We start from the raw sequence: 113,190 nt of genomic DNA on the forward strand, positions 1-113,190 counted from the left end.
CCGGGATACTTCGAGCCGACGGGCGGCGCCGGCGGATCCTGCGGGACGCGGCCCTCCCAGAGGTCCTGCAGCATCTGGGCCGTCTCGTCCCAGCCGGGGTGGACCGTGTAGAGCCCACCACGGACCTCGCTGACGGTCTTCGCGTACGTCCAGGAGCCCACGGGGCTACTCGGGAGGCGCCGCAGCAGCTCGCTGAACTTGGCGCGGGTTGCTGCCGGGTTTCCTGCGGAGAAGGCACAGCTGCTCGCCGGGGCGCGACCGCACAGTCGCAGGAACTCCCGCAGGACGTCGGCCGAGCCCAGATCGGACCCCAGCCGCAGGAAGGTGCTCAGTTCAGGCTCGCTCTTCGAGCCGCCGTCGACCCAGGCCCGAGGATCGACATTCCCGTCGAGCACCAGGCGGCCGACCCTGGACGGGAAGAGGTTTGCGTAGGTCGCCCCCAGCAGCGTTCCGTACGAGACACCCCAGTACCTCAACTGCCGCTCACCGAGCGCCTGGCGCAACCGGTCGAGGTCGCGGGCGCTCTCGGCCGTCGAGACATGACGCAGCAGTTCCGGAACGCGCTCCTCACAGCGTCGGCCGAGCTCGGCGTAGGCCGCGGTGAAGGATCTGCGCTCTTTCGCGCCGACCGGAAAGTCGGGAACATTCGCCCACCATGTGCTGGCCTCTTCCGCGCTGGAAAAACATCGCACTGCGGTGCTCTGCCCGACGCCGCGCGGGTCCCAACTGACGATGTCGAACCGCTCCCGTAGTTCCTCGGGGAACTTCTCATACTGCAACGGCAGCCCCACCGTTCCCGCGCCGCCGGGTCCCCCGGGGTTGAAGAACAGTGATCCGACCCGCCGACCGGGAGCGATGGCCCGGTGCCTGATCACCGACAGGTCGATCGTGCGCCACCCGGGACGGGCGTAGTCGAGTGGCGCCTGCATCGTTGCGCACTCGAATCCCTGCAGCCCCTCACCCTCGCAGGGCTTCCACGTCAGCGTCGTCCCGCCGGAGGCGGACGGTCCCCCGTCGGGCAACTCGACCGCGACCGAACCTCCGATCGTGACCGCGGAGGCGAACAGCAGGGCCCCCGCAGCGCACCTGGCGCCACGTCTTTGCCGATGGATGGCGACACCCGGCATCGGTGGCCCCTTCCTGGGCAGGGTGACTCATGGCGCGGAGCCGGCGATCGGCAGACTCAGTGCCATACGAACGGCGCCGAACGTGTCGGGCAACACGCGCCCGTCCGAACGGGTGGCAGCGTCGTCCGTCCGGGCTCAGCACAAGAGCCGTCCGGTCCCGCGCCCCGTGGACGCGGGCGAACTCCCCGCGGCCGTCTCGGTACGCCGGCAGCAGTGCTCCGTCGACGGGTGCGCCGTTCGCCGACCCCCGATGCGGGACTCCACTCACCCGTGCGTCAACTCCTTGTCCGCGGAGGCGATGCGTCGACCCCTCCTCGTCCCCGTACAGCAGCACGTGGCCACGGTCCCGCCGTCAGGCCGTCGCCGACGCCCGCGGCACCGCGCGGTGCACGGCGCGCCGGCCGAGCACTCTGTTCGGCGAGGCGATCACGCGCGTCGTGACCCCTCAGCACGTCGTCACTCGGTCGGTCCAGCCCGCCGGGACGGGCCGGTAGGCCGGAAGGACCCGGGAGACCCAGGACGGGGCGACGACCGGGCAGGGGCTTCCCCGGCGGGTCGGGCGCAGCGAGGGGAGGCGGTCACCGTGCGTAATACATCAGTCCGGCACCCGCTCCGGAGCGGGCAGAGAGGCACTGCGCACAGGTTTCTGATGCCTGGTCAGCCTGCCTCTCCGACCGCCCGCACGACAGCTTTTCTCGCACTTGCGTTCGAGAGTCGACCGGGCGATCCGGCGATCGCACCACCCCGTCCGCTGGTGGCCGACGACGGTGATGTCAGGATGGATCCATGACGACCAAGGTTTTTTTCGACATCACCATCAATGACGAGCCCGCCGGGCGGATCGTGTTCAACCTGTTCGACGACGTGGTCCCGAAGACGACGGAGAACTTCCGCGCGCTGGCGACCGGCGAGAAGGGCTTCGGCTACAAGGGCTCGTCCTTCCACCGGGTCATCCCGGACTTCATGCTGCAGGGCGGCGACTTCACCAGCGGTGACGGCCGCGGTGGCAAGAGCATCTACGGCGAGAAGTTCGCCGACGAGAACTTCAAGCTCACGCACAACAAGCCCGGACTGCTGTCGATGGCGAACGCAGGCCCCAACTCCAACGGCTCCCAGTTCTTCATCACGACGATCGTGACGTCGTGGCTGGACGGCAAGCACGTCGTCTTCGGCGAGGTCGACGGCGAGGAGAGCATGGACCTGGTCAAGAAGATCGAGAGCTACGGCTCGCAGAGCGGCAAGACCCGGGCCAAGGTCACCATCGCCGACTCCGGCGTCCTCTGACCGTACGAGGAACCCTCTGGCGCCCGGCCTCTCGCTGATCGATCAGCGAGAGGCCGGGCGCTCGTTCCCACCCCACGCCCGCCCGGCGGGACCGTTCGGATCCGCTGCGACACCCGTACGGCACTGCGGCGACAGTCGCCCGATGGATCCTTCCGACCGGAGCCGGGTACGCGCCGAGCGGCCGCATGCCGCGTCCATGGCGGCAGCCCCGCACACCCGGACCGGCGCCCCTACGGTCGCGGCGGGCCCATGCCCGGGTTGACAGGTCGGCGCAGCCCATGCGACCTGGCGCGACGATCACCGGTCCGTACGGAAGTGGCGGCCGCACGCCCATCTCACCGAGTTCCGGGCCGGCCCGCTCGCCGGCGTCGACGCACCCCGCTCCGCAGGCTTCCCGGACCCGCGACCGAGCCGGCCGCCCAGGTCGGCCATGCCGAGGTCACGGCCCCGGATCCGCTGTCCGGCACGACGACGGACCGACTGGACACCTTCCCGGAGAACGTGCTGCGGCCCGCTCGGGCCCATACGAGCCCGCGGATGACGGACTGGGCCATCCGCCACTTCCCGTCGAGGTCGGCCGATGACTGGACCTGCCCGCAGGGCCGAGCGTCGCCACGCCCGACTTGTACTGTCAACCGATGGTTGACGCTTCACGACTGTCAACCTAAGGTTGACACATGGCGAAACCAGTGAGCATGACGAATCCGGTACGGCTCGACGAACTGATCGAAGCCATCAAGAAAGTTCACTCCGACGCTCTCGAACAGCTCTCGGGCGCGGTCATCGCCGCCGATCACCTCGGTGACGTGGCCGACCATCTGATCGGCCACTTCGTCGATCAGGCACGCCGCTCGGGAGCCTCCTGGACGGAGATCGGGAAGAGCATGGGAGTCACCCGACAGGCGGCCCAGAAGCGCTTCGTCGCCAAGGATCCCGGCGAACCGTCGGATCTCGACCCCAGTCAGGGGTTCAGCCGGTTCACCGAGCGGGCGCGGAACGTCGTGATGGCGGCACAGAACGAGGCCCGCGCCGCAAACAACGACCAGGTGCGTACGGAGCACCTGACGCTGGGGCTGCTCAGTGAGCCGGACGGGCTCGCCGCGGCGTTCATCAAGGCGCAGGGCGTCTCGCTCGACGCCGTCAGGCAGGCCGCTACCGAGGCGCTGCCGCCCGCGGCAGCGGAGCTCCCGGACCTCATCCCGTACGACGCCGGGGCACGCAAGGCGCTGGAGCTCACGTTCCGGGAGGCCCTGCGGATGGGGCACAACTACGTCGGCACGGAGCACATCCTGCTCGCGCTGCTGGAGCACGAGGACGGCGAGGGCGTGCTGACCGGGCTCGGTATCGACAAGGTCGCCGCGGAGACCGGCATCGCCGAGGCCCTGACGCTCGACGCCGCAGCGCACAAGGGTGAATGACCGGCCGCACCGACCGGAGCCGGACAGTTCCGTACGGCTGTGAGCGCACCGGCGCCTCCCTGCTCCCCCCTCCCCGGCGTGAACACCGCCCTAGAGTGGAAGGGAGCAGGGAGGTGCCTCATGCGGAAGGTCGCCGACTGCCGGGAATACCCCAGCGAGACGAAATGCACGCTTGCCCTCGCCGGTGAGCCGGAGGAAGTGGTCCGCGCCACCACCGAGCTGGCCGTCCGGATGCACGGTCACGCGGACGGACTGGAGCTGCGGGAGCAGATCGGGTCCGGGCTTCAGGACGAGCCCACGCAGCTCGCGTGAGCCGCGACGTGGCCCGGTTCGCATCACCCGGATGCACCGCGGCGCACACGCATGCCTTCGCGGGGCCGTGTGTCGCGGTCCCCGGGGTCCGATACCCGCCCCCTGTGCGCACATGCCGAACGAAGGGTTCGCCCCACCGTGCCCGTACGCCGGTCACTCTCCGGAAGAATCGCGTGACCTGCCGCCCGACGAGGCCGAGCAGGGCCATCCGGACCGCTGTGCTCGGTCTGCTCCCGATCGCCGCGTCCCAGCCCGCCCGGGTGCGCGAGACATCCTGCGCACCCGTGACGGCACGGGCAGTGTCCCGCAGGGTCTGATCACCGCGCGGACATCCGGTTGATCGCTACCCTGTCTCCCTCCGCCACGGGGCGGGGAGAGACAGGGGTGGGACATGCGCAGAAGAATTGCCGTGCTCGCTGCGGCGGGAGCGGTGGCCACCGCGGTCGTGGTGGCGCCGGCCGCACACGCGGAGGGGCGCGGTGACATCCGGGTCACCAGGACCGTCGTGAACGGCGGCAGCAATGTGATCGTCGGGGTCACGAACGTCAAGAAGTTCACGATCGCCATGACGATCAAGGACAACTCGGGCGTGAAGCGGGTCAACAGTGTCTCCGCTTTCAACCGGACCAACGGTTACGGGCCGGTGGATCACCTCGGTACATCGTGCACGAAGGTCAGCACGACGACGTCCGTGTGCACCGCGACGATGCAGATCGACCCGGCGTGGATCGACTCCTACGGGAGCGGGAACGAGGGCTGGGACGCCAACGCGGTAGCGGGGACCTGGCGGGTCGACGCAACGGTCGCAGCCAATGACGGGGACTACTGGATCTCCGACGCCATCGGGTCCTTCAAGGTGAAGCGCGCCGCGACTCTGACCACGGACGCCACGCCCGAGCCGGTGAGGAAGGGGGGCACGCTCACCGTCACCGGAAAGCTGTCGCGGGCCAACTGGACGGACCTCAAGTACCACGCGTTCACCAAGCAGGTGGTGAAGTTGCAGTACAAGAAGCCCGGCGGCGCGTACAGCACCGTGCAGACCGCGACCACGGACAGCAGGGGCCACCTCCGTGCGACGGTGAAGGCCACCGCTTCGGGCAGCTGGCGCTGGGCGTTCCTCGGTACGACCACGACCATGAAGGTCGTCTCCACCGGTGACGCCGTCACGGTGAAGTGACCTCGCGGCGGGCCGGGAACCCGGCCCGCCGACGGGTCACAGCGCCTCGTACTGGTCGGACTGGTGGGAGGGCGCCGCACACCCCACGGGTGGGACGGCTCGTCGGTTCAGCAGGCGCCCGCTTCGAGGCTCAGGCTCCAGCGGCCCCGCAGACCGATGAGCGTGATCGTGGAGAGCGGGCGGACGTCGACATTCCAGTACGTCGAGGGCGGCGCCCCCAGCGCGTAGACGAGGGCGGCCCGGACGACGGACGGCTCGGCGACGGCGACGATCGAGCCGTCGCAGGCCGGCCGGGTGTCCAGCCAGCCCCCTATCCGCGCGATGAAGGCGAGCAGCGGCTCGCCGCCGTGCGGTGCGGAGCGCGGGTCGGCGAGCCAGGCGTCCACCGCCGCGGGTTCGCGGGCCGCGACATCGGAGAGGGTCCAGCCCCGCCAGCGGCCCATGTCGCAGTCGCGCAGGGCGGGCTGGGCCATGGGGGCGAAGCCGAGCGCCTCACCGGTGGCGCGGCTGCGGGCGGTCGGCGAGCAATAACGCAGTTCGGCGGCGCCCAGGGGCACCAACGCCCGTGCGGCGAGCTGCACTTCCTGCCAGCCGGCCTGATCGAGCGGCCGGTCGTCGTCAAAGCGCTCGGCCAGCAGGGAAGAGCTGCGCGCCGCGGCGACGAGCGAGACTCGAACACTCATGGCCGAGATCGTGGAGCCGAACGCCGCCCAGGTCAAGAGGGCGAATTTCAGACGGCTCCGGGACGGTCGAACCGGAAGTACATCCACTTCTCGGGGTCCTTGAGCGGCTGGAACCCGACCTTCGCGTAGACGCCGTGGGCGTCATCGGTCGCGAGAGTGAGCCTGCGGATGCCGGTCGGGGCGAGGTGGTCGCGCACGGCGGCGGCGAGCCGGGTGCCGAGCCCGTGGCCGCGGGCCGACCGGTCGACGTACACATCGCAGAGCCAGGCGAAGGTGGCGTGGTCGGTCACCACCCGGGCATAGCCGACCTGCTCCCCTGAAGTGGATTCGTACGCGCCGAAGTTGAGCGAACCGGCGATGGCCAGATCCTGCTTCTCGCGGGTACGGCCGAGCGCCCAGTAGGCGTCGGTGGAAAGCCAGTGGTGGATCCGGGCCGGGTCAAGCCGAGCCGGATCGGACGAGATCTCATAACGCTCCCGGGGGATGTCAGCCATGCCCGGAGGATAGGTCGCGGCGGCCGGGGACGGCGAAGAGTTTGTCGCAGGCGGTACGCAGCCGTCGTACGCCCTCGGCGATCTCGCCCGCTCCGGCGACCGCGGCGAAGCTCAACCGCACCTGGGCGGCCGGAGGTTCGGCGCAGTAGTACGGGCGGCCCGGCGCGACCGCGACACCCGCGCGCAGGGCGGCCGACACCAACGCGGCTTCGTCGGGGCCGGCTTCGGCATCCGGCAGCCGCAGCCAGAGGCTCCCGCCGCCCGCCGGAACGTGCGGGAGCGACAGGCCGGGCAGTTCGAGCCGCAGGGCGGTCGTCATGGCGGTACGCCGGTTCCTCAACTCCGTGGGCACCGAACGCAGATGGTGACCCCAGGCCGGGGAACCGACCAGTTCGAGCGCGGCTTCCTGGAGCGGACGAGGGACGAAGAAGCTGTCGACGATCTGGATGGCCCGCAGCCGTTCCAGCACCGGCCCCCGGGCGGCCAGCGCACCCACTCGCAGGCTTGGCGAGGTGATCTTGGTGAGGGAGCAGACATGGACGACGACGCCGTCGGGGTCGTCGGCGGCGAGCGGCGCGGGCAGCGGGCCCGCGTCGTCATGGACGAGACGGCGCGCGAAGTCGTCCTCGATGACGAACGCCCCCGCCTCGCGGGCGATCCGGACGACCTCACGCCGACGGTCCGGGGCCAGGACCGCGCCGGTCGGGTTCTGGAAGAGCGGCTGGCAGACGAAGACGCGAGCGCCCGTGGCACCGAAGGCGGCGGCCAGCAGATCGGGGCGGACCCCGTCGGCGTCGACCGGGACCGGGACGGGACGCAGTCCGGCGGCACGGGCAGCCGCCAGCATGCCCGGGTAGGTGGGCGATTCGACGAGGACGGGGGCGCCGGGCGGGGCGAGGGCGCGCAGAGCGGTGGCCAGGGCGCTCTGGCCGCCCGCGGTGATGAGTACGTCGGCGGCGGTGAGCGAGGGTCCGATCTCGCGGGCGAACCAGGCACGGAGCTCGGTGAGCCCGTCGGTGGGCGGCCGGCCCCAGGCTCCGGGGCGGCGGCCGGCCCGGGCGAGGGCGGCGGCGAGCGCCCGTTCGGGCTGGAGCGAGGGGTGGAGGTAGCCGCCGTTCAGCTCGATGACGCCGGGCGGCGGTGCGGCGAGCGTGACCAGGACGCCGGACGCGTCGACGGTACGGGGCACGACCTCCGGTCCGCCGTCGCCGCTGAGAGAGACCTCCTGCCAGGAGGTGTCGCCGGGCGGGGGCACGTCGGCACGGGGCTCCGCCCGGAAGGCGCCGGAGCCGGGGCGGGTCACGACGAGCCCTTCGGCGGCGAGCTGCGCGATCGCCCGGGAGACGGTCACCGGACTGACCCGATAACGCTCCACGAGCGCCCGGCTGGATGGCAGCTTCCCACCTGGTGAGTAGCGGTTCAGTTCATCTCGAAGGGAACTCGCCAGCTCAGCAACGCTGCTACGCTCTTGCATGACAGCAAAGGATAGCGCTACCCGTCAGGTGTCGATAGCGGTCGCCTCCCCTTCGACAGCAGTTGCCCCATCGGCGGGCCGGAGCGGCACACTGCTCGCCGGGCTCGGCGTCGTCGCCTTCTCGCTGACCTTCCCGTCCACGGTCTGGGGACTGGAGAGCTTCGGCCCCTGGTCCCTGGTGACCCTGCGCAGCCTGCTCGCGGCACTGATCGCGGGCAGCGTGCTCCTCGCGGGACGGGTCCCGGTGCCCGACCGCCGCCACTGGGGCGGGCTCGCGGTCGTCGCCGGTGGTGTGGTGGTGGGGTTCCCGCTGCTGACCACGCTGGCCCTGCGGACCTCCACCTCGTCGCACGCGGCCGTGGTGGTGGGGTTGCTGCCGCTGACCACGGCGGTCCTCTCGTCCCTGCGGACCGGGTCGCGTCCGCCGCGCACCTTCTGGATCGCGGCACTGGCCGGCGCGGCCGTGGTGATCGTGTTCACCGTGCAGCAGAGCGGAGGCGCGCTCTCCTCCGGCGATCTCTTCCTGTTCGGCGCGCTGCTGGTATGCGCGGCGGGTTACACCGAGGGCGGCAGACTGGCCGCGGTCATGCCGGGCTGGCAGGTGATCGGCTGGGCACTGGTCCTCGCGGCGCCGCTGATGGTGGCGGGCGCGGTGGTCGCGCTTTCCTTCGAGCCCGTGCGGCTGACCACGCACGGGGTCATCGGCCTGGTCTGGGTGGCGGCGGGTTCCACCTTCGTCGGCCTGTACGTCTGGTACCGCGGCATGGCGGAGATCGGGGTCCCGCGGGCGAGCCAGCTTCAGCTCGCGCAGCCGCTCCTGACTCTGGTGTGGTCGTTCCTGCTCCTCGGCGAGAAGGTCTCGGCGGCCACACCCGTGGCGGCGGTGGCCGTCCTCGTCTGCATCGCGGCCACCCAGCGGGCGGGGGCGCGGCGCCAGGGGGCGTCCGGCGTGGCCCACGACGGCCAGGGCACACGCGCCACGGCGGCCTCAACCGCGCCCAGTTCCCGCCCTGTCCGAAAAGAGTCACCGGTACGCCCGGTGCGCGGGCGGATCCGGTCATAGACTTGTCGACATGGACCGTCACCCGTGAGGAGGTCACTCCCTATGGAGGCACACGCGGGCGACCGGCTGCTGACGCACGGCAGGACCGTGGGGCAGCACGACCGGGTCGCAGAAATCCTCGAAGTGCTCGGGGACGGGGGCGCTCCCCCGTATCGCGTCCGCTCCGAGGACGGACACGAACACCTGGTTTCGCCAGGTCCCGACACCATCGTCCAGCACGCCGTGGTCCGGCACCGGGGCCCGGAGACCCCGTAGGTTCCCCGGGCACACGGCACCGCCCCGACCGCGCCACCCCTCGTTGCGCCCTCTCCGCCTCGGACCCCTCGGGTCAGCGGGGAGGGCGCACTCTGCTGCGGTAGTGGTCCGCCACGACGCGCGCCATCATGCCGGCCCGGTCGGTGACCACGTCCTTGCCCGAGAAGTAGACATGCCCGCGGACCTGGTCGTAGCCGGCGGCGAGGTCGATGTGACGAGAGAGCTCGGCCGGGTCCTGCCAGGCGGCGGGCTGGGCGGGGTCACCGCCCTTGTAGAGCGCCTCGCCGACGAAGAGGTTGACCCCTGTGCCCCGTACCACCGCGTCCCACCAGGGGACCAGCTTGGCGTAGTCGGCGGCGGCGAAGCCGATGTTCCAGTAGATCTGCGGACAGATGTAGTCGATCCAACCCTTCTTCACCCAACCTCGGGTGTCGGCGTGCAGGTCGTCGTAGGTCTGCACCCCTGCCCTGGTGTCCGAGCCCAGCGGGTCGGTCCCCGCATTGCGCCAGACACCGAAGGGGCTGATCCCGAACCGGACGTGCTTCTTGATCTTCTTGATCCCCGCGGACATCTCGCGGACCAGCTTGTCGGTGTTGTCGCGGCGCCAGGCGGCCTTGTCCGGGAAGCCCGCGCCGTACTTCGCGTAGGTGGCGTCGTCGGCGAAGACCTGTCCGGCGACCGGATACGGGTAGAAGTAGTCGTCCCAGTGGACGGCGTCGATGTCGTAGCGGCGGACCGCGTCGAGCATCGCGTCCTGGACGAAGCGGCGCACCTCGGGCAGTCCGGGGTTGTAGTAGAGCTTCCCGCCGTACGGCAGGACCCAGTCGGGGTGCAGCCGCGCCGGATGGGTGGGGACCAGCCGGGACGGATCCGTGTGGTTGGCGACCCGGTACGGGTTGAACCAGGCATGCAGTTCCAGGCCGCGGCGGTGCGCCTCACGGACAGCGGTGCCCAGCGGGTCCCAGCCGGGGTTCTTCCCCTGGACGCCGGTGAGGTACTGGGCCCACGGCTCGTAGGAGGACGGCCACAGGGCGTCGGCGGTCGGCCGGACCTGCAGGACGACGGCGTTCAGCCGCCGGTCGACGGCCTCGTCGAGGTACGCGATCAGCTCGGCCTGCTGCGCCGCCGCCGTCAGGCCGGGCGCCGAGGGCCAGTCGATGTTGGCGACGGTGGCGACCCACATACCGCGCATCTCGCGCCGGGCGACGCGCGGGAGATTCACACCCGGCCCGGGCGACGCGCCCGCCCCGGACGGAACCGGCGCTTCCCGCGGTACGGCGAGAGCCTCGGCCGCACCCGCGACCGAGGCCGTCATCCCCGCGACCACCCCGGCCGCACCCGCCACAAAGCCCCTTCGGGCCATTTGCCGCATTTCGTTGCCACCTGCCGTCTCTGTGTCCTCGTACGTCACCCCCGGCACTGGGGGTAACGCAGAGCATGCCCGCCCCGGCCCGTCATGACCCGTAGGCCGCGGAGTAACGTCGGGGGGTCGAGGCGGGGACCGGAATCAGACGGGAGCCCGCCGAACGGAGATGAGCGAAAGGCACGAGGTGACGGACTCTATGGCCGACATTGCACGCGTCGGAGTGGTGGGCTGTGGCCAAATGGGCGCAGGCATCGCGGAGGTGTGCGCCCGCAGCGGACTCGACGTCATGGTGGCCGAGACCACCGGCGAGGCGCTGGAGATCGGTCGCACCCGGCTCCACAACTCCCTCTCGAAGGCCGCCGAACGCGGCAAGATCACCGACGAGGAGCGCGACGAGACACTCGGCCGCCTCAGCTTCACCACCGACCTCGGCGAGTTCGCCGACCGCGATCTCGTGATCGAGGCCGTCGTGGAGAACGAGCAGGTCAAGACCGAGATCTTCCAGGTGCTCGACCAGGTGGTGACCCGGAAGGACGCGATTCTCGCCTCCAACACGTCCTCCATCCCGCTGGTGAAGCTGGCTGTGGCGACGTCCCGCCCGGACCAGGTCATGGGCATCCACTTCTTCAACCCGGCCCCGGTACAGAAGCTCGTCGAGCTGATCCCCGCTCTGACCACGTCCGACGAGACGATCCGGCGCTCCGAGGCACTGGTGCAGGACGTGCTGGGCAAGCATCCGATCCGCGCCCAGGACCGCTCCGGCTTCGTCGTCAACGCTCTGCTGATCCCGTATCTCCTCTCCGCGATCCGGATGTTCGAGTCGGGTATCGCCAGCCGCGAGGACATCGACAACGGCATGGAGCTCGGCTGCGCCCACCCGATGGGCCCGCTGAAGCTCTCCGACCTCATCGGCCTGGACACCGTGGCCTCGGTCGCCGACTCGATGTACGCCGAGTTCAAGGAACCGCTGTACGCCGCTCCCCCGCTGCTCCAGCGCATGGTCGACGCGGGCCGGCTCGGCCGCAAGACGGGCTCGGGCTTCTACCCGTACTCCTGACCTGCCGGTCGTCGTACCGCCCGCGGGGTCGGCCGGGGATGTCCCGGCCGGCCCCGATCGCGTGGGCGGCGTGCCTCACCCGATCCGTAAGTGATGGAGCATCAGCAGCCCGGCCACCGTGTTGGCCGCCGGTACCTCGCCCCGGGCGATCATGTCGGGCACCAGCTTGAGCGGTATCCACTCGCGGCGCGACGACTCGAAATCGTCCTGCGGAGGGCCGGTCCAGGTCGCCTCCTCGGCCCAGTAGAGGTGGTGCCGGGCGTCGGTGAGGCCGTTCGACGGCTCCACGGTCAGCAGCGGCCTCAGCGGGCCCGGGCGCCAGCCGGTCTCCTCCTCCATCTCCCGGGCGGCCGCGGCCTCGATGCCCTCGCCGTCCTCGACCACACCGGCGGCGAGCTCCCAGCCCCAGCTGTCGGTGATAAACCGGTGCCGCCACAGCAGCAGGACCTCGTTGGCCTCGTTGACGACGGTCGCCGCGGCGACGGCCCGGAGCCGGACGAGGTAGTGGTCGAGGTGACGGCCGTCGGGAAGAACGACATCCGCCAGATTGACCCGGAACCAGCGGTTCTCATAGACAGTTTGTTCGTTCAGATTCGTCCACTGCACAGCTCTGCCACCTTCCGACACGTTGGTGGCAACATGGCAGCAGGAGCAGGGTCGGAGGGGAACGTTCCCGGCGTACGTTCAGTACGTTCACAGCGGTACGCGCAACGCCCCGTCGATCAGCTCGGCGGCCTGTTCCGCTTCTGCACAGCCACTCCCGACCAGATCCTCGCGCACCGCCCGCAGCCGGTCCCGCAGCCGCTGCGACTCCATACCCCGGGCCCGTTCCGCCATCTCCACGGCCGTGCCCGCCGCCCGGTCCGCCTCCCCCTGCCGCAGCTCGATATGGGTCAGGATGGCCAGTCGGTGCACGCGGCCCCGGTCGTGCGCCGGGGTACTGACCGCCGCAGCGGCGTGCTCCCGAGCTCCCGGCAGATCGCCGAGGCTGAGCAGGGCCTCCGCCACCTGCACATTGACCAGGCCCGGTTCGACGTACCCCGTCTCGTCGGGTTCATGGCCGGGGCGGATGCGCTCGGCCTCGGACTCGGCTCGCCGGATGCACTCCAGGGCGCTGTGGCCGTCGCCGAGGTGCGCGTACGCCTTCGCCTGCATCGCGTACAGATCGGCCGCCAGCGCGGGCGTGATGTGCCGTCCCGCGGCTCGCAGTGCCGCCTCCGCGAAGGCGACGGACTGCCGGTAGTCGGCGAGGAACAGCGACTGGTTGACCAGCAGGGCGATCACATACCCGCCGAGACCCCGGTCCCCGCTCGCCTTGGCCAGCCGCAGCGCCTGGTGGAAGTAGCGCTGGGCGAGACCGTGCGCGTCGGAGTCGTAGGCGCAGATGCCCGCGACGGCCACCAGCCCGCCGATCGCCCGGTGCAACTGACGGCCGGTCGCGTCGCTGTAGCCGCCACGCAGCAGCGGGGCGGTCTCGGCGTTGAGGAAGCCGACGATGCGGGAACGCGTCGCGATGCCGCCGGCCCTGCGGTACATCAGTTCGTAGTGGGCGCGGGCGGCACGCAGCATCGCTATGTCGGCCGCGCCGACACGTGTCGGACCGGCACGGGAGACATCGGCGTCCTCGGGCGGGTTCTCCCACTCCCAGACGGGCATGACCGCCGTCGTGCCGGTGACGGCGGCCGCGGCGAGGACGTGCGGGCGCTGCTGTTCGTCCGAGCGCCACAACGCGGTGGCCCGTTCGACGAAGCCGGTGAGCGTCGAACCCGGCACGACCGTGCCTCCGCCGCCGCAGGTCGCCATGCCGATGTCGTCGAGGGAGACCGGTCGGCGCAGCCGGTCGCCGAGCACCTCGCAGATCAGGTCGGGCGCCTGCCCGCGGGGCCGCTGGCCCTTCAACCAGCGGGCCACGGCCGTGTGTTCGTACCGCAGGGACAGTCCGCGGGCACGCCCGGCCTGGTTGATGTGCGCGGCAAGACCTGCCCGGGAGACGCCCGCCTCGTCGATGAGGGCTTCGAGCAGGATGTTGGGCTCCATTGCCCCTCCTAAGGCCTGTCGCCCCAGTGGAGCATGTTTCACACGGGGTGTGAACGGAATGCCCGAACCGTCCCGCCGCGCACTCTGGTGCACCGGGGTACGAATCGGTTGAATCAGTCGCCTCGCAAGAGGCGGCCGGGTCGTCTGCTCCCCCTCGTACAGTTGACGACCCGCACCCGCGTCGCTCGCTCTGCCGACCTGCCCGACACTCCGTGGCAGCGCGGACGACGCCGGATCGCACGACCCACTGCCCACTGATCGGAGGGTGGCTGCGGGGTCGGGCCGGACCCGGGTTCCCCCGGGCCGGGCCGGGGCCCGCGTGCGGTCCCCACGCCGTTCGGCGAGCGCAGAAGGAGGGGGCGTATCCGGTAGCCGGATACGCCCCCTCCTCACTTTCTGCGGCCGGTTCGGCCTCGATGGCCGGTCGCCGTCGGCGCGCTACGCCCCCCGCAGCACCGCACCCGTCCGCTCCGCGGCCAGCGCGACCGCCGTGTCTCGGGCGGCCGTGGCCTCGTCGACGGTCAGGGTGCGGTCCGGCGCGCGGAACCGCAGCGCGTACGCCAGGGACTTCCTGCCCTCGCCGATCTGCTCACCGGTGAACACGTCGAACAGCCTCAGTGATTCGAGGAGTTCACCCGCACCCTCCCGCAACGCCTGCTCCACGTCGGCGGCGGGCACGTCCTGCGCGACGATCAGCGCGACGTCCTGGGTCGCCACCGGGAAGGTGGAGATCCGCGGCGCCTGGAGTGCGCCGTCGACGGCCTGCTCCAGGAGATCGAGATCGATCTCCATGGCGCAGGTCCGCTCCGGCAGGTGAAGCTCCTTGATGACGCCCGGGTGCAGCTCACCGGCGTGCCCGACGAGGACCTCCGCGTCGTTCGCCGTGACGAACAGCGCGGCGCAGCGGCCGGGGTGCCACGGCGCGTGCTGGTCGTTCCGGACGGTGAGCTCGACACCCGCCTCGCGGGCGATGGCACGAGCGGCCTCGATGGAGTCCGCCCAGCCCACCGGGCGGCCCTTGCCCCACCAGCCGGCCTGCTCGCGGGCGCCCGCGAGGACGACCGCGGCGCGGCGCGGCTGATGCGGCAGCGCGGCGTTCAGCCCGGCGATCTGCTCGTCGCCGGGACGGTGGTCGACGGGCAGCCGCACGGCCGCGGTCTCCTCGCCGGTCGGCCGGAAGACCAGTCCCGTCTCGAAGAGAGCCAGGTCATGGCTGCCGCGGCCGTCGTTGCGCCGCAGTGCGCCGAGGAGGCCCGGCAGCAGCGTGGTGCGCAGCGCCGGCTCCTCGTCGGAGAGCGGGTTGACGAGCTTGACCGTACGGCGGCGGGCGTCGTCGGCGTCGAACCCGAGCTGGTCCAGCACCGCGTCGCCGATGAACGGGTAGTTCAGCGCCTCGACATAGCCGGCTCCGGCGAGCGCCCGGCCGACCCTGCGGTGCAGCCGCTGGCGGTCGGTGAGCCCGCGCCCGGACGGCGGCGTCGGCAGCGTGGACGGGAGGTTCTCGTACCCCTCCAGCCGGATGACCTCTTCGGCGAGGTCGTTCGGCTCGCTCAGGTCGGGCCGCCAGGACGGCACGGTGACCAGGAGCTCGTCCTGCCCGTAGACGTCGCAGCCGACCTGCTGGAGGCGGCGTACGACGGTCTCGCGGCCGTACGCGACACCGGCCACCCGGTCGGGGTGGTCCGCGGGCATCGCGATGGTGCGGGGCGCGGACGGAGCCGCGACCTCGGTGACGCCGGCCTCGGCGGTGCCGCCCGCGAGCAGCACCAGCAGGTCGACGGTGCGCTGCGCGGCAGCGGCCGCGGCCTGCGGGTCGGCGCCGCGCTCGAAGCGCTTGGACGCCTCGGACGACAGCTTGTGACGGCGTGCGGTCCGGGCGATCGAGATCGCGTCGAAGTGCGCGGCCTCGATGACGACCTCGGTGGTGGTGCTCCCACCGTTCTGGGTGTCGGCGATCTCGGTGTTGGCACCGCCCATGACCCCCGCGAGACCGATCGGCCCGCGGTTGTCGGTGATGACCAGGTCCTCGGCGTCCAGGACGCGGGCCGTGCCGTCGAGCGTGGTGAGCTTCTCGCCCCCCTGGGCGCGGCGCACCCCGATCGGCCCGTCGATACGGGTGCGGTCGTAGGCGTGCAGCGGCTGGCCGAGCTCCAGCATCACGTAGTTGGTGATGTCGACGGTGAGCGAGATCGGGCGCATCCCGGCCTTCTGCAGCCGGCGCTGCATCCAGATCGGGGAACGCGCCTCGGGATCCAGGCCGACGACGGTGCGCGCGGTGAACCGGTCGCAGCCGATCGGGTCGGCCACGTTCACCGGGTAGCCGAACGCGTTCGGCGCGGGCACGTCGAGGAGAGCCGGGTCGCGCAGCGGCAGCCCGTACGCGATGGCGGTCTCACGGGCGACGCCGCGCATCGAGAGGCAGTAGCCGCGGTCGGGGGTGACGGCGATGTCGAGGACCTCGTCGACGAGCTGGAGCAGCTCGATCGCGTCCGTGCCGACCTCGTGCTCCGGCGACAGCACGATGATGCCGTGCGTGCCGTCGTCGCCCATGCCGAGCTCGTCGGTGGAGCAGATCATGCCGTGCGAGGTCCGGCCGTACGTCTTGCGTGCGGCGATCGCGAAGTCGCCGGGCAGCACGGCGCCGGGGAGGACCACGACGACCTTGTCGCCGACGGCGAAGTTACGGGCTCCGCAGACGATCTCCTGCGGCTCACCGGTGCCGTTGGCGGAGCCGACGTCGACGGTGCAGAAGCGGATGGGCTTCTTGAAGCCCTCCAGCTCCTCGATGGTCAGTACCTGTCCGACGACCAGGGGGCCCTTGAGGCCGGCGCCGATGTGCTCGACGGTCTCGACCTCCAGACCGACGGCGACGAGCTTGGCCTGTACGTCACGGCCGGTCTCCGTCGCCGGCAGGTCGACGTACTCCCGCAGCCAGGAAAGCGGGACGCGCATCAGATCTCCATCCCGAACGGCCGGGTGAACCGGACGTCACCCTCGACCATGTCTCGCATGTCTTCGACGTTGTGGCGGAACATCAGCATTCGTTCGATGCCGAACCCGAAGGCGAATCCGCTGTACTTCTGGGGGTCGACGCCGCAGGCGATGAGCACCTTGGGGTTGACCATGCCGCAGCCGCCGAGCTCGATCCAGCCCTCGCTGCCGCAGGTGCGGCAGGGGCGGTCCGGGTTGCCGACGGACGTGCCGCGGCAGACGTAGCAGACCATGTCCATCTCGGCGGACGGCTCGGTGAACGGGAAGAAGTTCGGCCGCAGCCGGGTCTTCATCTCGGGGCCGAAGAGCGCCTGGACCATGTGGTCGAGGGTGCCCTTGAGGTCCGCCATGGTGAGGCCCTCGTCGACGGCGAGCAGCTCGATCTGGTGGAAGACCGGGGTGTGCGTCGCGTCGAGCTCGTCGGTGCGGTAGACCCGCCCGGGGCAGACGACGTAGACGGGCGGCTCGCGGTCGAGCAGGGTGCGGGCCTGGACCGGCGAGGTGTGCGTACGCAGCACGATGCCGGACTCGTCACCCGTGGTCGGCTTCCCGTCGGGCGTGGTGCCCTGGACGAAGAAGGTGTCCTGCATCTGCCGGGCCGGGTGGTCGGGCACGAAGTTCAGGGCGTCGAAGTTGAACCACTCCGCCTCGACCTCGGGGCCCTCCGCGATCTCGTAGCCCATGGCCACGAAGACGTCCGCGACGCGCTCCATGATGGTCGTCAGGGGGTGGCGGGCGCCGGCCGGGGTGCGGTCGTACGGCAGCGTGACGTCCACCGCCTCCTCGACCAGCACACGGGCGTCCCGCTCGGCCTCCAGCTCCGCCTGACGGGCGGCGAGGGCCTTGCTCACGGCGCCGCGGGCCTGGCCCACACGCTTGCCCGCCTCGGCCTTGGCCTGCGGCGGCAGTGCGCCGATCTCCCGGTTGGCGAGGGACAGGGGCGAGGTACCACCGGTGTGCGCGGTCTTCGCCTGGGCGAGCGCGTCGAGGTCGCCCGCGGCGGCGAAGGCGGTGAACGCCTCGTCCCGCATGCGCTCGATCTCTTCCGGTTTCAGTGCCTCGACCTCGACTGGGTCGTACGACTTGTTCGGTGCCGACATCTCTTCCCGTGCTTCCGATTGGCTGGTGGCGCGGCCCCGCTCGACGACCGGAGGACGCAAAGGTGCCAAAGGTCGAGTCTAAAGGCCACGAGGGGTGGAGGAAGCCCGCGGGCTGCTCAGGCTCTCCCGTCGCCCGCCGCCGCCCTGCCTGATGGCTTCGCAAACTCTCTTATTTCAGAAAAGCCGGAGCCCCCACGGGCAGAATAAATCGGAATTCCGCGCCGCCGCCGGGGCCTCGGCCGACCGTGATCGTGCCGCCGTGCGCCTCGACGATGCCCTTGACGATGTAGAGGCCCAGCCCCGTACCGCCGCGCTTGCTCCCCCGCCAGAAGCGGGTGAAGACACGGCCCATCGACTCCTCGGGAATGCCGGGGCCTTCGTCGCTCACGGTGACGGCTGTTCCCTTCTCGTCGCTCTTCGCGGGTGCGGGTGCGAGTTCAATGGTGACGGTTCCCTCGCCGTGACGCACCGCGTTTTCCAGCAGGTTGCCGAGGACCTGGTCGACCTTGTCCGGGTCGGCCCACACTGCGGGCAGCGGCTGCCGGGTGCGGACGAGGAAGCGGTCGGGCGTCTGGCCGTTGGCGGTGAGGGCCTGGACGTGGCGTTCCACGGCGGCGGAGAGGTCGACCGGCTGGCGGCGCAGCTCCAGGCGGCCGGAGTCGATCCGGGAGATGTCGAGCAGCTCGGCGATGAGCCGGGTGACGCGATTGGCGTCGGCGTCGACGGTCTCCAGCATCAGGCGCTTCTGGTCGTCGGTGAACCGTTCCCACTTGGCCAGCAGCGTCGCGGTGAAGCCCTTGACGGAGGTCAGCGGGGAGCGCAGCTCGTGGGCGACGATCGCGATCAGTTCGGCGTGGCTGCGCTCGGTGCGGCGACGGGCCTCGGTGCCGCGCAGACTGATCACCAGCCGGCGTACCGGACCGGTCGGGTACTCACGTACGTACCGGGCGGCGACCAGGACCTCGCGGCCGCCGGGGAGCAGCAGGTTCCGCTCGGGCTGGCCGACCCGGGTGGCGAGGCCACCGTACGGATCGGTCAGGGCCCACCAGCGTCGGCCCTTGAGGTCCTCCAGCGGCAGAACGTGCTCCAGCGGGCGGCCGAGTGCGGCGGTCCTGGGTACGGCGGTGATCCGGGCTGCCGCCGAGTTGAAGCAGATGACCCGGCCCGTCCGGTCGGCGACGACGAGTCCGTCGGGGAGGTCGTCCGGGTCGATGCCGGATGCGACGGTGTCGTCCGCGGGGCCGTTGCCCTCGCCGTCGGCCGGGGAATTCCCACCGTCCGGACCCCGGTCGGCGCGCACGTCGGCCGGGTGTGTCTCGCGCGGCCTGCTCATGCCGACAGACATATTCCCGTACCCCACCTCTCGAACCGGTGCAGTGGGCCCCCGAGTCCGTCACCCTACTAGTCGTCGGTGACGGAGCGACACCCTGTGGGGGCGCACGGCTGCGGTGCGCCGGTCGGCGGGGTACGGGGCCGGTCAGCCGGCGGTACGGCGGGGGCGCTGGGCGCGGGCGGAGGCGTACAGGCAGACGGCCGCCGCGGTGGCGAGGTTGAGGCTTTCCGCCTTGCCGTGGATCGGCACCCGGACGACGGCGTCGGCCAGCGCCCGGGTCTCCTCGGGCAGCCCCCACGCCTCGTTGCCGAAGACCCAGGCGGTGGGACCGCCCATGGTGCCTGCGTCGAGCTCGTCGTCGAGGTCGTCGTCGCCCGCGCCGTCGGCGGCGAGGATCCGTACGCCGGCGTCCCGCAGCCCCTGGACGGCCTGCTCGACCGGTACGCCCACGACGACCGGCAGATGGAAGAGCGAGCCGACCGAGGCACGCACGGACTTGGGGTTGTAGAGGTCGACGGAGGCGTCGGTGAGGACGACGGCGTCGGCGCCCGCGGCGTCGGCGCAGCGCAGCACCGTACCGGCGTTCCCGGGGTCGCGTACGTGCGCGAGGACGGCGACCAGGGTGGGCTTCGCGGCGAGGACGGACTCGAACGGCGAGTCGAGGAACCGGCAGACACCGATGAGACCCTGCGGGGTGACGGTCTGCGACACATCGGCGAGAGTGTCGCCGTCGGCGAGGTGCACCCGGGCGCCGGCCGCGTGGGCGGCGTCGATGATGTCGGCGTACCGCTCGGCCGCCTCGACGGTGGCGAAGAGCTCCAGCAGGGTCGGCTCGCCGTCACTGCCGCGGTGTTCCGCGGCCTCGCGCACGGCCTGCGGCCCCTCGGCGATGAACCGTCGCTCCTTGCCCCGGAAATTGCGCCGGGCGAGGCGCCGGGCGGCGGCGACGCGCGGCGATCGCGGGGAGATCAGTTCGGGGGTGGCCATGGTCGGCGGCGGGCCTCTCTGCGTGCGGAGGTACGGAACAAGGGGTGCAACGCACCGGACCCGCAGACGACGAGCGCCTGCGGGTCCGGCTCAAAAGCCAAGAAGTGTGCCCTGGATCAGGCGGCCTTCGGGGCGTTGACGTCACTCGGGAGGGCCTTCTGGGCAACCTCGACGAGAGCGGCGAACGCGTTGGCGTCGTTGACCGCGAGCTCGGCCAGAATCTTGCGGTCCACCTCGATGTTGGCGGCCTTCAGACCCTGGATGAGGCGGTTGTACGTCATGCCGTTCTGGCGGGCAGCGGCGTTGATGCGCTGGATCCACAGCTGACGGAAGTCGCCCTTGCGCTTCTTGCGGTCGTTGTAGTTGTAGACCAGGGAGTGGGTGACCTGCTCCTTGGCCTTGCGGTACAGGCGCGAGCGCTGACCGCGGTAACCGCTGGCGGCCTCGAGGATTGCCCGGCGCTTCTTGTGGGCGTTGACTGCCCGCTTGACGCGTGCCACTTGTTAACTCCTTGTAGCGGGGCCGTGGTTGGACTCACACGGCCCGGAAACGAATTGGTCCCGGTGTGATCGAGGTCGCGCCCCCGGATTCACCGGGGGCCGAACCTCACTTGCCGAGAAGCTTCTTGATCTTCTTGGCGTCGGCCGGAGCCACGACGACCGTGCCGGTCAGCGAGCGGGTCTTCTTGGACGACTTGTGCTCGAGCAGGTGGCGCTTGCCGGCCTTCTCGCGGAGCACCTTGCCGGAGCCGGTGATCTTGAATCGCTTGCTGGCACCGCTGTGCGTCTTGTTCTTCGGCATCGCGCCGTTCTCTCCTCGTAAGTGGCGCCCCTCGCGGTGCAGGCACCGGACAGCAGGGGCGTCAGATCTTGGTGGGGATTCCGAGGGGACCCGGGGCCGCCTGGATGGCGCCCCCTGAGGTCACGCCTCGGAAGGTGTCTCGGCCGAAGCCTCGGGCTGCGCCTCGGCCGGAGCCTCGGCAGCCTCTTCCGCAGCAGCCTCGGCGTCGGGGGTGTAACCCTGACGCCCCGCCTTGCGGGCGGCCTGGGCCTCACGGGCCTCGGCCATGGCTTCGGTCTTCTTCTTGTGCGGGCCCAGAACCATGATCATGTTCCGGCCGTCCTGCTTCGGGTTCGACTCGATGAAGCCGAGTTCCTCGACGTCCGAAGCGAGACGCTGGAGCAGACGGAAGCCCAGCTCAGGGCGGGACTGCTCACGACCACGGAACATGATCGTGATCTTGACCTTGTCGCCCTGCTTGAGGAACCGGACGACGTGACCCTTCTTGGTGTCGTAGTCGTGCGGGTCGATCTTCGGCCGGAGCTTCATTTCCTTGATGACCGTGTGCGCCTGGTTCTTGCGCGCCTCACGGGCCTTCATGGCCGACTCGTACTTGAACTTCCCGTAGTCCATGAGCTTGCACACGGGCGGACGGGCGGTCGCCGCCACCTCGACCAGGTCGAGGTCGTACTCCTGTGCGAGTTCCAGGGCCTTGGCAAGCGGAACAATCCCGACCTGCTCGCCGCTGGGACCGACAAGTCGCACCTCGGGAACGCGAATCCGGTCGTTGATGCGGGGCTCGGCGCTGATGGATCCTCCTCGGTAGCACCACGCGGCCGCCTGGCGGACAGCCACGTAACGTCTGTTTTGTGAGACCAACCGCACCAGTGCATCAAAAATGCCCCGGACGGGACACAGGCGGGGCTCCTGGAAAACCGGAACACCGCCGCGGTCAACCGCGGGGCGCATCGGGCGGCTCCATCGTCCGTACGGAACGATGGGCGCCACCTGACCGGTGACCTGCCGTCCCGGAGGATGGTCAGGTGGGAGATCGGAGCCTCCACTTGTGGGCCGGGCACATAGCTGCCCAGCCGGTCGTTACACCAGGTTAGCAGCTCACCGGGACAGGCGCTAACCAGCTGCCGCAGCCGCTCCCGCAGACGGAGCCGTGCCGGCGTGGGCCTATCGTATGGCGCATGAGTGACGCGACCCCCAGCAGTGAAACCCCCGGCTTCGACGACATGACCCGCGACATCGCAGAGGTCCCCGCGGTCGAGGTGATCGTGACGGTCGCCGTCAACCTGATGAGCGCGGCCGCCGTGAAGCTCGGCCTCACCGAGGACGGCGACGAGCACAAGGACCTCGACGAGGCCCGCAAGCTGGTCCACGCCCTGGCCGGCCTGCTGGACGCGAGCGCCACGGAGATCAGCTCGTTCCATGCGGCGCCGCTGCGGGACGGACTGAAGTCTCTGCAGCTGGCGTTCCGCGAGGCCTCGCTGGTACCGGACGAGCCCGGCCAGGGCCCCGGTGAGAAGTACACCGGCCCCGTCTTCGGCTGAGCCTCCGCCCCCTCCTCCCCTCCGTACGACTGTGAGCCCCTGCCCGGACGGGCAGGGGCTCACAGCATTCCCGGCACACCCTGCTGAGCTCCGCGCGTCCCGGGGCGGGGTGGGGTCAGCCGGCGCACCAGCGCCGCGGCCCCACCGGCGGAGCGGCTGTTCGCGCGCGTCGGGCCGGTCGGGTGATCAGCGTATGAAGAGGGGCTCTCCTGGCGCGATCGTGTCGGCCGGAAGCAGCGCGAGGTCCAGGCCCCGCACCAGGCGTGCCCGCAGGACCTCGTCGGCGGCGAGCGATTCCGCAACCCGGCGGGCCGTCTCGGCGGGGGCCGCTTCGGGCGCCAGGACCAGGGCGAGGGTGCCTCCTGACCGTCCCGGGACGAGGTGGGCGCGGAGCACGGCGGGCTCGGCGGCGACCGCGTCCCGTACCGCGGAGGTGACCGCCGGGTCGTCCAGCGGGTCGGCACTGGTGCGGCCCTCGGCGAGGGCGAGCAGCGCGGAGCCGGTCAGTTCGTACGCCACAGGACCGGCGAGGTCGAGCACCACCGTGTCCGCCTTCTCGTGCGCGGCCGCCTGCAGCGCCTGGTGCAGGGGAACGGCGACGGGGCGGGCCTGCGGGTCCCAACGGGCCAGCGAGGCGGTCGAGGTGAAAGCGGGAAGCGCGCGACGGTCACCGGCCTGGAGGGTGGGGACGGCCATGTCGCTGGTCTTCTCCCGGCGCAGCCCGCCCACCCGTCGCCCACCACCACCCTTGCCGGGCGCTTCGCGACTGTCCTCCTCCCGTCGCCCACCACCACCCTTGCCGGGCGCTTCGTGACTGTGCTCCTCGTCCTCCTCCACCTCTCCGAGGACGGCGACGACGGGGACCAGGAGCCGGGCTCCCTTGAGCGCTTCGAGGACCGGGCCGACGGCCGTCCGGTCCTCGGCCCAGGCGGCGAGCGCCGCGGTCAGTGCGGGGTCGGCCGTGCCGTCGTCGTCGGAGTAACCGGGGTCCGGAATGTTCTTCAGCGCCACAGGGCGAGCGTAGTCGGTGCGGTTTCTCACCATGTCCTCAGGTGCGACACAGCCCTCTGCCAGGTGCTCTTCCTAGCGTCCGCTCCATGCCCCTGTCGATACCGAAAAGACGTTCCTCCGCGTTGTCCGCCGGAATGACGGCCGTGGTGCTGCTGGCAGGTTCGGCCGCCGGAGGCATGTACTCGATGGGCCGGCCCTCCGATGCGGCGCCCCGCCCCGTGGCTTCCGTATCGTCGACGGCCCCGGTGGTGACGAGCGAGGAGCCGCAGGTGGATCTCGACGCGGAGCTGGCAGCGGCGGTGACGCCGCTGACCGGTGACTCCACGATGTCGGTCGCGGTGCTGGACACCGACAGCGGCGACGGCGCGATGTACGGGGAGCGGATGTACGCCACCGCGAGCATCGTCAAGGTCGACATCCTCGCGGCGCTTCTGCTGCAGGCCCAGGACGACGAGCGGGAGCTCACCGGCTACGAGCGCAGCCGGGCCGTCACCATGATCGAGAACAGCGACAACGACGCCGCGACCTCGCTGATGCGGGCGATCGGCGGGGCGGCCGGACTCGACGCGGCCAACCAGCGGTTCGGCCTGACGAGCACGACCGCCGCCCGGGCCTGGGGGCTGACGCAGACGACGTCGGCGGATCAGCTGAAGCTGCTGCAGACGGTGTTCGGTACGCGTTCGAAACTGACCGGGGCCTCCCGTACGTATCTGCAGGGGCTGATGCGCCGCGTGGCGGCCGACCAGCACTGGGGAGTGTCGGCGGCGGGCAGCGACTGGGCGCTGAAGAACGGCTGGATGCCGCGGAGCGCCACCGGGCTGTGGGACATCAACAGCATCGGGCAGGTGAAGGCCCACGAGCACACGTATCTGGTGGCGGTGCTCTCCGCCGGGCAGCAGACGAAGGAGACGGGCATTGAGCGGGTGGAGTCGGTCGCGAAGGCCGCGGTGAGGGTGCTCGACAGGGCGCGGTGAGCGGGCCCCCCGGCCTGCTTCAGCGGCGCACGAAGGGTTTCCTGCCGCGCCACAGCAGTACGGCGAGCGCCAGCAGCACGGCTCCGAGACCGCCCGCGATCGGGGCGAGCCAGCCGGCGGGAGCTTCGTCCTGGGGCTGCGGGGTGGGCCCGGGGCCGAAGTACCGCTTGCCGTAGCCGGTTTCGGCGGAGCCATCGGACGCGGCCGACTCGGCTTTGAGACCGGCCGGGCGGAGCGTGCCGCCCGCCTTGATCGCGGCGGCCGGGTCGACGATGCCGTAGCCCCGGGAGTCGTCGCGGCCGCCCTCGGGTGAGTTGCGCGCGGTGTCCATGAGGAGCTTCTTGACCTGGGCGGGCGACAGTCCCGGGTGGGCGGCCCGGACCAGCGCGACCGCGCCGGAGACGAATGCGGAGGCGGCCGAGGTTCCCCACTCGATGTAGTAGTGACGGTCGGGGGACGGGACGACGATGTCGACGCCGGGGGCGCTGACGGTGGCGTACCAGCGGCGGGTGGAGAACGCAGCGTGCGTGCCGTACCGGTCGACGGCGGCAACCGCGATCACACCGGGGTAGGCGGCGGGATACGAGATGTGGTCGCCCTTCTCGCCCCCGTTGCCCGCCGAGGCGACGACGACGGCGCCCTTCTTCAGCGCGTACTGGATGGCGGCGTCCTCACCGCCCTCGGGGTGTGCGGACTCGCTGTCGTCGCCGAGGGAGAGGTTGATGACGTCGGCGCCGTGGTCGGCGGCCCAGCGGATGCCGTCGGCCAGCGCCGTACCGCGGGACCGGCGGGCCTTGGCGCGGGACGGGTCGGAGGCTTCGAGGATCACCCGGACCGGAAGGATCTTCGCTTCGGGGGCGATGCCGAGCACCCCGTCACCGCGGCCGACGCCGTGACCGCGGCCCGCGATGATGCCGGCCATCGCGGTGCCGTGCCGGGCCCAGGAACGGTCGCCGCGCCGGGCGCCGAAACCGATCATGTCCTTGCCGGGCAGCACCTGGCCCGCCAGGTCGGGGAGGCTGTCGTCGACCCCGGTGTCGACGACGGCGACGGTGATCCCCTTGCCCCTGGTGGTCTGCCAGACCCGGTCGGTGTGGAGCGCCTGGAGGCCCCACTGCTGGGGCCGGATCGTGTCCGCGCGGGCGGGGACGGCGGGCAGCAGCGCGAAAGCGGTGGCGGCGCAGACCGCGCCGAGTGCGCGGCGGCGGTGGCGGCTGCTCATTGCGGCTTCTCCGAGAGGTCGGTGACGGTCCGGCGCATTCCGCGCTCGATCCGGTCGGCGATGCCCTTGGCCTCATGACCGAGACCTGCCTGCGCCACGGCCGTCGTGGAGTCCGCGGCCAGCGCGTCGGCGGCGGGCTGCGGATCGGTGACCGTACGCCCGTCGGCGAAGCCGGAGACGGCGAACACGACGACCGGTACCTCGGTCAGCACATGGACGGTCCAGGCGGCGCGCTGCCCGTTGCCGAACCCGGCGGCAGCGGTGCCCTTGACGGCGTACGTACGGGGCATGAGGTCGGTGCGGGTGTCGAGGTGCTGATCGGTGAAGCGGATGCTCAGCGCCCTCATCGCGTCGGCTCCGCCCTCGGTGAAGACCATGCCGACCGTGGTGACGCTGCTGGAGGTGGCGTCGGCGTACGTGGCTCGCAGCAGCCGTTCGCAGCCGACCGGTCGGAGCGTCCTGAGGAGCAGGGGGTCGAGCCCGCTCGTGCAGCCGCTGTCCGGGGCGACGCCGATCCGGGTCCAGACCCGGTCCGCGCCGCCGGGACCCGCGCCTTCGCCCTTGAGGGTGCGCGGGAAAAGGGTGTCCACGGGGATGTCACGCCAGGCGGTGCGGCCGGTGACATACGGGTCACGGGCGCCGGGATCGGCCGAGGATTCGCTGGTGAGATAGGTCCCGGTGACCGCGCCGCCGATCAGCCCGAGCCCGAGCACGACACAGGCCGCGGCCGCCGCGGTCCTGGCCGGATGACGGGCAGGGACGGGGCGCAGCCGGGTGGTGGTCTCGGTGGGCGTCTCGGGACCGGGGTACGGGCGGTGGCCGTGGGGATACGGGACATGACCGCCCGGGTGGGGTGGGGGCGGTATCGCGCCGGGCCGCGGTGTGAGGTCCACGGCGCCGACCGGCCGGCGGCGGGTCGCGGCGGGTGGCGCCTCGGGGCGGGGCGGAACGGGTGCGGGGGCAGGGCCGGGGGCGGCGACCGGGCTCACGGGACGGAGCCGCGTGGTCGTCTCCACGGGCCTCTGCTCCGGGACCGTGCTCTGGGGGCGGCTCTCGGTACCGCTCTGGCTCTGGCTCTGCAGCGGAACGGGATGCTGCGCCGGATTCGGGCCCGGGGTCGCCCGGTCCGGGGACGCGGTGGGCAGGGTCGGGGCCGGCGGCTCCGTCATGTGCCCCGACTCGTCCGGGGGTCCGGCCGGGTGGGGTGGCGTCGTCGGGCGGGGCGGCACGGGAGCGCGCTGCGCCTCGGTACTCATCCGCCCCCCTGGTCCACGTTCCGTACCGCTCGCGGATCACCGTCACAGGCAGGCCCGTTGGTCACCGCGTGCTCGTCACTCTACGGGTTGGGAGGGGTCGGGCGGGAGCGGGGCGTCGCGGCCCGGGAGATCTGCCCGGATCATCCCCCTACCCAGCGGTAGTGACGTCTGGCAAGCTGCGGCCATGACTGCCCGTGCCGCTGACCGGACCCGCTACGACCGGGCCACCGCCCACCTCGACGCCCCGATCGCCGTCGTCGATCTGGACGCCTTCGACGCGAACGCCGATGATCTCGTCCGCCGGGCAGCGGGAAAGCCGATCCGGGTCGCGAGCAAGTCGGTGCGCTGCCGGACCCTGCTGGAGCGGGTGCTCGCACGGCCGGGCTTCGCCGGGATCATGTCGTTCACGCTGGCCGAGTCGTTGTGGCTGGCCCGGGCAGGGTTCGACGACGTCCTGCTGGCCTACCCGTCGGCCGACCGGTCCGCCTTCGCCGAGCTGGCCGCCGACCCGAAGCTCGCCGCCGCGGTGACGGTGATGGTGGACGACCACGCACAGCTGGAACTGATCGACGCGGCGCGGGCCGGTGGCCAGGAGGAGATCCGGGTCTGTCTGGAGCTGGACACCTCGCTGCAGCTGCTCGGCGGCCGGATCAGGATCGGGGCGCGGCGTTCGCCGTTGCGCTCCCCCGCCCAGCTGGCGGAGCTGGCGCGCTCGGTGGCGCGCAGGCCCGGTTTCCGGCTGGTCGGTCTGATGGCGTACGAGGGGCACATCGCCGGGGTCGGGGACGCGGTCGCGGGCCGGCCGTTGCGGTCCCGGGCGATCCGGCTGATGCAGGCGACGGCCCGCAAGGAGCTGACGGCCCGGCGCGCGGAGGTGGTCCGGGCGGTGCGCGCGGTGGCGCCGGACCTGGAGTTCGTGAACGGCGGTGGCACGGGCAGCGTGCAGCATACGGCGGCGGAGTCCGCGGTGACCGAGATCGCAGCCGGGTCGGGGCTCTACGTACCACAGCTGTTCGACAACTACACGTCGTTCACCGCCCGCCCGGCGGCGCTGTTCGCGCAACCCGTGGTGCGGCGGCCCGGCGTGGGTGTGGTGACGGTGCTCGGCGGCGGCTACCCGGCCTCGGGGGCCGCGGGTGCGGACCGGCTGCCCGTCCCGTATCTGCCGGAGGGGTTGCGCTACGACCCGCAGGAGGGTCCGGGCGAGGTGCAGACGCCGCTGCTCGGCGCCCCGGCCGACGATCTGCTGATCGGCGACAAGGTGTGGTTCCGGCACGCGAAGGCCGGCGAGCTGTGCGAGCGCTTCGACGAGCTGCAGCTGATCGAGGGCGACCGGGTGACGGCGGCCGTGCCGACGTACCGGGGCGAGGGGAAGACGTTCCTCTGACCTGGGGGCCGAGGCGCGGGGATCAGGGGGCCACGGAGCTGCCGACGCCGCCGCTCGTCTCGCTGTCGTCGATCGGCCGGATGCCCTGGGTGAGGGTGTCCATGAGGGAGAGCGGCGGCCCGTCGGGGCCGGCGTCGAAGGCGTAGCGCACGATGACCAGCGATTCGCTGCCGACGGTCGACGGGAAGACGAGGGACTGCACGTAGCCGCCCGGCCCCTTGCCCGTGGTGACCTGCCAGCGCACCTCGTAGCCCGTGCGTCCCCCCACGCTCACGGACGCGGATCGAAGCAGCTTGTGGGAGGTGATGCCGCCGTGGATCCGGTCGCCGACGACGTTCTCCTCGTACGCCGCGTCGGCCGCGGTGCCGATGTCCTGCTTGGCCAGGACTTCGGGTGAGGTGATGTCCGTTTCGCTCGCGGTACGGGAGGTGACCGTGCCGTGGTAGCAGAAGTCGGAGGAGTCGCCGGGGCAGGTGTAGGACAGGGCGGTGCGCATGGTGAGCACCTTCTCGACGGTGCGCTCCGGCTTCTCCCAGCCCTCGGGGATCGGCAGTGTGATGCCGCCCAGCTGGTCGACGAGCAGCTTCGGGTCGGGCGAGGGGCTGTCCACGGCGGCGGTCGGGGTGGTGGCGGCCGGGGACGGTGCCGCACTGCTCGGCGCGGACTTCGGCCCCGTACCGCTGTCGTCCCTGCCCAGCAGCACGGCTCCGGTGACGGCAGCGCCGACGACGACCAGTCCGGCCAGTGCGATCGCGACGGCCCGGGTGCCGCCCCCGCCGCCGCCACTGCTGCCGTGGCTCGTGTACGGGGGCGGGACCGGCTGCTGCGGTGCGGCGGCGTCCGGGCGGGTGTGGGCGGTCCATGCCGTGCCGTCCCACCACCGGTCGGTGCCCGGTGCGGCGGCGTCCGGATACCAGCCGGGCGGAGTCGCGTCGCTCATGCCTCCACTCTAGAGTTCCGCTGTCAACAGGGGCTCCGGGCAGGCTGGTTGAGGCAGGCACCGGCGTCTGCCCGGCCGCGCGTCCCGCACGGAAGCGGACGGGATCAGACCGGCGTGACGTACGCGCCGGAGATTCCGCCGTCGACGAGGAAGTCGGTGGCGTTGACGAACGAGGAGTCGTCGCTGGCGAGAAACGCGACCGCGGCGGCGATCTCCGTCGCCTCGGCGAACCGGCCGACCGGGATGTGCACCAGCCGGCGGGCCGCGCGCTCCGGATCCTTGGCGAACAGCTCCTGGAGCAGCGGGGTGTTGACCGGCCCGGGGCAGAGTGCGTTGACCCGGATGCCTTCGCGGGCGAACTGCACGCCGAGCTCGCGGGACATGGCGAGGACGCCGCCCTTGGACGCGGTGTACGAGATCTGGCTGGTGGCCGCACCCATGATCGCCACGAAGGACGCGGTGTTGATGATCGATCCGCGGCCCTGCCGTCGCATGTAGGGAAGGGCTGCCTTGCAACAGAGGTAGACCGAGGTGAGGTTGACGTCCTGGACGCGCTTCCACGCCTCGAGTCCGGTGGTGAGGATGGAGTCGTCGTCGGGCGGCGAGATGCCCGCGTTGTTGAAGGCGATGTCCACGGAGCCGTAGGTGTCGTACGCGGCCTTGAAGAGCGCCTCGACCTGTTCGGGGTCGGTGACATCGGTGCGTACGAAGAGGCCGCCCACCTCGTCGGCCGCGGCCTTGCCCGCGATCTCGTCGATGTCCGCGCAGACGACGTGGGCGCCCTCGGACGCCAGGCGGCGGGCGGTGGCGAGGCCGATGCCGCTGCCGGCGCCGGTGATGACGGCGGTGCGGCCGACCAGGCGGCGGCAGATGTTCTCGGTGTCTGTGGTCATGCGGGTTCAGGCCTCCGTGCTGATGAAGACGTTCTTGGTTTCGGTGAAGGCGGTGAGGGCGTCGGGGCCCAGTTCCCGGCCGAGACCGGACTGCTTGTAGCCGCCGAACGGGGTCCAGTAGCGGACGCTGGAGTGGGAGTTGACGGACAGGTTCCCGGCCCGCACCGCCTGGGAGACCCGCAGCGCGCGGCCGACGTCACGGGTCCAGAGGGAGCCGGCGAGGCCGTACTCGGTGGCGTTGGCGAGTCGCACCGCGTCCGCTTCGTCCTCGAAGGGCAGGACGACCGCGACCGGTCCGAAGACCTCTTCGGTGGCCACCGGGGAGTCCGGGTCGGCGTCGGTCAGCACGGTGGGCGGGAACCAGAAGCCGGGGCCCTCGGGGGCGTTGCCGCGGATCGCGCTCGCGCCCTCGGGGACGTACGACCGTACGCGTTCCAGCTGGGTCCGGGAGATCAGCGGGCCCATCCGGGTCTTCTCGTCGGACGGGTCGCCGACGACGACCGAGGCGACGGCGGGGGCGAGGAGTCCGAGGAAGCGGTCGTGGACGGAGCGTTCGACGAGGATGCGGGTACGGGCGCAGCAGTCCTGGCCCGCGTTGTCGAGGAACGCCATGGGAGCGGCGGCCGCGGCGGCCTCGATGTCGGCGTCGGCGAAGACGATGTTGGGGCTCTTGCCGCCGAGTTCGAGGGTCAGCCGCTTCACGCGCGCGGCGCACCTGGCCATGATCTGTTTGCCGACGCGGGTGGAGCCGGTGAAGACGATCTTGGCGACGCCGGGGTGCTCGACGAGGGCGTTGCCCGCCACGTCGCCCGCGCCGGGCAGCACCTGGAAGAGGTGTTCGGGAAGGCCCGCTTCCACGGCCAGCCGGGCGAGCCGCAGTGCGGTGAGCGGGGTGGTCTCGGCGGGTTTGAGGATGACGGCGTTGCCGGCGGCGAGCGCGGGGGCGGCGCCCCAGGCGGCGATCGGCATGGGGAAGTTCCACGGGGCGATCACGCCGACGACACCGAGGGGTTCGAGCAGAGTGAGGTCGATGCCACCGGGGACCGGGATCTGCCGGCCGCTCAGCCGCTCCACTCCCCCGGCCGCGAAGTCGAGCAGATCGCGGACGTTGCCCGCCTCCCAGCGGGCGTTGGCGAGGGTGTGACCGGCCTCGCGGACCTCCAGCCGGGCCAGTTCCTCGCGGTGCTCGTCGACGACGACGGCGAAGCGGCGCAGCAGCCGGGCGCGGTCGGCGGGGGCCGCCGCCGCCCAGATGTGCTGCGCGGTGGCTCCCCGTACGACGGCCGCGTCGACCTCGGCGGCGGTGGTGGCCGGGACGGTCGCCACGACTTCCTCGGTCGCGGGGTCGAGAACCAGGTGCTCGGTGATCTCGGCGGTCTTGGTGATCTCGGTGGTCACGTCGTGCCTCACAGACGTTCGAAGGAGCGGCGGAGCTCCCAGTCGGTCACTGCGGCGTCGAAGGCGTCGAGTTCGACGCGCGCCATGTTGCGGTAGTGCGCGACGACCTCCTCCCCGAAGGCCGCTTTCGCCACCTCGCTCCGCTCCCAGAGTTCGGCGGCTTCGCGGAGCGTGGTGGGGACGTGGTCGTACGCGGCGGTGTAGGCGTTGCCCTCACAGGGTTCGGGTAGTTCGAGCTTCTGCTCGATGCCATGGAGACCGGCGGCGATCAGTCCGGCGACGGCGAGGTGCGGGTTGACGTCGCCGCCGGGCAGCCGGTTCTCGAACCGCATCGCACGGCCGTGGCCGACGACGCGGAGCGAGCAGGTGCGGTTGTCGTGACCCCAGGCGACGGCGGTGGGTGCGAAGGAACCGGGCTGGAAGCGTTTGTACGAGTTGATGTTCGGCGCGTAGAGGAGGGAGAACTCGCGCAGAGCGGCGAGTTGTCCGGCGAGGAAGTGGCGCATCATCGGGGACATGCCGCCGTCCTCGCCCGCCATGACGTTGCGCCCGTCGGTGTCCTGGAGCGAGAGATGGATATGGCAGGAGTTGCCCTCGCGCTCGTTGAACTTGGCCATGAAGGTGAGCGCGACGCCCTCCTGGGCGGCGATCTCCTTGGCGCCGGTCTTGTAGACGGCGTGCTGGTCGCAGGTGACCAGGGCCTCGTCGTACCGGAAGACGATCTCGTGCTGGCCGGGGTTGCACTCGCCCTTGGCGGACTCGACGGTCAGGCCCGCGGCCGCCATCTCGTTGCGGATGCGGCGCAGCAGGGGCTCGATGCGACCGGTACCGAGGACCGAGTAGTCGACGTTGTACTGGTTGGCGGGGGTCAGATCGCGGTAGTTGCGGTTCCAGGCCTGTTCGTAGGTGTCCTTGAAGACGATGAACTCGAGCTCGGTGCCCGCATGGGCGGTGAGACCGTGCTCGGCGAGGCGCTGCAGCTGGCGGCGGAGGACCTGGCGGGGTGCGGCGACGACGGGCGAGCCGTCCTCCCACGCGAGGTCGGCGATGACCATGGCCGTGCCGTCGTTCCAGGGGACCCGGCGCAGGGTCGTGAGGTCGGCGTGCATGGCGAAGTCGCCGTATCCGCGCTCCCAGGAGGACATCGCGAAGCCGTCGACGGTGTTCATGTCGGTGTCGACGGCCAGCAGGTAGTTGCAGCCCTCGGTGCCATGCTCCATGACCTCTTCGAGGAAGAACGCGGCGGCGAACCGCTTGCCCTGCAGCCGTCCCTGCATGTCGGGGAAGGCGAGGACGACGGTGTCGATCTCACCGCTCTCGACGAGAAGCCGTAGCTCCTCGACCGCGAGCGGGGGTGTGCGGTCTGCCACGGGAAGATCCTCCTTCGGTCAGCCGGAAGTCATAAGGTAGGGCTGAGAACCATTGTTGGGAAGGGATGCCGGGACGTGGCGGAGGGAAGCGAGCCCATCGAGGGGCTGCAGCCGGCGCTGCGGCCTGTCCTGCGGCCCGTGCGGGCGGGCAACGGCTTCGAGGAAGCCCTCGAACAGATCCTGCAGGTGGTCAAGCTCGGTCTGGTGCCGGGCGGCGAGCGACTGCCCGCGGAGCGCGAGCTCGCCGAGCGGCTCGGGATCAGCCGCGTCACTCTGCGGGAGGTCCTGAAGGTGCTGCAGGATCAGGGGCTGGTGGAGAGCAGACGGGGGAGGTACGGCGGTACGTTCGTGCTCCCGCGCACCGGCAGCCCCGGCGAGGACGAGCTGCGCCGCCGGGTGGCGGCCGTCGACCTCGAGGACGTCCTGCGCTTCCGCGAGGTGCTGGAGACCGGAGCGGCCGAGCTGTGCGCCACGCACGGGCTGACGGACGAGGGCGCGGAACGGCTGCGTACGGCTCTGGCTGCGACACACGATGCACCTCTGCCCGACTACCGCAGGCGCGACACGCTCCTGCACCTGACACTCGCGGAACTGTCCGGATCCGCCACGCTGGCCGCGCAGTACGCGGCCGTCCGGGCCACGGTGAACGACCTGCTGGACTGCATACCGCTGCTCGTGCGGAACCTGGAGCACTCGCAGCATCAGCACACCGCGTTCGTCGAAGCGGTGCTCGACGGGGACGCCGAAGCGGCGCGCGCCCTGATGCGCGAACACTGCGCGGGCACGGCGGCGCTGCTGCGCGGATTCCTGGCCTGACCGCTTGCGCGGCAGCCCACCGAAACGCAAAGGTATTTCTCAGCACCATTGAACCGGGTCCGCCCGCAGGCGGCCGACGGGAGGGCCCCGCCATGTCCGTACCGCTCATCGGCGTCACCACCTACTTGGAGCCGGTCGCCCGCTGGGGTGTCTGGGAGCTCCCCGCCGCCCTGCTCCCGTCCGCCTATCCGCGGCTGGTCCAGCGCTCCGGCGGCCTCGCCGCCCTGCTGTCGCCGGACGACCCGGCGCGGGCGGCGGCCGCCGTGGCCCGGCTGGACGGTCTCGTCGTCGCGGGCGGCGCCGATGTCGAGCCCGTACGCTACGGCGCGGAGCGCGATGCCAGGACCGGACCGCCGGCCCGGGAACGCGACATGTGGGAGCTGGCGCTGCTCGACGCCGCCCTGCAGTCCGGCACACCGGTGCTCGGCATCTGCCGCGGCATGCAGCTGCTGAACGTGGCGCTCGGCGGCACCCTCACCCAGCACCTGGACGGGCACACCAACCCGCTCGGCACGCCCGGCGTCCTCGGCGAGCACCCGGTGACGCCGGTTCCGGGAACGCTGTACGCGTCGATCGTGCCCGAGGAGTCCTCCGTGCCGACCTACCACCACCAGGCCGTGGACGTGCTCGCCCCGGACCTGGTCGCGTCCGCCCATGCTGCGGACGGCACGGTCGAGGCGGTCGAACTGCCGGGGGCCCGGTGGGCGCTGGGGGTGCAGTGGCATCCGGAGATGGGGGACGACCTGCGGGTGATGCGGGCACTGGTGGCGGCGTCGAAGCGGGGCTGACCGCGCGCCGGTCGGCGGGCTACGGCGTGCGCCGTCCGAGCCGGCCACGCAGCCACCCCGGCGCCGCCGCCCCTGCGCGCCCGGTCCCCTCCCGCTGCCGCACTACGCCTCGCGCGCCGTCAGCGCGAGCAGGTCGCGAGCCGGGCCCGTCGGCCGGTGTCCCGAAGGCCAGACCGCCCTCAGCTGGCGTCGGAGCCGTACCCCCGCCACCGGGGTCTTCACCAGCCGCCGCGAGGACAGCTCCTCCCCCAGCGCCAGTTCGCTCAGGACGCACGGTCCCGCACCGCTCTCCGCCGCGCCCTTCACCGCTGTCGTCGAGGAGAGTTCGAGCAGTGGTTGCGCCAGCCCGCCGTGGACGGCCAGTGCCGCGTCCAGGACCTGTCGGGTGCCTGAGCCGCGCTCGCGCAGGATCAGTGGGGTCGCGGCCAGTTCCTGCGGCGTCAGCGGTGTGCGGCGGCGGGCCCACGCGTGGGACGGGGCGACCACGACGACGAGGCGGTCGTGCGCGATGACCGTGCCGTCGAGGCCCTCCGGTATGGACAGCCCCTCCACGAATCCGAGGTCGGCCTCGCCGGCGAGCAGCCGCCCCGCGACCGCCGCCGAATTGCCCGCGAGCAGCGAGACAGCGGTGTCCGGCCGTTCGGTGCGCAGTGCGATCAGCCAGCCGGGCAGCAGATATTCGGCGATGGTCATGGAGGCGGCGACCCGCAGGCGGGAGTCACGCCGGTCGCGCAGGGCCTGCGCGCCCACGTCGAACGCCTCGGCGGCCTCGACGATCCGGCGCGCCCAGTCGGTGACGAGCGCGCCCGCGTCGGTGAGCCGGGAGCCGCGCGGCGACCGGTCGAGGAGGGCCACACCGAGCTGTCGCTCCATCGACCGGATGCGGCTGCTGGCGGCGGGCTGGGTGATGCCGACGTCCCGTGCCGCGCGTCCCAGGCTGCCGTGCCGGGCGACGGCGAGCAGCAGCTCCAGCGCTCCGAGGTCGGGGACCCGGTGGGACAGGAGGGCGGGTGTGGGTGCGTCCTTGGGCATAAAGCCAGCTTATGACCTCATAGAGACAAGCTCCCTGGTGGGGGACGGCCCCCGGAACAAAGATCGTGGCATGGCCATCTTTCCGCAGACCCGCGCGCAGACGAGCGCCCCGTACTCCGCCGCTGTGCGGCTTCCTTCTCTGCGACACATCGGCCCCAACTGGTACGCGACGGTCATGGGCACGGCCATCGTGGCCGGCGCGGGCGCGGCGCTTCCCGTGCACGTGCCCGGGCTGCGGGCGGCCTGCACGGTGGTGTGGGCGCTCTCGGCGGTGCTGCTCGCGGCGGTGCTCGCCGCCCGCGCCGGACACTGGTTCGCCCACCGCGACCAGGCCCGTGCCCATCTCCTCGACCCGGCCGTCGCCCCGTTCTACGGCTGCCTCTCGATGGCGCTGCTGGCCGTCGGCGGCTCCACCATGACGGTCGGCCGGGACGTCATCGGGCATCGGGCCGCCCTCGCCTCGAACGTGGTGCTGTACACCGCGGGCACGGCGATCGGCCTGGCCGCAGCGGTCGCGATCCCGTATCTGATGGTCGTACGCCACCGCCCGGCGCCCGGGACCGCGTCGCCGGTCTGGTTGCTGCCGGTGGTGGCGCCGATGGTGTCCGCGGCACTCGGCCCGCTGCTGGTGCCGGAGCTTCCCTCGGGCCAGTTGCAGGAGGGGATGCTGCTCGCCTGTTACGCGATGTTCGGGCTGAGCCTTCTGGCGACGCTGGTGATGCTGCCGTTGATCTTCGCGCGGCTGGTCCACCAGGGTCCGCTGCCCCTCGTTCTGACCCCCACGTTGTTCCTGGTCCTCGGTCCGCTGGGCCAATCGACGACCGCGGTCGGTCAGCTCGCCGATGTGGCGCCGGGGGCGATCGGGGCGCCGTACGCCTCCGCGCTCGGGGCGTTCGCCGTGCTCTACGGGGTGCCGGTGATGGGGTTCGCGCTCCTGTGGCTGGCGCTGGCCGCGTCGATGGTGGTGCGCGCGGTACGGGGCGGCATGACGTTCGCCATGACCTGGTGGGGGTTCACCTTCCCGGTCGGTACGTGTGTCACGGGCGCCGCGGGCCTGGCCCGGCACACCGGCCTGACGGCGTTCACCTGGCTGGCCGTCGCACTGTACGTGCTGCTGGTGACGGCCTGGGCGGTGACCGGGCTGCGCACGCTGCGCGGGCTGTTCAGCGGAGCGCTGCTCGCAGCGCCGCAGGCGCCGCAGCCAGTGACGGTCCGTACCACGTGAGATAGCGCCCGTCGACGAGTGCGGCGGGCAGCGCGGGAAACGCCTCGGGTCCGTCGGTCGCGGTGAAGCGGTAGGGCTCGTCGGGCAGCACGACCAGGTCGGCGCCGCTCGCGTTGAGCTCGTCGAGCGGGATGCGCGGGTAGCGCTCGGCGTGGTCCGCGTACACGTTCCGCACGCCGAGCCGGGCCAGCAGATCACCGGCGAAGGTGTCGCGTCCGAGCACCATCCAGGGCCGACGCCAGATCGGCACGATGGCGCGGCGCGGTACGGAAGCGGGCGGCGGGAGCGCCGCCCAGGCGGCCTCGGCCGCGTCGAGCCAGTCGGGCCGGCCCAGCCCGCAGCCGGTCACCAGCGCCCGGTGCAGTTCGGCGAAGGCCTGGTCGAGGGTGCGGATCTCGGTGACGAGGACCGTGATCCCGGCCGCCCGGAGCGCGGCGAGGTCGGGTGCGCGGTTCTCCTCCTCGTTGGCGAGGACGAGATCGGGGCGGAGCCCGAGGACCGCGGCCACATCGGGGTTCTTGGTGCCGCCGATGCGTGCGGCGGTCAGACCGGCCGGATGGGTGCACCAGTCGGTGACGCCCACGAGGAGGCCGGGGGCGCTGGCGGCGACGGCCTCGGTGAGCGACGGGACGAGGGAGACGACACGTTCCACGGGCACCGGTGTCTCAGCGCCTCGGGTCGTTCGTGGCGTCGATGTGCTCGGCAACCGCGACGACCAGCAGCCGGGTGCCCGGCATCGTGGCCCGCCAGCGGTGCCGTACCCCGCCCGACAGGAACAGCGTGTCGCCGCGCTCCAGCCGGTACGCCTGCCCCTCCGCCTCCACCTCGGCGGCGCCCTCCGCGACGTACATCACCTCGTCGTTGCGGTGCTGGAACTCCCGCCCGAGGTCTATCTCGCCGGTGAACTCCAGCGCGCTGAGCTGGTGCCGCCCCCGCACCACTCTGCGTACCCCGTCGTCCTCGCCCGCGCGGACCACGTCGACGGAGCGCGCGGAGTCCGCGGCGGCGCGCAGCCGTGCCGTGGTGGTCTCCAGGGCAACGGCCACCCGGTCCAGCGACCGGGCGCTGGGCCGGGCCCGCTCGTTCTCGATCTGGCTGAGGAACGGCACGGACAGGCCGCTGCGGCCCGCGACCGCGGCCAGTGTCAGCCCCAGGCTTCTTCGTCGACGGCGAACCGCGGCGCCCACGCGGAGTGTGTCCTTGTCGTCCATGTCCGGCTCCCTCCCGACTCGTCATCCTTCCGGCTGCCAGCACCTTACGCACAAGGTTGGGCAAGGACGGCCGGTAAATGGATGCCGGAACAGCCGGAAGGGGTGGCACCGCCGACCGGCAGTGCCACCCCTTCACGGTGCTTCAGACCTTACTGGGGAGCCATCTTGTCCGCGATGCCCGGATTCTTGTCCATCCAGGCCTTCACGGCTTCTTCCTCGTGTCCCGTGCCGCGCTTCTGGATCTCGTTCTCCAGGCCGGCCAGCTGCTGCTCGCCGAGCTTGAAGTCCTTGAACCACTTGGTGAGCTGCGGGTAGTTCTTCGGGAAGTCCTTGCTGGCGATCGTGCGAATGGTGTCGCCGTTGCCGAAGGCCTTCTTGGGGTCCGTCAGCTTGGTGAGGTCGTACTGGTTGTACGCCCAGTGCGGCGTCCAGAGCAGAACCGCGATCGGCTCCTTCTTGGCGTACGCGCGCTTCAGCTCGGCGAGCATCGAGGGCGTCGAACTGTCGACGACCTTGTACTCCTTGTCGAGGCCGTAGGCGGGCAGCACGTTGTTCTTCAGGTTGGCCATGGTGGCGGTGCCGGGCTCGATACCGACGATGCGGTTCTTGAACTCGTCCCCACGGCCCTTGAGGTCCTTGTAGGACTTGATGCCCTTGACGTACGAGGGGACGGCGACCTCCAGCGAGGTCGGCCCGTACCACGATCCGAGGTCGGTGAGCCGGGAGCCGTACTTGTTCCAGTAGTTCTTCTGGGTGTACGGCAGCCAGCCGTCGAACTGCACATCGAGCTGGCCCCGGGACATCGCGGCGTACATCGGACCGACCTCGAACTGCTTCAGGTTGATCTTGTAACCGCGCTCCTCCAGGACGGCCTTCCACAGGTAGGTGGCGGCGATGTCCTCCTCCCACGGGAACCAGGCCATCTCGACGGTGCGGTCGCGCTCGTCCTTGCCGCTCGCGCCCTTCGCCGCCTTGGTGACCGGGGTCCACTTGTCGGCGACGCCCGGGTTCTCCTTCAGCCAGGCGCGGACCGCGTCCTGCTCCTTGCCCTTGCCGGTCGTCTGGATCTTCGCCTCAAGACTGGTGAGCTGGTCCTCGGTCATCTTGAAGTTCTTCAGCCAGTTGCCGACGTACGGGTTGTCGTCGGAGAAGCCCTTGCGGGTCAGGGTGTGGATGCCGTCGCCCTTGCCCCAGAGGTTCTTGGGGTCCTTGAGCTTGGTCAGGTCGTACTGGTTGTACGCCCAGTGCGGCGACCAGAGCGGGACGACGATCGGTTCCTTCTTGGCGTACGCACGCTTCAGCTCGGCGAGCATCGAGGGCGTGGAGCCGTCGACGACCTTGTACTCCTTGTCGAGGCCGTACCCCGGCAGGATCTTGTCCTTGAGCAGCCCGGTCTCACCGGCGCTCGGCTCGATGCCGACGACACGGCCCTTGAAGTCGGACGCCTTGCCCTTGAGGTCGTCGAGCGAGTCGACGCCCTTCACGTACGAGGGGACGGCCAGCTCCAGGGAGGTGGGGCCGTACCAGGAGCCCATGTCCTCCAGGCGGTCCTGGTACTTCTTCCAGTACGTGGCGTGGGTGACCGGGAGCCAGGAGTCGGTCTCGAAGTCGATCTGGCCGTTCGCCATGCCGGTGTAGAGCGCACCGGCCTCGTACTGCTTCACGTCGACCTCGAAGCCGCGCTGCTCCAGCAGCTCCTTCCAGAGGAAGGTGGAGGCGATGCCCTCGTCCCACGGGATGTATCCCATGCTGATCTTCTGGCCCTTGCCGACGTTCGATGCGTCGGTGGCGGCACCGGTGTCCTGCTTCGAGGAGCCGAAGATGCCCATGCCACCGGCGACGAGCGCGAGGACGACGACGCCGACGACCGCGACGGCGGGCTGCGGACGGTAGTTCCAGATCTTCAGTCCGCCGGCCACCGACTGGGCCTTGGCGAGGGCGCGGCGGGCCAGCGGGGAGACCTCGCGGCCCAGTGCGCTGGTCATCCGGTCCAGGTACATCGCCAGGATGACGATGGAGATGCCCGCCTCGAAGCCGAGGCCGACGTCGACGTTGCCGATGGCACGGTAGACGGAGCCGCCGAGCCCGCCGCCGCCGACCATGCCGGCGATGACCACCATGGACAGGCCGAGCATGATGACCTGGTTGATGCCCGCCATGATCGTGGGCAGGGCGAGCGGCAGCTGCACCCGCAGCAGGGTGTTGCGCGAGGTGGTGCCGAAGGCCTCGGCCGCCTCGACGAGCTCGCCGTCGACCTGGCGGATGCCGAGTTCGGTCATCCGGACGCCCGGGGGCAGCGCGAAGATGATGGTGGCGATGATGCCGGGCACGACGCCGACGCCGAAGAAGATGACGCCGGGAATCAGATAGACCATGGCGGGCATGGTCTGCATGAAGTCGAGGACCGGCCGGGTCACCGCGGACACCGTCTTGGAGCGGGCCGCCCAGATGCCGAGCGGGACGGCGAGGACCAGGGTGACGATCGTCGCGACGAGCACCAGTGTGAGGGTGTCCATCGCTTCGTCCCACAGCTCGACCGAGTCGATGAGCGCGAAGCCCACGAAGGCGAGACCACCCGCGAGCAGACCGCGCAGCCACCAGGCGATGACCGCGACGATGCCCGCGAACAGCAGCGGGGCGGGCGCGGAGAGGACGGCGGCTATGCCGTCGAACATGCCGCCGACGACGGAGCTGATCGCGTCGAACAGCCAGGCCAGGTGGGTCTGCAGCCAGTCGACCGCACTGTCCACCCATTCACCGAGCGGGAGCCTAAACATCGGCGGCCACCTTCTTCGCAGTGGTCGTGGCGTCCTGCGGGAGCTCGATGGGGGTCATCGGCTCGCCGAGGACGGCAAGCAGCCGGGACCGGGGCACGACCCCGACGAGCTTGCCCTTGTCGTCGGTCACGGCGACCGCGACGCCACTGCGCGAGCACGGCGTGAACAGCTCGATGATCGGCGTGGACTCGGAGACCGTGGCCGGCGCCGCCCTGAGGACGTCGTCGGGCGTACGGAGTTCCTCGCCGTCGTCGCCCGTGGTGCCCATGACGGTGTGCGGCTCGGCCATGACGGCGCCCGCGGTGAGCACCCGGGAGCGGTCGACGTCCTGGGTGAAGGAGGCGACGTAGTCGTTGGCGGGGGTGACGAGGATGTCCTCGGCGGTGCCCAGCTGGACGATCCTCCCGTCCCGCATCACGGCGATCCGGTCGCCGAGGCGCATGGCCTCGTTGAGGTCGTGGGTGATGAAGACGATGGTCTTCTTCAGCCGCTTCTGCAGTTCCAGCAGCTGGTCCTGCATGTCGCGGCGGATCAGCGGGTCCAGCGCGCTGAACGACTCGTCCATCAGGAGCAGGTCGGCGTCGGTGGCGAGGGCGCGGGCCAGGCCGACGCGCTGCTGCATACCGCCGGACAGCTCGTCGGGCCAGGACTTCTCCCAGCCGGCGAGGCCGGTCAGCTCCAGCGCCTCGGCGGCGCGCTTCTCGCGCTCGGCACGCGGCACACCCTGCACTTCGAGTCCGTACGCGGCGTTCTCCAGAACGCTCCGGTGCGGGAACAGGGCGAAGTGCTGGAAGACCATGCTGATCTTCGAGGAGCGGACGGCGCGGAGTTCGCGGGGGCTCAGGGCGGTCAGGTCCTGGCCGTCGAACAGCACACGTCCGGCTGTGGGGTCCAGCAGCCCGTTGAGCATCCGCAGCAACGTGGACTTGCCGGATCCGGACAGACCCATCACGACGAAGATCTGGCCCGGTTCCACGGTGAACGAGGCGTCGATCACCGCTGCGGTCGTTCCGTCGGCGCGCAGCTCGTCGCGATCCGCGCCGCTTTCGAGCTTCTGCACGGCTTGATCGGGTCGTCTGCCGAACACCTTGTACAGGTGGTCGGCTTGCAGCCTTGACACATACACCTCACGCGTTGAACCGAAAACGGTCTGCCACCCCCTCCGGCAGACCGTGGAGCGGCGCGGATTCGGTCCGCTTGGCACGCGCTGCAGTGGAAATGGCGACGTGGTCCGCTCCGATGGCGCGCCTGCCCGCACTTACACGAGCCAAACAGAACAGTGACCCAGTTCACTTCTCGGCCGGTGTCAGTGAGGTGCGGCATCATCGGGGTGTGACGCGACGCCTGATGCTCCTCGACACCGCTTCCCTCTACTACCGCGCCTACTTCGGGGTCCCCGATTCGGTGCGCGCGCCGGACGGCACGCCGGTGAACGCCGTGCGCGGTCTGCTCGACTTCATCGGGCGGCTCGTCCAGGACCACCGGCCGGACGACCTGGTGGCCTGCATGGACGCGGACTGGCGGCCGCACTGGCGGGTCGAGCTGATTCCCTCGTACAAGGCGCACCGGGTCGCGGTGGAGACCGCCGACGGGCTGCCCGACGAGGAGGAGACCCCCGACACACTGGCGCCGCAGGTCCCGATCATCGAGGACGTGCTCGACGCGCTCGGGATCGCCCGGGTCGGTGTCGCGGAGTACGAGGCGGACGACGTGATCGGCACGCTGACCGGTCTCGCCACCGGCCCGGTGGACATCGTGACCGGCGACCGGGACCTCTACCAGCTGGTCGACGACGCCCGTGAGGTGCGGGTCCTCTACCCGCTGAAGGGGGTCGGGTCGCTGCAGCTGACGGACGAGGCGTGGCTGCGCGAGAAGTACGGGGTGGACGGCTCCGGCTATGCCGATCTGGCGCTGCTCCGCGGCGACCCCAGCGACGGGCTGCCGGGGGTGCCCGGCATCGGTGAGAAGACGGCGGCGAAGCTGCTGGACACCTTCGGCGATCTGGCCGGGATCATGGCCGCGGTGGACGATCCGGCGGCGAAGCTGACTCCCTCGCAGCGCAAGCGGCTCGACGAGGCACGGGACTACGTGGCCGTCGCGCCGACCGTGGTCCGGGTCGCGGGTGACGTACCTCTGCCCGCGTTCGATCCGGCGCTGCCCACCGAGCCGCGCGACCCCGCCGCCCTCGAAGCGCTGGCCGGCCAGTGGGGACTGGGCGGCGCCCTGCAGCGGCTGCTCTCCACTCTCCGGGCCTGAGATGCTAACTTAGGCAAGCCTAAGAGGAGCTCGCGCCATCGGAGTCCGATCAGCGAGCCGGGCGCCCACTGTGCGAGCTCCTCTCAGTATGTGGAGCAGGGAGAACCTCGTGGCAGAACGACCGGCGCGACAGGCACCCATGGCGCAGGGGGCCCAGGTCCTGCGCACCGAGCGGATCACCCCGCACATGGTGCGGCTGGTGCTCGGCGGTGACGGCCTGGCCGGCTTCGCGTTGTCCGGGTTCACCGACCACTACGTCAAGCTGTGCTTCGCGCCCGAGGGCGCCGACTACGCGCACCCGTTCGACGTGGCCCGGATCCGCGAGGAGTATCCGCGCGAGCTGTGGCCGACCACCCGTACCTACACGGTGCGTTCCTGGGACCCGGTCGCCCGGGAGCTGGCGATCGACTTCGTGGTCCACGGCGACGAGGGCCTGGCGGGCCCGTGGGCGCTCCGCGCGGCTCCGGGTGACCAGGTGACCTTCCTGGGGCCCGGCGGCGGTTACGGACCCGACGCGTCGGCGGACTGGCACCTGCTGGCCGGTGACGAGAGCGCCCTGCCGGCGATCGCGGCGGCTCTGGAACAGATGCCCGCGGGTGCGGTGGCGCACGCCTACATCGAGGTGATGGACGCGTCCGAGGAGCAGAAGATCGCGACGGCCGACGGGATCGAGCTGACCTGGCTGCACCGTGGTGACCGCCCGGTCGGCGAGGCGCTGACCGCGGCCGTGAAGTCCCTGGAATTCCCGGTGGGCCGGGTGCAGGCGTTCGTGCACGGTGAGGCGGGCTTCGTGAAGGAGATCCGCCGCCATCTGCGGCTCGACCGGCAGATCCCGCTGCCACAGCTGTCGATCTCCGGCTACTGGCGCCTCGGCCAGAACGACGACGCGTGGCGCTCGGTCAAGCGCGAGTGGAACCAGCAGGTGGAGCGGGAGCAGGAGAGCGCCGCGTAGGCCGCCCGTCCGGCGCACCCGTGGCGGACATGCACGCCCCGGTCACCGTCCGCCCTGGACGGTGACCGGGGCGTCGGCGTGCGGCGGCGATGTGCACGCGACCGGGTCGTCCGCGTACGAAACGGTGGCGCCGGCGGACACGCGACCCGGGCTCCCACGCGTCGGACGTGTCCCCGTCATCCGCCCCCGACCCGCTCCCCCTGCTCGCCGCCGTACGCCCTGGCCGAGGCGTCCACGTGCGCGAGCCTGCGCAGCGCGCTGAACATTGCCTCGCCCAGCACCGTGCCGACGACCACGCTCTCCACCAGGTCCTCGCGCGCCACCCGCCGTCCCACGTAGTCGAGATCGGCCCGGGCGACCGGTTCCGCGGCGCTCGCGTAGTCGTCGAGCAGCTCGCAGAAGCCTCCGTGCCCGGCCCGCCGCAGTGCGGCCAGCACCCCGGCCAGGGCCTCACCGGCCGGACTCCGCGCCTCCACCCGCCAGCCGCGCCGCTCCAACAGCTCGGCCACCTCTTCGCGGGCGTCATCCAGTTCGGGCCCGGGTTCGCTGCCCTCGAGTGCCGTGATCCGCTTCGCCGCCACGCCCAGCACCGTGTGCACCGGCTGCGCGGGGTCGTCGATCGCCCGAAGTACGTCCCCGATCGCGGAGAGCGAGAGTCCGCCGACATCCAGGAGGGCACGGATCAGCTTCAGCCGGCGCTCGTGCCCGGAGTCGTACGACGCCTGGTTCGGGCTGGTCAACTCCCCCGGGGGCAGGAGCCCTTCCCGCACGTAGAACTTGATCGTCGCCACCGAAACCCCGGACCTGCGGCTCAACTCGCCGATGCGCACGCTGCGTTCTTCCTTTCTGCTCTTGCCAACCCCGCGCCCCATCATAGATAGTTCCACTATCGGATAGCGGAGAGTCTCACTATCCATAATATGTGGTCTTCACAGGGAGTACACCCATGCCGTCATGGCGTTCCTGGCACCGTCCGTTAGTCCTCTTCGCCGCGGCGATGGCTGTCATGGCCGTCATCTCCGGAGTGGGACTCCTGGTCGACGACCGGGTCCTCGCGGGCTCGGCGATCTGGTTCAAGCCCTTCAAGTTCGCGGTCTCGTTCGTGGCGTACGCCCTGGCGCTCGCCTGGATGCTGACGCTCCTCACCCGCGGCCGGCGCACCGGCTGGTGGGCCGGGACCGTGGTCGCGGTCTCCAGCCTCGCCGAGATGGCGATCATCACCGCGCAGGTCATCCGGGGGAAGCGCAGCCACTTCAACCACGCCACCCCGTTCGACGAGCGGCTGTTCACCGCGATGGGCATCACCGTCGCCGTCCTCTGGACCGGAACCCTGGTCATCGCGGTCCTGTTGCTGCGCGCCCGCATCCAGGACCGCGCCGCCGCCCTCGCGATCCGCTCGGGGGTATTCATTGCGCTGGTGGGCGCGGGAATCGGCTTCCTGATGACGCAGCCGACTCCCGAACAGCGGGCCGCCGGGAACCTCGACACCGCGGATGTGATCGGCGCGCACTCCGTCGGCGTACCCGACGGCGGCCCGTCGATGCCGCTCACCGGCTGGTCGACGACCGGCGGCGATCTGCGCATCCCGCACTTCGTCGGCATGCACGCGCTCCAGTTGCTCCCGCTGCTCCTGCTCGCCCTGGTGACGCTGGCCCCGCGCTTTCCCCGGCTGGGCGATCCGCGGGTACGGCTGCGCCTGATGCGCGTCGCATCAGGGGCGTACGCGGCGGTCGTCGCCCTCGTCGCGTGGCAGGCGCTGCGCGGGCAGTCACTGATTCATCCGGACGGCGCGACGCTCACCGCCGGGTCACTCGTCCTGGCCGCCACCGCCGCCGGAACGTATGCGGCGCTGCGGCCGACTCCCGTCTTCCGCACCACGGATTCCGTCGAGAAGGAGCTCTTGTCATGACCGGTGCACTCTTCGAGGTCTCGTTCTGGCTGGCAGCACCCTTCTGGCTGCTCATGATCCTGGCGCCGCACTGGCGGCCCACCGCCCGCCTCGCGGCATCCCCTCTGACCGTCCTGCCGGTGCTGGCCGTGTATCTGATGATGGCCGTGCCCGTCTTCCCCGAACTGTGGACTGCCGTGCGCAGCCCCGACATCGACACGTTCCGCGACCTGACCGTGCTGGCGAACGGGGCGGGGGCGATCTGGGCGCAGGTCATCGCGTGGGATCTGCTGCTCGGCCAGTGGATGTTCCTGGAGGGCCGCCGGCTGGGTGTCCCCGCGCTGGTGATGAGCCCTCTGCTGGTACTGACCATTCTGCTGTCGCCGTTCGGCCTGCTGGTCTTTCTGGTGCTGCGCGCGGTCCGGAAGCCGAAGAGCCGGCCCGGGGAGACCCTCCCGGACCGGTTCCACGACGCGGCGCTCTCCTGACCCAGCGACCGCAGGCGCCGTCAGACGGACTTCTGGTACGAGCGGAAGGTGCGGGTCGACAGCCAGACCGCCGCCACCGCGAGGGCGAGCAGCGCTCCCCCGCGGCTGAGCACCAGCCCCCAGTCGGACTCGGCGGTCAGGGCCGAACGGCCCGCCACCATCGCCCAGTTGACCGGGTTGAAGTCGGCGATCTGCCGCATCCAGGACGGCATCTGGCTCGGCGCCATGAACGAGGACGAGAGAAAGGTCAGCGGCAGCAGCAGGAACGTGTTGATACCGATGATCGACTCACGCTGGCGGACCAGCATCCCCAGCGCGTTGGAGAGCGCGCCGAAGACCGTACCGAGCAGGATCGAGGCGACGAGCAGGATCAGCAGCCCGCCCGCACCACCCGGGTACGTCGCACCGGCGGCCCGGCCGAGCAGCACGATGACGACCGACTGGACGGCGGTACTGATGCCGTTCTGCACGACATTGGCGTTCATCAGCGCGTTCCGGCTGACCGGGGTGGTCAGGAAGCGGTTGAGCGTGCCCCGCTCGATCTCCTCCAGGGTGCCCATTCCGGCCCACATGCTCGACCCGAGGGCGCTCATCACGACAATGCCGGGGATCAGGTAGTCCAGATAGGACGTGGTGCCGAAGCCGCCGAGCTCGACGACCTTCTTGAAGAGGTTGCCGAACAGGAACAGCCAGATCACCGGCTGGACCAGGGAGATGGCCAGGAACACCGGCTGCCTGATGATCGCCATGAGCTGGCGCTGGGTCATGTACCAGGTCTGGGCGATGACGTGACTGCTCATCGGGCACCTCCTGCGGCGACCGTGGCGGGGATCTGCTGGGCGTCCGCGGCCTCGGCCTCGGAGAAGCGGCGTCCGGCGTAGCGCAGATAGACGTCGTCGAGAGAGGGGCGGGCGACGGTGGCGGCGGCGACCGTCGCGCCGGCCCGGTCCAGGGCGCCGAGCAGTACGGGGACGGCGGCGGCGCCGTCCTCGGCACGGACGCTGACCCGGCGGCCCTCGGCCAGCACCTCGTACACCCCGGGCAGTCCGGTGAGCGCGGCGGTGACCGCCGCACGGTCCGCGTCGGTGCGCAGCTCCATGTGGACGGCGTCGCCGCGGAGTTCGCCCTTGAGTTCGTCGGGGGTGCCCTCGACGACGATCCGGCCGCGGTCGACGATCGCGATGCGTTCGGCGAGCCGGTCGGCCTCCTCCAGGTAGTGCGTGGTGAGCACGATGGTCAGGCCCTCGTCGCCGGCCAGCCGGGCGATCTCGTCCCACATGGCCGTACGGGCCTCGGGGTCGAGTCCGGTGGTGGGCTCGTCGAGGAACAGCACCTCGGGGCGGTGGACCAGGCCGAGCGCCACGTCCAGGCGCCGCTGCATTCCGCCGGAGTACCCCTTGACCTGCCGCGTCCCCGCGTCGGCGAGGTCGAAGCGGTCCAGCAGTTCATCGGCGCGGCGCTGGACCGCGGCGCCCCGCATCCCGTACAGCCTGCCCTGCAGCAGCAGGTTCTCCCGGCCGGTGGCGACCGGGTCGGCGCCGGACTTCTGGGCGACGACGCCGATCGCGCGGCGGACCCGGTCGGGGTGGCGCAGCACATCGTGTCCGGCGACTTTCGCGGCGCCGGAGTCGGGGCGGGCGAGGGTGGTGAGGATCTTGACGGTGGTGGACTTCCCGGCGCCGTTGGGGCCGAGGAGTCCGAAGACCGTGCCGGCACCGACGGTGAGGTCCATGCCGTTCAGTGCGGTGACGTCGCCGGGATAGGTCTTGATCAGTTGTCGCGCCTCTACTGCGGGCGCACGGGTGCTCATGACGGAGCTCTCCTGTGGTCAGCGGGGTGTTCGGGCATGCCGAACCGATCCGCGTGAGGAGAGCCGGGCTATCCTGGGTGTGCCGCACCTCGATCGCCTGGCTCGCCCTCACGGCATGGCCGGTCCGGGGTTCGAGACCCTGGCGGGCGCTGCTCCAACAGCCCCTGCCGGGGTCTTTCTCTTTCTTCGGTACCGCTTGGCGCTACGCCTTCCGCTCGGGATCGAGGACGATCTCCTGTTCGTCGAGGTCCTGCCAGTCCTGCGGAACCTCGCCGGTCGCGTGGAAGGACTTCCACTCCTCGATGCCACTGATCGTGGCGTCGAGAAGCTCGGTACGGAATTTCTTGATCCACTCCAGCTGGGCATCGACCATGTGGAGCTGGTACTCGGTCTCCACCACGAAGACCCGGGGCAGCTTCCCTGTCAGCCGGCCGAGGATGCCCCGCATCGCCGCGGACTGGATCGCCAGCGCCGCCTCCCGGGTTTCCAGCAGCTCCGCGACATCGTCCGGAGGCAGCACCGGCAGCAGCGAGAGCGCGGTCTCGAAGACCGGGTACTCGGCGGCCGGAACGGCGAGCAGATCGGAGAGCCAGTCGACCATCTCGGCGCGCCCCGCCTCGGTGATGCCGTAGAGCGTGCGCTCGGGGCGGTTGCCCTGGCGCTGCACGCCGGCCACCTCGACATACCCGTGCTTCTCCAGGTTCTGGACCACGGTGTACAACGAGCCGAAATTGATCTTGACGCTGTGTTCCTTGCCGCGTCGGCGAAGCGTCTGGGCGATCTCGTACGGATGCATGGACCGCTCGGCGAGCAGCACCATCACCGTGAGCGCCAGTGGATTGCTGAGCTTGCGCCGCTTGGCCACCACCCCCACCGCCCTTCACTTCGTCAGATCATCACTTCGTCATCGAATACTCGTGTACGAACATATCGCGAGCACCCTTACGCGTCAACCACGATGTATCGCGAATTCGTGGCGGCGTGGAAAGATTTCACGCACTGACCGATCCGCGCTGCCGTCGGCTCCGCATCACCTCATGAAACCGATGCGCATCCTGGGAGGAAGCCCGCGTGAAACAAGCCGTGCACATCAGCGAAGCACCATCGGCGGGGCCCGGTCTCCAGGAACTCCTGGGTCTGGTCGCCCGCGGCGACCAGGCTGCATTCGCCGAGGTGTACGACGCGGTCCGCGGTCCGGTCCTCGGTCTCGTACGGAGTGTGCTGCGCGACCCCGCACAGTCGGAGGAGGTGGCGCAGGAAGTGCTGGTGGAAGTGTGGCGGACCGCCCCCCGCTTCCAGGCTGCCCGCGGCAGCGCCATGAACTGGGTGCTGACGCTGGCCCATCACCGGGCGGTGGACCGGGTGCGCTCCGTCGAAGCGACGACGGCGCGGGAGCACCGGGCGGCGCTGCTGGACCGTACGCCGGAGTTCGACGAGGTCGCCGAGCAGGTCGAGAGCCGGCTGGAGCGGGAGCAGGTGCGCCGCTGCATGCGGACCCTGTCCGAGCTGCAACGGCAGTCCGTCACGCTCGCCTACTACCGCGGCCTGACCTACCGCGAAGTAGCGGAACTCCTCTCCGTACCCCCCGCGACGATCAAGACACGACTGCGCGACGGACTGATCCGACTGCGCGACTGCCTCGGGGTGAGCGCATGAACAAGGTGGATCCCAGGAGCGGGGCCGAACTGCACACGCTGACCGGCGCCTACGCCCTGTACGCGCTGCCGGACGCGGAGCGCGGGGAGTTCGAACGCCATCTCGGCGACTGCGAGGCCTGCGCCGTGGAGGTGCGGGAACTGTCCGAGACCGCCACCCGGCTCGGGCTCGCGGTGTCCGCGGCCCCACCCCGCGAGCTGCGCGACCGGGTGCTGCGGGAGATCACGACCGTGTGGCAGAACCAGGTCGCCCGGGACGCACAGGAGGAAGGGCACCGGGGCCGGCAGCGGAGCGAGCAGGTGGCGCAGGTTCTCGCGGCGCCGGACGCGAAGGCGAAGTCCGGCGCGCCGAAGGGCGGGGCCAGGGGCACGGTCGTGGTCTCCCGGAGCGAGAACCGGGCCGTGTTCGTGGCCTCGGGGATGGAGCCGCCGTCCCACGGCAAGATGTACCAGCTGTGGTTCGACGACCACGGGACCACGCGGAGCGCGGGACTGATCAACCGGGTGGCGACGAGCAACACGGTGCTGCCGGACGGACCGGTCGACGGCGCGTCGGGCATGGGAATCACCGTCGAGCCGGCCGGCGGCTCCGTGCAGCCGACGTCCACTCCACTGGCACTGCTGACCTTCCCGACCGTATGAGGGGCTTCCTGCCATGACCGTCTCGGTGGCGCTGTTCACCTCCGATCTACGACTGCACGACAACCCCGTTCTGCACGCCGCGGTGCGCGACGCGGATGCCGTCGTCCCCCTCTTCGTCCAGGACGACGGCATCCGCCGGACCGGATTCGACGCGCCGAACCGGCGGGCGTTCCTCGCCGACTGCCTCGTCGATCTCGACGCGGGGCTGCGCCGCCGCGGCGGCCGGCTGGTCGTCCGCAGCGCCGACGTGGTGGCCGGGGCCTGCGCCGTGGTCGCGGAGACGGGTGCGGACAGTCTGCACATCGCGGCCGGGGTGAGCGGGTACGCGAGGGAACGCGAGGAGCGCCTGCGTACGGCTCTCGGGGCTGTCGGCTGCGCCCTGCACGTCCATGACGCGGTGGTCACCGCGCTCCCCCCGGGCCTGGTCGTCCCGGCGGGCCGAGACCATTTCGCGGTGTTCACCCCCTACTTCCGCCGTTGGGAGGCGGCGGGCGTACGGGGCACACTGACCGGGCCGCGGACGGTACGGGTGCCGGACACGGCGACGTCCGCACCGCTGCCGACCCGGGCGGAGGTGACGGGCGTCTCCCCGGGACTTGCCGAGGGCGGTGAGACGGCAGGACGCAGGCTGCTGACCTCCTGGCTGCACGGCCCGATGGCCGACTACGGGACCGGCCACGACGATCTCGCCGGGGACGCGACATCCAGGCTGTCGCCGTTTCTGCACTTCGGCTGCCTCTCCGCGGCCGAACTGGTGCACCGAGCACGGGAGAAAGGCGGACCGGGCGCCGACGCGTTCGTACGGCAGCTGGCCTGGCGGGACTTCCACCACCAGGTTCTCGCCGCCCGGCCGGACGCCGCATGGGCCGACTACCGTCCGCGCGGCGACCGGTGGCGGTCCGACCCCGACGAGATCGAGGCGTGGCGTGCCGGGCTCACCGGCTATCCGCTGGTCGACGCGGCGATGCGACAGCTGGCGCACGAGGGCTGGATGCACAACCGGGGCCGGATGCTCGTCGCGAGTTTCCTCACCAAGACGCTGTACGTGGACTGGCGCGTCGGCGCGCGGCACTTCCTGGATCTCCTGGTCGACGGGGACCTGGCGAACAATCAGCTCAACTGGCAGTGGGTGGCGGGCACCGGTACGGACACCCGCCCCAACCGTGTACTCAATCCGCTGATCCAGGGCAAGCGGTTCGATCCACGGGGCGCGTACGTACGGCGGTGGGTGCCGGAACTGGCGGGCCTGGACGGCGCTGCGGTGCACGAGCCGTGGAAGCTCACCGGCCCGGACCGGGCCCGGCTCGCCTATCCGGAGCCGGTGGTGGATCTGGCCGAGGCCCGCGCCCGCTTCGAACGGGCGCGCGGCCTCGGCTGACAGCTGACCACCGGCTGCCGCCCCTCGGCTATCGGCTCTCGCCGCCCGGTGGAAGCGCGTCCGACTCGTACGGCGTCGCTTCGTGCGCCTGGCCGAGCACAAACACGGCGGTCGGTCCCGCCATGCCGATGCCCACCAACCGCGGCTGTCCGCCGCCGATTCCGTGCCATGCCGGTTCCTCCGGTCCCTCGGTTCCGGCCCGCGCCGGGCAGGCCCGGGGTGCGCCGAACGGGCCCTCTCGCAGGGCCCCTCGAAGGTGATTCGCGGCCGGGGCCGGGACGAATCGGTCGATGACCGCCTCTCATCCGATCGGGTGACGGACCAATCCGCCGGGCGTCCGGCGACGAACACCGCATGTGAACGAGGAACAGAACAACGCGCAGGAGCACGGGGCCTCCGGGTCCCGGCGGTCCCGCTGGGCACATGCCGGTCTTGCCGGGCTCAGCGGCCTGATCGCCGGGTTCTGCGCCCTGGCCGTGGCCGAACTGGTCTCGGCTGTCGTACGTCCGGAGGCGGGTCCGGTCGCGGCGGTGGGTGGGGTGGTCATCGACCGCACTCCCCCGGTCGTGAAGGACTTCGCCGTACGGCACTTCGGCACGGCCGACAAGCTGGTGCTCGAACTGGGCATCCTGGCGCTGCTGGCGGTTTTCGCCGTGGCGGTCGGGCTGCTGGCGCTGCGGCACCGGCTGCTCGGCTCGGCGGCCGTTCTGGTCTTCGGCGTGGTGGGGGCAGTGGCGGCGGTGGGACGGCCGGAGGGCAGCCCCGCCGATGCCCTGCCCTCGGTGGTGGGTGCCGTACTGGCCGCAGAGGTGCTGTATCTCCTGGTCGGACGGCTCGGCCCGGTACCCCGTCCCTCTCCCGCGGCCGGCGAGAGGGACGGGCAGGGGGACGGCGCCTTCGACCGGCGCGGTTTCGTGATCGCGGCGACCGCTGCGGCGGCGGCCTCGGCCGGTGCGGGGCTCCTGGGACGGCGGCTGACGTCCTCCGTGCAGGCCGGGGCCACCGCCTCACGGCATGACCTGGTCCTCCCGGTCCCCGAGTCACCGGCGCCCGCCGTACCGCCCGGGGCGGATCTGCGGATCCGGGGCCTGAGCTCGTTCATCACCCCGAACAAGAGCTTCTACCGGGTGGACACCGCCCTGGTCGTGCCCCGCATCGACGCCGATTCGTGGCGGCTGCGGATCCACGGCAAGGGGGTCGCCCGCCCGCTCACGGTCAGCTTCCAGGACCTCCTGGGTCGGGAGATCATCGAGCGGGACATCACCCTGGCGTGTGTCTCCAACGAGGTGGGCGGCCCGTACGTCGGCAACGCCCGGTGGATCGGTGTGCGGCTGGCCGATCTCTTGCGCGAGGCCGGGGTGGAGCCGCCGTCGCAGGGCGGGCCCTCCGACCAGATCGTGGCGCGTTCCGTCGACGGCATGACGATCGGCACGCCGGTCGAGACGGTCATGGACGGGCGCGACGCGATCCTCGCCCTCGGCATGAACGGCGAACCCCTGCCGTTCGCGCACGGCTTCCCGGTCCGCATGGTGGTGCCGGGACTCTACGGGTACGTCTCGGCCTGCAAGTGGATCAAGGACATCGAGCTGACGACGTTCGCCTCGTACGACGCGTACTGGGTCAGGCGCAGCTGGTCCCAGCAGGCGCCGGTCAAGACGGAGTCCCGGATCGACACGCCGCGTCCGTTCGCCTCACCGAAGCCCGGCATCGTGCCCGTCGCCGGGGTGGCCTGGGCCCAGCGCCGGGGGATCTCACGAGTGGAGGTCCGGGTGGACGGCGGCCCGTGGCATCGGGCCCGGCTCGCGGCGGAGGACAGCCGGGACACCTGGCGCCAGTGGGTGTGGGAGTGGCCGGCCACCTCCGGCAATCACACGCTGGAGGTCCGTGCGACCGACGGGACGGGCGCCACCCAGACCGGCGAACGCGCCGGCACCGTCCCGGACGGTGCGACCGGCTGGCACTCGGTGGTGGTCGACGTCTCCTGACCCGTCATGTCCCGCTCCTTCGTTCCTCGCGTACTCGATGGGTGGTTCACGGCCCTGTTGCTGTCCGCGACGGTGCTGGTGGGCGCGGCATATCGCGCGTACCGGAGCAGGTCTTAGGCTGCCGCCATGAAGCAAGGGGGCAGCCAGGACCGCGTGGTGGGCGCCGTGGTCGGTTCGGCGGTCGGCGACGCGCTCGGGGCGCCGTTCGAGTTCGGGCCCGCGGGTGTGTACGCGGACCGCTTCCCCGATGGTGTCGGCACGATGTGCGGGGGCGGTGGCTGGGATCCGGGCGAGGCGACGGACGATACGCAGATGGCCGTACTGGTCGGTGAGTCGCTGCTCGAGCGGGACGGGCTCGATCTGCCCGACATCTTCGACCGGTTCCGGCGGTGGGCCGCGGGTGAGCCGAAGGACATCGGTCTGCAGACCGAGTACGTCCTGACGAGCGGCGACCCCTGGGACCGGGCCGCCGCTCTGCACTTCCAGGTCAACGGGCGCGCGGCGGGCAACGGTTCGCTGATGCGGGCCGCCACCTCCGCCGTGTACTTCGCGAGAACCGACGGCCCGGAGCAGGCGGCGCGGGCCACGACGATGGACGCCGCCCGCCGGATCGCGGCACTGACGCACGGCGACCGCGCCGCCTGGGAAGGCACCGCCGTCCTCCACGAGCTGATCCGGGTGGCGCTGAACGGCGACGACCCGCTCACAGCCGTGCCGGGCGCCCTGGCCGACGTACCCGACGACCGGCGCGAACGCTGGGCGACCGTCCTCGCACCGGACTGGCATCCGGGTCTGGCGACGGAGTTCAACGGGGCGGTGTGGCCATGCCTGGGGACGGCGGTCTGGGCGCTGCGCACGACACATACCTTCGAAGCCTCGCTGGCAGCGGCGATCGACGTCGGCGGGGACACCGACACGGTCGCGGCCGTGACCGGCGCCCTGACCGGGGCGGTGTACGGCATGGGCGCGATCCCGCCACGCTGGACGGATCCCCTGCACGTCCCGCTGCCGGGGTACGGGGACCGGGTCCTGCGCACACCGGAGCTGGCGGCGCTTGCCCGGCGCCTGGACGCCCGGAAATCGCAGGATTCACGTTGCCCGAAATGTACACATAAGGCTGAGATAAGCGCAGAATAGTGGGGCAGGCGCCTACAGCACCCCCCCTCACACCACGGTCGGGCCTGCAGGATCGAAGGAGACGACTCTCATGTCCAACGTCTCACACACCCGCGCCGACATCACCAGCCACCCGGATGTGTCCGAAATGCGGGAGCGCTATGCCCGCATGCTCGGTGGTCGCGATGTGGCGCTCGTCGACGGACCGGTGTTCCTCGTCGGCCTCTACTGCGCCGTCTCGCCCTGGGTACTTCACTTCACCGCAAGCCAGCCCACCCTCGTGCAGCACAACCTGATCATGGGAATCGCGATCGCGGTGCTGGGACTCGGGTTCACGGCGATGCCGGACCGGATGTACGGCCTGAGCTGGGCCATCTGCGCCATGGGCATCTGGATGATCGTCTCGCCGTGGGTCGTCGGCAGCAGCCCCGACATGGGCGTCGTCCTCAACAACGTCATCATCGGCGGTCTGACCCTCCTGCTGGGGCTGGTCTGTGCCGGAGCGGCGGCGAGGAGCAATCGGACCCAGGGCACGCCCCTCAGCACTCCCTGAACGACGAAGGAGCGTGAGCTTCCGGCCGGTCCGCACGCAGCGGACCGGCCGAGGCACGTCCGGGGAAGGTCCTCGGGTGCCGGGTCCGCCGGCAGCCGTGCGCAAACTACGCGCGCTCCGCGACCACGATCCGCACCGCGTCCGCCGTCGCCTCCGCGAACGCGGCCACCGGCCGTTCCGGTCCGGACCGGCGCACCGGGATCACGCCTTCGATCAGTCCGAAGACCAGGTCGGTCCGGAGTGCCGGTTCCGGCTCGTCCAGCGCTGCCCCCGCACGGGTCGCCGCCAGCAGCGTCCCCCATGCCTCCTTCAGCTCCGCCCGCACCCGGTGGAACCCGGCGAACCGCGCGGCCTGCACCTCGGGCGGTACGTACAGCGCACCCGGGTTGTACGGCCCGCCGCACAGCAGCGCCACGTCCGAGCGGCAGAGCTCCCGGAGCCGTTCCTCGGCGGTCGCGCCTGTCTCGACCGCTGACCGGACACATGGTTGACGCCCTGCCGTTCCGCCTGTTCCACTGAGCGGATGCGTCCTCAGCTGCGGCTGGTCACCCGCGACCACATCGACTTCGGTCGAGTGTGGTCGGCCTCGTGTCGTCCCTGACTGCTCATACGTCAGCGCGTCAGCACCGCGCACCACCCGACCGGTTCACCGCAGCACGAGATGAGGCTTTGTCATGCCCGTCGAATTTCTCGGCATCGCAGCAACCAATGAAGGATCCGAGGTGACGCCCCGCTCCGGGGTGTCCTTCGACAAGGAATACACGCTCAAGCTCGCACGCGCGCATGAGGACCACGGCTGGGACCGGGTGCTCTTCGCCTACGGCTCGGGCTCCCCCGACCCGTCCCCGGCGGCCGCCTACATCGCGGCCCGCACGGACACCCTGCAGATCCTGGTCGCGCACCGGCCCAACGTCTCGTACCCGACGTTCGCCGCGAAGACCTTTGCCACCCTGGACCGGATCAGTGACGGCCGCCTCGCCGTGCACTTCATCACCGGCGGCAACGATCACGAGCAGCAGCGCGAGGGCGACTTCCTCACCAAGGACGAGCGGTACGCCCGCACCCGCGAGGCCATCCAGATCATCAAGAAGGCCTGGACCTCGCACGAGCCCTTCGATCACGAGGGCACCCACTACCGCTTCAACGACTTCGTGAGCGACACCTTCCCCGTCCAACAGCCCCACCCACGTGTCTCGTTCGGCGGTTCCTCGCCGGCGGCCTACGCGGCAGGGGGCGCAGAGGCCGACATCTACTGCCTCTGGGGCGAGCCTCTCGCCGAGACCGCGGAGCAGATCGCCGCAGTCCAGGCGGCTGCGAAGGCGGCAGGACGCGCCGACGTCCCGAAGATCCAGGTCGCCTTCCGCCCGATCATCGCACCGACCGAAGAACTCGCCTGGGAGAAGGCGCACCGGACGCTCGACCGGATCAAGGCCCGCAGGGCGGGCGCACCTCTCGGCCGACGCCACCCGCTCCGGAACCCGGAGAACGCGGGCTCCCGACGGCTGCTCGCGGTCGCCGCCCAGGGCGAGCGCCACGACCGTGCGCTGTGGACGCCGACCGCCGCCGAGACCGGTGGCGCGGGCAACTCGACGGCTCTGGTGGGCACACCGGAGACGGTCGCACAGGCCTTGCTGGACTACTACAACCTGGGTGTCGAAGTGCTGTCCGCCCGGGGCTACGACCTGCTCGACGACGCGATCGACTTCGGCCGGCATGTCATCCCGATCGTCCGGGAGGAAGTCGCCAAGCGGGACGCCGCGCGCACGGGCGCCGCGTAACCGGGGGCCGCCCTCGGCCCCCGGTCCTCCGACGCCGGACAGGCCGACAGATGTTCTCGATCGGCGGACGGGCTGGATCTGCCCGGCAGATCCAGCCCGTCCGGCCGTCCGAGGACCGGAGCCCGGGCAGAGCTCCGCCGCGCGGCGGAGCCGCACATCAGGTACGGCGGGAAGGGGCGGGCTCGGGCAGGAACGCCACAAGCGCCTCATCCGAGGCCCGGTCAACCGAACCCGCGGCGCACGACCCGTCACCCCACCGAGCTGTACGCCACAACCCCCCTGAGCACCGCATCCGTTGCCTTGCGCGCAGCGCGTGCGACGGACCCGGCGCCCGCGCCCGGCGGCGCCGCGGCCGCGATCTGCCCCAGCACATCGATGACCTGCTTGCACCACCGTACGAAGTCCCCCGCGGGCATCTCCGCCTCGCGCAGCACCTCGTCCAGCGTCCGTCCCGACGCCCACATGTAGACGGCCCAGGCGAATCCGAGATCCGGTTCCCGCTGCCCGACCCCCTCCGCCTGGTTGATCTTGAAGTCCTCCTCCAGGGCATCGAGTCGCCCCCAGATACGGACCATCTCGGCCATCGCCGTCTTCGCCGGCCCGGACGGCAGCTTCGGCGCCACGGCGTCGTCCGCCTGCCGCGCCTCGTACACCAGCGCGGACACGCACGCGGCGAGCTCCGCCGGGTTCAGCCCTTCCCAGACCCCTGCCCGCAGGCACTCGCTGGCCAGCAGGTCCAGTTCGCCATAGAGCCGGGCCAATCGCCGCCCGTGCTCGGTGACTTCATTGCCCCGGAGATAGTCGAGCTCGGTGAGGAGCGCCACGATCCGGTCGAAGGTGCGGGCGATCGTGTTCGTCCGCCCCTCGATCCGCCGCTCCAGCTGCTTCGTGTCCCGCTTCAGCCGGTGGTACCGCTCCGCCCACCGCGCATGGTCCTCGCGCTCGCTGCACCCATGGCACGGGTGGGCCCGCAACTCGGCCCGGTAGCGGGCGATCTGCTGGTCGTCCGCGGCCTCGGCCCGCCCCCTGCGGTGCCGCTCCGGCACGATGTGCCCTGCCTTGGTCCGCAGGGCCGATGCCAGATCGCGCCTCGACTGCGGCGAACGCGGGTTGAACGACTTCGGCACCCGCATCCGCTCCACCGCCTCGACCGGCACGGGGAAGTCGATCGACGCGAGCCGCTTGACCTGCCGCTCGGCGGTGAGCACCAACGGCCGCGGCCCGTCGTGGTATTCGAGCCCGCGATGCGCGTTGGCCCGCCCGGCGGGCAGCCCCGGGTCCAGCACGAGGGCCAGCCCGGCGAACTTCCCGGTCGGGACGTGGATGACGTCGCCCGGCTTCAGCTTCTCCAACGACGCGGCTGCGGCGGCCCGCCGCTGTGACGCGCCGTGCTTGGCGAGTTCCGTCTCCCGGTCCTTGAGGTCACGACGCAGCCGTGCGTACTCCTCGAAGTCACCGAGGTGGCAGGTCATGCCCTCGCGGTAGCCCTCGAGACCCTCCTCGTTCTTCTGCACCTGCCGGGAGATCCCGACGACCGAGCGGTCGGCCTGGAACTGGGCGAACGAGGTCTCCAGCAGTTCGCGCGACCGGTGCCGCCCGAACTGCTGCACCAGGTTCACGGCCATGTTGTAGGAGGGCCGGAAGCTGGACCGCAGCGGATACGTACGCGTACCCGCGAGTCCGGCGAGCGCCCCCGGGTCCATGCCGCGCTGCCACAGCACCACCGCATGGCCCTCGATGTCGATCCCCCGCCGCCCGGCACGCCCGGTCAGCTGGGTGTACTCGCCCGGGGTGATGTCGGCGTGCTGCTCGCCGTTCCACTTGACGAGCTTCTCCAGGACCACCGATCGGGCAGGCATGTTGATGCCGAGGGCGAGGGTCTCCGTCGCGAAGACCGCCTTGACGAGCCCGCGTACGAACAGTTCCTCGACGACCTCCTTGAAGGTCGGCAGCATGCCCGCGTGGTGCGCGGCGATGCCGCGCTCCAGACCTTCGAGCCACTCGTAGTAGCCGAGGACATGGAGATCCTCGGGTGGGATGGACGCGGTCCGCTCCTCGACGATCTCCCGCACCAGGCGGCGCTTGCTGTCGTCGTTGAGCCGCAGTCCGGCCTGGAGACACTGCTGCACGGCGGCCTCGCAGCCGGCCCGGCTGAAGATGAACGTGATGGCGGGCAACAGGCCTTCGGCGTCCAGCCGGTCGATGACCTCGGGCCTGGACGGGGTCCAGATCCGGCTGCGCTGGCGCCGCTCGCGCTCGCGGTCGGCCTCCCGCACCATCTTTCCGCGGCGCCGCTCGCGCGGGTTGTATCCGCGCTGGTTCTCCATGCGGGCGAGCCGGACGAGGTCGGGACTGACCTCGCGTCGGCCGACGCCGCGGCCGCCGTGGTCGGTCTCCTCCTCGAAGAGGTCGTACATCCGGCGGCCGGCCAGGACGTGCTGCCAGAGCGGCACGGGCCGGTTTTCGGAGACGATGACTTCGGTGTCACCGCGGACGGTGTCCAGCCAGTCGCCGAACTCCTCGGCGTTGGACACGGTCGCCGACAGCGACACCAGGGTCACCGAATCGGGCAGATGAATGATCACTTCTTCCCACACCGCGCCACGGAAGCGGTCGGAGAGGTAGTGCACCTCGTCCATCACCACATAACCGAGGCCACGCAGCGCCTGGGAGCCCGCGTACAGCATGTTCCGCAGCACTTCGGTGGTCATGACGACCACGGGTGCGTCCCCGTTGACACTGTTGTCGCCGGTCAGCAGGCCGACCTTGTCCGCGCCGTAACGCTTGACCAGATCGGTGAACTTCTGGTTGGACAGGGCCTTGATGGGTGTGGTGTAGAAGCACTTGCGGCCCTGACGCAGCGCGAGATGCACGGCGAACTCGCCGACGATCGTCTTGCCCGACCCGGTCGGGGCCGCGACCAGCACCCCTTTACCCGCCTCCAGGGCCTTGCATGCATCGATCTGGAACGGGTCCAGACCGAACTCGTACAACTCGCGGAAGGGCGCGAGTGCCGTGGCCTGCTCGGCGGCGCGGATCCGGAAAGCCTGGTATCGCTCAGCTGGTGAGAGGTCCTCTGTCATCTTGGTTACGAGCCTACCCGTCACCTCCGACAGTCAGCGCGATCTTTATTTCACTGCGCAAGAACCCTGGCCGCGCCCGGCACACAGGTCGCGGTGAGCGGCAGGGCACCGAGCGGTTCACCGTCCGCATACGCGGTGACACCGGCCGCGACCAGCTCGATCGACGAGACCCGGTGCACGGTGACCTTGGGATGACCGAGGTGCGTTCCCTTGTAGACGCGGGGAAACACCTTGAGCAGGGTGGTACGACTGCAGTCCCCGACGACGGTCACGTCGAAGAGCCCGTCGTCCATGACGGCGTCCGCACAGATCCGCATCCCGCCGCCGTACGTGGACCCGTTGCCCACGGCGATGAGCGTCGCCTCGATCTCCTGGACCGGTCCGCCGTCGAGCCTGATGCGGTACGGGATCGGTCTGAAGGCGGCGAGTTCGGCGAGGATCGCCAGGTCGTACTTGAACCGCCCGCCGACCCAGCGCATCCGGTTGCCCCGGTCGTTGACCCGGGAGTCGAAGCCGGAGGCGAGCACCGAACCGAACCATCGCTCCCCGACCCTGCCGAGGTCGATCTCGCGGATGCTCCCGCCCTTGAGCGCCTCGGCCGCGAGCCGTCCGGCGGCGGCCGGGTCCCGTATCGGCAGGCCGAGAGCGCGGGCGAAGTCGTTTCCGGTGCCGACGGCGACGACACCGAGGGGTGTCATGGTCCCCGCGACGGCCTGGAGGGCGAGGGACATCATGCCGTCCCCGCCCACGGCAATCAGCGCACCGGTTCCGCCCGCGACGGCCTCACGGGCCCGCCGCAGCGCATCGTCGGCGTCCTCGCCCAGCACCGTGCGTACGGAGAATCCTGCGGCCCGCAACGCGGAAGCGGCCGGCTGCGCGGCGTGCGCGCCCCGGCCGCGTCCTGCGGTGGGATTGACGAAGAGGGTGATCTCGCTGGTCACCCGGGGGACCTTACAAGGTCAGGTGATGTCGTCGTAACCGTTCACCCGGTCACGGTCCGGCCCCGCTTGTGCGGGCAGCGACCCGCCCGTCGACACCGATTCGATCTCACCGATGTCCTCGGGGGTCAGGTCCAGCTCCGACGCCTCGTCATCGGCGGGTCCTTCCGCCGCACGCAGTGCCTTGCGGCGGTCGTTGAGGAGCGAGAGCGCCGTGGCACAGAAGTACAGGACCCAGATCGGCCCGGCGAGGGCCAGCATGGTGAGCGGGTCCGTACTGGGCGTGGCCAGGGCGGCGAAGACCGTGATTCCCATGATCATCCCGCGCCACCAGCCGAGCATCCGCTTGCCGGTGATGACCCCGCCGAGGTTCAGCATGACGAGCAACAGGGGCAGCTCGAAGGAGAGTCCGAAGACCACCACCATGCGCGTGATCAGGTCCAGCAGGTCATCGAGCGGCAGCTGGTTGTCCAGGCCGGCCGGCGAGAAGTCCAGCAGGACCTTGGCCATTGTGGGCAGCGTCTTGTACGCGAAGAAGCCACCGGCGAGGAAGAGCGGGAAGCCCGCGCCGACGAAGGCGAGCGAGTACTTCTTCTCGTGCTTGTGCAGACCGGGGGCGATGAACGCCCACAGCTGGTAGAGCCAGATCGGCGACGAAAGAACGACGCCCGCCATGAGGGAGACCTTGAGCGCAAGGGTGAACGGTGTCAGCAGACCGTTCAGGACGATGCGCGCACAGGTGCCGTCCTCCTTCTTCGCGAGTTCGGCGAAGCTCGCCTCGCAACCGACCGCCTTCAGCACCGGATCGGTGAAGAACTCGATGATCCCCTTGTAGAAGAACGCGGCGACGATCGTGACGACGACGATCGCCAGCAGAGCCTTCGCCAGCCGGTTACGCAGCTCACGCAGGTGCTCCACCAGGGGCATGCGGCCCTCTGGGTCCGTCTCCTGTTTGCGGGCAGACTTGAGCAACCCACGTCCTCATCTCGTGCAGCAGGCCGTCACCATCACGGCGCCTGCGTCGGCCCGGTTGTCAGCGGTTGGTCGAGTCGGTCGGCTCGGCAACCGGACGCGAGCTCGTCACATCGCCGGGCGCGGCCTTGATGGTGCGCTGGGCGGTCTGGTCCTGGGCGGCGTCGTTCGGCGGGTCCGCGGGGGTGGCCGTCGCGGCACCCTCGGACTTCATGGCCTTGGCCTCGCTCTTGAGGATGCGGGCCGACTTGCCGAGCGAGCGAGCCATGTCAGGAAGCTTCTTCGCGCCGAACAGCAGAACAATGACGACGAGGATCAGGATGATCTCGGGAGCTCCGAGCCTTCCGAACATATGCGTGTACCTTCTCACCGAGGCAGCAGGGGTGGGGCTGATCGAGCGTCGGACAGACGTCCGATCTTCGTACTGTCAGCGATCGTATCCCGCAGGAGTAAACGCAGGGCAATACCCATGCATCCTTGCGATTACGGCCCACGCCTCGCTCTCAGGGCCGCCACCAGCAGCGTACCCTCCGAACCTGAGAAACAGGAGGCCCTGCCCGCCCCGATCGACCGGTCCGGCGCACAGCTTCCTGGTCCGTGTCAGCGCAACGCCTCGCCGGTGGCGGCGAGATCGGTTGCGGCCCGTTCGAGATCCTCGGCCGCCCGGTTGATGCGCCGAGTGGTCTGGGCCACCTGTCGCCCCAGGCGCTGGGCCTCGACGAACACCTTGATGGCCAGCACGCCGAGGACGGCGATCCCGAGGAATCCCAGGACGATGGCGAGCATGGGCCAGAACATGCGCAGAGCCTCGATGTTGTCTAGGTGTCACAGGAGCCGGGAGTCCGTGGGTCAGGGGTTCTGAAGGCTGGTGTGGAGGCGCAGAGTCCGCACGCCCCCACCTGTGAGGAGTTCCACTATCCGCTCCCCGGCGGGCTTGCGGACGGCGGCGCCGCACTCGGGGCAGGTGAACGAGTAGAACGTGGTGCGACGGCTGGAGCCGATGGCGAGGCGCAGGGCGCCCGCCGCGAGCTCGAAGCGCCCGCGGCAGTCCGGGCAGGCCGCCTTGAACCGTACGGACTCCGGAACCACCACAGTTGAGATACCCGACATCACAGACATATTGCTCATATCTCCTCAGGTATCCGCTCAGGCAGGGCCGTCGTAGGCGGCGAGCGCTGCCCGCGCCGCCTGCTGCGCGCTCTGCGCCAGCTCCGGCGGGGCGACGATGCGCCCTTCCCCGCCGAGCCGCAGCGCAAGCCTGCGCAGCGACGCCGGATCGGGCGTGCGCAAGGTGATCCGCAGTCCGCCGTCGGCCAGTTCCTCCGCGCTGTCGTGCGGGTAGTACTCGGCGACCCACCGGCCACCGGGCCCGACCTCGATCACCACCTCGGGGTCCTCGGCCGCCGGTTGCACCAGTCCCTCGGACAGGTCCCGCAGTTCCAGCTCTGGCGGTGCGGACGGCTCGTCCAGCAGCCGGATCTCGGCGACCCGGTCGAGCCGGAACGTACGCCGGTCCTCGGAGGACCTGCACCAGGCCTCCATGTACGTATGCCCCACGGCGAACAGCCGGATCGGGTCCACCTCGCGCTCGGTGAGCTCGTCGCGCGCGGGTGAGTAGTACCGCAGCCAGAGCCGGCGCCGCTCCGAGATCGCCCGGTCGACATCGGCGAAGACGCCGCCCTCGGACTCGAAGGTGACCGAGAGCCGGGAGCTCGCCGCCCCGACCTCACCGGCGGCCGTCTCCAGCTTGGCGGTGGCCCGCAGCAGTGCCTGCCGGTCGCTCTCCCGCAGCCCCGGCAGCGTCGCCACGGCGCGCGCCGCAACCAGCAGGGCCGTCGCCTCGTCCGCCGCGAGCCGCAGCGGCTCCGCCACGTCGTCCGGGTTGTGCCACCAGATCCGGTCACCGTCGGTGTCGATGTCCAGCAGATCGCCGCCGCGGAAGCTCGTCCCGCACATGGGCAGGACGTCGAGGTCCGAGATCAGCTCGTCCTCGGTGATCCCGAAGGCCCGGGCCACGTCCTGCACATGGGCGCCGGGGCGCTCCCTCAGATACGTCACGAGGGACAGCATCCGGCGCGTCTGGTCGATCGCGTTCGTCGCCATGAATACGGTCCCTCCTCAGTCCTTGGCCACGGCGCGCAGCCGGTCGACCACATCGGCCCGCAGATCCGCGGGTTCCTGCACGACCACGTCCGGGCCGAATTCGACGAGCCAGGCGTCGAGACCGTGTCCGTACGGAATCTCCAACTCATCCCAGCCGTCGCCGAGTTCCCGCACCGATATCGCCCGCGAGCGCAGCGGGTATCCGGAGCCGGACCGCAACCGGATCAGCGCGGTCCGGGTCGCCGTCTCCCCCGCCCAGCTCTCGACGGTCTCCCGGACGGTCACCACGTCGGGCACCTCGGCGGTGAACACCCCGGCCCGTGAACGGACCCGGCCGGTGATCCGGGACAGGCGGAACACCCGCTCGGCACGACGGTCACGGTCCCAGCCGGCCAGATACCAGTGACCGCGCCAGCACTCGAGCGTCCAGGGCTCGACCTGCCGCTGCTCCGGGCGGGCGGCATTGGCCTTGCGGTAGTCGAAGGTGACCGGACGGCGGTCGCGGCACGCCAGCATCAACGGCTCGAACGCTGCCTCATGGACCGGGATACGGGGTTCGAGGGCGCTGTGCACCTCGTACGCGTCCTCGGCCTCCGGCATCCCGGCGGCCCGGAGCTTCTGGAGCGCGCCACTGGCCGCGCCCGCGAGCCGGGCCTGCTGCCACACCTTTGCCGCCAGCCCCAGCGCCGCGGCCTCCTCGGCGTCCAGCGTGATCGGCGGCAGCCGGTTGCTGTCCCGGCGGGCCAGGTAGCCGATGTCGCCGTCCAGGTTCTCCACGGTCTCGATGACCAGACCGAGCTCGCGCAGATCGTCCTTGTCCCGCTCGAACATCCGGTTGAAGGCTTCGTCGGAGCCCGCTTCCAGATAGGCCTCGATGGAACCGCGCAGCTCGCGCTTGCTGAGCGGGCGCCGGGTCCCCAGCAGGCACAGCGCCAGGTTCATCAGCCGCTCGGCCTTGGCAATCGCCATCGGCGCCCTTTCTCTACGTGCTCTACGACCCTCGACCGTACCGCTCCGGAGTGTCCGGACAAAAGCCAGGAGGGTGCTGAAGATCTCGGCGCGCGAGAGCGGCCAAGATCTTCAGCACCCTCCTGGGGCCCACGCTCCACGGAACGAGGGCCCGTGCAGTCCGGCACGGGCCCTCGTGATGTGTCCGCGGGACGGATCAGACGGCGATCAGGTCGCAGACGAAGATCAGCGTCTCGCCGGGGGCGATACGGCCGCCGGCGCCGCGGTCACCGTACGCGAGGTGCGCGGGGATGGTCAGCTGGCGACGGCCGCCGACCTTCATGCCCTGCACGCCCTGGTCCCAGCCGGAGATGACCTGACCGACGCCGAGCTGGAACTGCAGCGGGGTGCCGCGGTTCCACGAGGCGTCGAACTCCTCGCCGGTGGAGAAAGCCACGCCCACGTAGTGGACCTTGACCATGTCGCCGGCCTTGGCGACCGCACCGTCGCCCTCCCAGATGTCCTTGATCTCCAGGTCGGCCGGCGGCTCGCCGCCCGGGAAGTCGATCTCGGGCTTCTCGATGCTCACTGAACTGCTCCTCCACATGAATAACTGGGCAACCGGGACAGTCTTACATCTTCGCCAGCAGGTCCACCGCGAACACCAGGGTGGACTTGGCGGGGATGGACTGCTGCGCCTTGTCGCCGAAGGCCTGGTCCGGCGGGATGACCAGCAGGACACGGCTGCCGATCTTCTTGCCGATCAGCCCGTTCTTCAGCCCCTTGAGGGTCACCTGGGCCAGCGGGAAGGTCTGGGTCTTGCCCGTGGCGTACGTGCTGTCGAACGTCTTTCCGTCCTTCCACAGCAGGCCCACGTAGTTCACGACAACGCTGTCGGTCTCCTTGATGACCTCGCCCTTGGACTCCAGGATGTAATTGGAGACGAGCTTCGTCGGCGGGTCGGTCTTCTCCGGGATCTTGACCGTCGGAGCCTTGCCGTCGGTGTTGGTGCCCACCTTCGGCAGCTCGCTGTTGTCCTGGGCGACCGCAGTGCCCTCGGCCGACGCCGGGATGTGCGTCGCCTTCAGGATGTCCACGACGAAGACGAGGGTGGCGTTCGGCTTGATGTCGCCCTGCCCCTGCGCACCGTAACCGAGGTCCGGCGGGATGACGAGCTGGACGCGGCTGCCGACCTTCTTCCCCAGGAGCCCCTGGTCCCAGCCCTTGATGACCATGCCGGCACCGAGGGTCAGATCGAACGGCTGCTTACGGTCGAAACTGTTGTCGAACGGCTTCGTGGAGTCCCACGCCTGTCCGAGGTAGTTGACCTGGATCGCGTCGCCGTTCTTCAGCGCCGCGCCCTTTCCCTCACTGACGACACGCGTCTTCAGATCCTTGGGAGGATCGCCCTCTCCCTTGGACAGGGTGGGCTTCTCGCCGAACTTCGCACCCGCGGTGATCGCGGGGAATGCGTTCTTCGAGGCGGAGGCTGAAGCGGAGTCGGATCCCTTGTCGTCGCCGCCGCACGCCGCTGTCAGCAGCAGCAGGGGGACAACGAGAAGGCCGGCAAGTCGGCGCACTGGTTCCTCAGATCTCAGACGGCACAGTTGGTTGGGTCCCCGACACTCTAGGGCGTGCACAGGGCCCCGTACGAGGACGTACGGGGCCCGAGTCGCACAAGAGAGCCGAGGCGCGTCCTGCGCCGGCTCACATACCCGCAATCAGCTTTTCCACTCGATCGTCCACGGAACGGAACGGGTCCTTGCACAACACCGTGCGCTGCGCCTGGTCGTTGAGCTTGAGATGGACCCAGTCGACGGTGAAGTCCCGCCGCTGCTCCTGGGCCCTTCGGATGAAGTCACCGCGCAGCCGCGCCCGGGTGGTCTGCGGGGGCACGGACTTGCCCTCGAAGATCTTCAGGTCGTTGCAGATGCGGGCGGCCTGCCCCTTGCGCTCCAGCAGGTAGTACAGCCCGCGCCGCCGGTGGATGTCGTGGTAGGCGAGGTCTATCTGGGCGACCCGCGGATGCGACATCGTCATGTTGTGCTTGGCCCGGTACCGCTCGATGAGCTTGTATTTCATCACCCAGTCGATCTCGGTCCCGATCCGGTCGAGGTCCTCGGTCTCGATCGCGTCGAGCGTACGGCCCCACAGCTCCAGGACCTGTTCGACGGTGCCGGTGCGGATGCCGCGGCGGTCGACGAAGTCCACGGCCTTCTCGTAGTACTCCCGCTGCACCTCGATGGCGGACGCCTCGCGGCCGCTGGCGAGGCGTACCTTGCGCTGTCCCGTGATGTCGTGACTGACCTCACGGATCGCCCGGATCGGGTTCTCCAGCGTCAGATCACGCATCACCGTGCCCGCTTCGATCATGCGGAGCACCAGGTCCGTCGCGCCGACCTTGAGCAACATCGTCGTCTCGGACATGTTGGAGTCACCGACGATGACATGGAGGCGGCGGTACCGCTCCGCGTCCGCGTGCGGTTCGTCGCGGGTGTTGATGATCGGACGGGAGCGCGTCGTCGCGGAGCTGACGCCCTCCCAGATGTGCTCGGCACGCTGGCTGACGCAGTAGACCGCGCCGCGCGGGGTCTGCAGCACCTTGCCCGCGCCACAGAGCAGCTGCCTCGTGACGAGGAAGGGAATGAGGATGTCCGCGAGCCGGGAGAATTCTCCGTGCCGCGCCACGAGGTAGTTCTCGTGGCACCCGTAGGAGTTTCCCGCCGAATCGGTGTTGTTCTTGAAGAGATAGACGTCGCCCGCGATTCCCTCCTCGTGCAGGCGGCGTTCGGCATCGACAAGCAGGCCTTCGAGAATGCGCTCGCCGGCCTTGTCGTGGGTGACCAGCTCGGTCAGATTGTCGCATTCGGGGGTTGCATATTCCGGATGCGATCCCACGTCGAGGTAGAGGCGGGCGCCGTTCCGCAGAAAGACATTGCTGCTGCGGCCCCATGACACGACACGGCGGAAGAGGTAGCGCGCCACTTCGTCAGGAGACAGTCGGCGCTGTCCCCTGAACGTGCACGTGACGCCGTACTCGTTCTCCAGCCCGAAAATGCGGCGGTCCATGACTGAACATTACGCCTGATGGCCCGAGCTGAAACCGGGTTGGACAGCACCGTTTCGATCATTTTCCGATCCCTGCACGGAAACGTCCGTACGCCCGGGAACTGCGAGGACCCTTCCCGTCGCCAGCAGAACCATCAGCGCGGCCACTCCACCGGCCCCCGCGACGGCGAAGCTCCACGCCGTACCGCCCAGCTCGACGGCCGGGCCCGCCACGGCCGTTCCCGCCGCCGCACCCACCCCGAACGTCGTCACGAGCCAGGAGAACGCCTCCGTCACCGTGCCCCGCGGAGCATGCCGGTCCACGACGATGAACGAGCACGCGATCGCCGGCGCCAGGAACACCCCGGCGAGCGCGGCCAGGGCGGTCATCGCCACCACACCGGGTGTCAGCATCAGCGGCAGATAGCCGAGGGCCAGCAGCGCGACGACGACCCGCAGCCGGCGCTCCGGCGCCCCGGCCCACTGGCGTGCGCCGTACACCGCCCCGCCGATCAGCGCGCCGAGGCCGAGCGCGGCCATCAGCCAGCCGTAGACCGCCTCCCGGCCGTGGTCGTCGGCGTACGCGACGCCCGCCACCGTGATCGAGCCCAGCGCGAGCCCGACGAAGAAGAAGGAACCGAGAAGCGCCAGCAGCCCCGGCGAGCGCAGCGCGCCCAGCCAGTGCGCCTCGCGGGGCGCCGAACGCCAGGTGCGGGAGGGCTCCGACACCACCACGGAGAGCGCACCCAGCACTCCTATGGTGTTGATGACGAACAGCGCGGCGGCGGGCGACCAGAGCGAGACCAGCACCGTCACCAGCAGCGGGCCCACGGTGAACATGACCTCCTGGGCCACCGCATCCATGGCGTACGCCCGGTGCACCCGGTCCTCCCTCCCCAGGACCGTCGGCCACAGCGCCCGCAGGCCGCCCTCCAGCGGCGGCGTGAACACCCCTGCCACGATCACGGCCCCGTACGCCAGCGGAAGCGATCCGAGGCCCACCAGAGCCAGCAGGAACATGCCCAGCGCGGAGACGACGGCCGCGGGGAGCTGGACGCGCGGCTGGCCGTACAGGTCCACCGCCCGGCCCAGCAGGGGCTGCCCGACCGCCGTGGCCAGGCCGTACACCGCCGCGAGTGCCCCCGCCAGGGTGTAGCTGCCGCCCTCGGCCCGGGTGAACAGGACGATCGCGATGTGGGCGGTGCCGCTCGGCAGCCGCCCCACCAGCGTGCCGATCAGCAGCCGTGCGGCATGCCGCGCCCGGAGGATGTCCAGATATCCCGCGGCCATGTCCGCCCCTCTCCCCCGAGGGCCTTCCGGACACCTTGAGGTTTTACGTATAACGTCGAGCTTCATACGTACCATGTGCCCTGTCCTCAGGTCCACCTCACCGTCCGCACCAGCACCGCACCCGCCCAGCCCGGAGGTCCCTCGTGACCAGCGCATCCCAGCCCGCCCCGGCCCGGCCCACCAGCCGCGACGTCGCGCGGGCCGCAGGCGTCTCCCAGGCCACCGTCTCGCTCGTCCTCGGCGGCAAATGGCGCGGCAGGGTCTCCGAGGCGACCGCCGAGCGCGTCCGCGCCGCCACCCAGGACCTCGGCTACCGGCCCAATCTCGCCGCCCGCAGCCTCCGCCTCGGCCGCACCAGGACCGCGCTGCTGGTGGTCCCGGCGCTCACCAACGAATTCTTCGCGCGCGTCTACACCGGCGCCGCCGCCGTCGCCGCCGAACACGACTTCGGGGTCGTCCTCTACCCCTCCCCCGACGGCACGGGCCCGGCCAGGGACCCCTTCGCCTCCGCCCGCGCCGCCCTCGACGGGGTCATCGCCTCGTCCATGGCCGCCGATGCGCTGGACGCCCTGCGCGGCGCCGACCTGCCTCTGGTCATGCTGGACAGCGACCCCGCGGACACCGGCGTCGCGGCCCGGGTCAACCTCGACATCGCCGACGGCATGCGACAGGTGACGGACCATCTGCTCACCCTCGGCCACCGCCGCTTCCTGCACCTGGCGTCGGCCATCGACTCCTGGACCTTCGCCGTTCGCGCCGGGGCCGTCCACGACACCTTGCGGACCGTGCCGGGTGCCTCCGTACGGACCGTTCCGGCGGCGCTCGACGTACGGGCCGGCCGGGAAGCCACGGAACACGCTCTGGCCGCCCCCGGCCCCCGGCCGACCGCGATCATCTGCGACGACGACATCCTCGCCGCGGGCGCCTGCAAGGCCGCCCGCCGGCTCGGCCTGCGGGTCCCCGACGACCTCTCCGTCACCGGCTTCGACGACCTGGCTCTGGCGACCGCCGTCGAACCCGAACTCACCACCGTTCAGCTCCCCGCCGAGCAGGTCGGCGAGCGCGGCATGACCGCCCTCCTGTCCGTGCTCGACGGCTCTCCGGCCGAACCCGGCAGCCTGCCGGTGCACCTGGTCGTCCGCGGCTCCTCCGGGCCCCCGCCCCGTTCATGACGATGCCCCGGCCCGCCGCGAACGGTGGACCGGGGCACAAGGACATCCGGCAGGACTACTCCGGGGACGCCGGCGGCTCCCCGGACTCGGCAGCCCCCGACGACTTCGTGACATCGGTGGGAGCCTCGCCCCCCTCGCCGTCCTCCAGGTCCGACGGGGCATCCGTCGGCGTGGCCCCGCCGTCGGCCTCCAGCAGCCGCGCCAGCTGCCGCCCGACGATCCGCTTGAACTTGCGCTGCTGAGGTCGCGTACGGTCCAGGACCGCCACCTCGAGCCGCTCCGCGGGGATCTCCCGCTCGCTCCCATTGGGATCACGGGACAGTGCCTGCACAGCCAGCTTGAGCGCCTCCGCCAGCGTCATTCCGTCCCGGTGGCGCTGATCCAGGAACGTACTGATCTGTTCCGCATTGCCGCCCACCGCGACCGAGCCGTGCTCGTCCACGATCGAGCCGTCGTGCGGCAGCCGGTAGATCTGATCACCCTCGGGCTCGGTGCCCACCTCGGCGACCACCAGCTCCACCTCGTACGGCTTCTCCGCCGCACTGGAGAAAATGGTGCCCAGGGTCTGCGCATAGACGTTGGCCAGCCCACGGGCCGTCACATCATCACGGTCGTAGGTATATCCGCGGAGATCGGCGTAACGGACGCCGCCGATGCGCAGATTCTCGTACTCGTTGTACTTACCGGCGGCGGCGAAACCGATCCGGTCATAGATCTCGCTGAACTTGTGCAGCGCACGGGACGGGTTCTCGCCGACGAACACAATGCCGTCGGCGTACTGCAGCACAACCAGGCTGCGACCACGGGCAATGCCCTTCCGGGCGTATTCCGCCCGGTCGGCCATGGCCTGCTGAGGTGAGACATAGAACGGCGTCGACACCGGCTATCCGTCCCTTTCTGTCAGTGACGAGTGCATCGAAGAAGCCCCGGGGTCCGGATCAGAGCAGCGCGGCGCGCGGGCCGTCGGGCTGTTCCATCCGGCGCTCCAGGATCGACCGCGCGATGTCGGAGGATTCCGCATCGGCGAGCCTCCGGAAGCCCTCGTCGGTGATGACGGTGACGATCGGATAGATCCGCCGGGCCACATCGGGACCGCCGGTCGCCGAGTCGTCGTCCGCTGCGTCGTACAGCGCCTGCACGACCAGGGTGAGCGCCTCCTGCTCCGTCAGGTCCTCGCGGTAGAGCTTCTTCATCGCCCCGCGGGCGAAGATCGATCCGGAGCCGGTGGACGCGTATCCCTGCTCCTCGGAGCGGCCACCGGTGACGTCGTACGAGAAGATCCGGCCCTTCTCGCGGTCGACGTCGAAGCCGGCGAAGAGCGGAACCACGGCGAGGCCCTGCATGGCCATGGCCAGATTGCTGCGGATCATCGTGGAGAGCCGGTTCGCCTTGCCCTCCAGGGAGAGCTGGACCCCCTCGACCTTCTCGAAGTGCTCCAGTTCCAGCTGGAAGAGCTTGACCATCTCCACGGCGAGGCCGGCCGTACCGGCGATGCCCACCGCCGAGTACTCGTCGGCCGGGAAGACCTTCTCGATGTCGCGCTGCGCGATCATGTTGCCCATGGTCGCCCGCCGGTCGCCGGCGAGCACCACACCACCGGCGAACGTCACGGCGACGATGGTCGTCCCGTGCGGCGCCTCGATCGCCCCCTGCAGGGGCGGCAGCTGCCGGTTGCCCGGGAGCATCTCGGGAGAATGGTCGGACAGGAAGTCCATGAACGAAGAGGATCCCGGCGTCAGGAAGGCAGCTGGTAGACGCCCGGTGCTACGAGTGTTGGCTTCCACGCGTTTCCCTCCAGGTATGCGATGGCCCTGCGCAAGGTGTCAGGATCATCCCCCAACTTGCCGATGGCCGAATTGCAGTTGATGCGGTTACGCCACGGACCCTACCCGCCCCGTGGCGGTGATCCACATGCGCGGCGGAGGCAGCTGTGCCCGCGCGGCACGGGATGGCCTTCTCCCGTACCGCGCGCGCCGCACCGCTCCCCGGTCGTTCACATCGGTGAACTACTGTCCACCCTTCTGAACGAATGAACGGACGAAGTCCTCTGCATTCTCTTCGAGGACGTCATCGATCTCGTCCAGCACCGAGTCGACGTCGTCGCTCAGCTTCTCCTGCCGCTCCTTGAGGTCTTCGGAGGCCTGCGCGTCCTGCGCCTGCTCCTCGACCTCCTCGGTGGAGCGTGTCGCCTTCTGCTGTCCGCCGCCGGTGTCCTTGGTCGCCATATAGCTCACCCCGCTCGGTTCGAAGCACTTGATCAGACCCTACCTACGGGGTCCGACATCGGCCCGGTACTTGTCCATACGCCCGGGGTCATCTCGATGATTCCCGGATCGCGGCCATTTCAGCCGCCCGAGAGCACCCGGACCAGCTCTTCCGCCGTGCGACAGCGGTCCAGGAGCTCCTTGACGTGGTTACGGGTCCCCCGGAGCGGTTCCAGGGTGGGGACCCGCTGCAGCGAGTCATGACCGGGCAGATCGAAGATGACCGAGTCCCAGGAGGCCGCGGCGACGTCGTCCGCGTACTGCTCCAGGCAGCGGCCGCGGAAATACGCCCTGGTGTCCTCAGGAGGCTTCGTACGGGCCTCCTCGACCTCGCGCTCGTCCAGCAGGCGTTTCATCTTCCCGCGGGCCGCGAGACGGTTGTAGAGGCCCTTCTCGGGCCTCACATCCGCGTACTGGAGGTCCACCAGGTGCAGCCGGGCCGCGTCCCAGTCCAGGCCGTCGCGGCGTCGGTAGCCCTCCATGAGCTCCCGCTTGGCGATCCAGTCGAGCTCGCCCGACAGGCTCATCGGATCGTTCTCCAGCCGGTTGAGGGTGTCCTCCCAGCGGATCAGGATGTCCTTGGTCTGCTCGTCGGCGTCCGCCCCGTACCGCTCCTCGACGTATTTGCGGCCCAGCTCGAAGTACTCCATCTGGAGCTGTACCGCGGTGAGTGTCCGGCCGCTGCGGAGCGCGATCAGATGCTGCAGGGTCGGGTCGTGGGAGACCTGGTGCAGGGTGCGCACCGGCTGGTCGACGGCCAGATCGACATTGATGAAGCCGTCCTCGATCATGGACAGGACGAGCGCCGTGGTGCCGAGCTTCAGATAGGTGGAGATCTCCGACAGATTCGCGTCACCGATGATCACATGGAGACGGCGGTACTTCTCGGCGTCGGAGTGGGGCTCGTCGCGGGTGTTGATGATGGGGCGCTTGAGGGTCGTTTCGAGTCCGACCTCGACCTCGAAGTAATCCGCCCGCTGGCTGATCTGGAAGCCGTGCTCGTGGCCGTCCTGGCCGATTCCCACGCGGCCCGCGCCGGTGACGACCTGGCGGGAGACGAAGAACGGGGTCAGGTGGCGCACGATGTCGGAGAAGGGGGTCTCCCGCTTCATCAGGTAGTTCTCGTGCGTGCCGTACGAGGCGCCCTTGTTGTCGGTGTTGTTCTTGTAGAGGTGGATCGGCTGGGCGCCGGGGAGCTGGGCCGCGCGCTCGGCGGCCTCGGCCATGACGCGTTCGCCGGCCTTGTCCCACAGGACGGCGTCCCGCGGGTTGGTGATCTCCGGCGAGCTGTATTCGGGGTGTGCGTGGTCGACGTAGAGCCGGGCACCGTTGGTGAGGATGACATTGGCGAGGCCGATGTCCTCGTCGGTGAGCTGGCTGGAGTCGGCGGTTTCGCGGGCGAGGTCGAAGCCTCGCGCGTCGCGCAGCGGATTCTCCTCCTCGAAGTCCCAGCGGGCGCGTCGCGCCCGGTGCATCGCCGCCGCGTAGGCGTTGACGATCTGGGACGAGGTGAGCATGGCATTGGCGTTGGGGTGTCCGGGCACGGAGATGCCGTACTCCGTCTCGATGCCCATTACTCGCCGTACGGTCATGCGGCCCTCCTTGCCCGGCGGCGTTCCCTTCCGGGATCGGCGCTCAAGTACCGCTGCTTGTCCGGTGCGTGTGCGGTGCCCGTCCCCGCACTGCGCGACTGGGCGGTACGGAAGAGCCTAGAGCGCCTCTGCGCTGGTGGGGAGATCAATTACGTCATTGCTCCGGTGTCGTGGGAGCTGTCCGGAAAGCAACCGGCTGCGGATGCCCGGCCGGGCATCCGCAGCCTGTCTGCGTTCTACAGGTACTGCCCGGTGTTTGCCACCGTGTCGATGGATCGACCGGTGTCTGCGCCCTGCTTTCCGGTGACAAGGGTACGGATGAACACGATCCGCTCGCCCTTCTTGCCGGAGATCCTGGCCCAGTCGTCGGGGTTGGTGGTGTTGGGAAGGTCCTCGTTCTCCTTGAACTCGTCCACGCACGCCTGGAGGAGATGGGAGACGCGAAGGCCCTTCTGGCCCTGGTCGAGGAAGGCCTTGATGGCCATCTTCTTGGCCCGGTCGACGATGTTCTGGATCATCGCGCCGGAGTTGAAGTCCTTGAAGTACAGGACTTCCTTGTCGCCGTTGGCGTACGTGACTTCGAGGAAGCGGTTCTCCTCGGACTCGGTGTACATCCGCTCGACGACGGACTGGATCATGGCGTGAGCTGCGGCTTCCTTGGAACCCGTGTGCTCGGCGAGATCGTCGGCGTGCAGCGGCAGCGAAGGCGTGAGGTACTTCGCGAAGATGTCCTTCGCCGCTTCCGCGTCCGGACGCTCGATCTTGATCTTCACATCGAGACGGCCGGGCCGCAGGATCGCCGGGTCGATCATGTCCTCGCGGTTGGAGGCGCCGATCACGATGACGTTCTCCAGGCCCTCCACGCCGTCGATCTCGGCGAGCAGCTGGGGGACGATGGTGTTCTCCACGTCCGAGCTGACACCGGATCCGCGGGTGCGGAAGAGGGATTCCATCTCGTCGAAGAAGACGATGACGGGGGTACCCTCGCCGGCCTTTTCGCGGGCCCGCTGGAAGACGAGACGGATGTGCCGCTCGGTCTCGCCGACATACTTGTTGAGGAGCTCCGGACCCTTGATGTTGAGGAAGTAGCTCTTTCCGGCGGGCTGGCCGGTGACTTCCGCGACTTTTTTGGCCAGGGAGTTGGCGACGGCCTTGGCGATGAGCGTCTTGCCGCAGCCGGGCGGACCGTAGAGCAGGATGCCCTTCGGCGGCCGCAGTTCGTGCTCCTTGAAAAGGTCGGGGTGGAGGTAGGGCAGCTCGACCGCGTCCCGGATCAGCTCGATCTGGTCGCCCAGGCCGCCGATCTTGTCGTAGTCGATGTCCGGAACCTCTTCGAGGACGAGCTCCTCGACCTCGCTCTTCGGGACCACTTCGTAGACGTAACCCGACCTGGGTTCGAGCAGGAGCGCGTCGCCGGGCCGGATGTTGATGTCGAGGAGCGGTTCGGCGAGCCGTACCACCCGTTCCTCGTCGGTGTGCCCGATGACCAGGGCGCGCTCGCCGTCCTCAAGAATCTCCTTGAGGGTGACGATGTCCCCGGCCCGCTCGAATTCCATGGCCTCGACCACGTTGAGCGCTTCGTTGAGCATGACTTCCTGGCCGCGCCGGAGGTCGTCGATCTCGACACTGGGACTGACGTTCACCCGGAGCTTGCGGCCCCCGGTGAAGATGTCGCAGGTGCCGTCCTCGTTGCCCTGCAGGAAGACTCCGAAGCCGGCCGGCGGCTGTGCGAGCCGGTCGACTTCCTCCTTGAGGGCCACGATCTGGTCGCGGGCCTCGCGCAGGGTGTTGGCGAGCCGCTCGTTCTGTGCGGACACGCCTGCGAGGTTCGTCTGCAACTCGACGATCCGCTCTTCGAGAATCCTCGTATGGCGCGGAGAGTCGGCGAGCTTACGTCGCAGGACGGCGATTTCCTGCTCAAGATAGGCGACCTGGCCGGCTGGGTCTTCGGACCCCCGCCCGGGCCGGATGCCGCGGTTGATGTCGTCGTCGTGGGCTGCCACGGTCCTCACCTCCTCCAAGGGGAGCTGGACGCTTCCTGACCCTACCTGGGTGGGTGATGATTGAAACCCCTAGATCACAAAGACTGCGGGACGTGTCCGATCTTCACCCTTGCGCTCTCCCTCACGCCAGGGGAATACCCACCGTTCAACATCGGAAAGCGGCCGGTTGTATCGTCGAACCGGTCAACACCCGTCAGGGCTGGCTTTTTTTGGTTCGCAAACGCAGGGAACGGCAGGAGAAATGACCGTGCAGCAGGACGCTCCCACCGGCAGCGACACGCAGGACCTGGAGGTCTGGATCGACCAGGACCTCTGCACGGGAGACGGGATCTGTGTGCAGTACGCGCCCGAGGTCTTCGAGCTGGACATCGACGGTCTGGCGTACGTGAAGAGCGGCGACGACGAGCTGCTGCAGGACAAGGGGGCGACGACACCCGTTCCGCTTCCGCTGCTTCAGGACGTGGTCGATTCGGCCAAGGAGTGCCCGGGCGACTGCATTCATGTACGTCGCGTTTCGGACAGGGTCGAGGTCTACGGCCCCGACGCAGCCTGATCCGTCGGCTCCGGCCTGCCGGGTACGGGAAGTGACCGGTCAGGTGCTGTTCGCTTCACTCTGCACGGCGCGGACGAAGGCGCCGTTCCGCCACTGCCAGGTTATTTTTTCCTGCTGGTCGGGACAGCAGCGCGGGGTCTCGGGCGAGGAGTAGCCGAGGAGCGTGGCGGAGATGATTCCGTCACGCACGGTGAAGTCGCCGATGCTCATCTTCTGGGCGGGGTCCACCAGGGTCGCAACGACCCGGGGTGCGGCCCCGCTTCCCTGCGTGAGGACGTAGACACCGCTCGGAGGGGTGCCGGATCCGGCCGCGCAGTGGACCACGGCGACGGTTTCCGGCCGGTCGTCGCCGTCGAGGTCACCGGCGACCTGCTTGGCGACGGTGCTCCCCACCGCCCCGCAGTCCAGCGGGAAGGTCGCCCGGGCCGGATCGGGGGCGGCCGCGGGCGCGGTGCCGTGCTGTGCGGCGGTGCGGTGCGGGGGCGAGGCCGAGGCGGTGGCGGCATCGGGCTGGAGCATGCCCGCTGCCGCGACGACGGCGGCCATGGCGGTCGCGGTCACGAGCCACTGCATCGGCCTGCTGTCGGTGTGCGCGAGGTCCGGGAGCTCGGAGGTCTGCACGCGGGATGTCTCCTGTGGTTCCTGTGGTGCGGCGATGCCGGGAAGGCGGGGCGTCAGCCGTGGAGTGGGGGTGGCCAGCATCGTGCCACACCTCACAGGGCAGTGGAACGCTGGGGTCGGTACGGATTCGGATTCCGTGCACAGCCCCGCAGCGGCAGCCTCCGCACGGGCAACGAATAGGCGCCGCCGCGGAGTTCCCGGTTCGGTCCGGGAACTCCGCGGCGGCGCCGGTGCGTTGTGCCGGGTCAGCCGCGGGAGGAGGAGCCGCTCTGGCTGCCGGGACCGTCGTAGTCCTCGCCGTACGCGCCCTTGGCGGGCCGGCGGCGGCGCAGCGGGGCCTCCACACCGTCGGCCAGGCGGCGCGCGGTGACGAGGAAGCCGGTGTGGCCGATCATGCGGTGGTCCGGGCGGACCGCGAGCCCCTCGACGTGCCAGTTGCGGATCATCGATTCCCAGGGCTGCGGTTCGGCGAAGCAGCCGATCTCGCGGATGGACTCGACGGTCCGGGCGAGCTGGGTGGTGGTCGCGACGTAGGCGCAGAGGATGCCGCCGGGGACGAGCGCCTTGGAGACGGCCTCCAGGCATTCCCAGGGGGCGAGCATGTCGAGGATGACCCGGTCGACATCGGTGTCGGAGAGGTTGTCCTGGAGATCGCCGACGGTGAGCTGCCACGCGGGGTGCGGCTCGCCGAAGTAGCGCTCGACGTTCTGCTGGGCGATCTCCGCGAAGTCCTCACGGCGCTCGTACGAGTGCAGCATGCCCTGGTCGCCGATGGCGCGGAGCAGGAAGGTGGAGAGCGAGCCGGAGCCGACGCCGGCTTCCACGACGCGGGCGCCGGGGAAGATGTCGGCGAACGCCAGGATCTGCCCCGCGTCCTTGGGGTAGACCACGGCGGCGCCGCGGGGCATGGACAGGACGTAGTCGGGGAGCAGGGGGCGCAGCGCGAGGTAGGCGACGTTTCCCGTGGTTCGGACCACACTGCCCTCGGGAGCACCGATCAGCTCGTCGTGCGGGAAAGAACCCTTGTGGGTGTGGAAGTTCTTTCCGGCCTCGAGCGTGAAGGTGTAGTGGCGTCCCTTGGGGTCGGTGAGCTGGACCTGGTCCCCGACCTTGAAGGGCCCGCGTCGGCGGGCGGCACCGGTCGGTTCAGACATGTGACCAGCGTACCGGTGTTTCCCGGGGCTCCGACCGCGCCGGACAGCCTCTCAGGCGGCGGGGCGGGCCATGGCGGCGACGAAGGCGCGTTCGACGTCGGCGGTGGAGAGGACTCCGTAGATCTCGCCGGTCTCTTCGAGAACCAGGTATTCGGTGGCGGGGCTGGCCTTCAGGGTGTCGAGGAGTTCTTCGCCGGTGAGTTCGGCGGAGATCATCATTCCGGCGGTCAGATCCTGGGCGAGGGCGCTGACGGCGACCCAGGGGCGGCGGTGGTCGGGGACGGAGACGATGGCGGCCTCGCGGACGACGGCCTTGGGATCGCCGTTTCCGTCGACGACGACGAGGGCGCGGGCACCTGCCTCGTTGGCCCGGCGGAGCGCTTCGGAGAGGGGGGTGGCGGCTTCCACGGGGACGGCGCGGCGGGTGAGGGTGCGGGCGCGCAGCTCGGGGAGGTGTTCGCGCAGGCGGGCCATGCGGAGGCTGTTGCCCGCCCCGGTCCAGATGATGGCGGCGAGGATCGCGGCGAGCAGGGCGTCGGTGACGGTGTCCATGCCGCTGACGTCGTCGGGGTTGTTCCCGAGCCCGCCGGTGTGGGTGAGGAGCGGGAGGCCGATCAGGACGGCGACGGCGAGAGCACGCCCGACCCAGGCGGCGGCGACGGTGCCGCTCATGGCGCGGCCGGTGATCTTCCAGACGACGGCACGGAGCATGCGGCCGCCGTCGAGCGGGAGGCCGGGCAGCAGGTTGAAGGCGGCGACGATGAGGTTGGAGATCATCAGTCCGGCGAGCAGGACGCCGGGGACGGTGCCGGGTTCGACGAACTTCATGGCGACATAGAAGACGCCGGCGAGTACCAGGGAGAGCAGGGGACCGACAAAGGCGAGAACGAATTCGCGGCCGGGGGTCTCGGACTCCTTCTCGATCTCGGAGACGCCGCCGAAGAACTGCAGCTGGATACGGCGCACGGGGAGCTTGTAGCGGAGCGCGGCGACCGTGTGCGCGAGCTCGTGGACGAGCACGGAGGCGTAGAAGGCGATCGCGAAGAAGAGGGAGACCAGATAGCGGACCGCGCCGAGTTCGGGCAGGACGCGGTCGAGCTGGCCGCCGAAGACCCAGGTGATGAGCGCCGCGACGAGGAACCAGCTGGGCGCAACGTATACCGGCACGCCGAAGGGGCGGCCCATCAGGAGGCCGCCGCCCGGCTCCCGGGGGCGCTGCGGTTTGCCGTTCTCGGGCGCGGCGGGGTCCGTTCCGCCGGCGCCGGGCTGCGGCTGCCCGCTGTCGCCGCTCTCGTCCACGGGGTCCCTTCGGTCGGTGCCGTTCGGCACGATCATGCAGTGTGCGAGGGTCTGTCGTCGATGGTATGCCGCCCATGGCCTCCCGCCCTATCGCGGGGGACGCCGCGAGTGTCAGTGGCGGGTCGTAGGGTCTTCGTCATGACTCCCGTGCCCCGGCCGCCGCAGCCGCCTTCGTCCCTGTCGCCGTCGCGGGCGAGCGACTTCATGCAGTGTCCTCTGCTGTACCGGTTCCGGGTGATCGACAGACTGCCCGAGAAGCCCAGTGAGGCGGCTACCCGGGGCACGCTGGTGCATGCGGTGCTGGAGCGGCTCTTCGACGCACCGGCGGCGGAGCGTACGGCGAGCCGGGCGACGGCGATGGTTCCCGGCCAGTGGGACCGGCTGCTGGAGTCGAAGCCGGAGCTGTCGGAGCTGTTCGCGGAGGATGCGGAGGGCGAGCGGCTGGCGCGCTGGCTGTCGGAGGCGGAGAGCCTGGTGGAGCGGTGGTTCTCGCTCGAGGATCCGACGCGCCTGGAGCCGGCCGAGCGGGAGATGTTCGTCGAGACGGAGCTGGAGTCGGGGCTGCGGCTGCGCGGGGTGATCGACCGGATCGATGTTGCGCCGACGGGCGAGGTCCGGATCGTCGACTACAAGACGGGGAAGGCGCCGCGGCCGGAGTACGCGGAGGGCGCGTTGTTCCAGATGAAGTTCTACGCCCTGGTGATCTGGCGGCTGAAGGGTGTGGTGCCGCGCCGGCTGCAGCTGGTCTATCTGGGCAGCGGCGACGTCATGACGTACGACCCGGTCGTGGGAGATCTGGAGCGGGTGGAGCGGAAGCTGCTGGCGCTGTGGGACGCGATCCGGCTGGCCACGGAGACGGGCGAGTGGCGGCCGCGGCCGACGAAGCTGTGCGGCTGGTGCGACCACCAGGCAGTCTGTCCGGAATTCGGCGGGACTCCCCCGGTCTATCCGTTGTCCGTCCGCCCGGCCGTTCCCGGGCAGGGTGTGCAGGGCAGAATGGACCCGGTCCAGGCCGAGGCCGTCCGGCCGGCGGTCGCTGAAGGAGCTTGAGGAGATCTGGTGGCAATCCGCGTCCTACTGGTCGACGACCAGCCGCTGCTGCGCACCGGCTTCCGGATGATCCTTGAGGCGGAGGGTGATCTGGCGGTGGTGGGCGAGGCCGGTGACGGTCTCCAGGCTCTCGATCAGGTGCGGGCGCTGCAGCCCGATGTGGTGCTGATGGACATCCGTATGCCGCGGATGGACGGGGTCGAGGCGACGCGTCAGATCACAGGGCCGGGCCGGGACGGCCCGGCGAAGGTGCTGGTGCTGACCACGTTCGATCTCGACGAGTACGTGGTGGAGGCGTTGCGCGCCGGTGCCAGCGGCTTCCTGCTGAAGGACGCTCCGGCCAATGAGCTGGTGCAGGCGATCCGGGTGGTCGCGGCAGGCGAGGCGATGCTGGCCCCGAGCGTCACGCGCAGGCTGCTGGACAAGTACGCGGATCATCTGCCGTCGGGCGAGGATCCCGTGCCGGACACCCTCCACACGCTGACGGAGCGTGAGGTGGAGGTGCTGAAGCTGGTCGCGCGCGGTCTGTCGAATGCGGAGATCGCCGCCGATCTGTTCGTCAGCGAGACGACGGTCAAGACACATGTGGGCCATGTGCTGACGAAGCTGGGGCTGCGCGACCGGGTCCAGGCCGCGGTCTACGCGTACGAGAGCGGACTGGTGCGCCCCGGCGCCCAGTGATCCGGCCGGTGCGGCCGGGACCGGGCGCCGGGGCGGCGCCGGGGTTCAGGCGGCGCTGCGGCCGAGTTCCCAGAACTGGAGGTCGGCGGAGGAGTTGACCGACCACTCGACGCCGGTGAGGCCTTCGCGGGAGGCGATGTACTGCTTCCCCTGCCAGATCGGGAGCACAGGAACATCGGTGGCGACGAGGTCCTGGAGCTTCTGGAAGGTCTTGGAGGCGGCGGCGCGGTCGGCGACGCGGCGGGACTGCGGGATCAGCGTGTTCTGGGCCAGCGTGGACTTGTAGGGCGAGTTGAGGAAGTTGTTCTTGTCGAGGAACGGCGCCATATAATTGTCCGGGTCCGGGAAGTCCGGGAACCAGCCCAGGCCGTAGACGGCGTAGTCGCCGCGCTTCTGTGCCGCCCGGTACTTCGCCCAGGGGGTGCCCTGGATGGTGACGTCGAACAGCCCGGTGGCGTTCAGTTGCTTCTTCAGCGTCTTGAACTCGTCGGCGGTGGCCGGGCCGTAGTAGTCGGTCGTGTAGTGCAGGGTGAACTTCACCGGGGTCTCGATGCCGGCGGCCCGCAGGAGGGCGGCGGCCTTGCCGGTGCTGGGCTCGCCGTACTTGTTGTAGAACGAGTTGGTGTGCCCGGTGATGCTGGACGGGATCAGCGAGTAGAGCGGCTCGGAGGTGGCGCCGTAGACCTGGCCGGCGATCTGGCCGCGGTCGATGACCTGGGCGATGGCCTGGCGGACGGCCTTGTTCTTCACCGCGGGGTCGGTGGTGTCGAAACCCAGGTAGCTGATGGCGAGGCTGGGTATCTCGGTGAGTTTGATGCCGTCCTTCGGCTTCTCCAGCATCAGCTTCGCCTGGCCGGGCGACATGGTGCGGGTCATCATGTCGATCTTCTTGTCGTCGAGTGCCTTGCCCATCGCCGCGGCGTCGGGGAAGAGGTCGAGTTCGACTTTGTCGTTGAGGACCTTCAGATCGCCCTTGTACTTCGGGTTCCTGGTGAAGACGACCTTGTCGACCTGGTTGTTCCTGACTTCCGGCTTCATCGTGTAGGGGCCGGAGCCGTCGACCTGGAAGCCTTCGCGCGGGGACTTCGCCGGGTACTTGCTCTTCGGCACGATGCCGGCGGCCGGGGTGGCGAGCTTGTAGGGGAAGGTCGCGTCCGGCGTCTTCAGGTGGAAGATGACTTCGTTGTCGTCGCGGGTCTCGATCGTGTCGATGTTGGCGAGCAGGCCGACGGGTCCGTTGTCGGAGTCGATGCCGATGACCCGGTTGATGGAGTACTTGACGTCCTCGGCGGTGATGGGCTTGCCGCTGGCGAAGGTGAGACCGCTCCGCAGCCTGCAGCGGTAGCTCTCGTTCTGCCGGTCGGTGAACGTACAGCTCTCGGCGGCCTCGGGGACGGGTTCGCCGCCGCCGCGCGGGACGTGGGTCAGCGTCTGCACGGTCTGCCGCAGGACGTTCCAGACGCCTGCTTCGTAGCCGATGGCGGGGTCGAGCGGCGCGGGGTTGTCCTCGGTGGCGACGAACTGGTCCGTGGTGCCGACAACGATGGCTGCGCTGCCATCGCTCCCGCCGTCCGTCGCGCCGCAGGCGGCGAGTACGGGGGCGAGCAGGCCGACGACGGCCGGCAGCACCAGAGTCTTGCGGTTCATCTTGGACGTTCTCCCTCATCCGGCCATTGAGAAAACGACATTAGTGGGAGCCGCCGGTAATCCCTGACCGGTGGTGTTCCATGCGTAATCGAATGGTGAAGGGAATTGTCGCCGCGCTGATTTCCCGGGCAGGGAAGGTTCCGTACAGGACTCCACGAATCGGGACAGTTGGGCGGATCAAAACAGGCATCTCGGGCGATCTTGAAAAAGATCGCGAACCTTCGAGGTGACCAAGCTCACCCCTGAGCCAATCCCCGCCTTGGCATGCCCCCGACTTTTCCCTACGCATGCCTGACGAAACGCGCACACGGCCACGCCGAGAGCTTTTCTATTCATTCACAGAAATACTCTCGGTACGGGGATCAATGCATTCCCGTGACCAGGCCGCGGAGAAATGCGAGATCGACTTCTTCGAGTGAGCCCACCACGACCCGGCCCGATGCGGGCGCGATCGGTGCGACGGACGGTACGGCGACGACCCAGCAGCCGGCGGCCTCTGCCGCGGCGACGCCGGTTGCGGTGTCCTCGATGACCGCACAGCGCTCGGGAGCCGCTCCGAAGCCGGAGGCGGCGGTGAGGTAGGGCTCCGGGTGCGGCTTCGTCCGGGAGACCTCGTCACCTGCGACGGTGAGCGAGAAGTGGTGGTGGCCGACCGAGTCCAGCACCCGGTCGATGATGCGCCGGTGCGAGGCGGAGACCAGGGCGGTCGGGATCTCGTGCGCCATCAGTTCGGCGAGCAGCCGCGCGGCGCCCGGCATCAGCGGCACACCGCGGTCGATGCGCTCCTCGAAGCGGTCGTTGAGCAGCACGGTGAGCTCCGGGAGGGTGATGTCCGCACCGGTGACATCGATGAGATACCCGGCGCTGCGGGTCATCGGCCCGCCGACGACCACGTCCTTCCACGCCTCGTCCAGCCGGTACCCGAGGTCGGCGAAGACCGCCACCTCGGCCTCCCACCAGAAACCCTCGGTATCGACCAGGGTGCCGTCCATGTCGAGGAAGACAGCCTGCAGGGCGGCGCCTTCAGCCGTACGGATCAAGGACGCGGGGACCGTACTGGTCATGCGGCACACCTTCCATGAGGGACGAGAAGGCCGGCCGCCTTTTCCAGGGAAAGGGCGACCGGCCTGCACTGGACCGACCAGTGTACGACTCGTCCCGCTATGGCGCGTCCGACATTTCCTTACCGCGCGTTGAAGTACTTCGCCTCCGGGTGGTGGATGACGATCGCGTCCGTGGACTGCTCCGGGTGGAGCTGGAACTCCTCGGACAGGTGGACACCGATCCGCTCGGGCTGCAGCAGGTCGGCGATCTTCGCCCGGTCCTCCAGGTCGGGGCAGGCCCCGTAGCCGAGGGAGAAGCGTGCGCCGCGGTACTTCAGCGCGAACATGTCCTCGACTGCGGCCGGGTCCTCGCCGCCGAAGCCGAGCTCGGAACGGACCCGGGCGTGCCAGTACTCGGCGAGGGCCTCGGCGAGCTGGACGGAGAGGCCGTGCAGCTCCAGGTAGTCGCGGTAGGAATTGGCCTCGAAGAGCTTGGCGGTCTCGCCGCCGATCTTCGAACCGACGGTGACGACCTGGAGACCGATCACGTCCGTCTCACCCGACTCCTCCGGGCGGAAGAAGTCCGCGAGGCAGAGGCGGCGGCCGCGGCGCTGGCGCGGGAAGGTGAAGCGGGTGCGCTCGGAGCCGTCGTCGTGCAGCAGGATCAGGTCGTCGCCCTTGGAGACGCACGGGAAGTAGCCGTAGACCACGGCGGCTTCCAGCAGGTTCTCCGTGTGCAGCTTGTCGAGCCAGCCGCGCAGGTGCGGGCGGCCCTCGGTCTCCACGAGCTCCTCGTACGTCGGTCCGTCGCCGGCGCGGGCCTGCTTGAGGCCCCACTGGCCCTTGAAGAGCGCACCCTCGTCGAGCCAGGAGGCGTACTCCTTGAGCTGGATGCCCTTGACGACACGAGTGCCCCAGAACGGCGGTTCGGGGACCGGGTTGTCGGTGGCGACATCGGACCGTACGCCGTCCTCGGGCTCCTCGACCTCCAGTACGGCGGTCTCCCGCCTGGGGACGCGGCGCTGCTTCAGCTCGGGGAGGCTGGCGCCGGGAACGCCGCGCTTGACCGCGATCAGGGCGTCCATGAGGCGCAGGCCCTCGAACGCGTCGCGGGCGTAGCGAACCTCGCCCTCGTAGATCTCGTGGAGGTCCTGCTCGACATAGGCCCTGGTGAGAGCCGCGCCGCCGAGGATCACCGGATATTCGGCGGCCAGCTTGCGCTGGTTCAGCTCCTCCAGGTTCTCCTTCATGATCACGGTGGACTTCACCAGGAGGCCGGACATGCCGATGACATCGGCGCGGTGCTCCTGCGCGGCCTCCAGGATCGCGGAGACCGGCTGCTTGATGCCGATGTTGACGACGTTGAAGCCGTTGTTGGACAGAATGATGTCGACGAGGTTCTTGCCGATGTCGTGGACGTCGCCGCGGACGGTGGCCAGGACGATCGTGCCCTTGCCCTCCGCCTCGGACTTCTCCATGTGCGGTTCCAGGTAGGCCACGGCGGACTTCATGACCTCGGCGGACTGGAGCACGAACGGCAGCTGCATCTGACCGGAGCCGAACAGCTCGCCGACGACCTTCATGCCTTCGAGCAGCGTGTCGTTGACGATGTCGAGAGCCGGACGGGTCCGCAGTGCCTCGTCGAGGTCGGTCTCCAGGCCGTTCTTCTCACCGTCGATGATGCGGCGCTGGAGGCGCTCGTCGAGCGGCAGCGCGAGGAGCTCCTCGGCCTTGCCTGCCTTCATCGACTTCATGTTGACGCCCTCGAACAGCTCCATGAGCCGCTGCAGCGGGTCGTAGCCTTCGGCGCGGCGGTCGTAGATGAGGTCGAGTGCGACCTTGACCTGCTCCTCCTCCAGGCGCGCGATCGGCAGGATCTTCGAGGCGTGCACGATGGCGGAGTCGAGACCGGCCTTGACGCACTCGTCGAGGAAGACGGAGTTCAGGACGACCCGGGCGGCCGGGTTGAGACCGAAGGAGATGTTCGACAGGCCGAGCGTGGTCTGGACGTCGGGATGGCGCCGCTTCAGTTCGCGGATGGCGCCGATGGTGGCGACGCCGTCCTTGCGGGACTCCTCCTGCCCGGTGCAGATGGTGAAGGTCAGCGCGTCGATGAGGATGTCCGACTCATGGATGCCCCAGTTGCCGGTCAGGTCCTCGATCAGCCGCTCGGCGACGGCGACCTTGTGCTCGACGGTGCGGGCCTGGCCCTCCTCGTCGATCGTGAGAGCGATCAGCGCGGCGCCGTGCTCGGCGGCCAGTTGCGTGACCTTGGCGAAGCGCGACTCGGGTCCGTCGCCGTCCTCGTAGTTGACGGAGTTGAGGACCGCCCGGCCGCCGAGCTTCTCCAGGCCTGCCCGCAGGACCGGCAGCTCGGTGGAGTCGAGCACGATCGGGAGCGTGGAGGCGGTGGCGAAGCGACCGGCCAGCTCCTCCATGTCCGCGACACCGTCCCGGCCGACGTAGTCGACGCAGAGGTCGAGCATGTGCGCGCCCTCGCGGATCTGGTCGCGCGCCATCTCCACGCAGTCGTCCCAGCGGGCCTCCAGCATGGCCTCGCGGAACTTCTTGGATCCGTTGGCGTTCGTACGCTCGCCGATGGCGAGGTACGAGGTGTCCTGGCGGAACGGAACCGTCTGGTACAGCGAGGCGGCACCGGGCTCGGGGCGCGGGTCGCGTGGGGTGAGGGCGGCGCCGCGGACGCGTTCGACCACCTGGCGCAGGTGCTCCGGAGTCGTGCCGCAGCAGCCGCCGACCAGCGAGAGGCCGTACTCCTGGACGAACGTCTCCTGCGCGTCGGCCAGTCCTTCGGGACCGAGCGGGAAGTGCGCGCCGTCCTTGGTGAGCACCGGCAGTCCGGCGTTGGGCATGCAGAGCAACGGGATGCGGGAGTGGCGCGTGAGGTAGCGCAGGTGCTCGCTCATCTCCGCCGGGCCGGTCGAGCAGTTCAGGCCGATCATGTCGACGCCGAGCGGTTCGAGCGCGGTCAGCGCGGCGCCGATCTCCGAGCCGAGCAGCATGGTGCCGGTCGTCTCGAACGCCAGCGAGCAGAGCAGAGGGAGGTCGCTGCCCATCGCCTCCAGCGCCCGCCGCGCACCCAGTACCGCGGCCTTGGTCTGGAGGAGGTCCTGCGTCGTCTCGATGATGAGCGCGTCCGCGCCGCCGGCGATCAGTCCTTCGGCGTTCTGCTGGAAACCGTCGCGAAGCACGGTGTACGGCGCGTGGCCCAGCGTCGGCAGCTTGGTGCCGGGGCCGATGGAGCCGAGCACCCAGCGCTGCTGCCCGGTGGAGGCAGTGAACTCGTCGGCCACCTCGCGGGCGATGCGCGCACCGGACTCGGACAGTTCGTGGATGCGCTCGGAAATGTCGTACTCGCCCAGGGCGGAGGCGTTGGCACCGAAGGTGTTGGTCTCGACGCAGTCCACCCCGACCGCGAAGTACTCCTCGTGCACCGAGCGCACGATGTCCGGGCGGGTGACGTTGAGGATCTCGTTGCAGCCTTCGAGGTTCTGGAAGTCCTCAAGGCTGGGGTCCTGCGCCTGGAGCATGGTGCCCATGGCACCGTCGGCCACCACCACGCGGGTGGCGAGTGCCTCGCGGAGGGCTTCGGCTCGGTTCCGGCTGTCGGCGGAAGGGGTCGGCGACGGGGCCATGGATGTACTCCCAGGGATGCGACGGCTGTCGGCTTTGCGGCTTCGGTGGAGGCCGCATCTCGTCAGGGTAGCCGGGTGCCGCCTTCGACCGTCACTGTGTCCCACGGAACGGACGGCATGCTGTGCGGGGGAATGTCCGGGGCGTGCGGCGCAGCAGGTTCGCCGCACGATCGAGCATTGGTCGGCATCGACCGATAGTGTTCAGCATTGTCGAACCATAGTGGAGGAGTACGGCGCCATGGCCAAGAACATCCAGTCGCTCGAACGGGCGGCGGCGATGCTGCGCCTGCTGGCAGGCGGCGAACGGCGACTGGGGCTGTCCGACATCGCCTCCTCCCTGGGCCTGGCCAAGGGCACCGCGCACGGCATTCTGCGCACGCTGCAGCACGAGGGCTTCGTGGAGCAGGACGGGGCCTCGGGGCGCTACCAGCTGGGTGCCGAGCTGCTGCGCCTGGGCAACAGCTATCTGGACGTCCACGAACTGCGGGCGCGCGCCCTGGTCTGGACCGACGACCTGGCCCGCTCCAGCGGCGAGAGCGCCCACCTGGGGGTCCTGCACCAGCAGGGCGTCCTGATCGTGCACCACGTCTTCCGCCCCGACGACAGCAGGCAGGTCCTGGAGGTCGGGGCCATGCAGCCGCTGCACTCCACCGCGCTGGGCAAGGTGCTCGCGGCGTACGACCCGGTGGCGCACACCGAGGCGGTCGAGGCCGAGCGGAAGCCTTTCACCCCGCGCACGGTCACCGACCTGGAGGAGTTCGAGTCGGTGCTCTCCCTGACCCGGGCGCGCGGCTGGGCGGACGACGTGGAGGAGACGTGGGAGGGGGTGGCCGCGGTGGCCGCACCGATCCACGACCGGCGCCGGATGCCGGTCGGCGCGGTTGCCGTGACCGGAGCGGTGGAACGCGTCTGCTCCGGGGGCGAGCTCCGTCCGGAGCTGGTCGCGGCAGTACGGGACTGCGCCCGGGCGGTTTCCCGGGATCTCGGCGCCGGGCGCTTCTGACCGTACTGGCGGATCATCGGTAACGATCGGGTCAAAGGCCCGGGAACTCTTGACGCTTCATTCACCAGGGGGAAACACTGCCGTTCATCGGTCGGCATTGTCGAACACCTAACGGCAATACACGCTAGGGTGTGACAGTGCCAAGGGCCGGTCAAGCCCTCACCTGAGGGCACGAACCACCGGAGGGACCCGGGGTTCGGCTTCCCTGGACGAAGGACAAAGGAGTCGCGGGTGTCCAGCTCCGACATCTTCATCGGCGAGACCATCGGTACCGCCGTGCTCATCCTGCTCGGCGGTGGTGTCTGTGCCGCCGTCACGCTCAAGCACTCCAAGGCACAGAACGCCGGCTGGCTCGCCATCACCTTCGGATGGGGCTTCGCGGTGCTGACCGCCGCGTATCTGGCCGGGGGGGTGTCGGGGGCACACCTCAACCCCGCGGTCACCATCGGCCTTGCGATCAAGGGCAGCACCGAGTGGAGCGACGTACCGCTGTACCTCGGCTCCCAGCTGCTCGGCGCGATGATCGGCGCGGTGCTGGTCTGGCTGACGTACTACGGACAGTTCCGGGCCCATCTGACCGACCCGGCGACGCTGTACGGCCAGCCGAGTGAAGAGGGCATGGTCGACCAGGCCGCCGCCCCGAAGGCCGGCCCGGTTCTGGGCATCTTCTCGACGGGCCCGGAGATCCGGAACGCGGTCCAGAACGTGATCACCGAAGTCATCGCGACCGTCGTGCTGGTCCTGGCGATCCTCACGCAGGGCCTCAACAACAACGGTGACGGTCTCGGCACGCTCGGCGCGCTGATCACCGCCCTGGTCGTCGTCGCCATCGGTCTCTCGCTCGGCGGGCCGACCGGTTACGCAATCAACCCGGTTCGCGACCTCGGGCCGCGTATCGTGCACGCGCTGCTGCCGCTGCCGAACAAGGGCGGTTCCGACTGGGGCTACGCCTGGATCCCGGTCGTCGGTCCCCTCATCGGCGGTGCGATCGCGGGCGGGCTCTACAACGTCGCCTTCGCGTGAGCCGTAGAGCTCGGAGCCGTAACCCTCAGATCTCACAGACCCAGGAGCACACCGTGACCGACGCACACACCACCGGCCCGTTCATCGCGGCCATCGACCAGGGCACCACCTCCAGCCGCTGCATCGTCTTCGACAAGGACGGCCGGATCGTCTCCGTCGACCAGAAGGAGCACGAGCAGATCTTCCCGAAGCCCGGCTGGGTCGAGCACAACGCGACCGAGATCTGGGAGAACGTCCAGGAGGTCGTTGCCGGCGCCATCGTCAAGGCGGGCATCACCGCCGCCGACGTCAAGGCGATCGGCATCACCAACCAGCGCGAGACCACGCTGCTCTGGGACAAGAACACCGGTGAGCCGGTCCACAACGCGATCGTCTGGCAGGACACCCGTACCGACGCGCTCTGCAAGGAGCTCGGCCGCAATGTCGGCCAGGACCGGTTCCGCCGCGAGACCGGGCTGCCGCTCGCCTCGTACTTCTCCGGTCCCAAGGTCCGCTGGCTGCTCGACAACGTCGAGGGACTGCGCGAGCGCGCCGAGCGCGGCGACATCCTCTTCGGCACCATGGACTCCTGGGTCATCTGGAACCTGACCGGCGGCGCCGACGGCGGCGTGCACGTCACCGACGTCACCAACGCCTCGCGCACCCTCCTGATGAACCTGCACGAGATGACGTGGGACCAGCGGATCCTCCAGTCGATGGAGATCCCCGCCGCCGTGCTGCCGGAGATCCGGTCCTCCGCCGAGGTGTACGGCCTCGCCAAGGACGGCGTCCTGGCCGGTGTCCCGGTCGCGTCCGCGCTCGGCGACCAGCAGGCGGCCCTCTTCGGCCAGACCTGCTTCTCCGAGGGCGAGGCCAAGTCCACGTACGGCACGGGCACCTTCATGCTGATGAACACCGGCGAGACGCCCGTCAACTCCTACAACGGACTGCTGACGACCGTCGGCTACCGGATCGGCGACCAGAAGCCGGTCTACGCCCTGGAAGGCTCCATCGCCGTCACCGGTTCGCTCGTGCAGTGGATGCGCGACCAGATGGGTCTGATCAAGTCCGCCGCCGAGATCGAGACGCTGGCCTCGTCGGTCGAGGACAACGGCGGCGCGTACTTCGTGCCCGCCTTCTCCGGTCTCTTCGCCCCGTACTGGCGCTCCGACGCCCGCGGTGTCATCGCCGGACTCACCAGGTACGTCACCAAGGCGCACATCGCCCGTGCCGTCCTCGAGGCCACCGCCTGGCAGACCCGCGAGATCACCGACGCCATGACCAAGGACTCCGGCGTCGAGCTGGCCGCCCTCAAGGTCGACGGCGGTATGACCTCCAACAACTTGCTGATGCAGACGCTCGCGGACTTCCTGGACGCGCCCGTGGTGCGGCCCATGGTCGCCGAGACGACCTGCCTCGGCGCCGCCTACGCCGCCGGTCTCGCCGTCGGCTTCTGGCCGGACACCGACGCGCTGCGCGCCAACTGGCGCCGGGCCGCCGAGTGGACCCCCCGCATGGACGCGGACACCCGCGAACGCGAGTACAAGAGCTGGCTCAAGGCCGTGGAACGTTCCATGGGCTGGCTCGACGACAACACTGCCGAGGAGTAATCGACATGACCACCCTGCAGAGCGTCCCGGCACTCGGGACGCACCCGGCCTCCGGCTCCCTTCCGAGCCGCGCCGAGACTCGGGAGCAGCTCTCCAAGGCGACGTACGACCTCCTGGTGATCGGTGGCGGAATCCTGGGCATCTCCACCGCCTGGCACGCCGCGCAGTCCGGGCTGCGGGTGGCCCTGGTGGACGCCGGCGACTTCGCCGGCGCCACCTCCTCCGCCTCCTCCAAGCTGCTCCACGGCGGTCTGCGCTACCTGCAGACCGGCGCGGTGAAGCTGGTCGCGGAGAACCACTTCGAGCGGCGTGCGGTGTCCCGCCAGGTGGCTCCGCACCTGGCCAATCCGCTCACCTTCTATCTGCCGGTCTACAAGGGCGGGCCGCACGGTGCGGCCAAGCTCGGCGCGGGTGTGTTCGCGTACTCGGCGCTGTCGGCGTTCGGTGACGGCGTCGGCCATGTGATCAGCCCGGCGAGGGCGCAGCGCGATGTGCCGGAGCTGCGCACCGACAATCTGAAGGCGGTCGCGGTCTACGGCGACGACCAGATGAACGACGCCCGGATGGCGCTGATGACGGTCCGTGCGGCCGTCGACGCGGGTGCGGTCGTCCTCAACCATGCCGCGGTCACCGGGCTGCGGTTCACCAAGGGCCGGGTGACGGGCGCCGACCTGGAGGACCGTACGGACGGCACGGAGTTCGGCGTCACCGCCCGGCTGGTGCTGAACGCCACCGGCCCGTGGGTCGACCATCTGCGGAAGATGGAGGACCCGAACGCGGCGCCTTCGATACGCCTGTCCAAGGGCGCGCACCTCGTCCTGAAGCGCACCCGCCCCTGGAAGGCCGCACTCGCCACCCCGATCGACAAGTACCGCATCACGTTCGCCCTGCCGTGGGAGGACATGCTGCTGCTCGGCACGACGGACGAGGAGTACGAGGGCGATCCGGCGGACGTCGCGGTCAACGAGAAGGACACCGCGCAGATCCTGGACGAGGCGGCGTTCTCGATCAAGGACCAGCAGCTGTCCCGCGATCTGATCACATACTCCTTCGCGGGTCTGCGGGTGCTGCCGGGCGGTCCCGGCGACACCTCCAAGGCCAAGCGCGAGACGGTCGTGACGGAGGGCCGAGGCGGGATGCTCTCGGTCGCGGGCGGCAAGTGGACGACCTTCCGCCACATCGGCCGTACGGTGATGAACAAGCTGGCCGCGCTCCCCGGGCACCCGCTGGCCGAGGACATGGAGCCCATGGCGCATCTGCCGAAGAAGCTCCCGCTGCCCGGTATCGCCAACCCGAACGCGGTGGCGCACCGGCTGCTGATCGACGGTGGAACGCCCGGACCGCGGATGTCCGCCGACACCGCCCGGCACCTCGCCACGCACTACGGCTCGCTCTCCTTCGACATCGCGCGGCTGGCGAACGAGAACCCGGCGCTGGCCGAGCGCATCCACCCGGACGCGCCGGAGATCTGGGCACAGGTCGCCTACGCGCGTGACCACGAGTGGGCGCAGACGGCCGACGACGTGCTGCGCCGCCGCACGACGCTGACCATCCGGGGCCTGGCCACGGACGAGATCCGGACCAGGGTCGAGGGAATGCTGGCCGACAAGGGCTGACCGGTACCGGCAACGGCCGGCGCACGGGCGGGGGCGGTTTCCACGGGGGAGCCGCCCCCGCCCGCGTACCCGCTGTGACCTGGGGCGGCCGGTTGACGTGCCCTACGGCTGCCGTGCGCGCGCAATGTGACGCGGGGACAGTGGAAACCATGAAGTTCGAGACACTGCAGCGCTTCGCGGAGGAAATCGCTCCGGTGGTAGGGCGCGAGGCTTCGTCGACACTCCGGAATGGAGCGATCGATCACCTCCTGCGGCAGACGGGGTTCTTCCGCCTGGTCCGACCCCCATAATGAAGAGATACATCGGATGTCTTGTGCCGGGGTCTGATCCCGTCCGAATCCAGGAGGACCGTCATGGCTGTCACCGACGAGGCGATCGAGAAGATCAAGGGAATGATCGTCTCGGGTGCGCTACGGCCAGGCGACCGGCTGCCCAAGGAGAGCGAACTGGCGGCGGAGCTCGGGCTCTCCCGCAACTCGCTGCGGGAGGCCGTCCGTGCCCTGTCGCTGATCCGCATCCTCGACGTCCGGCAGGGCGACGGCACGTACGTCACCAGCCTCGACCCGCAGCTGCTGCTGGAGGCGCTGAGCTTCGTCGTGGACTTCCACCGCGACGACACGGTGCTGGAGTTCCTGGCGGTCCGCCGGATCCTGGAGCCCGCCGCGACGGCGATGGCGGCGACGCGGATCAGCGAGGCGCAACTGGACGTGCTGAGCTCCCAGCTGGACGCGCTGGGCGCGCAGCCGTCGGTCGAGGAGCTGGTCGCCTGCGACCTGGAGTTCCACCGCGGCATCGTGCAGTCGTCCGGGAATTCGGTGCTCTGCTCGCTGCTCGACGGTCTCTCCGGGCCGACGACGCGGGCCCGTGTCTGGCGCGGACTGACGCAGGAGGACGCGGTCAGCCGGACGCTGCACGAGCACCGGGCGATCGTGTCGGCGCTGCGGGACCGGGATGCGGAGGCTGCGCGGGCCTGGGCGACGGTGCATGTGGCGAGCGTGGAGCAGTGGCTGAGGTCGACGCTGTGACATGCGTACGGGCCGGTGCGCGGAACCCTCCGCGCACCGGCCCGTACGGACCACGGTTCAGTCCTGCTTCTCGCCGCTCGCGAAGCGGGAGATGACCAGGGCGACGATGATGATCGCGCCGTTGAGGAACTGGTTCCACAGTGCGGGGACGCCGCCGAGGGTCATCACATTGACCACCAGCTGCAGCGTCAGCACTCCGGTCAGCGCGCCGAACAGCGTGCCACGACCGCCCTTGAGGCTGATGCCGCCGATGACCGCCGCGGCGAACACCTGGAAGATCCAGCCGTTGCCCTGCGTCGCGGCGACCGCCCCGTAGTGGCCGGTGTAGAGGATGCCCGCGAAGGCCGCCAGTAGACCGCCGATGGCAAGCACGATCCAGGTGATCCGGTCGACCCGGATGCCCGCGGCCCGCGCCGCTTCCGGGTTGCCCCCGATCGCGTACAGCGAACGCCCGTGGCGCAGCCAGGCCAGCGCCGCGCCGCCGATCGCGAAGAGCACCAGACAGATCCAGACTGCGGCCGGTGCGCCGAGCCACTCGCTCTTGCCGAGGTAGCGGAACGACTCCGGGACGTCGGTGATGGACTTGCCCTCGGTGATGCCGATGTGGAGTCCGCGCAGCATGGTGAGCATGCCGAGCGTGGCGATGAAGCCGTTGACCCGGAGCTTCAGCATCAGGAAGCCGTTGATCGCGCCGATCGCGAGCCCCACCAGCAGGCAGAGCGGGATCGCCGACCAGGTGGGCAGCAGGCCGAGGCCGGCGAAGCGGCCGCCCTCGGTGGGCAGCACCAGCCACATGGCGACGACGGGCGCGATGCCGATCGTCGACTCCAGGGACAGGTCCATCCGTCCGCAGATGAGGATCAGGGCCTGGCCGAGGACCAGCAGGCTGAGTTCGGAGGACTGCTGGACGACGCTGATCAGGTTGTCGGAGGTGAGGAAGACCGGCGAGACGATGAAGCCGATCACCATCAGCACCAGGATCACCGGCACCAGGGAGAAGTCGCTCCACCGGATCAGCTTGAGCCGGCTCAGCGGGCTGTCGTCGCCGAGCCCGCCCTTGAGTCCCCCGTTGATGTCGTCGGCCGTCGACGGCCGTATCGTGCCGGTCATTCCCTTTCCCCCACACCTTCCATGGCGGCGACGAGTTCCCCGTCGGTCCACCCGCTTCCGAACGTTGCAACCACTCGCCCGTGGAACAGGGCGAGCACCCGGTCGCAGACCCGCAGATCGTCCAGCTCGTCCGAGACGACGACTGCGGCATTGCCCTCGTCGGCGACCCGCCGGACGACACCCAGCAGCGAGTCCTTGGACTTGACGTCCACACCCGCGGTGGGCCGGACCGCGACCAGCACGCTCGGCTTGCGGGCCAGTGCGCGGGCGACCACCACCTTCTGCTGGTTGCCGCCCGACAGCCCGGCGACGGGCTGTTCGGGTCCCTGTGTCTTGATGTCCAGCGACTCGATCATCGACCGTGCGAACTCCCTGGTGCGGGAGGGCAGTACGGTCCCCCACGGTCCGAGCTGGTCGGTGACCGTGAGGGTGGCGTTCTCGGCGACGCTGCGTCCCAGGACAAGGCCCTGGTCGTGCCGGTCCTCGGGGATGTACCCGATTCCGGCGTCCAGCGCGTGCGGCACGCTGCCGGACGGCACCGTCCTCCCATGCACGGAGACCGTGCCGCCGCTGGCCTTCCGCATCCCGGCGAGTGCCTCACCGAGTGCGGTGTTGCCGCTGGCCGCGGATCCGGCGAGGCCGAGCACCTCGCCGGGGCGGACCTGAAGGTCCAGCGGCTCGAACTGGCCCTCCAGGGAGAGCCCTTCGGTGCGCAGGACGGGCTCCACCGACGCATCCCCCACCGCTGCCCGGTCACCGCCCGCGTGCCAGGCGGCGGGTCCGCTGCCCTTCTCGCCCGTCATCGCCGTGACCAGTTCGGTCTTGGTGAGGTCGGCGACCGGAGCGGTCAGGACGTGGCGTGCGTCGCGGTAGACGGTGACGGCGGTGCACAGGTCGTACACCTCCTGCAGATGATGGGAGATGAACAGGAACGCCACTCCCTGGCTCTGCAGTTCCCTGAGCTTGTCGAAGAGCCGCCCGATGCCGCGGGCGTCGAGCTGGGCGGTCGGTTCGTCCAGGATGATCAGCCGGGCGCCGAAGGACAGCGCCCGCGCGATCTCGACGAACTGCCGCTGCTCCACGGCCAGATCCCTGGCCCGGGTGTTGGGGTCGACCTGGACGCCGTACTCGGCGAGGAGTTGCTCCGCACGCCTGCGGAGCCTTCCCCAGCTGATCCACCGCGACTCGTCGTCCAGCCGGCCGAGGAAGAGGTTCTCGGCGACGGTCAGATCGGGGACGACCATGGACTTCTGGTAGACGCACGCGACCTTCGACTGCCAGGCCGTGGTGTCCCCGAAGGCGGGCGCGGGCTCCCCGCCGAAGCGGACCGTGCCCGCGTCCGCCTTGTGCAGTCCCGTCAGGACGCTGACCAGCGTGGACTTGCCCGCGCCGTTACGGCCGACGAGGGCATGGGACTCCCCGGGCTGCACGGTGAGCTGCACACCGTCGAGCGCCACGGTGGGCCCGAAGCGTTTGACGACGCCTTCCGCCTCTACGGCAGGTGGTGGTGCCTGGTCCATGGCTAGCTCTTCTTCTCCAGCTGGTTGGCCCACAGCTTCGGGTCGTCGACGTTGTCCTTGGTCACCAGGGGCGCGGGAAGCTGGTCCTCGAAGCCGTTCGGGATCTTGATGATGTTCGAGTCGTGGTCGGTCGGTCCCTCCTTGAAGGTCTTACCGTCCAGTGCCGCCTTGGCGTAGTACAGCGCGTACTTCGCGTACAGGTCTGCGGGCTGCGAGATCGTCGCGTCGATCTTGCCCGCCCTGATGGCGTCGAACTCCTCCGGGATGCCGTCGTTGGAGATGATCGTGATGTGGCCCGCCGTACCGGCCGGCTTCAGCAGCTTCTTCTGCTCCAGCAGCGCGAGGGTCGGCTGCAGGAAGACACCGCCGGCCTGCATGTAGATGCCGTTGATGTCGGGGTTGGCGGCGAGCGTGGACTGGAGCTTGGCGGACGCGACGTCGCCCTTCCAGTCGGTGGCCAGCTCGAAGACCTTGATGCCCGGGTAGTCCTTGTCCATGCAGGCCTTGAACGCCTCGGACCGGTCGCGGCCGTTGATCGAGGACAGGTCGCCCTGGAACTCGACGACCTTGCCCTTGCCCTTCAGCTGCTCGCCGAGGTACTTGCAGGCGTTGGTTCCGTACGCCTTGTTGTCGGCGCGGACGACCATGTAGACGTTGCCCTTGTCGGGGCGGGTGTCGACGCTGATGACCGGGATCTTCTTGTCGTTCAGCGTGTTCAGCGACTCGGCGATGGCGCCGGTGTCCTGCGGGGCCATCACGACGGCCTTGGCGCCCTGGTCGGTGAACGTCTGGACATTGGCGACGAGCTTGCCGATGTCGTTCTGCGAGTTGGTCAGCGGCAGTGCCTTGACCTCACCCGCCTTGACGCCCTTCTCGATGTAGTTCTGGTACGAGTTCCAGAAGTCACTGTCGCTGCGCGGCAGGTCGATACCGACCTTCCCGGCGCCCGCGCCGTCATCGGTGGACTCGCGGTTGCAGCCCGCGAGGGCAGTGACGGCCAGCAGCACGGCGCAGGCTGCCGCACTCGTCGTACGCACTCTCATTGGTGTCCCGTCCTTCGTGGAGTACTGGCTCGATGCTCGGTTGGATGGTGCGGCTCGGCTTCGGTGGGGTGGATCAGTTGCCGACGGGCCGCAGGCGCAGGCCCTGCATTCCGCCGTCGACCGCGAGTGCCGTGCCCGTGACGGAGGCGGCGGCGGGGCTTGCGAGGTAGACGATCGCGGCGGCGACCTCGTCGGCCGACACGAGTCGTCCCATCGGCTGGCGGGCGTCGAGTGCGGCGCGTTCGGCGGCCGGGTCGTCGGCCTGGCCGAGGAGCCGGCCGATCCACGGGGTGTCCGCGGTGCCGGGGTTGACGCAGTTGACACGGACACCTTCGCGGACGTGATCGGCGGCCATGGCAAGGGTCAGCGAGAGCACCGCGCCCTTGCTGGCGCTGTACAGGGCGCGCTGCGGCAGTCCCGCGGTCGCCGCGATGGAACAGGTGTGCGTGATCGAGACGGCGCCGGGTCGGTCGGCCGCCGCACGCCGCAGATGGGGCAGGGCGTGCCTGGCGGTGCGGACCATGCCGAGGACATTGATGTCCAGGACCCGGGCCCACTCCTCGTCGGCGTTGTCCTCGACGGTGCCGATCGAGCCGATGCCCGCGTTGGACACGACGGTGTGCAGCGAGCCCAGTTCGGCGGCTGCCCGGTCCACCGCCTCGCGCACGGCGTCGTCGTCGGTGACGTCCGCCTTGACGGCGAGGGTGCCCTCGGGGGCGCCCGCGGTCTCCCGGTCGAGCACGGCCACGCGCGCGCCGCGTTCCAGCAGCAGCGTCGCGACGGCGGCCCCGATACCGGAGGCGCCGCCCGTCACCAGGGCGGACATCCCCTCGAAGTCGCTTGTGCCGGTCATCAGTTGGCCTCCTCGAGCGTGCGGCGGGCCTGCCATACGGGGCCCTCCGGGAAACGGTGTGCGGCGATCGATTCGGGGAGCATCCGGGCGGAGAAGCCCGGGGAGCTCGGGGCGACGTAGCGCCCTCCTTCGATCACGGTGGGGTCGACGAAGTGTTCGTGGAGGTGGTCGACGTACTCGATCACGCGGTTCTCCCAGCTGCCGGAGACCGCCACGTAGTCGAACATCGACAGGTGCTGCACCAGCTCGCACAGTCCGACGCCGCCCGCGTGCGGGCAGACCGGCACGCCGAACTTGGCGGCGAGCAGCAGGATCGCCAGGTTCTCGTTGACGCCCGCGACGCGCGCCGCGTCGATCTGGACGAAGTCGACGGCGCCTGCCTGGAGCAGCTGCTTGAACACGACGCGGTTGGCGACGTGTTCACCGGTGGCGACCTTGACCGGCTGCCCGGCCCGGACGGCGGCGTGTCCGAGGATGTCGTCGGGGCTGGTCGGCTCCTCGATCCAGTGCGGGTCGAACGGTGCGAGCGCGGTCATCCACTCCACCGCGTCGGCGACGTCCCACCGCTGGTTGGCGTCGACGGCGATCCTGATGTCCGGTCCGACGGCCTCGCGGGCCAGGGAGAGCCTGCGGACGTCGTCGCCGAGGTCTCCGCCGACCTTCAGCTTGATCTGGGTGAAGCCGTCCGCGACGGCCTCCTTCGCCAGTCGGACCAGTTTGTCGTCGGCGTAGCCGAGCCAGCCGGGCGACGTGGTGTACGCGGGGTAGCCCTCGGCACGGAGCCGTTCGGCTCGCTCGGCGCGGCCCGGTTCGGCCGTCCGGAGGATCTCGAGGGCCTCGTCCGGGGTGAGGACATCGGTGAGATAGCGGAAATCGACGAGGGAGACGAGCTCCTCCGGAGTCATTTCCGCGAGGAACTGCCAGACGGGTCTGCCCGCCTGCTTCGCGGCCAGGTCCCATGCGGCGTTGACGACCGCGCCCGCCGCCATGTGCATCACGCCCTTCTCCGGGCCGAGCCAGCGAAGTTGCGAGTCATGGGTGAGCTCGCGGTACAGCGCGCCGAGATCGGCGGCGGTACGTGGCGCCGGGCGGCCCACGACGTACGGGCGCAGCGCGTCGATGGCGGCCGCCATCACCTCGTTGCCGCGCCCGATGGTGAAGCAGAAGCCATGACCCTCGATACCGGCTCCGTCGTCGTCCGAGCCGTCCGGGGCATCTGTACGCAGTACGACATAGGCGGCGGAGTAGTCGGGATCGGGGTTCATGGCGTCCGAGCCGTCCAGTTGCTCCGAGGTCGGAAAACGGATGTCGTGGACCTCGAAGTCCGTGACGGTCTGACTCATGTGCGCCCCCAGGGGAATAACATCGGACCTCTGTTCTGGTCATCCGATGTATAGCGTCATGAAGGCGCCAACGTCCAGAGTTGAGCCGAAATTGACGGGACACAGCTCGGATGAATCCGGAGGTTGGTGCCCTGACTGGGCCGGTGACGCACCCCCTGGGGCCAGGTTCACCCGGCCGTGGACAGGGGCTGCGGCGATGGAGCCCCGACGCCGTAAGGTTGGTGCGTACGCAAGGGAACTTCGGAAGGAGGCCTGGGTGATCGAGCTCGCGGGGGTTCCCGAGCTGATCGACCCGGTCATGGTGGCCGCGTTCGAGGGGTGGAACGACGCAGGTGACGCCGCCTCCACAGCGGTCGCGCACCTGGACCGGGAGTGGAAGGGGGAGGTGTTCGCGGCGCTCGACGCCGAGGACTACTACGACTTCCAGGTCAACCGGCCGACGGTCTGGCTGGACGGCGGGGTACGCAAGATCACCTGGCCCACCACGCGGCTCTCCGTGGTCCGTGTCGGCGGGGACAAGCCCCGCGATCTCGTCCTGGTCCGCGGTATCGAGCCGTCGATGCGCTGGCGCTCGTTCTGCAACGAGATCCTGGGCTTCGCCCATGAGCTGGGCGTCGAGATGGTGGTGGTGCTGGGCGCACTGCTCGGCGACACCCCGCACACCCGCCCGGTACCGGTCAGCGGAGTCACCTCCGACCCGGATCTGGCGCGGACCATGGATCTGGAGGAGACCCGGTACGAGGGACCGACGGGCATCGTCGGCATCCTCCAGGAGGCGTGCACGCATGCGGGTGTGCCCGCGGTGAGCCTCTGGGCGGCCGTGCCGCACTATGTGTCGCAACCGCCCAACCCGAAGGCCACCATGGCGCTGCTGAACCGCCTGGAGGACCTGCTCGGACTGCGCATCCCGCTGGGCGAGCTGCCCGAGGACGCGCGTGCCTGGCAGCTCGGGGTCGATCAACTGGCCGCCGAGGACAGCGAAGTGGCGGAGTACGTGCAGACGCTCGAGGAGGCCCGGGACACCGCGGAGCTTCCCGAGGCGACGGGCGAAGCCATCGCCCGGGAGTTCGAGCGGTATCTGCGACGCCGGGACATCGGCCCGGGCTCCGGACCGGGCCAGGCGCCGGGCGGGCATGCGACGGAGAGCGGCGACGCCTCGTATCTGCGCGACACGTCGAGCGGCCGCACCCGGCCGCCGAAGCCGTCGCGGCCGGAGACGGGGACACCGCCGGGAACCTCTGGCGAGCCCACTCAAGCGCAACCCTCCGACGACGACAACGACTCCGAAGATTCATCGGAGGACTGACGGTGGTGCGCCGGGCGGGCACTCGACCCACCCGGCGCACCACTGTTGAGCGGCCTCCAGTGCCGTGACCGGCAATGTCTGCCCCGCGACGGGGCAAAGCCTGCCGGGGCACTAGGAGCAGCTGAAGCGCGCCGCGGCCCAGTCCCCGTGGTCACCGGTCTTGGATCCGTTGGTGTCGGTGACCTTCAGATGCACATGGCGCGCACCGGTGACGTCCACGTCGACCGGCACGGTGGCCGATGCCCCGGTCACCTTCGGTGAGGTCCACAGCACCTTGCCGTCCGCCTCGACGGAGAACGCCACTTCGCCGTAGCCGTTGATTTCGTCGTCGATCCCGACGTCCGCGGTGAACGCGGTGCAGCGCCCGCCGAGATAGACCTCGATGTCGGAGTCGGCGTGGCTGCCGATCCCCTTCGCGTAGGTCTTCCCGGCCAGGGTGAGGGTGTGTCCGTCGGTCGCGCCCGACTCGCCGTTGCTGCGGTCGCGTTCGGCCGGCCCGTAGCCGTTGGTCGACTTCAGCCACACCAGGTCGCTCGCCCAGGTGTCGGCGGTCGGCGGCTGGGGCATCACCGCGGCCGCGAACCGCTGGACGGTGGTACGGGATTCGCCCGCCACCCGGTAGCGGGCGAGCGCGGTGATCCGGGCCTCGCCGGCCGTGGCGTCCTTCGCCGGGGTGACCGCCACCTCGACCCGCCGGGTGGTGCCCGCCGGGATCCGGTCCACGGTGCTCGCCGGGGTGACCTGCCAGCCCTCGGGGACGTCCAGGCCGACCGCGGCGTCCGTCACGTCGGCACTGCCCGCGGTGACATCGACGGCCACCGTGCCCGCGACGCCCGCCCCGAGCTCCTGCCCCTCCGGCGCGGAGACGACGGCCGTGGCGGCCGCGTTCTTCCCGCCGACGGCGCTGGTGTCCTCCAGCTTCACGCTGAACTCCTTGCCGGTGGAGAGCGGCGCGGTCTTGATCTTCACCACTCCGCCGCGATCGTCCCGGTCGTACCACCAGCCCTGCTTCGCGGTCTTGTACGCGGCCTCGGAACCCAGCCGGGGCAGCTTGCCGTCGAGCTTCACCGCGCTCGGCGCGGACCCGGTGTGCACGCTGAACTCGTACGGCCGCCTGCTCTGCTTGCCGGTGAAGTCCCCCTTGCTCTCCCCGATGTTCACGGTGATGTCGCCCACGCCCCGGACGGGTGCGTCGACGTTCGCCCGCTGGGTGGCGTACCTGCCGTCGCGGTGCTGCCGGGTGACGCCGTCGTCCTCGTACAGCGTGAAGGAGGAAGCGCCCTGCGGGTAGATGTCCCAGGCCAGCGAGGAGTCGGCGGTCCGGTCCTGGTACGAGCGGATGCCCGGCCACATCGGCACACTGGCTCCGGCCTTCACGAAGAGCGGCAGGGTGTCGAGCGGGGCGCTGTAGTGGTCGACGGTCGTGGGCTCCTGGTAGGTGCGGCCGCTCCAGTAGTCGATCCAGGTGCCCTTCGGCAGATAGATCCCGTCGCGGTGGGTGCTGTCCTGGTAGACGGGTGCGACGAGGAAGTCCTCGCCGGACATGAACTCGTACTTCGCCGCGCCCGTCGCGGCCTTCGGGTCGTCCGGGTATTCGAGGACGAGCGGGCGGACCATGCCGACACCGGTCTTGGTCGCCTCGTGCGCGTACGAGTACTGGTACGGCAGCAGCGACTCCTTGAGCTTGAGATAGTCGCGGTTGATGGAGGTGTAGGGCTCGCCGTAGCGGAAGGGCTGCTTGTCGCTGGCCGCCCAGCCGTCCATCGTCATCGTGGTGCCCAGGAACATCTTCCACTGGAGATCCCGGGTGTACGTTTTGGCGCTGCCGCCGAAGATGCCGTCGACGTCGCCCGTCGTGTAGGCGAGTCCGGACATCGTGGCACCCGCGTAGGTCGGGATCTGCCAGCGGATGTAGTCCCAGGTGCCGTACTGGTCACCGGACCACTGGACGCCGCAGCGCTGCGCGCCCGACCAGCTCTCCGGGGCGTAGGTGAAGCCACGGGCGTCGCTGTTGTCCTCGATGCCCTTGTACGCGTCCTTGCAGCCGTCCAGCGCGAACTTGTAGCCCGCTCCGACCCAGGCGACGTCCAGCTTGGCGACCCGCTGGCCGGCCTTGACCTGGTCGGCGATCTTGCCGATGCCGTCCTGGGTCCACAGGCCGAGCTGCATGCCGCGGTCCTGGAGACCCTTGGCGGTCTCGGCGAGGTCCTCGTGGCCGCAGCCGTAACCGTCGTTGACGAGCATCCACCCGTTGGGCATGTCGTGCTCGACGTAACCGTCGGCGACCTTCAGGGCATCCAGGGTGTGGCGCTCGCCGCGGTTGGCATTGTGCAGGTAGCAGTCGGCGTCGCCGATCTCCATCCCGTACACGGGCGGCAGGAAGGGCTTGCCGGTGAGCTTCGTGTACTGCCCGATGACATCCTTGGCACCGTCGCCTGCGAAGTAGTAGGCGTCGAAGCGCTGTTCCTGCGCGCTGGTGGTCACCGGGTCGGTGAACGCGTAGGTGTTGGGCGCGTAGGTGTTGCGGAAGACGCCGTACCCGGCGGAGGAGAGGTAGAACGGCACGGAATTGGGGTGACCGCCGTCGTTCCAGTTGTAGTCGACGCCGACCTCGACGGTCTTGTCGCGGTGCGAGGTGTTGCCGCGCCCGTTCTGCATGCCGGCGCCGTAGAACTGCTCGTCGGCGCCGCGGGCCAGCGTCTGGGTGGTGCGCTTCCCGTCCCAGCTGAGCCCCTTGGCCTCGGACCAGACGAGGCTGCCGTCGGCCCGGTGGAGCTCGAAGCGCAGCGGCGACTTGTAGGCGCGCAGCGTGACGCTGCCGGTGGACAGCTCGTACCGGTCGCTCCTCTCCTTCCACCGGGTGTGCGGCGGGGCGCCCTGCGGCAGGACGATGTCGTCGCCGGTCGGGTCGGAGAACGTACCGTCCGGGGCGAGTTCGATACGGAAGGTCTCGTCCGTGACGAAGCTGACCCGGGCCTCGGCGGAGCCGGCTCTGAGGTGGTAGACGGACCCGTCGGCGGAGAAACCGCTCACATCGCCGACCGTCGTGGCCTCGGGCGCGGCGGGTTCGGCCTGTGCGCTGCCGGGTCCCGCAAACACGGCGACCAGTCCCAGCAGAGCTGCAACTGCCACCACTCTGATGCGCGTTGATGATTGCATAGAGCGCTTTTAGCGCAGCCGCAAGCATTTGACCATGGACAAAACAGGACCGGCCCCGAACTTCGTGGAGAAGTCCAAGGCCGGCCAACAGGCAGAGAAAGAAGGGTTGTTACAGCGCGACACCCAGCAGCGCGTCGACGGTGCGCGAGACGAGGCCCGGTGCACCCTCGTCCGTACCGCCCTCGGCGTTCTGGCGCTCGGCCCAGCGGTCCACGGCGGCCAGAGCGGCCGGCGCGTCCAGGTCGTCGGCGAGAGCCTCGCGGACCTCGTCGACGAGGGCGTCGGCGGACAGTCCGTCGGGCCGGGAGACGGCGGAACGCCACCGCGCGAGCCGCTCGACGGCGTCGGCGAGCACCTGGTCGGTCCACTCCCAGTCCGACCGGTAGTGGTGCGAGAGCAGCGCCAGCCTGATCGCGGCCGGGTCCACGCCGTCGCGGCGCAGCGCCGACACGAAGACCAGGTTGCCCCGGGACTTGGACATCTTCTCGCCGTCCAGGGCGACCATGCCGGCGTGCACGTACGCCTGGGCGAACGGGTGCTCGCCGGTCAGCACCTGGGCGTGCGATGCGCCCATCTCGTGATGCGGGAAGGCGAGGTCGGACCCGCCTCCCTGGACGTCGAAGCCCATGCCGAGGTGGTCCAGCGCGATGGCCACGCACTCGATGTGCCAACCGGGCCGGCCTGCACCGAGCGAGGCACCGTCCCAGCTCGGCTCACCCTCGCGGGCGGCCATCCAGAGCATCGGGTCGAGCGGGTTCTTCTTCCCCGGGCGCTCCGGGTCGCCCCCGCGCTCTGCGGAGAGCAGCCGCATCGCCTCGGCGTCCAGGTTGGACACCTCGCCGAAGTGCGGGTCGGTCTCGACGGAGAAGTACACGTCACCGTCGAGTTCGTAGGCGGCACCGGCGTCCCGGAGCCGTTCGACGAGCGGGACGATGCCGGGTATCGCCTCCACCGCGCCGATGTAATGCTTCGGCGGAAGCATGCGCAGGGCGGTCATGTCCTCGCGGAAGAGGGCCGTCTCGCGCTCGGCGAGCTCGGTCCAGTCCTGACCGTCGCGCACGGCCCGCTCCAGCAGCGGATCGTCCACGTCGGTCACATTCTGGACATAGTGAACCTGCCGCTTGGTGTCGAGCCACACGCGCTGAACGAGGTCGAACGCGTTGTAGGTCGCCGCATGACCCATGTGGGTCGCGTCGTACGGCGTGATGCCGCAGACGTAGATGCGGGCGACGGGACCGGGGTCAAGAGTGATCCGTCCGCCGGTCGCGGTGTCGTGGATCCGAAGGTCGCGGCCCTTGCCAGGCAGGGCGGGGACCTCAGAAGCGGGCCAGGCATGCATGCCATGAGCGTAACCGGACGTTGCTTCCGGATACGAACCGGATACGGGATCCCGGCCTGAGCGACGGTCGTGCGCTCGCGCGGTGCCCGCTCCCTGCCGCGCCGATTCCCGAAGCCGTGGCACTGCCCCGGCCCCCGGTCCCTTCGCCGCCGGACGGGCCGTGCGCGGCCCACAGGCCCCCCTCAGACGGCGTAAGGACGTGCTCGACACCGGAGGGGCTCAAGGATGTTCTCCGGTGCCGGACGGGCTCGATTGCCGGCCGCCCACCGTCGGGAAGGCTCCGCCCCGGGCCTTCACGAGCGAGACCCGGGGCGGAGCCGCAGAAGATCAGCCCCTCCGGCGCGTGAGGAGCAAGGGTTCAGGGGCGCGCCTCCGGCCTTCGGGCAGGAGCGGGCAGGGAAAACGCCCCGGGCCGTCACACCGGTGGCCAGGGGATCGCCGGCCACTCGCCGCTGGGCCCCGGGTGCCGCCCCGTCATCCGCAGCGCCTCCACCCGCCCCCGCAACGCATCGATCTCCGCTGCAGTGATCAGCTCCGCCAGCCGGGTGACCAGCGCCCTCCCCGGGGCCAGCTCTTCCGCCAGCCGGTCCAGCACATCGACGGCCTCGGCCGTCAGCGGTTCCCCCGCCCACCCCCACAGCAGCGTCCGCAGCTTGTCGTCCGCGTTGAACGTGACTCCGTGGTCGATGCCGTACAGCCGGCCGTCCGGCGCCGGCAGCAGGTGCCCGCCCTTTCGGTCGGCGTTGTTGATCACCGCGTCGAGGACCGCCAGCCGCCGCAGCCGCGGATCGTCCGCGTGCACCAGCAGCGCCGTCCTCCCCTCGCCCACCTCGGCCTGGACGACGGCCTTCCACCCGTCCCCCGGCTCCTCGTCCTCGACGAGAGCCAGCAGCGGAGGCTCACCGTCCGCGGATGACTCCGAGGGCGCCTCGATCCACAGCTGGCACATCCCCTCCCCGTACGGCCCGTCCCGCAGCACGGTCGGCGGCACCAGCCCCCACCCCGTCACCTCGGAGATCTCGTACGCGGCGACCTCACGCCCGGCGAGCGTGCCGTCGGGGAAGTCCCACAGCGGCTGTTCCCCGGCGACGGGCTTGTATACGCAGGTGCGCTCCTCGCCCTCGTACGCGACCGTGCAGTAGAGCACCGCATTGGACGCGTCACGGACCTGCCCGCGGACGGTGAGCTGCCCCTCGGTGAGCAGAGTGATCAGCCGGGTGTCCGTCAGGCTCCCCGTCGGTATCCGTTCTGGCGCGGGCATACGTGTCCTTCCGGGTCGAGCGGCAGGCTGCACAGCGGGCACGGCGGACGGCCGGCGTTCACGACGTCCAGGGCGCGCTTGGCGAACGCACGCGCCTGCGCGCCGCTGAGCCGGACCCGGAGCATCGGCGGACCGTTCTCCTCGTCCTGCAGCATCCGTTCCTCGGCCTCCGCGAGATCGTCGTCGGAGTCCGCGTCCAGCTCGACCAGGGCCTGCGCCTCGACAATCATGCGCTGTTCCTCGCCGTCCCAGGCGAGAGCCATGGTCCCGACCCGGAACTCCTCCTCGACGGGCACGTCGAGCGGAGCGGTGTCGGTGACGTCCATCGGGGCCACTGCGGGCACCGGCGAGTTCCCGCCGGTCCTCCGCACAACCTCGTCGAGCAGTTCGTCGATCCGCTCGGCGAGCGCGGCGACCTGGGTCTTCTCCAGGGCCACGCTGGTGACACGTCCGCCTGAGGAAGCCTGCAGGAAGAACGTACGGCGTCCAGGCAGCCCGACCGTACCGGCCACGAAACGGTCCGGGGGGTCGTAGAGGAACACCTGACGGGACACGTCCTGTCTCCCTTGAGAATTGACGGCAAATGAGGGGCGGCCGGGTTCCGGGGGAGTCCCGGAGGAAGGGCGCCTACGGCGCGTCCACCCTACTGCGCGGAGCGATCACGGCGCCCCAGCGCCGCCGCCGACCACCGCATCCGTATCTGCTTCCGTATCCGTGGCCGCGCCGGCGCTCGCCTCGCGCGGCTCCAGCGACGCGAAGTCCCCGGTGTCGCCGAGCCGCAGCAGGAAGGGCCGGAGCCGCGTGTAGCGGATCGCGGTGACCGAGCAGGGTTCGGCCTGGATCCGCTGGAAGAGGTCGAGATGCATCCCCAGCGCGTCGGCGACGACGGACTTGATGATGTCGCCGTGCGAGCACATCACGTACACCGCGCCGTCGCCGTGCTCGGCCTCGATCCGGGCGTTCCACTCCCGGACGGCATCGACGGCGCGCGCCTGCATCGCCCGCATCGACTCACCGCCGGGAAAGGCCACGGCCGAGGGATGCTGCTGCACGACGGACATCAGCGGCTCGTCGGAGAGTTCCGCGAGTTTGCGCCCCGCCCAGTCGCCGTAGTCGCATTCGCTGATCCGCTCCTCGGTGTGCAGCGGCAGTCCCGGCCGGGCGTCGAGCAGCGGCTGCAGAGTCTCCCGGCAGCGCTGCAGCGGGCTGCTGACGGCGGCGGCGAGGGGCAGGGAGGCGAGCCGCCCGGGGAGCGCGGCGGCCTGCGCGACGCCGCGCTCGTCGAGCGCCACACCGGGGGTCCGGCCGGCGAGCACCCCGGCCGTGTTGGCGGTGGAGCGTCCGTGGCGTACGAGGATCAGGGTGGGCATACGGGCCAGCGTAAGCCGACGTCCCTCAGGAGGTGCGTCGGGGACCGGAGCAAGGAAGAATGCGCGCCGTGATTGTGGATTGCGCGATTTATCGGGATGGGCGTCGTACCGACGGACCTGACGACTTCTCCGATGCCCTCGACGAGGCACGGGCCACCGGGGACGCGTTTCTCTGGATCGGGCTGCACGAGCCGACGGAGAAGGAGTTCGACCTCGTCAGCAGCGAGTTCGGGCTGCATCCACTGGCCGTGGAGGATGCGCTGAGCGCGCACCAGCGGCCGAAGCTCGAGGTGTACGACGACTCCCTCTTCGTGGTCATCAAGCCGGTGGTGTACGAACCCGAGGGCGACACCGTCACCACCGACGAGCTGATGATCTTCATAGGCGACTCGTTCGTCGTGACGGTCCGGCACGGGGAGGGCGCGCCGCTCGCCGAGGTACGCCGTCGGCTGGAGGCCGATCCCGAGGTGCTCAAGCACGGCCCCACCGCGGTCCTGTACGCGGTCAGCGACGCCGTCGTGGACCACTACATCGATGTGGCCGCAGAACTCCAGGTCGACCTGGAGGAACTGGAGACCGAGGTGTTCGCACCGAGCAGCACCGTCGACACCAAGAACACCGCGTCCCGCATCTACACCTTCAAGCGGCAGGTGCTGGAGTTCCGCCGGGCCAGCGGCCCGCTGAGCGCGCCCATGGTCCGGCTGGCGGGCGCCACCGTGCCCTTCGTCAATGAGCACTCGCAGCCGTTCTTCCGGGACGTGAGCGACCATCTGACGCGCGCCAACGAGCACGTGGAGGGGCTGGACCGGCTGCTCTCCGACATCCTCTCCGCGCATCTGGCGCAGACGGGGCTGCGGCAGAACGACGACATGCGGAAGATCTCGGCGTGGGCGGCCATGGCGGCCGTGCCGACGATGGTGGCGGGGATCTACGGCATGAACTTCGACCACATGCCGGAGCTGCACTGGGTGTGGACCTACCCGACGGTGATCGGGCTGATGGGCTGCGCGGTCTTCGGCCTGTACCGCATGTTCAAGCGCCGCGGCTGGCTCTGACGACAGGCTGCCCGCCGCAGGTGCGGCTCAGGCGTACTCGGGCGCCGGTACCGCCGGGCCGCCCAGCGCGTCGCGCCGCTCCGGCAGTTCCAGGCTGACCATGCGCCGCCAGCCGACGAGCCGTTCGTACACGTAGAAGCCGTGGATCCCCGCGGCGAGTATCGCCGCCCTGGCCATGGGCCAGCCCAGGATGCGGCCCATGTGAGCCATCACGGCGAGGCTGACATCGCGGTACACCCGGATCTCGGCAAGGGCGCACTCGCGCAGGATGCGCTGGATCGTCCGGCCGTGTCCGGAGCGGGCGAGGCGGAGCAGCTCCTCATGGCAGTACGCCAGGTGGTTGTCCTCGTCGTTCGAGATCGCCTTCACCGCGCGGCCCAGGTCGGGGTGGTCGGCGAAATGCTTGTGAAGCGTTTTCATCTGTTCGGAGGCGCGCTGCTCGGTGACCCGGCTGTGCGCCAGATACGTGACGATGTCGAGCTCGGTGAGCGGCTCGTCGCGTTTCAGCTGCTCGTGGGCGAGGCCGATGCCCTGCTTCTCCAGCAGCATCGTGTAGTCCGTCTCGTCCGGCACCTCGGCCGGCCGCAGCCCGCGCTTCTTCAGCAGGGCGTGGAAGATCCGGCCGTGCTTGTCCTCGTCGGCGCCGTGCCGGACGATCTTGGGAACGAGGGTGCGCTGGCTCTCGGGGGCCAGGGCCGCGATACGGCCGTTCTCCCAGCCGCCCTGCATCTCGCCACCTGCGGCGATCGAACAGAAGAGCCGGAACGACTCGTCGTTGTCGAGAATCTCCTGGAACAGGTTCTTTACCGAGAGCATCGCTGGCGCCTCCGTACAGGTGTCCGCAGAAGGAAAGTCAAATGCGGTGCGGGCTGGTGGGCAACAGGAGGCATGCCCGGCAGGGCCGAACGGGTGCCGCGTAACCGATGGGCGCCGCGCGCGTTGTGCTATGCGTAACGGCCGTGGCGGGGAGGACCCCCGAGCCCCCACCACGGCCGTAGTGCTGCCCGCGGGCGGTTACGCCAGGCCGGACCGCTCCAGGGCGTCCGTACCGGCGCGCAGCGCGGCGATCCGCTCCTCGCGTGTGAAACCGGCGGGAGCAAGGGTCAGCGTCGTGACACCGGCGGCGGCGTAGGCCTGCATGCGCTCAGCGATGCGCTCGACCGAACCGAGCAGGGTGGTCTGGTCGATCAGCCGGTGCGGTACGGCGGCCGCGGCGCCGGTCTTGTCACCGGACAGGTACTTGTCCTGGATCTCGGCGGCTTCCTTCTCGTACCCCATGCGCTGGGCGAGCTGGTTGTAGAAATTCTGCTTGCGGCTGCCCATGCCGCCGACGTACAGCGCGGTGTAGGGCCGGAACATGTCGGCGAGTCCGTTGATGTCGTCACCGATGGCGAGCGGCAGCGTCGGGCAGACGTCGAAGCCGTCCATGGTCTTCCCGGCCTTCTCGCGGCCCGCCCGCAGGTGCTTCACCGCGGTGTCCTCGAGATGGTCGGCGGACGGGAAGATCAGCAGCGCGCCGTCGGCGATCTCGCCGGTCTGCTCCAGGTTCTTCGGGCCGATCGCGGCGATGTAGAGCGGAATGTGCTCGCGCTGCGGGTGGACGGTGAGCTTGATGGGCTTGCCGGGGCCGTCCGGCAGCGGGAGAGTCCAGTGCTCGCCCTCGTACGAGAGCCGCTCGCGGGTCATCGCCCGGCGGACGATCTCGACGTACTCCCGGGTGCGGGCCAGCGGCTTGTCGAACTTGACGCCGTACCAGCCCTCGGAGACCTGCGGTCCCGACACACCGAGGCCGAGACGGAACCGGCCGCCGGAGAGCGAGTCGAGGGTGGCGGCGGTCATCGCCGTCATGGCGGGCTGGCGCGCCGGGATCTGCATGATCGCGGAACCGACGTCGATGGACTCGGTCCGGGCGGCGACCCAGGCGAGCACGGTCGGCGCGTCGGAGCCGTACGCCTCGGCCGCCCAGCAGACGTCGTAGCCGAGCCGGTCGGCCTCCTGGGCGACGGCGAGGTTGTCGCCGTCCATTCCCGCGCCCCAGTAACCGAGATTGATGCCGAGCCGCATAGCCGCTCCCCTTACTGATCAGTAACGTCCCTGTGGTCCGGACTCTAGCGCGCACCACCCGGATCCGGCAGGGGCGACTTGACCCCTCGCTGTCCACCGGCTTCCTCCCCGTGGGGCTCTGGCCAGTAATCTCAGCGCCCATGGAGCAGAGGCATCTCGGCCGCACCGGCCTTCGAGTGTCCCGGATCGGGCTCGGCACCCTCACCTGGGGCCGGGACACCGACGAGCACGACGCCGCCGAACAGCTGAAGGCCTTCTGGGAGGCGGGCGGCACGCTGGTCGACACGGCCGATGTGTACGGCGGCGGGGAGGCCGAATATCTGCTGGGGCGGCTCGTCGAGGGTCTGGTGCCACGGCGCGATCTGATCATCGCGACGAAGGCGGGCAGCGTGGCCGACCCGTACCGCCGCTTCGACGGCTCGCGCGGTCATCTGCTGGCGGCGCTGGACGCCTCGCTCGAACGGCTCGGTACGGACTACGTGGATCTGTGGCAGCTCCACGCCTTCGATCCGGTGACTCCGCTGGAGGAGACCCTTCAGACGCTGGAGCTGGCGGTGTCCACCGGGCGCGCACGGTACGCGGGGGTGTCGAACTTCTGCGGCTGGCAGCTCGCCAAGGCGGCGACCTGGCAGCTCGCCTCGCCCGGGGCGCGCACCCGGCTGGCCAGTACGCAGATGGAGTACTCACTGCTGCAGCGGGGCGTGGAGCGCGAGGTGCTGCCGGCCGCACTCGATCTGGGCGTGGGGCTGCTGCCGTCGTCGCCCCTGGGCCGCGGGGTGCTGACCGGCAAGTACCGCACGGGCACCCCTGCCGACTCGCGCGGCGCCTCGGAACTGCTCGCGCCGTTCGTCGAGCCATATCTCGACGACCCGGCGAGCCGCATCGTGGACGCGGTGGCGACGGCGGCCGACGGGCTGGCCACGACGGCGCTGCAGGTGGCTCTCGCCTGGGTGCGGGACCGTCCCGGAGTGGTGGCCCCGATCGTCGGCGCGCGCAACGCGCAACAGCTCACGGAGGCATTGTCAGTGGAGGCGCTTAGTCTTCCTGACGAGATCTGCCAGGCGCTCGACGATGTGTCGGCGCCCGTGCACCGCTATCC

The 113,190-nt window shown here is 70.1% G+C and carries 102 protein-coding genes and 1 pseudogene (2 of these 103 cut by a window edge); 36 read left to right on the plus strand and 67 right to left on the minus strand.

Features of this window, described 5'->3' with window-relative positions; translation table 11 throughout:
- Positions 1-1,127: the 5' portion of an alpha/beta hydrolase gene (locus ACFU8W_RS13510; protein ID WP_384035771.1), read on the minus strand. It extends 481 nt beyond the left edge of the window; only the first 1,127 of its 1,608 coding nucleotides appear in the window; its start codon is at positions 1,125-1,127; the stop codon falls past the left edge of the window.
- A gap of 786 nt (positions 1,128-1,913) precedes the next feature.
- Here ACFU8W_RS13510 and ACFU8W_RS13515 point away from each other — a divergent pair.
- From ACFU8W_RS13515 to ACFU8W_RS13530, 4 genes are all read left to right on the plus strand, one after another.
- Entirely contained in the window at positions 1,914-2,411 is a 498-nt protein-coding gene (locus tag ACFU8W_RS13515) for a peptidylprolyl isomerase (RefSeq protein WP_345513109.1), read from the plus strand.
- A 677-nt stretch (positions 2,412-3,088) separates the two neighbouring features.
- Positions 3,089-3,829, plus strand: coding sequence for a Clp protease N-terminal domain-containing protein (locus tag ACFU8W_RS13520; RefSeq protein ID WP_384035775.1), 741 nt, complete (start codon positions 3,089-3,091; stop codon positions 3,827-3,829).
- A gap of 120 nt (positions 3,830-3,949) precedes the next feature.
- Positions 3,950-4,141 (plus strand): DUF1059 domain-containing protein, encoded by a 192-nt coding sequence (locus ACFU8W_RS13525; protein ID WP_345513105.1) that lies wholly within the window; start codon positions 3,950-3,952, stop codon positions 4,139-4,141.
- 391 nt (positions 4,142-4,532) lie between these two features.
- Complete coding sequence (locus tag ACFU8W_RS13530) at positions 4,533-5,318, plus strand: hypothetical protein (RefSeq protein ID WP_384035780.1); 786 nt, start codon at positions 4,533-4,535, stop codon at positions 5,316-5,318.
- Between the two features lie 107 nt (positions 5,319-5,425).
- Here ACFU8W_RS13530 and ACFU8W_RS13535 read toward each other — a convergent pair whose 3' ends face one another.
- The 3 genes from ACFU8W_RS13535 to ACFU8W_RS13545 are packed head-to-tail and all read right to left on the minus strand — an operon-like array spanning position 5,426 to position 7,969.
- Positions 5,426-6,001, minus strand: coding sequence for a histidine phosphatase family protein (locus tag ACFU8W_RS13535; RefSeq protein ID WP_384035783.1), 576 nt, complete (start codon positions 5,999-6,001; stop codon positions 5,426-5,428).
- Positions 6,002-6,048: 47 nt separating this feature from the next.
- Positions 6,049-6,495, minus strand: coding sequence for a GNAT family N-acetyltransferase (locus ACFU8W_RS13540; protein ID WP_384035786.1), 447 nt, complete (start codon positions 6,493-6,495; stop codon positions 6,049-6,051).
- Positions 6,488-7,969, minus strand: a complete 1,482-nt coding sequence (locus tag ACFU8W_RS13545; protein WP_384035789.1) for a PLP-dependent aminotransferase family protein — start codon at positions 7,967-7,969, stop codon at positions 6,488-6,490. The genes ACFU8W_RS13540 and ACFU8W_RS13545 overlap by 8 nt, the downstream gene beginning before the upstream one ends.
- On the opposite strand from ACFU8W_RS13545, the gene ACFU8W_RS13550 reads away from it, so the two are divergent.
- Positions 7,968-9,032 (plus strand): DMT family transporter, encoded by a 1,065-nt coding sequence (locus ACFU8W_RS13550; RefSeq protein WP_384035792.1) that lies wholly within the window; start codon positions 7,968-7,970, stop codon positions 9,030-9,032. The two genes, ACFU8W_RS13545 and ACFU8W_RS13550, sit on opposite strands and share 2 nt — an antisense overlap.
- 42 nt (positions 9,033-9,074) lie before the next feature.
- Positions 9,075-9,287 (plus strand): DUF1918 domain-containing protein, encoded by a 213-nt coding sequence (locus ACFU8W_RS13555; RefSeq protein WP_345513099.1) that lies wholly within the window; start codon positions 9,075-9,077, stop codon positions 9,285-9,287.
- A gap of 73 nt (positions 9,288-9,360) precedes the next feature.
- Here ACFU8W_RS13555 and ACFU8W_RS13560 read toward each other — a convergent pair whose 3' ends face one another.
- Positions 9,361-10,659, minus strand: a complete 1,299-nt coding sequence (locus tag ACFU8W_RS13560; RefSeq protein WP_384035795.1) for a glycoside hydrolase family 10 protein — start codon at positions 10,657-10,659, stop codon at positions 9,361-9,363.
- Positions 10,660-10,849: 190 nt separating this feature from the next.
- Between ACFU8W_RS13560 and ACFU8W_RS13565 the strand changes: the two genes are divergently transcribed.
- The gene (locus ACFU8W_RS13565) at positions 10,850-11,710 is read left to right on the plus strand and encodes a 3-hydroxybutyryl-CoA dehydrogenase (protein WP_384035798.1); all 861 of its coding nucleotides are present in this window, start codon (positions 10,850-10,852) and stop codon (positions 11,708-11,710) included.
- Between the two features lie 75 nt (positions 11,711-11,785).
- On the opposite strand, the gene ACFU8W_RS13570 is transcribed toward ACFU8W_RS13565, so the two are convergent.
- The 9 genes from ACFU8W_RS13570 to infC all read right to left on the minus strand — a co-directional run bounded on the left by ACFU8W_RS13570 (position 11,786) and on the right by infC (position 21,793).
- Complete coding sequence (locus ACFU8W_RS13570) at positions 11,786-12,316, minus strand: NUDIX domain-containing protein (protein WP_345513097.1); 531 nt, start codon at positions 12,314-12,316, stop codon at positions 11,786-11,788.
- Between the two features lie 87 nt (positions 12,317-12,403).
- Positions 12,404-13,747, minus strand: a complete 1,344-nt coding sequence (locus ACFU8W_RS13575; RefSeq protein ID WP_384035801.1) for a transcriptional regulator — start codon at positions 13,745-13,747, stop codon at positions 12,404-12,406.
- A gap of 438 nt (positions 13,748-14,185) precedes the next feature.
- Complete coding sequence (gene pheT, locus ACFU8W_RS13580; protein WP_384035805.1) at positions 14,186-16,699, minus strand: phenylalanine--tRNA ligase subunit beta; 2,514 nt, start codon at positions 16,697-16,699, stop codon at positions 14,186-14,188.
- Entirely contained in the window at positions 16,699-17,838 is a 1,140-nt protein-coding gene (gene pheS / locus ACFU8W_RS13585) for a phenylalanine--tRNA ligase subunit alpha (RefSeq protein ID WP_345513093.1), read from the minus strand. The genes pheT and pheS overlap by 1 nt, the downstream gene beginning before the upstream one ends.
- A 169-nt stretch (positions 17,839-18,007) precedes the next feature.
- Positions 18,008-19,183 (minus strand): ATP-binding protein, encoded by a 1,176-nt coding sequence (locus ACFU8W_RS13590; RefSeq protein WP_384035809.1) that lies wholly within the window; start codon positions 19,181-19,183, stop codon positions 18,008-18,010.
- 132 nt (positions 19,184-19,315) lie between these two features.
- Positions 19,316-20,158: an RNA methyltransferase gene (locus ACFU8W_RS13595; protein WP_345513090.1), complete on the minus strand. Its 843-nt coding sequence runs from the start codon at positions 20,156-20,158 to the stop codon at positions 19,316-19,318.
- A gap of 116 nt (positions 20,159-20,274) precedes the next feature.
- Positions 20,275-20,658 (minus strand): 50S ribosomal protein L20, encoded by a 384-nt coding sequence (gene rplT / locus ACFU8W_RS13600; protein WP_003970214.1) that lies wholly within the window; start codon positions 20,656-20,658, stop codon positions 20,275-20,277.
- A 106-nt stretch (positions 20,659-20,764) separates the two neighbouring features.
- Positions 20,765-20,959: a 50S ribosomal protein L35 gene (gene rpmI / locus ACFU8W_RS13605; RefSeq protein WP_030918579.1), complete on the minus strand. Its 195-nt coding sequence runs from the start codon at positions 20,957-20,959 to the stop codon at positions 20,765-20,767.
- Positions 20,960-21,079: 120 nt separating this feature from the next.
- Positions 21,080-21,793, minus strand: a complete 714-nt coding sequence (gene infC / locus ACFU8W_RS13610) for a translation initiation factor IF-3 (protein ID WP_345513087.1) — start codon at positions 21,791-21,793, stop codon at positions 21,080-21,082.
- Between the two features lie 341 nt (positions 21,794-22,134).
- On the opposite strand from infC, the gene ACFU8W_RS13615 reads away from it, so the two are divergent.
- Positions 22,135-22,497 (plus strand): DUF1844 domain-containing protein, encoded by a 363-nt coding sequence (locus ACFU8W_RS13615; RefSeq protein ID WP_037700593.1) that lies wholly within the window; start codon positions 22,135-22,137, stop codon positions 22,495-22,497.
- Positions 22,498-22,683: 186 nt separating this feature from the next.
- Here ACFU8W_RS13615 and ACFU8W_RS13620 read toward each other — a convergent pair whose 3' ends face one another.
- A complete protein-coding gene (locus ACFU8W_RS13620) occupies positions 22,684-23,508 on the minus strand; it encodes an SseB family protein (protein ID WP_384035814.1) in 825 nt (274 codons plus the stop codon).
- Between the two features lie 86 nt (positions 23,509-23,594).
- On the opposite strand from ACFU8W_RS13620, the gene ACFU8W_RS13625 reads away from it, so the two are divergent.
- Positions 23,595-24,482, plus strand: coding sequence for a serine hydrolase (locus ACFU8W_RS13625; RefSeq protein ID WP_384035816.1), 888 nt, complete (start codon positions 23,595-23,597; stop codon positions 24,480-24,482).
- A gap of 19 nt (positions 24,483-24,501) precedes the next feature.
- Here ACFU8W_RS13625 and mycP read toward each other — a convergent pair whose 3' ends face one another.
- A complete protein-coding gene (gene mycP, locus ACFU8W_RS13630; RefSeq protein ID WP_384035819.1) occupies positions 24,502-25,704 on the minus strand; it encodes a type VII secretion-associated serine protease mycosin in 1,203 nt (400 codons plus the stop codon).
- Positions 25,701-26,597: a hypothetical protein gene (locus ACFU8W_RS13635; RefSeq protein ID WP_384036206.1), complete on the minus strand. Its 897-nt coding sequence runs from the start codon at positions 26,595-26,597 to the stop codon at positions 25,701-25,703. Before ACFU8W_RS13635 ends, mycP begins: the two co-directional genes overlap by 4 nt.
- Before the next feature lie 547 nt (positions 26,598-27,144).
- Between ACFU8W_RS13635 and ACFU8W_RS13640 the strand changes: the two genes are divergently transcribed.
- Positions 27,145-28,347: an amino acid deaminase/aldolase gene (locus ACFU8W_RS13640; protein ID WP_384035822.1), complete on the plus strand. Its 1,203-nt coding sequence runs from the start codon at positions 27,145-27,147 to the stop codon at positions 28,345-28,347.
- Positions 28,348-28,369: 22 nt separating this feature from the next.
- On the opposite strand, the gene ACFU8W_RS13645 is transcribed toward ACFU8W_RS13640, so the two are convergent.
- The 4 genes from ACFU8W_RS13645 to ACFU8W_RS13660 all read right to left on the minus strand — a co-directional run bounded on the left by ACFU8W_RS13645 (position 28,370) and on the right by ACFU8W_RS13660 (position 32,948).
- Positions 28,370-29,287 carry a DUF2510 domain-containing protein gene (locus tag ACFU8W_RS13645; protein ID WP_384035825.1) on the minus strand — a complete coding sequence of 306 codons (918 nt, stop codon included), beginning with the start codon at positions 29,285-29,287 and terminating at the stop codon, positions 28,370-28,372.
- Between the two features lie 104 nt (positions 29,288-29,391).
- Complete coding sequence (locus tag ACFU8W_RS13650) at positions 29,392-30,180, minus strand: 3-oxoacyl-ACP reductase (protein ID WP_376666161.1); 789 nt, start codon at positions 30,178-30,180, stop codon at positions 29,392-29,394.
- 6 nt (positions 30,181-30,186) lie between these two features.
- Positions 30,187-31,578 (minus strand): aldehyde dehydrogenase family protein, encoded by a 1,392-nt coding sequence (locus ACFU8W_RS13655; protein ID WP_384035829.1) that lies wholly within the window; start codon positions 31,576-31,578, stop codon positions 30,187-30,189.
- An 8-nt stretch (positions 31,579-31,586) separates the two neighbouring features.
- On the minus strand, positions 31,587-32,948 hold the full coding sequence (locus ACFU8W_RS13660; protein WP_345513076.1) for a glutamine synthetase family protein: 1,362 nt from the start codon (positions 32,946-32,948) through the stop codon (positions 31,587-31,589).
- A gap of 75 nt (positions 32,949-33,023) precedes the next feature.
- Here ACFU8W_RS13660 and ACFU8W_RS13665 point away from each other — a divergent pair, with 75 nt between their 5' ends.
- Together ACFU8W_RS13665 and ACFU8W_RS13670 are read left to right on the plus strand one after the other, a co-directional pair.
- Positions 33,024-33,764 carry a FadR/GntR family transcriptional regulator gene (locus ACFU8W_RS13665; RefSeq protein WP_384035832.1) on the plus strand — a complete coding sequence of 247 codons (741 nt, stop codon included), beginning with the start codon at positions 33,024-33,026 and terminating at the stop codon, positions 33,762-33,764.
- 92 nt (positions 33,765-33,856) lie between these two features.
- Positions 33,857-34,552, plus strand: coding sequence for a gamma-glutamyl-gamma-aminobutyrate hydrolase family protein (locus ACFU8W_RS13670; protein ID WP_384035835.1), 696 nt, complete (start codon positions 33,857-33,859; stop codon positions 34,550-34,552).
- 102 nt (positions 34,553-34,654) lie between these two features.
- Here ACFU8W_RS13670 and ACFU8W_RS13675 read toward each other — a convergent pair whose 3' ends face one another.
- Positions 34,655-35,584 (minus strand): LysR family transcriptional regulator, encoded by a 930-nt coding sequence (locus ACFU8W_RS13675; protein ID WP_384035838.1) that lies wholly within the window; start codon positions 35,582-35,584, stop codon positions 34,655-34,657.
- Positions 35,585-35,654: 70 nt separating this feature from the next.
- Here ACFU8W_RS13675 and ACFU8W_RS13680 point away from each other — a divergent pair, with 70 nt between their 5' ends.
- Positions 35,655-36,809 (plus strand): TDT family transporter, encoded by a 1,155-nt coding sequence (locus ACFU8W_RS13680; protein WP_384035841.1) that lies wholly within the window; start codon positions 35,655-35,657, stop codon positions 36,807-36,809.
- Here the strand turns inward: ACFU8W_RS13680 and ACFU8W_RS13685 are convergent.
- From ACFU8W_RS13685 to ACFU8W_RS13700, 4 genes are all read right to left on the minus strand, one after another.
- Positions 36,748-37,467: a helical backbone metal receptor gene (locus ACFU8W_RS13685; protein WP_384035844.1), complete on the minus strand. Its 720-nt coding sequence runs from the start codon at positions 37,465-37,467 to the stop codon at positions 36,748-36,750. The two genes, ACFU8W_RS13680 and ACFU8W_RS13685, sit on opposite strands and share 62 nt — an antisense overlap.
- A gap of 7 nt (positions 37,468-37,474) precedes the next feature.
- Positions 37,475-38,020, minus strand: a complete 546-nt coding sequence (locus ACFU8W_RS13690) for a helix-turn-helix transcriptional regulator (RefSeq protein WP_345513069.1) — start codon at positions 38,018-38,020, stop codon at positions 37,475-37,477.
- Between the two features lie 149 nt (positions 38,021-38,169).
- Positions 38,170-40,797, minus strand: a complete 2,628-nt coding sequence (locus ACFU8W_RS13695) for an ABC transporter permease/substrate binding protein (protein ID WP_384035848.1) — start codon at positions 40,795-40,797, stop codon at positions 38,170-38,172.
- A complete protein-coding gene (locus tag ACFU8W_RS13700; RefSeq protein WP_345513067.1) occupies positions 40,790-41,857 on the minus strand; it encodes a glycine betaine/L-proline ABC transporter ATP-binding protein in 1,068 nt (355 codons plus the stop codon). The genes ACFU8W_RS13695 and ACFU8W_RS13700 overlap by 8 nt, the downstream gene beginning before the upstream one ends.
- Positions 41,858-42,144: 287 nt before the next feature.
- On the opposite strand from ACFU8W_RS13700, the gene ACFU8W_RS13705 reads away from it, so the two are divergent.
- Together ACFU8W_RS13705 and ACFU8W_RS13710 are read left to right on the plus strand one after the other, a co-directional pair.
- Positions 42,145-43,053, plus strand: coding sequence for a 5'-3' exonuclease (locus ACFU8W_RS13705; protein WP_345513242.1), 909 nt, complete (start codon positions 42,145-42,147; stop codon positions 43,051-43,053).
- A gap of 109 nt (positions 43,054-43,162) precedes the next feature.
- Positions 43,163-44,005 (plus strand): siderophore-interacting protein, encoded by an 843-nt coding sequence (locus ACFU8W_RS13710; protein ID WP_384035851.1) that lies wholly within the window; start codon positions 43,163-43,165, stop codon positions 44,003-44,005.
- Positions 44,006-44,181: 176 nt separating this feature from the next.
- On the opposite strand, the gene ACFU8W_RS13715 is transcribed toward ACFU8W_RS13710, so the two are convergent.
- Complete coding sequence (locus ACFU8W_RS13715; RefSeq protein ID WP_345513064.1) at positions 44,182-44,835, minus strand: MerR family transcriptional regulator; 654 nt, start codon at positions 44,833-44,835, stop codon at positions 44,182-44,184.
- Positions 44,836-44,951: 116 nt separating this feature from the next.
- On the opposite strand from ACFU8W_RS13715, the gene ACFU8W_RS13720 reads away from it, so the two are divergent.
- Together ACFU8W_RS13720 and ACFU8W_RS13725 are read left to right on the plus strand one after the other, a co-directional pair.
- Complete coding sequence (locus ACFU8W_RS13720) at positions 44,952-45,914, plus strand: hypothetical protein (RefSeq protein ID WP_384035854.1); 963 nt, start codon at positions 44,952-44,954, stop codon at positions 45,912-45,914.
- On the plus strand, positions 45,911-46,381 hold the full coding sequence (locus ACFU8W_RS13725) for an ABA4-like family protein (RefSeq protein WP_376344622.1): 471 nt from the start codon (positions 45,911-45,913) through the stop codon (positions 46,379-46,381). Before ACFU8W_RS13720 ends, ACFU8W_RS13725 begins: the two co-directional genes overlap by 4 nt.
- Before the next feature lie 20 nt (positions 46,382-46,401).
- Here the strand turns inward: ACFU8W_RS13725 and ACFU8W_RS13730 are convergent, their stop codons facing one another.
- The 3 genes from ACFU8W_RS13730 to ACFU8W_RS13740 form a co-directional block, all read right to left on the minus strand.
- Positions 46,402-47,181, minus strand: coding sequence for an ABC transporter permease (locus ACFU8W_RS13730; protein WP_384035857.1), 780 nt, complete (start codon positions 47,179-47,181; stop codon positions 46,402-46,404).
- Positions 47,178-48,191 carry an ATP-binding cassette domain-containing protein gene (locus ACFU8W_RS13735; RefSeq protein ID WP_384035860.1) on the minus strand — a complete coding sequence of 338 codons (1,014 nt, stop codon included), beginning with the start codon at positions 48,189-48,191 and terminating at the stop codon, positions 47,178-47,180. The genes ACFU8W_RS13730 and ACFU8W_RS13735 overlap by 4 nt, the downstream gene beginning before the upstream one ends.
- Positions 48,192-48,393: 202 nt before the next feature.
- On the minus strand, positions 48,394-49,056 hold the full coding sequence (locus ACFU8W_RS13740; protein ID WP_384035863.1) for a PadR family transcriptional regulator: 663 nt from the start codon (positions 49,054-49,056) through the stop codon (positions 48,394-48,396).
- A 206-nt stretch (positions 49,057-49,262) separates the two neighbouring features.
- Between ACFU8W_RS13740 and ACFU8W_RS13745 the strand changes: the two genes are divergently transcribed.
- The 6 genes from ACFU8W_RS13745 to ACFU8W_RS13770 all read left to right on the plus strand — a co-directional run bounded on the left by ACFU8W_RS13745 (position 49,263) and on the right by ACFU8W_RS13770 (position 55,520).
- On the plus strand, positions 49,263-49,847 hold the full coding sequence (locus ACFU8W_RS13745) for a sigma-70 family RNA polymerase sigma factor (protein ID WP_384035866.1): 585 nt from the start codon (positions 49,263-49,265) through the stop codon (positions 49,845-49,847).
- A complete protein-coding gene (locus ACFU8W_RS13750; protein WP_384035869.1) occupies positions 49,844-50,488 on the plus strand; it encodes an anti-sigma factor domain-containing protein in 645 nt (214 codons plus the stop codon). The genes ACFU8W_RS13745 and ACFU8W_RS13750 overlap by 4 nt, the downstream gene beginning before the upstream one ends.
- Positions 50,489-50,501: 13 nt before the next feature.
- Positions 50,502-51,866 (plus strand): deoxyribodipyrimidine photo-lyase, encoded by a 1,365-nt coding sequence (locus tag ACFU8W_RS13755; RefSeq protein WP_345513051.1) that lies wholly within the window; start codon positions 50,502-50,504, stop codon positions 51,864-51,866.
- 449 nt (positions 51,867-52,315) lie between these two features.
- Positions 52,316-53,851, plus strand: a complete 1,536-nt coding sequence (locus tag ACFU8W_RS13760; protein WP_384036209.1) for a molybdopterin-dependent oxidoreductase — start codon at positions 52,316-52,318, stop codon at positions 53,849-53,851.
- Positions 53,852-53,977: 126 nt separating this feature from the next.
- Positions 53,978-54,988, plus strand: a complete 1,011-nt coding sequence (locus ACFU8W_RS13765) for an ADP-ribosylglycohydrolase family protein (RefSeq protein WP_384035872.1) — start codon at positions 53,978-53,980, stop codon at positions 54,986-54,988.
- A 70-nt stretch (positions 54,989-55,058) separates the two neighbouring features.
- On the plus strand, positions 55,059-55,520 hold the full coding sequence (locus ACFU8W_RS13770) for an SPW repeat protein (RefSeq protein WP_384035875.1): 462 nt from the start codon (positions 55,059-55,061) through the stop codon (positions 55,518-55,520).
- A gap of 106 nt (positions 55,521-55,626) precedes the next feature.
- Here ACFU8W_RS13770 and ACFU8W_RS13775 read toward each other — a convergent pair.
- Positions 55,627-55,986, minus strand: a pseudogene (locus ACFU8W_RS13775) (TetR/AcrR family transcriptional regulator); the annotation flags it as partial.
- 208 nt (positions 55,987-56,194) lie between these two features.
- Between ACFU8W_RS13775 and ACFU8W_RS13780 the strand changes: the two are divergent.
- Positions 56,195-57,298, plus strand: a complete 1,104-nt coding sequence (locus ACFU8W_RS13780; protein WP_384035878.1) for an LLM class flavin-dependent oxidoreductase — start codon at positions 56,195-56,197, stop codon at positions 57,296-57,298.
- Between the two features lie 248 nt (positions 57,299-57,546).
- Here the strand turns inward: ACFU8W_RS13780 and ACFU8W_RS13785 are convergent, their stop codons facing one another.
- The 12 genes from ACFU8W_RS13785 to ACFU8W_RS13840 all read right to left on the minus strand — a co-directional run bounded on the left by ACFU8W_RS13785 (position 57,547) and on the right by ACFU8W_RS13840 (position 69,680).
- Positions 57,547-60,381 (minus strand): DEAD/DEAH box helicase, encoded by a 2,835-nt coding sequence (locus tag ACFU8W_RS13785; RefSeq protein WP_384035880.1) that lies wholly within the window; start codon positions 60,379-60,381, stop codon positions 57,547-57,549.
- Between the two features lie 50 nt (positions 60,382-60,431).
- Positions 60,432-61,322 (minus strand): diacylglycerol kinase, encoded by an 891-nt coding sequence (locus ACFU8W_RS13790; RefSeq protein WP_384035883.1) that lies wholly within the window; start codon positions 61,320-61,322, stop codon positions 60,432-60,434.
- A gap of 18 nt (positions 61,323-61,340) precedes the next feature.
- Positions 61,341-62,291 carry a twin-arginine translocase subunit TatC gene (gene tatC, locus ACFU8W_RS13795; RefSeq protein ID WP_345513045.1) on the minus strand — a complete coding sequence of 317 codons (951 nt, stop codon included), beginning with the start codon at positions 62,289-62,291 and terminating at the stop codon, positions 61,341-61,343.
- 61 nt (positions 62,292-62,352) lie between these two features.
- Positions 62,353-62,643, minus strand: coding sequence for a Sec-independent protein translocase subunit TatA (gene tatA, locus ACFU8W_RS13800; RefSeq protein WP_384035887.1), 291 nt, complete (start codon positions 62,641-62,643; stop codon positions 62,353-62,355).
- A 248-nt stretch (positions 62,644-62,891) separates the two neighbouring features.
- Positions 62,892-63,089: a hypothetical protein gene (locus ACFU8W_RS13805; RefSeq protein WP_384035889.1), complete on the minus strand. Its 198-nt coding sequence runs from the start codon at positions 63,087-63,089 to the stop codon at positions 62,892-62,894.
- A 51-nt stretch (positions 63,090-63,140) separates the two neighbouring features.
- Positions 63,141-63,419, minus strand: coding sequence for a hypothetical protein (locus tag ACFU8W_RS13810; RefSeq protein ID WP_266987643.1), 279 nt, complete (start codon positions 63,417-63,419; stop codon positions 63,141-63,143).
- A gap of 18 nt (positions 63,420-63,437) precedes the next feature.
- Positions 63,438-64,394, minus strand: a complete 957-nt coding sequence (locus ACFU8W_RS13815; protein ID WP_266987641.1) for a YafY family protein — start codon at positions 64,392-64,394, stop codon at positions 63,438-63,440.
- Between the two features lie 15 nt (positions 64,395-64,409).
- Complete coding sequence (locus ACFU8W_RS13820) at positions 64,410-65,363, minus strand: WYL domain-containing protein (RefSeq protein WP_345513040.1); 954 nt, start codon at positions 65,361-65,363, stop codon at positions 64,410-64,412.
- A gap of 196 nt (positions 65,364-65,559) precedes the next feature.
- Positions 65,560-65,931, minus strand: coding sequence for an FKBP-type peptidyl-prolyl cis-trans isomerase (locus ACFU8W_RS13825; protein ID WP_345513039.1), 372 nt, complete (start codon positions 65,929-65,931; stop codon positions 65,560-65,562).
- Between the two features lie 43 nt (positions 65,932-65,974).
- Complete coding sequence (locus tag ACFU8W_RS13830) at positions 65,975-66,922, minus strand: FKBP-type peptidyl-prolyl cis-trans isomerase (RefSeq protein WP_384035895.1); 948 nt, start codon at positions 66,920-66,922, stop codon at positions 65,975-65,977.
- 127 nt (positions 66,923-67,049) lie between these two features.
- Positions 67,050-68,411 (minus strand): Pup--protein ligase, encoded by a 1,362-nt coding sequence (pafA, locus tag ACFU8W_RS13835; RefSeq protein WP_266987634.1) that lies wholly within the window; start codon positions 68,409-68,411, stop codon positions 67,050-67,052.
- Between the two features lie 9 nt (positions 68,412-68,420).
- Positions 68,421-69,680, minus strand: a complete 1,260-nt coding sequence (locus tag ACFU8W_RS13840) for an MFS transporter (RefSeq protein ID WP_384035899.1) — start codon at positions 69,678-69,680, stop codon at positions 68,421-68,423.
- A 143-nt stretch (positions 69,681-69,823) separates the two neighbouring features.
- On the opposite strand from ACFU8W_RS13840, the gene ACFU8W_RS13845 reads away from it, so the two are divergent.
- Positions 69,824-70,852: a LacI family DNA-binding transcriptional regulator gene (locus ACFU8W_RS13845; RefSeq protein ID WP_384035902.1), complete on the plus strand. Its 1,029-nt coding sequence runs from the start codon at positions 69,824-69,826 to the stop codon at positions 70,850-70,852.
- Positions 70,853-70,907: 55 nt separating this feature from the next.
- Here ACFU8W_RS13845 and prcA read toward each other — a convergent pair whose 3' ends face one another.
- From prcA to arc, 6 genes are all read right to left on the minus strand, one after another.
- Complete coding sequence (gene prcA, locus ACFU8W_RS13850; protein WP_345513034.1) at positions 70,908-71,732, minus strand: proteasome subunit alpha; 825 nt, start codon at positions 71,730-71,732, stop codon at positions 70,908-70,910.
- Positions 71,733-71,790: 58 nt separating this feature from the next.
- Positions 71,791-72,636, minus strand: a complete 846-nt coding sequence (prcB, locus tag ACFU8W_RS13855) for a proteasome subunit beta (RefSeq protein ID WP_345513032.1) — start codon at positions 72,634-72,636, stop codon at positions 71,791-71,793.
- Positions 72,588-72,692 carry a hypothetical protein gene (locus ACFU8W_RS13860; protein ID WP_376344573.1) on the minus strand — a complete coding sequence of 35 codons (105 nt, stop codon included), beginning with the start codon at positions 72,690-72,692 and terminating at the stop codon, positions 72,588-72,590. Before ACFU8W_RS13860 ends, prcB begins: the two co-directional genes overlap by 49 nt.
- 166 nt (positions 72,693-72,858) lie before the next feature.
- Complete coding sequence (locus ACFU8W_RS13865; RefSeq protein ID WP_016325855.1) at positions 72,859-73,077, minus strand: ubiquitin-like protein Pup; 219 nt, start codon at positions 73,075-73,077, stop codon at positions 72,859-72,861.
- A 119-nt stretch (positions 73,078-73,196) separates the two neighbouring features.
- Complete coding sequence (gene dop / locus ACFU8W_RS13870) at positions 73,197-74,708, minus strand: depupylase/deamidase Dop (protein WP_384035907.1); 1,512 nt, start codon at positions 74,706-74,708, stop codon at positions 73,197-73,199.
- A 236-nt stretch (positions 74,709-74,944) separates the two neighbouring features.
- The gene (arc, locus tag ACFU8W_RS13875; RefSeq protein WP_345513030.1) at positions 74,945-76,711 is read right to left on the minus strand and encodes a proteasome ATPase; all 1,767 of its coding nucleotides are present in this window, start codon (positions 76,709-76,711) and stop codon (positions 74,945-74,947) included.
- A gap of 241 nt (positions 76,712-76,952) precedes the next feature.
- Between arc and ACFU8W_RS13880 the strand changes: the two genes are divergently transcribed.
- Entirely contained in the window at positions 76,953-77,264 is a 312-nt protein-coding gene (locus ACFU8W_RS13880) for a ferredoxin (RefSeq protein WP_327247296.1), read from the plus strand.
- A gap of 39 nt (positions 77,265-77,303) precedes the next feature.
- Here ACFU8W_RS13880 and ACFU8W_RS13885 read toward each other — a convergent pair whose 3' ends face one another.
- The 3 genes from ACFU8W_RS13885 to ACFU8W_RS13895 all read right to left on the minus strand — a co-directional run bounded on the left by ACFU8W_RS13885 (position 77,304) and on the right by ACFU8W_RS13895 (position 80,338).
- Complete coding sequence (locus ACFU8W_RS13885; RefSeq protein WP_384035912.1) at positions 77,304-77,885, minus strand: hypothetical protein; 582 nt, start codon at positions 77,883-77,885, stop codon at positions 77,304-77,306.
- A 245-nt stretch (positions 77,886-78,130) separates the two neighbouring features.
- On the minus strand, positions 78,131-79,039 hold the full coding sequence (locus ACFU8W_RS13890) for a tRNA (adenine-N1)-methyltransferase (protein ID WP_037700492.1): 909 nt from the start codon (positions 79,037-79,039) through the stop codon (positions 78,131-78,133).
- 51 nt (positions 79,040-79,090) lie between these two features.
- Positions 79,091-80,338 (minus strand): site-2 protease family protein, encoded by a 1,248-nt coding sequence (locus ACFU8W_RS13895; RefSeq protein ID WP_345513240.1) that lies wholly within the window; start codon positions 80,336-80,338, stop codon positions 79,091-79,093.
- Positions 80,339-80,542: 204 nt separating this feature from the next.
- Here ACFU8W_RS13895 and ACFU8W_RS13900 point away from each other — a divergent pair, with 204 nt between their 5' ends.
- On the plus strand, positions 80,543-81,388 hold the full coding sequence (locus tag ACFU8W_RS13900; protein WP_384036213.1) for a RecB family exonuclease: 846 nt from the start codon (positions 80,543-80,545) through the stop codon (positions 81,386-81,388).
- 9 nt (positions 81,389-81,397) lie between these two features.
- Entirely contained in the window at positions 81,398-82,069 is a 672-nt protein-coding gene (locus tag ACFU8W_RS13905) for a response regulator transcription factor (RefSeq protein WP_345513026.1), read from the plus strand.
- Between the two features lie 45 nt (positions 82,070-82,114).
- On the opposite strand, the gene ACFU8W_RS13910 is transcribed toward ACFU8W_RS13905, so the two are convergent.
- The 3 genes from ACFU8W_RS13910 to metH all read right to left on the minus strand — a co-directional run bounded on the left by ACFU8W_RS13910 (position 82,115) and on the right by metH (position 88,412).
- Entirely contained in the window at positions 82,115-83,716 is a 1,602-nt protein-coding gene (locus ACFU8W_RS13910; protein WP_384035916.1) for an ABC transporter substrate-binding protein, read from the minus strand.
- 362 nt (positions 83,717-84,078) lie between these two features.
- Entirely contained in the window at positions 84,079-84,780 is a 702-nt protein-coding gene (locus tag ACFU8W_RS13915; protein ID WP_345513022.1) for an HAD family phosphatase, read from the minus strand.
- A gap of 119 nt (positions 84,781-84,899) precedes the next feature.
- Entirely contained in the window at positions 84,900-88,412 is a 3,513-nt protein-coding gene (gene metH / locus ACFU8W_RS13920) for a methionine synthase (RefSeq protein WP_384035920.1), read from the minus strand.
- A gap of 238 nt (positions 88,413-88,650) precedes the next feature.
- On the opposite strand from metH, the gene ACFU8W_RS13925 reads away from it, so the two are divergent.
- The 5 genes from ACFU8W_RS13925 to ACFU8W_RS13945 all read left to right on the plus strand — a co-directional run bounded on the left by ACFU8W_RS13925 (position 88,651) and on the right by ACFU8W_RS13945 (position 94,668).
- Positions 88,651-89,415, plus strand: coding sequence for an IclR family transcriptional regulator (locus ACFU8W_RS13925; protein ID WP_345513020.1), 765 nt, complete (start codon positions 88,651-88,653; stop codon positions 89,413-89,415).
- A gap of 231 nt (positions 89,416-89,646) precedes the next feature.
- Positions 89,647-90,438, plus strand: coding sequence for an MIP/aquaporin family protein (locus tag ACFU8W_RS13930; RefSeq protein ID WP_384035924.1), 792 nt, complete (start codon positions 89,647-89,649; stop codon positions 90,436-90,438).
- Between the two features lie 53 nt (positions 90,439-90,491).
- The gene (glpK, locus tag ACFU8W_RS13935; RefSeq protein WP_327247290.1) at positions 90,492-92,027 is read left to right on the plus strand and encodes a glycerol kinase GlpK; all 1,536 of its coding nucleotides are present in this window, start codon (positions 90,492-90,494) and stop codon (positions 92,025-92,027) included.
- Positions 92,028-92,032: 5 nt separating this feature from the next.
- On the plus strand, positions 92,033-93,643 hold the full coding sequence (locus ACFU8W_RS13940) for an FAD-dependent oxidoreductase (protein WP_384035928.1): 1,611 nt from the start codon (positions 92,033-92,035) through the stop codon (positions 93,641-93,643).
- 353 nt (positions 93,644-93,996) lie between these two features.
- Positions 93,997-94,668, plus strand: a complete 672-nt coding sequence (locus ACFU8W_RS13945; protein WP_037700470.1) for a FadR/GntR family transcriptional regulator — start codon at positions 93,997-93,999, stop codon at positions 94,666-94,668.
- Between the two features lie 57 nt (positions 94,669-94,725).
- Here ACFU8W_RS13945 and ACFU8W_RS13950 read toward each other — a convergent pair whose 3' ends face one another.
- The 5 genes from ACFU8W_RS13950 to ACFU8W_RS13970 all read right to left on the minus strand — a co-directional run bounded on the left by ACFU8W_RS13950 (position 94,726) and on the right by ACFU8W_RS13970 (position 100,537).
- Complete coding sequence (locus ACFU8W_RS13950) at positions 94,726-95,778, minus strand: ABC transporter permease (protein ID WP_384035932.1); 1,053 nt, start codon at positions 95,776-95,778, stop codon at positions 94,726-94,728.
- Positions 95,775-97,298, minus strand: coding sequence for a sugar ABC transporter ATP-binding protein (locus ACFU8W_RS13955; RefSeq protein ID WP_384035935.1), 1,524 nt, complete (start codon positions 97,296-97,298; stop codon positions 95,775-95,777). Before ACFU8W_RS13955 ends, ACFU8W_RS13950 begins: the two co-directional genes overlap by 4 nt.
- A gap of 2 nt (positions 97,299-97,300) precedes the next feature.
- A complete protein-coding gene (locus ACFU8W_RS13960) occupies positions 97,301-98,341 on the minus strand; it encodes a sugar ABC transporter substrate-binding protein (RefSeq protein WP_345513484.1) in 1,041 nt (346 codons plus the stop codon).
- A gap of 73 nt (positions 98,342-98,414) precedes the next feature.
- Positions 98,415-99,194, minus strand: coding sequence for an SDR family NAD(P)-dependent oxidoreductase (locus ACFU8W_RS13965; protein WP_384035939.1), 780 nt, complete (start codon positions 99,192-99,194; stop codon positions 98,415-98,417).
- Positions 99,194-100,537: an L-fuconate dehydratase gene (locus tag ACFU8W_RS13970; RefSeq protein WP_384035942.1), complete on the minus strand. Its 1,344-nt coding sequence runs from the start codon at positions 100,535-100,537 to the stop codon at positions 99,194-99,196. Before ACFU8W_RS13970 ends, ACFU8W_RS13965 begins: the two co-directional genes overlap by 1 nt.
- A gap of 256 nt (positions 100,538-100,793) precedes the next feature.
- On the opposite strand from ACFU8W_RS13970, the gene ACFU8W_RS13975 reads away from it, so the two are divergent.
- Complete coding sequence (locus ACFU8W_RS13975; RefSeq protein ID WP_345513488.1) at positions 100,794-101,843, plus strand: PAC2 family protein; 1,050 nt, start codon at positions 100,794-100,796, stop codon at positions 101,841-101,843.
- Positions 101,844-101,954: 111 nt separating this feature from the next.
- Here ACFU8W_RS13975 and ACFU8W_RS13980 read toward each other — a convergent pair whose 3' ends face one another.
- The 5 genes from ACFU8W_RS13980 to ACFU8W_RS14000 form a co-directional block, all read right to left on the minus strand.
- The gene (locus tag ACFU8W_RS13980; protein WP_384035945.1) at positions 101,955-105,002 is read right to left on the minus strand and encodes an NPCBM/NEW2 domain-containing protein; all 3,048 of its coding nucleotides are present in this window, start codon (positions 105,000-105,002) and stop codon (positions 101,955-101,957) included.
- Positions 105,003-105,111: 109 nt separating this feature from the next.
- Entirely contained in the window at positions 105,112-106,341 is a 1,230-nt protein-coding gene (gene mshC, locus ACFU8W_RS13985; protein ID WP_266987586.1) for a cysteine--1-D-myo-inosityl 2-amino-2-deoxy-alpha-D-glucopyranoside ligase, read from the minus strand.
- 415 nt (positions 106,342-106,756) lie between these two features.
- Positions 106,757-107,602 carry an SCO1664 family protein gene (locus ACFU8W_RS13990; RefSeq protein WP_384035949.1) on the minus strand — a complete coding sequence of 282 codons (846 nt, stop codon included), beginning with the start codon at positions 107,600-107,602 and terminating at the stop codon, positions 106,757-106,759.
- Positions 107,566-108,156, minus strand: coding sequence for a DUF3090 domain-containing protein (locus ACFU8W_RS13995; RefSeq protein ID WP_030918365.1), 591 nt, complete (start codon positions 108,154-108,156; stop codon positions 107,566-107,568). Before ACFU8W_RS13995 ends, ACFU8W_RS13990 begins: the two co-directional genes overlap by 37 nt.
- A gap of 105 nt (positions 108,157-108,261) precedes the next feature.
- On the minus strand, positions 108,262-108,972 hold the full coding sequence (locus tag ACFU8W_RS14000) for a histidine phosphatase family protein (protein WP_345513492.1): 711 nt from the start codon (positions 108,970-108,972) through the stop codon (positions 108,262-108,264).
- A gap of 59 nt (positions 108,973-109,031) precedes the next feature.
- Here ACFU8W_RS14000 and corA point away from each other — a divergent pair, with 59 nt between their 5' ends.
- Positions 109,032-110,027, plus strand: a complete 996-nt coding sequence (corA, locus tag ACFU8W_RS14005; RefSeq protein ID WP_384035953.1) for a magnesium/cobalt transporter CorA — start codon at positions 109,032-109,034, stop codon at positions 110,025-110,027.
- A 27-nt stretch (positions 110,028-110,054) separates the two neighbouring features.
- Here the strand turns inward: corA and ACFU8W_RS14010 are convergent, their stop codons facing one another.
- Both ACFU8W_RS14010 and ACFU8W_RS14015 read right to left on the minus strand, forming a co-directional pair.
- Positions 110,055-110,843, minus strand: a complete 789-nt coding sequence (locus tag ACFU8W_RS14010) for a ferritin-like domain-containing protein (RefSeq protein WP_384035955.1) — start codon at positions 110,841-110,843, stop codon at positions 110,055-110,057.
- A 198-nt stretch (positions 110,844-111,041) separates the two neighbouring features.
- Complete coding sequence (locus ACFU8W_RS14015) at positions 111,042-112,091, minus strand: LLM class F420-dependent oxidoreductase (protein WP_384035958.1); 1,050 nt, start codon at positions 112,089-112,091, stop codon at positions 111,042-111,044.
- A 140-nt stretch (positions 112,092-112,231) separates the two neighbouring features.
- On the opposite strand from ACFU8W_RS14015, the gene ACFU8W_RS14020 reads away from it, so the two are divergent.
- Positions 112,232-113,190 carry the 5' portion of an aldo/keto reductase gene (locus tag ACFU8W_RS14020; protein ID WP_384035961.1) on the plus strand. The gene runs 25 nt beyond the window's last position, so 959 of the gene's 984 nt are visible here — the first part of the coding sequence; its start codon is at positions 112,232-112,234; its stop codon lies off the right edge, out of view.

Source organism: Streptomyces sp. NPDC057565, from assembly GCF_042801455.1.
Taxonomy (GTDB): domain Bacteria; phylum Actinomycetota; class Actinomycetes; order Streptomycetales; family Streptomycetaceae; genus Streptomyces; species Streptomyces yanii.

Bases quoted from the DNA above. Each gene is read 5' to 3' on its own strand.
- ACFU8W_RS13515 (WP_345513109.1), top strand. From the start codon at position 1,914: ATGACGACCAAGGTTTTTTTCGACATCACCATCAATGACGAGCCCGCC.
- ACFU8W_RS13520 (WP_384035775.1), top strand. From the start codon at position 3,089: ATGGCGAAACCAGTGAGCATGACGAATCCGGTACGGCTCGACGAACTG.
- ACFU8W_RS13525 (WP_345513105.1), top strand. From the start codon at position 3,950: ATGCGGAAGGTCGCCGACTGCCGGGAATACCCCAGCGAGACGAAATGC.
- ACFU8W_RS13530 (WP_384035780.1), top strand. From the start codon at position 4,533: ATGCGCAGAAGAATTGCCGTGCTCGCTGCGGCGGGAGCGGTGGCCACC.
- ACFU8W_RS13535 (WP_384035783.1), bottom strand. From the start codon at position 6,001: ATGAGTGTTCGAGTCTCGCTCGTCGCCGCGGCGCGCAGCTCTTCCCTG.
- ACFU8W_RS13540 (WP_384035786.1), bottom strand. From the start codon at position 6,495: ATGGCTGACATCCCCCGGGAGCGTTATGAGATCTCGTCCGATCCGGCT.
- ACFU8W_RS13550 (WP_384035792.1), top strand. From the start codon at position 7,968: ATGACAGCAAAGGATAGCGCTACCCGTCAGGTGTCGATAGCGGTCGCC.
- ACFU8W_RS13545 (WP_384035789.1), bottom strand. From the start codon at position 7,969: ATGCAAGAGCGTAGCAGCGTTGCTGAGCTGGCGAGTTCCCTTCGAGAT.
- ACFU8W_RS13555 (WP_345513099.1), top strand. From the start codon at position 9,075: ATGGAGGCACACGCGGGCGACCGGCTGCTGACGCACGGCAGGACCGTG.
- ACFU8W_RS13560 (WP_384035795.1), bottom strand. From the start codon at position 10,659: ATGCGGCAAATGGCCCGAAGGGGCTTTGTGGCGGGTGCGGCCGGGGTG.
- ACFU8W_RS13565 (WP_384035798.1), top strand. From the start codon at position 10,850: ATGGCCGACATTGCACGCGTCGGAGTGGTGGGCTGTGGCCAAATGGGC.
- ACFU8W_RS13575 (WP_384035801.1), bottom strand. From the start codon at position 13,747: ATGGAGCCCAACATCCTGCTCGAAGCCCTCATCGACGAGGCGGGCGTC.
- pheT (WP_384035805.1), bottom strand. From the start codon at position 16,699: ATGCGCGTCCCGCTTTCCTGGCTGCGGGAGTACGTCGACCTGCCGGCG.
- pheS (WP_345513093.1), bottom strand. From the start codon at position 17,838: ATGTCGGCACCGAACAAGTCGTACGACCCAGTCGAGGTCGAGGCACTG.
- ACFU8W_RS13590 (WP_384035809.1), bottom strand. From the start codon at position 19,183: ATGTCTGTCGGCATGAGCAGGCCGCGCGAGACACACCCGGCCGACGTG.
- ACFU8W_RS13595 (WP_345513090.1), bottom strand. From the start codon at position 20,158: ATGGCCACCCCCGAACTGATCTCCCCGCGATCGCCGCGCGTCGCCGCC.
- rpmI (WP_030918579.1), bottom strand. From the start codon at position 20,959: ATGCCGAAGAACAAGACGCACAGCGGTGCCAGCAAGCGATTCAAGATC.
- ACFU8W_RS13615 (WP_037700593.1), top strand. From the start codon at position 22,135: ATGAGTGACGCGACCCCCAGCAGTGAAACCCCCGGCTTCGACGACATG.
- ACFU8W_RS13625 (WP_384035816.1), top strand. From the start codon at position 23,595: ATGCCCCTGTCGATACCGAAAAGACGTTCCTCCGCGTTGTCCGCCGGA.
- mycP (WP_384035819.1), bottom strand. From the start codon at position 25,704: ATGAGCAGCCGCCACCGCCGCCGCGCACTCGGCGCGGTCTGCGCCGCC.
- ACFU8W_RS13640 (WP_384035822.1), top strand. From the start codon at position 27,145: ATGACTGCCCGTGCCGCTGACCGGACCCGCTACGACCGGGCCACCGCC.
- ACFU8W_RS13645 (WP_384035825.1), bottom strand. From the start codon at position 29,287: ATGAGCGACGCGACTCCGCCCGGCTGGTATCCGGACGCCGCCGCACCG.
- ACFU8W_RS13650 (WP_376666161.1), bottom strand. From the start codon at position 30,180: ATGACCACAGACACCGAGAACATCTGCCGCCGCCTGGTCGGCCGCACC.
- ACFU8W_RS13670 (WP_384035835.1), top strand. From the start codon at position 33,857: ATGTCCGTACCGCTCATCGGCGTCACCACCTACTTGGAGCCGGTCGCC.
- ACFU8W_RS13675 (WP_384035838.1), bottom strand. From the start codon at position 35,584: ATGCCCAAGGACGCACCCACACCCGCCCTCCTGTCCCACCGGGTCCCC.
- ACFU8W_RS13680 (WP_384035841.1), top strand. From the start codon at position 35,655: ATGGCCATCTTTCCGCAGACCCGCGCGCAGACGAGCGCCCCGTACTCC.
- ACFU8W_RS13690 (WP_345513069.1), bottom strand. From the start codon at position 38,020: ATGGACGACAAGGACACACTCCGCGTGGGCGCCGCGGTTCGCCGTCGA.
- ACFU8W_RS13695 (WP_384035848.1), bottom strand. From the start codon at position 40,797: ATGTTTAGGCTCCCGCTCGGTGAATGGGTGGACAGTGCGGTCGACTGG.
- ACFU8W_RS13705 (WP_345513242.1), top strand. From the start codon at position 42,145: ATGCTCCTCGACACCGCTTCCCTCTACTACCGCGCCTACTTCGGGGTC.
- ACFU8W_RS13720 (WP_384035854.1), top strand. From the start codon at position 44,952: ATGCCGTCATGGCGTTCCTGGCACCGTCCGTTAGTCCTCTTCGCCGCG.
- ACFU8W_RS13725 (WP_376344622.1), top strand. From the start codon at position 45,911: ATGACCGGTGCACTCTTCGAGGTCTCGTTCTGGCTGGCAGCACCCTTC.
- ACFU8W_RS13730 (WP_384035857.1), bottom strand. From the start codon at position 47,181: ATGAGCAGTCACGTCATCGCCCAGACCTGGTACATGACCCAGCGCCAG.
- ACFU8W_RS13735 (WP_384035860.1), bottom strand. From the start codon at position 48,191: ATGAGCACCCGTGCGCCCGCAGTAGAGGCGCGACAACTGATCAAGACC.
- ACFU8W_RS13750 (WP_384035869.1), top strand. From the start codon at position 49,844: ATGAACAAGGTGGATCCCAGGAGCGGGGCCGAACTGCACACGCTGACC.
- ACFU8W_RS13755 (WP_345513051.1), top strand. From the start codon at position 50,502: ATGACCGTCTCGGTGGCGCTGTTCACCTCCGATCTACGACTGCACGAC.
- ACFU8W_RS13765 (WP_384035872.1), top strand. From the start codon at position 53,978: ATGAAGCAAGGGGGCAGCCAGGACCGCGTGGTGGGCGCCGTGGTCGGT.
- ACFU8W_RS13770 (WP_384035875.1), top strand. From the start codon at position 55,059: ATGTCCAACGTCTCACACACCCGCGCCGACATCACCAGCCACCCGGAT.
- ACFU8W_RS13780 (WP_384035878.1), top strand. From the start codon at position 56,195: ATGCCCGTCGAATTTCTCGGCATCGCAGCAACCAATGAAGGATCCGAG.
- ACFU8W_RS13785 (WP_384035880.1), bottom strand. From the start codon at position 60,381: ATGACAGAGGACCTCTCACCAGCTGAGCGATACCAGGCTTTCCGGATC.
- tatA (WP_384035887.1), bottom strand. From the start codon at position 62,643: ATGTTCGGAAGGCTCGGAGCTCCCGAGATCATCCTGATCCTCGTCGTC.
- ACFU8W_RS13805 (WP_384035889.1), bottom strand. From the start codon at position 63,089: ATGTTCTGGCCCATGCTCGCCATCGTCCTGGGATTCCTCGGGATCGCC.
- ACFU8W_RS13810 (WP_266987643.1), bottom strand. From the start codon at position 63,419: ATGAGCAATATGTCTGTGATGTCGGGTATCTCAACTGTGGTGGTTCCG.
- ACFU8W_RS13815 (WP_266987641.1), bottom strand. From the start codon at position 64,394: ATGGCGACGAACGCGATCGACCAGACGCGCCGGATGCTGTCCCTCGTG.
- ACFU8W_RS13820 (WP_345513040.1), bottom strand. From the start codon at position 65,363: ATGGCGATTGCCAAGGCCGAGCGGCTGATGAACCTGGCGCTGTGCCTG.
- pafA (WP_266987634.1), bottom strand. From the start codon at position 68,411: ATGGACCGCCGCATTTTCGGGCTGGAGAACGAGTACGGCGTCACGTGC.
- ACFU8W_RS13840 (WP_384035899.1), bottom strand. From the start codon at position 69,680: ATGGCCGCGGGATATCTGGACATCCTCCGGGCGCGGCATGCCGCACGG.
- ACFU8W_RS13865 (WP_016325855.1), bottom strand. From the start codon at position 73,077: ATGGCGACCAAGGACACCGGCGGCGGACAGCAGAAGGCGACACGCTCC.
- dop (WP_384035907.1), bottom strand. From the start codon at position 74,708: ATGACCGTACGGCGAGTAATGGGCATCGAGACGGAGTACGGCATCTCC.
- ACFU8W_RS13880 (WP_327247296.1), top strand. From the start codon at position 76,953: ATGACCGTGCAGCAGGACGCTCCCACCGGCAGCGACACGCAGGACCTG.
- ACFU8W_RS13890 (WP_037700492.1), bottom strand. From the start codon at position 79,039: ATGTCTGAACCGACCGGTGCCGCCCGCCGACGCGGGCCCTTCAAGGTC.
- ACFU8W_RS13900 (WP_384036213.1), top strand. From the start codon at position 80,543: ATGCAGTGTCCTCTGCTGTACCGGTTCCGGGTGATCGACAGACTGCCC.
- ACFU8W_RS13910 (WP_384035916.1), bottom strand. From the start codon at position 83,716: ATGAACCGCAAGACTCTGGTGCTGCCGGCCGTCGTCGGCCTGCTCGCC.
- ACFU8W_RS13915 (WP_345513022.1), bottom strand. From the start codon at position 84,780: ATGACCAGTACGGTCCCCGCGTCCTTGATCCGTACGGCTGAAGGCGCC.
- metH (WP_384035920.1), bottom strand. From the start codon at position 88,412: ATGGCCCCGTCGCCGACCCCTTCCGCCGACAGCCGGAACCGAGCCGAA.
- ACFU8W_RS13925 (WP_345513020.1), top strand. From the start codon at position 88,651: ATGGCCAAGAACATCCAGTCGCTCGAACGGGCGGCGGCGATGCTGCGC.
- ACFU8W_RS13940 (WP_384035928.1), top strand. From the start codon at position 92,033: ATGACCACCCTGCAGAGCGTCCCGGCACTCGGGACGCACCCGGCCTCC.
- ACFU8W_RS13945 (WP_037700470.1), top strand. From the start codon at position 93,997: ATGGCTGTCACCGACGAGGCGATCGAGAAGATCAAGGGAATGATCGTC.
- ACFU8W_RS13950 (WP_384035932.1), bottom strand. From the start codon at position 95,778: ATGACCGGCACGATACGGCCGTCGACGGCCGACGACATCAACGGGGGA.
- ACFU8W_RS13955 (WP_384035935.1), bottom strand. From the start codon at position 97,298: ATGGACCAGGCACCACCACCTGCCGTAGAGGCGGAAGGCGTCGTCAAA.
- ACFU8W_RS13960 (WP_345513484.1), bottom strand. From the start codon at position 98,341: ATGAGAGTGCGTACGACGAGTGCGGCAGCCTGCGCCGTGCTGCTGGCC.
- ACFU8W_RS13965 (WP_384035939.1), bottom strand. From the start codon at position 99,194: ATGACCGGCACAAGCGACTTCGAGGGGATGTCCGCCCTGGTGACGGGC.
- ACFU8W_RS13970 (WP_384035942.1), bottom strand. From the start codon at position 100,537: ATGAGTCAGACCGTCACGGACTTCGAGGTCCACGACATCCGTTTTCCG.
- ACFU8W_RS13980 (WP_384035945.1), bottom strand. From the start codon at position 105,002: ATGCAATCATCAACGCGCATCAGAGTGGTGGCAGTTGCAGCTCTGCTG.
- mshC (WP_266987586.1), bottom strand. From the start codon at position 106,341: ATGCATGCCTGGCCCGCTTCTGAGGTCCCCGCCCTGCCTGGCAAGGGC.
- ACFU8W_RS13990 (WP_384035949.1), bottom strand. From the start codon at position 107,602: ATGCCCGCGCCAGAACGGATACCGACGGGGAGCCTGACGGACACCCGG.
- ACFU8W_RS14000 (WP_345513492.1), bottom strand. From the start codon at position 108,972: ATGCCCACCCTGATCCTCGTACGCCACGGACGCTCCACCGCCAACACG.
- corA (WP_384035953.1), top strand. From the start codon at position 109,032: ATGCGCGCCGTGATTGTGGATTGCGCGATTTATCGGGATGGGCGTCGT.
- ACFU8W_RS14010 (WP_384035955.1), bottom strand. From the start codon at position 110,843: ATGCTCTCGGTAAAGAACCTGTTCCAGGAGATTCTCGACAACGACGAG.
- ACFU8W_RS14015 (WP_384035958.1), bottom strand. From the start codon at position 112,091: ATGCGGCTCGGCATCAATCTCGGTTACTGGGGCGCGGGAATGGACGGC.